Annotated in this window: 104 protein-coding genes, 3 tRNA genes and 10 pseudogenes (2 of these 117 running past the window's edge); 28 read left to right on the top strand and 89 right to left on the bottom strand. The window is 40.3% G+C overall.

Going from position 1 to position 115,343, the window contains the following annotated elements:
- Together MWM02_RS09330 and MWM02_RS09325 are read left to right on the top strand one after the other, a co-directional pair.
- A protein-coding gene (locus MWM02_RS09330; RefSeq protein ID WP_244403530.1) for an oxidoreductase crosses the window boundary here: on the top strand, window positions 1–684 show its 3' portion. The gene continues 174 nt to the left of window position 1, outside the view; 684 of the gene's 858 nt are visible here — the last part of the coding sequence; its start codon lies beyond the left edge, outside the window; the stop codon is at window positions 682–684.
- 1,066 nt (window positions 685–1,750) lie between these two features.
- Complete coding sequence (locus tag MWM02_RS09325; protein WP_346015947.1) at window positions 1,751–2,914, top strand: MFS transporter; 1,164 nt, start codon at window positions 1,751–1,753, stop codon at window positions 2,912–2,914.
- 1,325 nt (window positions 2,915–4,239) lie between these two features.
- Here MWM02_RS09325 and MWM02_RS09320 read toward each other — a convergent pair.
- Both MWM02_RS09320 and MWM02_RS09315 read right to left on the bottom strand, forming a co-directional pair.
- Entirely contained in the window at window positions 4,240–5,112 is an 873-nt protein-coding gene (locus tag MWM02_RS09320) for an aminoglycoside 6-adenylyltransferase (protein ID WP_244403611.1), read from the bottom strand.
- Window positions 5,113–5,461: 349 nt separating this feature from the next.
- Window positions 5,462–5,629 (bottom strand): annotated as a pseudogene (locus tag MWM02_RS09315) (LD-carboxypeptidase); the annotation flags it as partial.
- Window positions 5,630–5,899: 270 nt separating this feature from the next.
- On the opposite strand from MWM02_RS09315, the gene MWM02_RS09310 reads away from it, so the two are divergent.
- The 3 genes and pseudogenes from MWM02_RS09310 to MWM02_RS09300 all read left to right on the top strand — a co-directional run.
- A complete protein-coding gene (locus MWM02_RS09310) occupies window positions 5,900–7,939 on the top strand; it encodes a molybdopterin-containing oxidoreductase family protein (protein WP_244403528.1) in 2,040 nt (679 codons plus the stop codon).
- A gap of 222 nt (window positions 7,940–8,161) precedes the next feature.
- Window positions 8,162–8,347, top strand: coding sequence for a winged helix-turn-helix domain-containing protein (locus MWM02_RS09305; RefSeq protein ID WP_244403527.1), 186 nt, complete (start codon window positions 8,162–8,164; stop codon window positions 8,345–8,347).
- A 12-nt stretch (window positions 8,348–8,359) separates the two neighbouring features.
- A pseudogene (locus MWM02_RS09300) lies at window positions 8,360–8,800 on the top strand (transposase); the annotation flags it as partial.
- A 205-nt stretch (window positions 8,801–9,005) separates the two neighbouring features.
- Here MWM02_RS09300 and MWM02_RS09295 read toward each other — a convergent pair.
- Entirely contained in the window at window positions 9,006–9,713 is a 708-nt protein-coding gene (locus MWM02_RS09295) for a Type 1 glutamine amidotransferase-like domain-containing protein (protein WP_244403525.1), read from the bottom strand.
- Between the two features lie 438 nt (window positions 9,714–10,151).
- Here MWM02_RS09295 and MWM02_RS09290 point away from each other — a divergent pair, with 438 nt between their 5' ends.
- Window positions 10,152–10,967 (top strand): C40 family peptidase, encoded by an 816-nt coding sequence (locus MWM02_RS09290; protein ID WP_064551919.1) that lies wholly within the window; start codon window positions 10,152–10,154, stop codon window positions 10,965–10,967.
- A gap of 791 nt (window positions 10,968–11,758) precedes the next feature.
- Here MWM02_RS09290 and MWM02_RS09285 read toward each other — a convergent pair.
- The 9 genes and pseudogenes from MWM02_RS09285 to MWM02_RS09250 all read right to left on the bottom strand — a co-directional run.
- Window positions 11,759–12,145 (bottom strand): annotated as a pseudogene (locus tag MWM02_RS09285) (ATP-binding cassette domain-containing protein); the annotation flags it as partial.
- Window positions 12,121–12,381 (bottom strand): hypothetical protein, encoded by a 261-nt coding sequence (locus MWM02_RS09280; RefSeq protein ID WP_064551917.1) that lies wholly within the window; start codon window positions 12,379–12,381, stop codon window positions 12,121–12,123. The gene MWM02_RS09280 and the pseudogene MWM02_RS09285, both read right to left, overlap by 25 nt.
- Before the next feature lie 356 nt (window positions 12,382–12,737).
- Window positions 12,738–13,607, bottom strand: coding sequence for a carbon-nitrogen hydrolase family protein (locus MWM02_RS09275; RefSeq protein WP_064551916.1), 870 nt, complete (start codon window positions 13,605–13,607; stop codon window positions 12,738–12,740).
- A 206-nt stretch (window positions 13,608–13,813) separates the two neighbouring features.
- Window positions 13,814–14,068, bottom strand: a complete 255-nt coding sequence (locus MWM02_RS19610) for a glycerate kinase (protein ID WP_481861756.1) — start codon at window positions 14,066–14,068, stop codon at window positions 13,814–13,816.
- 28 nt (window positions 14,069–14,096) lie between these two features.
- On the bottom strand, window positions 14,097–16,079 hold the full coding sequence (locus tag MWM02_RS09270) for a BglG family transcription antiterminator (protein ID WP_244403610.1): 1,983 nt from the start codon (window positions 16,077–16,079) through the stop codon (window positions 14,097–14,099).
- A gap of 36 nt (window positions 16,080–16,115) precedes the next feature.
- On the bottom strand, window positions 16,116–18,809 hold the full coding sequence (locus tag MWM02_RS09265) for a glycoside hydrolase family 38 N-terminal domain-containing protein (RefSeq protein ID WP_244403524.1): 2,694 nt from the start codon (window positions 18,807–18,809) through the stop codon (window positions 16,116–16,118).
- Window positions 18,810–18,864: 55 nt separating this feature from the next.
- Window positions 18,865–19,875 carry a PTS fructose transporter subunit IIC gene (locus tag MWM02_RS09260; RefSeq protein ID WP_064551912.1) on the bottom strand — a complete coding sequence of 337 codons (1,011 nt, stop codon included), beginning with the start codon at window positions 19,873–19,875 and terminating at the stop codon, window positions 18,865–18,867.
- A gap of 213 nt (window positions 19,876–20,088) precedes the next feature.
- Window positions 20,089–20,400 (bottom strand): PTS fructose transporter subunit IIB, encoded by a 312-nt coding sequence (locus MWM02_RS09255; RefSeq protein ID WP_064551911.1) that lies wholly within the window; start codon window positions 20,398–20,400, stop codon window positions 20,089–20,091.
- A 15-nt stretch (window positions 20,401–20,415) separates the two neighbouring features.
- Window positions 20,416–20,886, bottom strand: a complete 471-nt coding sequence (locus MWM02_RS09250; RefSeq protein WP_064551910.1) for a PTS sugar transporter subunit IIA — start codon at window positions 20,884–20,886, stop codon at window positions 20,416–20,418.
- A gap of 237 nt (window positions 20,887–21,123) precedes the next feature.
- On the opposite strand from MWM02_RS09250, the pseudogene MWM02_RS09245 reads away from it, so the two are divergent.
- Window positions 21,124–21,616 (top strand): annotated as a pseudogene (locus tag MWM02_RS09245) (transposase family protein); the annotation flags it as partial.
- 136 nt (window positions 21,617–21,752) lie between these two features.
- Here MWM02_RS09245 and MWM02_RS09240 read toward each other — a convergent pair.
- Window positions 21,753–22,937 (bottom strand): annotated as a pseudogene (locus tag MWM02_RS09240) (IS3 family transposase).
- Window positions 22,938–23,013: 76 nt separating this feature from the next.
- Between MWM02_RS09240 and MWM02_RS09235 the strand changes: the two are divergent.
- Window positions 23,014–23,181: pseudogene (locus MWM02_RS09235) on the top strand (IS3 family transposase); the annotation flags it as partial.
- Between the two features lie 182 nt (window positions 23,182–23,363).
- Here the strand turns inward: MWM02_RS09235 and MWM02_RS09230 are convergent.
- On the bottom strand, window positions 23,364–24,791 hold the full coding sequence (locus tag MWM02_RS09230) for an NAD-dependent succinate-semialdehyde dehydrogenase (RefSeq protein ID WP_244403523.1): 1,428 nt from the start codon (window positions 24,789–24,791) through the stop codon (window positions 23,364–23,366).
- 122 nt (window positions 24,792–24,913) lie between these two features.
- Between MWM02_RS09230 and MWM02_RS09225 the strand changes: the two genes are divergently transcribed.
- Window positions 24,914–25,768, top strand: coding sequence for a LysR family transcriptional regulator (locus tag MWM02_RS09225; RefSeq protein WP_064551907.1), 855 nt, complete (start codon window positions 24,914–24,916; stop codon window positions 25,766–25,768).
- Window positions 25,769–26,769: 1,001 nt separating this feature from the next.
- On the opposite strand, the gene MWM02_RS09220 is transcribed toward MWM02_RS09225, so the two are convergent.
- On the bottom strand, window positions 26,770–27,357 hold the full coding sequence (locus MWM02_RS09220; protein WP_064551906.1) for a YhcN/YlaJ family sporulation lipoprotein: 588 nt from the start codon (window positions 27,355–27,357) through the stop codon (window positions 26,770–26,772).
- A 635-nt stretch (window positions 27,358–27,992) separates the two neighbouring features.
- Here MWM02_RS09220 and MWM02_RS09215 point away from each other — a divergent pair.
- Together MWM02_RS09215 and MWM02_RS09210 are read left to right on the top strand one after the other, a co-directional pair.
- A complete protein-coding gene (locus tag MWM02_RS09215; protein ID WP_198401581.1) occupies window positions 27,993–28,385 on the top strand; it encodes a hypothetical protein in 393 nt (130 codons plus the stop codon).
- A 12-nt stretch (window positions 28,386–28,397) separates the two neighbouring features.
- Window positions 28,398–28,652, top strand: a complete 255-nt coding sequence (locus tag MWM02_RS09210) for a hypothetical protein (protein WP_064551905.1) — start codon at window positions 28,398–28,400, stop codon at window positions 28,650–28,652.
- 163 nt (window positions 28,653–28,815) lie between these two features.
- Here MWM02_RS09210 and MWM02_RS09205 read toward each other — a convergent pair whose 3' ends face one another.
- On the bottom strand, window positions 28,816–29,505 hold the full coding sequence (locus tag MWM02_RS09205; RefSeq protein WP_064551904.1) for a DUF2278 family protein: 690 nt from the start codon (window positions 29,503–29,505) through the stop codon (window positions 28,816–28,818).
- 939 nt (window positions 29,506–30,444) lie between these two features.
- Here MWM02_RS09205 and MWM02_RS09200 point away from each other — a divergent pair.
- Window positions 30,445–31,251 (top strand): MerR family transcriptional regulator, encoded by an 807-nt coding sequence (locus tag MWM02_RS09200; protein WP_244403522.1) that lies wholly within the window; start codon window positions 30,445–30,447, stop codon window positions 31,249–31,251.
- 240 nt (window positions 31,252–31,491) lie between these two features.
- On the opposite strand, the gene MWM02_RS09195 is transcribed toward MWM02_RS09200, so the two are convergent.
- A complete protein-coding gene (locus MWM02_RS09195; RefSeq protein WP_244403521.1) occupies window positions 31,492–31,617 on the bottom strand; it encodes an aminoglycoside 6-adenylyltransferase in 126 nt (41 codons plus the stop codon).
- Between the two features lie 103 nt (window positions 31,618–31,720).
- Here MWM02_RS09195 and MWM02_RS09190 point away from each other — a divergent pair, with 103 nt between their 5' ends.
- Both MWM02_RS09190 and MWM02_RS09185 read left to right on the top strand, forming a co-directional pair.
- Window positions 31,721–32,506 (top strand): PD-(D/E)XK nuclease family protein, encoded by a 786-nt coding sequence (locus MWM02_RS09190; RefSeq protein ID WP_244403520.1) that lies wholly within the window; start codon window positions 31,721–31,723, stop codon window positions 32,504–32,506.
- Window positions 32,487–33,074: a hypothetical protein gene (locus MWM02_RS09185; RefSeq protein ID WP_244403519.1), complete on the top strand. Its 588-nt coding sequence runs from the start codon at window positions 32,487–32,489 to the stop codon at window positions 33,072–33,074. Before MWM02_RS09190 ends, MWM02_RS09185 begins: the two co-directional genes overlap by 20 nt.
- Before the next feature lie 429 nt (window positions 33,075–33,503).
- Here MWM02_RS09185 and modA read toward each other — a convergent pair whose 3' ends face one another.
- From modA to MWM02_RS09150, 7 genes are all read right to left on the bottom strand, one after another.
- Entirely contained in the window at window positions 33,504–34,301 is a 798-nt protein-coding gene (modA, locus tag MWM02_RS09180) for a molybdate ABC transporter substrate-binding protein (protein WP_481861755.1), read from the bottom strand.
- A 361-nt stretch (window positions 34,302–34,662) separates the two neighbouring features.
- A complete protein-coding gene (locus MWM02_RS09175) occupies window positions 34,663–35,610 on the bottom strand; it encodes a helix-turn-helix transcriptional regulator (protein WP_244403518.1) in 948 nt (315 codons plus the stop codon).
- A 905-nt stretch (window positions 35,611–36,515) separates the two neighbouring features.
- Window positions 36,516–37,082: an LOG family protein gene (locus tag MWM02_RS09170; protein WP_244403517.1), complete on the bottom strand. Its 567-nt coding sequence runs from the start codon at window positions 37,080–37,082 to the stop codon at window positions 36,516–36,518.
- 214 nt (window positions 37,083–37,296) lie between these two features.
- Window positions 37,297–38,163, bottom strand: a complete 867-nt coding sequence (locus MWM02_RS09165) for a Cof-type HAD-IIB family hydrolase (RefSeq protein WP_244403516.1) — start codon at window positions 38,161–38,163, stop codon at window positions 37,297–37,299.
- Window positions 38,135–38,938, bottom strand: coding sequence for a DeoR/GlpR family DNA-binding transcription regulator (locus MWM02_RS09160; RefSeq protein WP_064551893.1), 804 nt, complete (start codon window positions 38,936–38,938; stop codon window positions 38,135–38,137). Before MWM02_RS09160 ends, MWM02_RS09165 begins: the two co-directional genes overlap by 29 nt.
- A 476-nt stretch (window positions 38,939–39,414) precedes the next feature.
- Window positions 39,415–40,353, bottom strand: coding sequence for a cation diffusion facilitator family transporter (locus MWM02_RS09155; protein WP_244403515.1), 939 nt, complete (start codon window positions 40,351–40,353; stop codon window positions 39,415–39,417).
- 14 nt (window positions 40,354–40,367) lie between these two features.
- A complete protein-coding gene (locus tag MWM02_RS09150) occupies window positions 40,368–40,676 on the bottom strand; it encodes an ArsR/SmtB family transcription factor (protein ID WP_064551891.1) in 309 nt (102 codons plus the stop codon).
- 969 nt (window positions 40,677–41,645) lie between these two features.
- Here MWM02_RS09150 and MWM02_RS09145 point away from each other — a divergent pair.
- The gene (locus MWM02_RS09145; protein ID WP_064551890.1) at window positions 41,646–42,032 is read left to right on the top strand and encodes a hypothetical protein; all 387 of its coding nucleotides are present in this window, start codon (window positions 41,646–41,648) and stop codon (window positions 42,030–42,032) included.
- A gap of 122 nt (window positions 42,033–42,154) precedes the next feature.
- On the opposite strand, the pseudogene MWM02_RS09140 reads toward MWM02_RS09145, so the two are convergent.
- The 6 genes and pseudogenes from MWM02_RS09140 to MWM02_RS09115 form a co-directional block, all read right to left on the bottom strand.
- Window positions 42,155–42,289: pseudogene (locus tag MWM02_RS09140) on the bottom strand (DUF3221 domain-containing protein); the annotation flags it as partial.
- A gap of 323 nt (window positions 42,290–42,612) precedes the next feature.
- Window positions 42,613–43,680, bottom strand: a complete 1,068-nt coding sequence (locus MWM02_RS09135) for a PQQ-dependent sugar dehydrogenase (protein WP_244403514.1) — start codon at window positions 43,678–43,680, stop codon at window positions 42,613–42,615.
- 230 nt (window positions 43,681–43,910) lie between these two features.
- Window positions 43,911–44,654, bottom strand: coding sequence for a sulfite exporter TauE/SafE family protein (locus MWM02_RS09130; RefSeq protein WP_244403513.1), 744 nt, complete (start codon window positions 44,652–44,654; stop codon window positions 43,911–43,913).
- A gap of 277 nt (window positions 44,655–44,931) precedes the next feature.
- Complete coding sequence (locus tag MWM02_RS09125) at window positions 44,932–45,756, bottom strand: ABC transporter ATP-binding protein (RefSeq protein ID WP_064551886.1); 825 nt, start codon at window positions 45,754–45,756, stop codon at window positions 44,932–44,934.
- Window positions 45,757–45,956: 200 nt separating this feature from the next.
- Window positions 45,957–47,096, bottom strand: coding sequence for an aminotransferase class V-fold PLP-dependent enzyme (locus tag MWM02_RS09120; protein WP_244403512.1), 1,140 nt, complete (start codon window positions 47,094–47,096; stop codon window positions 45,957–45,959).
- Window positions 47,097–47,308: 212 nt separating this feature from the next.
- The gene (locus MWM02_RS09115) at window positions 47,309–47,929 is read right to left on the bottom strand and encodes a LysE/ArgO family amino acid transporter (RefSeq protein WP_244403511.1); all 621 of its coding nucleotides are present in this window, start codon (window positions 47,927–47,929) and stop codon (window positions 47,309–47,311) included.
- A gap of 132 nt (window positions 47,930–48,061) precedes the next feature.
- Between MWM02_RS09115 and MWM02_RS09110 the strand changes: the two genes are divergently transcribed.
- Entirely contained in the window at window positions 48,062–48,847 is a 786-nt protein-coding gene (locus MWM02_RS09110) for a PhzF family phenazine biosynthesis protein (RefSeq protein ID WP_244403510.1), read from the top strand.
- 65 nt (window positions 48,848–48,912) lie between these two features.
- Window positions 48,913–50,381 (top strand): annotated as a pseudogene (gene pdxR / locus MWM02_RS09105) (MocR-like pyridoxine biosynthesis transcription factor PdxR).
- Window positions 50,382–50,657: 276 nt separating this feature from the next.
- Here the strand turns inward: pdxR and MWM02_RS09100 are convergent.
- Entirely contained in the window at window positions 50,658–51,092 is a 435-nt protein-coding gene (locus MWM02_RS09100) for an HIT domain-containing protein (RefSeq protein WP_064551882.1), read from the bottom strand.
- 1,135 nt (window positions 51,093–52,227) lie between these two features.
- Entirely contained in the window at window positions 52,228–52,836 is a 609-nt protein-coding gene (locus tag MWM02_RS09095) for an NAD(P)H oxidoreductase (protein ID WP_064551881.1), read from the bottom strand.
- 204 nt (window positions 52,837–53,040) lie between these two features.
- Between MWM02_RS09095 and MWM02_RS09090 the strand changes: the two genes are divergently transcribed.
- From MWM02_RS09090 to MWM02_RS09080, 3 genes are all read left to right on the top strand, one after another.
- Entirely contained in the window at window positions 53,041–53,625 is a 585-nt protein-coding gene (locus MWM02_RS09090; protein WP_064551880.1) for a beta-class carbonic anhydrase, read from the top strand.
- A gap of 618 nt (window positions 53,626–54,243) precedes the next feature.
- Window positions 54,244–54,636 (top strand): VOC family protein, encoded by a 393-nt coding sequence (locus MWM02_RS09085; protein WP_064551878.1) that lies wholly within the window; start codon window positions 54,244–54,246, stop codon window positions 54,634–54,636.
- A 36-nt stretch (window positions 54,637–54,672) separates the two neighbouring features.
- Window positions 54,673–55,905 carry an MFS transporter gene (locus tag MWM02_RS09080; protein ID WP_064551877.1) on the top strand — a complete coding sequence of 411 codons (1,233 nt, stop codon included), beginning with the start codon at window positions 54,673–54,675 and terminating at the stop codon, window positions 55,903–55,905.
- Window positions 55,906–56,171: 266 nt separating this feature from the next.
- Here MWM02_RS09080 and MWM02_RS19385 read toward each other — a convergent pair whose 3' ends face one another.
- Complete coding sequence (locus MWM02_RS19385) at window positions 56,172–56,294, bottom strand: hypothetical protein (protein ID WP_256462212.1); 123 nt, start codon at window positions 56,292–56,294, stop codon at window positions 56,172–56,174.
- Window positions 56,295–56,532: 238 nt separating this feature from the next.
- Between MWM02_RS19385 and MWM02_RS09075 the strand changes: the two genes are divergently transcribed.
- A complete protein-coding gene (locus MWM02_RS09075; protein ID WP_244403509.1) occupies window positions 56,533–58,107 on the top strand; it encodes a multicopper oxidase family protein in 1,575 nt (524 codons plus the stop codon).
- 304 nt (window positions 58,108–58,411) lie between these two features.
- Here MWM02_RS09075 and MWM02_RS09070 read toward each other — a convergent pair whose 3' ends face one another.
- Both MWM02_RS09070 and MWM02_RS09065 read right to left on the bottom strand, forming a co-directional pair.
- Complete coding sequence (locus MWM02_RS09070; protein WP_064551875.1) at window positions 58,412–59,083, bottom strand: response regulator transcription factor; 672 nt, start codon at window positions 59,081–59,083, stop codon at window positions 58,412–58,414.
- Between the two features lie 2 nt (window positions 59,084–59,085).
- Window positions 59,086–60,456: a sensor histidine kinase gene (locus MWM02_RS09065; protein WP_244403508.1), complete on the bottom strand. Its 1,371-nt coding sequence runs from the start codon at window positions 60,454–60,456 to the stop codon at window positions 59,086–59,088.
- 385 nt (window positions 60,457–60,841) lie between these two features.
- On the opposite strand from MWM02_RS09065, the gene MWM02_RS09060 reads away from it, so the two are divergent.
- Complete coding sequence (locus tag MWM02_RS09060) at window positions 60,842–62,146, top strand: globin-coupled sensor protein (RefSeq protein WP_244403507.1); 1,305 nt, start codon at window positions 60,842–60,844, stop codon at window positions 62,144–62,146.
- Window positions 62,147–62,276: 130 nt separating this feature from the next.
- Here MWM02_RS09060 and chrA read toward each other — a convergent pair whose 3' ends face one another.
- The 10 genes from chrA to MWM02_RS09010 form a co-directional block, all read right to left on the bottom strand.
- Window positions 62,277–63,479 (bottom strand): chromate efflux transporter, encoded by a 1,203-nt coding sequence (gene chrA / locus MWM02_RS09055; RefSeq protein WP_244403506.1) that lies wholly within the window; start codon window positions 63,477–63,479, stop codon window positions 62,277–62,279.
- 270 nt (window positions 63,480–63,749) lie between these two features.
- Window positions 63,750–64,616, bottom strand: a complete 867-nt coding sequence (locus tag MWM02_RS09050; protein WP_244403505.1) for a DUF3307 domain-containing protein — start codon at window positions 64,614–64,616, stop codon at window positions 63,750–63,752.
- Between the two features lie 13 nt (window positions 64,617–64,629).
- A complete protein-coding gene (locus MWM02_RS09045; RefSeq protein ID WP_064551869.1) occupies window positions 64,630–65,325 on the bottom strand; it encodes a SatD family protein in 696 nt (231 codons plus the stop codon).
- Window positions 65,326–65,523: 198 nt separating this feature from the next.
- Window positions 65,524–66,732 carry a DNA polymerase IV gene (locus MWM02_RS09040; protein WP_244403504.1) on the bottom strand — a complete coding sequence of 403 codons (1,209 nt, stop codon included), beginning with the start codon at window positions 66,730–66,732 and terminating at the stop codon, window positions 65,524–65,526.
- A gap of 942 nt (window positions 66,733–67,674) precedes the next feature.
- Window positions 67,675–68,250 (bottom strand): TetR/AcrR family transcriptional regulator, encoded by a 576-nt coding sequence (locus tag MWM02_RS09035; protein WP_244403503.1) that lies wholly within the window; start codon window positions 68,248–68,250, stop codon window positions 67,675–67,677.
- A gap of 132 nt (window positions 68,251–68,382) precedes the next feature.
- Window positions 68,383–68,784 carry a MaoC family dehydratase gene (locus MWM02_RS09030; protein WP_244403502.1) on the bottom strand — a complete coding sequence of 134 codons (402 nt, stop codon included), beginning with the start codon at window positions 68,782–68,784 and terminating at the stop codon, window positions 68,383–68,385.
- A complete protein-coding gene (locus MWM02_RS09025) occupies window positions 68,781–69,230 on the bottom strand; it encodes a MaoC family dehydratase N-terminal domain-containing protein (protein ID WP_244403501.1) in 450 nt (149 codons plus the stop codon). The genes MWM02_RS09030 and MWM02_RS09025 overlap by 4 nt, the downstream gene beginning before the upstream one ends.
- Before the next feature lie 21 nt (window positions 69,231–69,251).
- The gene (locus MWM02_RS09020; RefSeq protein WP_244403500.1) at window positions 69,252–70,016 is read right to left on the bottom strand and encodes a beta-ketoacyl-ACP reductase; all 765 of its coding nucleotides are present in this window, start codon (window positions 70,014–70,016) and stop codon (window positions 69,252–69,254) included.
- 70 nt (window positions 70,017–70,086) lie between these two features.
- The gene (locus tag MWM02_RS09015; protein WP_244403499.1) at window positions 70,087–71,265 is read right to left on the bottom strand and encodes an acyl-CoA dehydrogenase family protein; all 1,179 of its coding nucleotides are present in this window, start codon (window positions 71,263–71,265) and stop codon (window positions 70,087–70,089) included.
- 169 nt (window positions 71,266–71,434) lie between these two features.
- Entirely contained in the window at window positions 71,435–72,202 is a 768-nt protein-coding gene (locus MWM02_RS09010; RefSeq protein WP_064551862.1) for an NAD-dependent protein deacylase, read from the bottom strand.
- Between the two features lie 226 nt (window positions 72,203–72,428).
- On the opposite strand from MWM02_RS09010, the gene MWM02_RS09005 reads away from it, so the two are divergent.
- On the top strand, window positions 72,429–73,850 hold the full coding sequence (locus MWM02_RS09005) for an amino acid permease (RefSeq protein WP_244403498.1): 1,422 nt from the start codon (window positions 72,429–72,431) through the stop codon (window positions 73,848–73,850).
- 201 nt (window positions 73,851–74,051) lie between these two features.
- Here MWM02_RS09005 and MWM02_RS09000 read toward each other — a convergent pair whose 3' ends face one another.
- From MWM02_RS09000 to MWM02_RS08920, 17 genes are all read right to left on the bottom strand, one after another.
- Window positions 74,052–74,720, bottom strand: a complete 669-nt coding sequence (locus MWM02_RS09000) for an HAD family hydrolase (RefSeq protein ID WP_244403497.1) — start codon at window positions 74,718–74,720, stop codon at window positions 74,052–74,054.
- Window positions 74,721–74,989: 269 nt separating this feature from the next.
- Window positions 74,990–75,388, bottom strand: coding sequence for a DUF350 domain-containing protein (locus tag MWM02_RS08995; RefSeq protein ID WP_064551859.1), 399 nt, complete (start codon window positions 75,386–75,388; stop codon window positions 74,990–74,992).
- Window positions 75,389–75,393: 5 nt separating this feature from the next.
- Complete coding sequence (locus tag MWM02_RS08990; protein WP_244403496.1) at window positions 75,394–76,671, bottom strand: glutathionylspermidine synthase family protein; 1,278 nt, start codon at window positions 76,669–76,671, stop codon at window positions 75,394–75,396.
- Window positions 76,672–76,673: 2 nt separating this feature from the next.
- Window positions 76,674–77,003 carry a hypothetical protein gene (locus MWM02_RS08985; protein WP_064551857.1) on the bottom strand — a complete coding sequence of 110 codons (330 nt, stop codon included), beginning with the start codon at window positions 77,001–77,003 and terminating at the stop codon, window positions 76,674–76,676.
- Window positions 77,003–77,461: a hypothetical protein gene (locus tag MWM02_RS08980; RefSeq protein WP_064551969.1), complete on the bottom strand. Its 459-nt coding sequence runs from the start codon at window positions 77,459–77,461 to the stop codon at window positions 77,003–77,005. The genes MWM02_RS08985 and MWM02_RS08980 overlap by 1 nt, the downstream gene beginning before the upstream one ends.
- 46 nt (window positions 77,462–77,507) lie before the next feature.
- Window positions 77,508–77,861, bottom strand: a complete 354-nt coding sequence (locus MWM02_RS08975; RefSeq protein ID WP_244403495.1) for a hypothetical protein — start codon at window positions 77,859–77,861, stop codon at window positions 77,508–77,510.
- 478 nt (window positions 77,862–78,339) lie between these two features.
- On the bottom strand, window positions 78,340–78,576 hold the full coding sequence (locus MWM02_RS08970; protein WP_244403494.1) for a hypothetical protein: 237 nt from the start codon (window positions 78,574–78,576) through the stop codon (window positions 78,340–78,342).
- 82 nt (window positions 78,577–78,658) lie between these two features.
- On the bottom strand, window positions 78,659–79,516 hold the full coding sequence (locus MWM02_RS08965) for a TIGR03943 family putative permease subunit (protein WP_244403608.1): 858 nt from the start codon (window positions 79,514–79,516) through the stop codon (window positions 78,659–78,661).
- Between the two features lie 14 nt (window positions 79,517–79,530).
- Complete coding sequence (locus MWM02_RS08960) at window positions 79,531–80,529, bottom strand: permease (RefSeq protein ID WP_244403493.1); 999 nt, start codon at window positions 80,527–80,529, stop codon at window positions 79,531–79,533.
- Between the two features lie 1,302 nt (window positions 80,530–81,831).
- The gene (locus MWM02_RS08955; RefSeq protein ID WP_244403492.1) at window positions 81,832–82,647 is read right to left on the bottom strand and encodes a hypothetical protein; all 816 of its coding nucleotides are present in this window, start codon (window positions 82,645–82,647) and stop codon (window positions 81,832–81,834) included.
- A gap of 113 nt (window positions 82,648–82,760) precedes the next feature.
- Window positions 82,761–83,156: a hypothetical protein gene (locus MWM02_RS08950; RefSeq protein WP_244403491.1), complete on the bottom strand. Its 396-nt coding sequence runs from the start codon at window positions 83,154–83,156 to the stop codon at window positions 82,761–82,763.
- Between the two features lie 25 nt (window positions 83,157–83,181).
- Window positions 83,182–84,741 carry an LXG domain-containing protein gene (locus MWM02_RS08945; protein ID WP_244403490.1) on the bottom strand — a complete coding sequence of 520 codons (1,560 nt, stop codon included), beginning with the start codon at window positions 84,739–84,741 and terminating at the stop codon, window positions 83,182–83,184.
- On the bottom strand, window positions 84,742–85,038 hold the full coding sequence (locus MWM02_RS08940) for a YwqI/YxiC family protein (RefSeq protein ID WP_064551849.1): 297 nt from the start codon (window positions 85,036–85,038) through the stop codon (window positions 84,742–84,744).
- A gap of 75 nt (window positions 85,039–85,113) precedes the next feature.
- Window positions 85,114–85,458 (bottom strand): DUF5082 domain-containing protein, encoded by a 345-nt coding sequence (locus MWM02_RS08935; RefSeq protein ID WP_244403489.1) that lies wholly within the window; start codon window positions 85,456–85,458, stop codon window positions 85,114–85,116.
- A gap of 443 nt (window positions 85,459–85,901) precedes the next feature.
- Window positions 85,902–86,105: a copper chaperone CopZ gene (copZ, locus tag MWM02_RS08930; RefSeq protein ID WP_064551847.1), complete on the bottom strand. Its 204-nt coding sequence runs from the start codon at window positions 86,103–86,105 to the stop codon at window positions 85,902–85,904.
- Between the two features lie 19 nt (window positions 86,106–86,124).
- Window positions 86,125–88,518 (bottom strand): heavy metal translocating P-type ATPase, encoded by a 2,394-nt coding sequence (locus MWM02_RS08925; protein WP_244403488.1) that lies wholly within the window; start codon window positions 88,516–88,518, stop codon window positions 86,125–86,127.
- 13 nt (window positions 88,519–88,531) lie between these two features.
- Window positions 88,532–88,843 (bottom strand): metal-sensing transcriptional repressor, encoded by a 312-nt coding sequence (locus tag MWM02_RS08920; RefSeq protein ID WP_275973752.1) that lies wholly within the window; start codon window positions 88,841–88,843, stop codon window positions 88,532–88,534.
- Window positions 88,844–89,055: 212 nt separating this feature from the next.
- Here MWM02_RS08920 and MWM02_RS08915 point away from each other — a divergent pair.
- A pseudogene (locus MWM02_RS08915) lies at window positions 89,056–89,320 on the top strand (excalibur calcium-binding domain-containing protein).
- A gap of 129 nt (window positions 89,321–89,449) precedes the next feature.
- On the opposite strand, the gene MWM02_RS08910 reads toward MWM02_RS08915, so the two are convergent.
- From MWM02_RS08910 to MWM02_RS08890, 5 genes and pseudogenes are all read right to left on the bottom strand, one after another.
- Window positions 89,450–89,836: a VOC family protein gene (locus MWM02_RS08910; protein ID WP_013400752.1), complete on the bottom strand. Its 387-nt coding sequence runs from the start codon at window positions 89,834–89,836 to the stop codon at window positions 89,450–89,452.
- Window positions 89,837–90,638: 802 nt separating this feature from the next.
- The gene (locus MWM02_RS08905) at window positions 90,639–91,547 is read right to left on the bottom strand and encodes a PhzF family phenazine biosynthesis protein (protein ID WP_244403487.1); all 909 of its coding nucleotides are present in this window, start codon (window positions 91,545–91,547) and stop codon (window positions 90,639–90,641) included.
- Window positions 91,548–91,587: 40 nt separating this feature from the next.
- Complete coding sequence (locus MWM02_RS08900) at window positions 91,588–92,805, bottom strand: MFS transporter (RefSeq protein WP_081260302.1); 1,218 nt, start codon at window positions 92,803–92,805, stop codon at window positions 91,588–91,590.
- 70 nt (window positions 92,806–92,875) lie between these two features.
- Window positions 92,876–93,450 (bottom strand): annotated as a pseudogene (locus MWM02_RS08895) (DUF2087 domain-containing protein).
- A 321-nt stretch (window positions 93,451–93,771) separates the two neighbouring features.
- Window positions 93,772–94,944: an oxalate decarboxylase family bicupin gene (locus tag MWM02_RS08890; RefSeq protein ID WP_244403486.1), complete on the bottom strand. Its 1,173-nt coding sequence runs from the start codon at window positions 94,942–94,944 to the stop codon at window positions 93,772–93,774.
- 701 nt (window positions 94,945–95,645) lie between these two features.
- On the opposite strand from MWM02_RS08890, the gene MWM02_RS08885 reads away from it, so the two are divergent.
- Window positions 95,646–96,251 (top strand): TetR family transcriptional regulator, encoded by a 606-nt coding sequence (locus MWM02_RS08885; protein ID WP_244403485.1) that lies wholly within the window; start codon window positions 95,646–95,648, stop codon window positions 96,249–96,251.
- 316 nt (window positions 96,252–96,567) lie between these two features.
- Here MWM02_RS08885 and MWM02_RS08880 read toward each other — a convergent pair whose 3' ends face one another.
- The 3 genes from MWM02_RS08880 to MWM02_RS08870 all read right to left on the bottom strand — a co-directional run bounded on the left by MWM02_RS08880 (window position 96,568) and on the right by MWM02_RS08870 (window position 98,971).
- On the bottom strand, window positions 96,568–96,918 hold the full coding sequence (locus tag MWM02_RS08880) for a hypothetical protein (protein WP_064551839.1): 351 nt from the start codon (window positions 96,916–96,918) through the stop codon (window positions 96,568–96,570).
- An 87-nt stretch (window positions 96,919–97,005) separates the two neighbouring features.
- Entirely contained in the window at window positions 97,006–98,355 is a 1,350-nt protein-coding gene (locus MWM02_RS08875) for a YeiH family protein (RefSeq protein WP_244403484.1), read from the bottom strand.
- A 313-nt stretch (window positions 98,356–98,668) separates the two neighbouring features.
- The gene (locus tag MWM02_RS08870; RefSeq protein WP_244403483.1) at window positions 98,669–98,971 is read right to left on the bottom strand and encodes a DUF3784 domain-containing protein; all 303 of its coding nucleotides are present in this window, start codon (window positions 98,969–98,971) and stop codon (window positions 98,669–98,671) included.
- A gap of 306 nt (window positions 98,972–99,277) precedes the next feature.
- Here MWM02_RS08870 and MWM02_RS08865 point away from each other — a divergent pair, with 306 nt between their 5' ends.
- A complete protein-coding gene (locus tag MWM02_RS08865) occupies window positions 99,278–99,730 on the top strand; it encodes a hypothetical protein (RefSeq protein WP_244403482.1) in 453 nt (150 codons plus the stop codon).
- 350 nt (window positions 99,731–100,080) lie between these two features.
- Here MWM02_RS08865 and nfsA read toward each other — a convergent pair whose 3' ends face one another.
- From nfsA to MWM02_RS08835, 6 genes are all read right to left on the bottom strand, one after another.
- A complete protein-coding gene (nfsA, locus tag MWM02_RS08860; protein WP_244403481.1) occupies window positions 100,081–100,830 on the bottom strand; it encodes an oxygen-insensitive NADPH nitroreductase in 750 nt (249 codons plus the stop codon).
- 93 nt (window positions 100,831–100,923) lie between these two features.
- Window positions 100,924–101,277 (bottom strand): ArsR/SmtB family transcription factor, encoded by a 354-nt coding sequence (locus MWM02_RS08855; RefSeq protein ID WP_064551834.1) that lies wholly within the window; start codon window positions 101,275–101,277, stop codon window positions 100,924–100,926.
- Between the two features lies 1 nt (window position 101,278).
- Complete coding sequence (locus MWM02_RS08850) at window positions 101,279–101,713, bottom strand: SRPBCC family protein (protein ID WP_244403480.1); 435 nt, start codon at window positions 101,711–101,713, stop codon at window positions 101,279–101,281.
- Between the two features lie 238 nt (window positions 101,714–101,951).
- Window positions 101,952–102,590 (bottom strand): SdpI family protein, encoded by a 639-nt coding sequence (locus MWM02_RS08845; RefSeq protein ID WP_244403479.1) that lies wholly within the window; start codon window positions 102,588–102,590, stop codon window positions 101,952–101,954.
- The gene (locus MWM02_RS08840; protein WP_198401583.1) at window positions 102,587–102,859 is read right to left on the bottom strand and encodes an autorepressor SdpR family transcription factor; all 273 of its coding nucleotides are present in this window, start codon (window positions 102,857–102,859) and stop codon (window positions 102,587–102,589) included. Before MWM02_RS08840 ends, MWM02_RS08845 begins: the two co-directional genes overlap by 4 nt.
- 171 nt (window positions 102,860–103,030) lie before the next feature.
- Window positions 103,031–103,864 (bottom strand): pirin family protein, encoded by an 834-nt coding sequence (locus MWM02_RS08835; protein ID WP_064551830.1) that lies wholly within the window; start codon window positions 103,862–103,864, stop codon window positions 103,031–103,033.
- Window positions 103,865–104,350: 486 nt separating this feature from the next.
- Here MWM02_RS08835 and MWM02_RS08830 point away from each other — a divergent pair, with 486 nt between their 5' ends.
- Window positions 104,351–104,986, top strand: a complete 636-nt coding sequence (locus tag MWM02_RS08830; protein ID WP_064551829.1) for an FMN-dependent NADH-azoreductase — start codon at window positions 104,351–104,353, stop codon at window positions 104,984–104,986.
- Window positions 104,987–105,220: 234 nt separating this feature from the next.
- Here MWM02_RS08830 and MWM02_RS08825 read toward each other — a convergent pair.
- The 13 genes from MWM02_RS08825 to MWM02_RS08765 form a co-directional block, all read right to left on the bottom strand.
- A tRNA-Ser gene (locus tag MWM02_RS08825) sits at window positions 105,221–105,313 on the bottom strand.
- Window positions 105,314–105,323: 10 nt separating this feature from the next.
- A tRNA-Ala gene (locus MWM02_RS08820) sits at window positions 105,324–105,396 on the bottom strand.
- Between the two features lie 11 nt (window positions 105,397–105,407).
- A tRNA-Pro gene (locus MWM02_RS08815) sits at window positions 105,408–105,481 on the bottom strand.
- 229 nt (window positions 105,482–105,710) lie between these two features.
- Window positions 105,711–106,691, bottom strand: a complete 981-nt coding sequence (locus MWM02_RS08810) for an ABC transporter permease (RefSeq protein ID WP_244403478.1) — start codon at window positions 106,689–106,691, stop codon at window positions 105,711–105,713.
- A complete protein-coding gene (locus tag MWM02_RS08805) occupies window positions 106,684–107,598 on the bottom strand; it encodes an ABC transporter ATP-binding protein (RefSeq protein WP_244403477.1) in 915 nt (304 codons plus the stop codon). The genes MWM02_RS08810 and MWM02_RS08805 overlap by 8 nt, the downstream gene beginning before the upstream one ends.
- On the bottom strand, window positions 107,595–108,389 hold the full coding sequence (locus MWM02_RS08800; RefSeq protein WP_244403476.1) for an SGNH/GDSL hydrolase family protein: 795 nt from the start codon (window positions 108,387–108,389) through the stop codon (window positions 107,595–107,597). Before MWM02_RS08800 ends, MWM02_RS08805 begins: the two co-directional genes overlap by 4 nt.
- 225 nt (window positions 108,390–108,614) lie before the next feature.
- The gene (locus MWM02_RS08795; RefSeq protein ID WP_064551825.1) at window positions 108,615–109,580 is read right to left on the bottom strand and encodes an MBL fold metallo-hydrolase; all 966 of its coding nucleotides are present in this window, start codon (window positions 109,578–109,580) and stop codon (window positions 108,615–108,617) included.
- 282 nt (window positions 109,581–109,862) lie between these two features.
- Window positions 109,863–110,747, bottom strand: coding sequence for a sulfite exporter TauE/SafE family protein (locus MWM02_RS08790; RefSeq protein ID WP_064551824.1), 885 nt, complete (start codon window positions 110,745–110,747; stop codon window positions 109,863–109,865).
- A gap of 223 nt (window positions 110,748–110,970) precedes the next feature.
- A complete protein-coding gene (gene glnA / locus MWM02_RS08785) occupies window positions 110,971–112,335 on the bottom strand; it encodes a type I glutamate--ammonia ligase (RefSeq protein WP_064551823.1) in 1,365 nt (454 codons plus the stop codon).
- A gap of 236 nt (window positions 112,336–112,571) precedes the next feature.
- A complete protein-coding gene (locus tag MWM02_RS08780; protein ID WP_064551822.1) occupies window positions 112,572–113,306 on the bottom strand; it encodes an ABC transporter permease in 735 nt (244 codons plus the stop codon).
- A 26-nt stretch (window positions 113,307–113,332) separates the two neighbouring features.
- Window positions 113,333–113,719 carry a gamma-glutamylcyclotransferase family protein gene (locus MWM02_RS08775; protein ID WP_244403475.1) on the bottom strand — a complete coding sequence of 129 codons (387 nt, stop codon included), beginning with the start codon at window positions 113,717–113,719 and terminating at the stop codon, window positions 113,333–113,335.
- A gap of 148 nt (window positions 113,720–113,867) precedes the next feature.
- Entirely contained in the window at window positions 113,868–114,053 is a 186-nt protein-coding gene (locus MWM02_RS08770; protein WP_064551820.1) for a hypothetical protein, read from the bottom strand.
- A complete protein-coding gene (locus MWM02_RS08765) occupies window positions 114,054–114,611 on the bottom strand; it encodes a thioredoxin family protein (protein ID WP_064551819.1) in 558 nt (185 codons plus the stop codon).
- 322 nt (window positions 114,612–114,933) lie between these two features.
- On the opposite strand from MWM02_RS08765, the gene MWM02_RS08760 reads away from it, so the two are divergent.
- Window positions 114,934–115,343, top strand: the 5' portion of a protein-coding gene (locus MWM02_RS08760; RefSeq protein ID WP_064551818.1) for an LLM class flavin-dependent oxidoreductase. It continues 595 nt past the right edge of the window; 410 of the gene's 1,005 nt are visible here — the first part of the coding sequence; its start codon is at window positions 114,934–114,936; its stop codon lies off the right edge, out of view.

Genomic DNA, 115,343 nt, shown 5'->3' with positions numbered 1-115,343 from the left:
GATCGGATTGAGATTATCCAATTGGATGTAACCGATTTTTCTACCGTGGAAACTGTGATTCAGGATGTGATTCGCCGTTACGGACGAATTGATCTGTTGGTGAACAATGCAGGTTATGCAGCGGGTGGCTTCACGGAGGAACTTGCTATTGAAGAATGGCGGCGGCAATTTGAAACGAATTTTTTCGGTTTGGTGGCAGTAACGAAAGCTGTTTTGCCGTCGATGCGGGAACGCAGAAGCGGCAAGATTGTGAATATAAGCAGTATCAGCGGACGAATCGGATTCCCTTCTATGGGACCGTATGTGGCATCCAAGTTTGCGGTGGAAGGATTCAGCGAATCTTTGCGTTTAGAGATGATGCCGTATGGCGTTCATGTAGTTTTGATTGAACCTGGATCCTATAAAACGGATATCTGGTCAAAAGGGCTGGGAGCGGTAACGATCCATCCGAATTCTCCTTATGTGAAAGAGATGGAGGCAATTTTGAAATATGTCAACCAGATTGCCGATACGGCACCTGCTCCGGATGAAGTGATCCGACAGATTGTGCAAGTGGCAAAGTCACCCTCACCGAAATTGCGGTATCCGGTTGGCAAAGGCGTGAAGTTAGGAATTGTCTTAAAAAATATGCTGCCGTGGAAGTGGTGGGAGCGGATGGTGGCAAAACGGCTATGGAAAAGATAGGATGCTAGGACTTTAGTTAAAAATATGGAGGCGGAGAGATGGAGTTTACGGTTCACAGTAAAAATTATAGTTCGACGATATTTTTTGTTGCTTCACTATGGGGTTCGATAGTTCAACTAACCGCTCTTATTATAGAGCGTTTTTTCTTTTGGTCGAAAATCAACAACAAACGATAACAAGGGACTATTTTAAAAAGCCAACTTCTTTATGCAACGGTTTCTATCGAAAAGTAAATTCTTATGTAAGGAGAGCTGCTATTGGAGTAATTTGAAAAAAAACGAGCAAGGGCTCCCATAGCATTATCTTTTAGAATTAAAACAACCAAATAAATGAACTGCACTAAAAAATAACTAATTAAAGCTGTCAAGCTTCCAAATAGTGTTTGGGCTAATTAATTCCCTTCTATTATGTTATAATGACAAAATTCACCTTTATTCCGACTATTCTACTTCGTTACTTAAATAAAAGAAAATATCCCCACCTCTAGTAATATCTTATTTTTCACTCCTAGCTTCTTCTTTCGCTATTTTCATCTGAAAGTCCTTTGAATGTTGGTATGTGCTATTTTTGATCGATTATTTAGAACATAGTTTTATTTTACATAAATCCCCAATCAAGTGTAAATGAACATCATTCCTGTTAATTCGCAACATTTAAGCTTTGGTATTTATTTTGTGTCTGCGAATTATCATTATATCATCGGTCTTTGATTATCAGAGGAAGAGTATCGAACAATTGGAGCATAGGAGCGGCTTTTTAATCTACAGTAACAAGAGGGGCCCGAAAGACCACTTTTAGGACACCCTCTTCATTAAAGAAGGAATTTGAGGATGAGATGTAGAAATCGAGGCAAGTATAGTTACACATAATTAGTCCTTATTGTCAAAACAGAAAAATTTATTTTCGAGTTAGAAGCATAAATGCATTTCTTTTGTTTACATTAATATTCTTAACAGCTATTTATTCCAATTAATCCATACAAATTTTTAGGGAGAGGATTTTCTGTGTGGAAAAATCAAAATTTACTTATTCTTCTTGGGGGGTTATTTATTGCTGAACTTGGTATCTGGTTTGGCGTTATAGGAATGCTGGAGTTTTTACAACAGCACGTTCATTCATTTTTTCTTCAATCAGTAATTTTAGTTTCCGGAATTTTGTTCAGCATAGTTATTGGCCCTTTTGCCGGAAAAGTGGTCGACCAGACATCCAAAAAACTGTTATATTTTGGGTATCTATTATGCGGATTATCGCGGTATGTGCAATGTTTATTGCAATTTGGCAAGAAAATTTTATGTGGGTTTTTATGTACAGTATATTGATTGGAGGAGCGGCAGCCTTTTATTTTCCCGCTGTTCAATCTTCGATTCCAAAAGTTACACAACCAGAACACTTAGTAAAGGCAAATGCACTAAACTTTAACCTTGTCACGCTAGCAAGAACATTTGGGGCTGTTCTAGCCGGAATTTTGCTTGCATATGTTTCTGTAGCTACTTTGTTTATAATCGCCATTATTGCCTATTTCCTCTTACTAATGTCTACATTATTTTTACGTATAGAGGAACCTTCCATAACCAGTCGTCATTCATCAGAACAAACAAGTCACAATATAAAAGGTCATCGATCATTTCGTGAAATATTGTCGGTAATTAATCGTCTCCCTATAATTAAGATGATTCTGATCTTAACGGTTTTTCCATTTATTTTTATTGGCGGATTTAATCTGATGGTGATCAATATAAGTCAATTGCAAGATTCATCTTTGATTAAAGGGTTGTTGTACGGAGCAGAAGGTTTATCCATTTTTATTGCTGGTTTAACCGTGAGTCGGCTCAAGAAAGGCAAAAATTCCGTCGCATTATTATTGATATCATGCCTTCTCATTGGTGTTACCCAAATGTCTTTATTCTTAGCAGAATGGGGATGGCTTCCTATTGTTTCCTTTGCTCTATTCGGTTATGTTGTTGGTATTTTCATGCCCTTATCCAATACGGTATGCCAAGAATTAATTCCAGACGAATACCTAGGAAGGTTTTTCTCTTTGAGAAGGATGCTGGAAAGTTTTGTTCAACAGACTTCTGTATTGTGCACAGGAGCATTATTTGATTGGATAGGGTTTCATTGGACCGTTATTTTACTTGGTTTATTAACATTTACAATTGTTGGTTTACTATGTATAAGACAACTGTATGAACCGATTCATTATATACAGGAAACAAAAATTGATCAATAGAAAAAAGGGGTTTTTATGAAGTTTTTGAAAAAGACAAATCAAGGGAGCCTGTTGTATTAAGCTGTTAACTTAACTTCAACAAATAGAAATTAAGCTTAAAAGGAACCTTTATCTTTTATAGATTCTTTTCTAAGATTGTTGCTTTTAGAAAAGGGGTTTTACACTCTCGATGCAATTAAATGGTAATCTTTATAGCTAAATAAGACTTCCACCAACATTTTTTATGAGAGAACAAAATATCGAATTATGAGGCAACTACCAAAGAAAATTCTGTCACCAACCAATTATAAATCTATGTCGGTGTAGAAATGGAAAAATTTTGTATTGATAAGAGTATTTAAATATTGAAAATGATTGAAAAACAAAAGATAATTCGGTAAATTGTTTTTGGATGGCCGGCTGAGACAACGTCTGCAGATTCATAAATATGTTCAAAGGACTAGTGAAAAACGATTTTTTTACAGAGTATCTTTTACTGGTTTTAGGGAGGCCCATTCAAAGATGAAATCTAAGTTTGAATTCTTTCTTCCAGGAATAATTGTGGCACTTGTACCAATAATCAAATCACTATTCTTAGTCTGATTGCAATTTATTGTTTTTGAAAAGGAGAGAAGGAAATTTTGAAAAGTACATCCGTTTCTTGGTGGTTGGTATACGTTATTTAGTGTATTAAAAAGCATTTTTGATTATTATTTTAAAGATGATGATGAATAAAATCGGGACGTACTCATGATAGTGAGCTGCGTTCCATCCATGCGCTCAAATCCCTTTTCATTATCTAACGACGGAAACTGAAGATAAAAACGGTGAACGCTACTTCTATCGTAACGTATTCGCAAAGAACGAGACTCATAAAGAAAAAGAAACCGCAAACCGGCGTGTTAAAAAAATAGCAGTGTGCTCTTGAAAGGACCAGAAATTAAAGAATTTCTGGATTTTCTAAATATGAAAACATTAAACTCTCATCAAAAGAGATGTTTTCTGCGGGATAAGGAGCACAATTTAGCAATTAAGCATATGCATCTACTTCTGTTATAAATTTATAACTTGATAGGCGGTCATGATAGACTATCTTGCCTGTGAAACTATATATAATTTATTCCCCCTTTTACATAGAATCATGACCGCAGAGGCTCCATATCAAGTAATGTGGCGTATGAGTTAATATTCAATGAAACGGATACTCTCATTTGTCATTTGATACATTCATTTTTTAACTGCCAAAAACAATTATCTGTATAATTGCAAAGCTGCGGAATATTTTCTTGATTCGCTGTTCTTATCGCTACATCTCCCATCTCTTTTCCCCTCCATCGTATCTTTATTTAAAAGATTGATTTGGCATCTTGCGGCAAGTCTTTTACGTGTTTTAGAAACTCTAATGCTCTTTTGCATTCTTCTTCAGGAAAGCGAAAACCATGCACTTGCCCAACATGTTCAGCCGTTTTTTTGAATAAGTCATGAAATAAAAATAACGAATCCCAAATATTATCGTAATTCGCATTTGTATACGTCTTCTCAAAGTCATTCCAAATTTCAGGATCTAAGAACTTTTTTAAATGCCTTCCCCCTTTGCCAATTGAGTATTTATAATCTGTTTTAATTCCTATATGCCATTCAAGCATTTGAATTAATGGTTCGCGTAAAACAATATCTATTAAACGCATTAACAATGGTAATTCTTGTCTCCAAATTGTTTTTGGGATATGAGATCCTAATCCCCATATGAAACTATTACAACAATCGTTATATAATTTTTCCGTCGGTTTTTTAATAAGATAACTTTGTTCACTTGGAGGCGGGATATCTGGAATATTGTGGTCTTTGTCTAGTAAAACTTTGGTTAAACTATCCTTAATTAGTTCATCCACTTTACTTATGTGAATAAAATGCATATCTATCCGGTTTCCATCCATAAATTGCATCAAATATGTATAACGGTCATCGCCAATGGGAGGTGGAAAAATTTTATCTTCTGGTTTTTCCATGAACATTACTTCCCCAAAATGAGACAAAATATAGTTTTCATTTTTAAATGGCTCGACATCTGTAACTAAATACACAATATCATAATCTTGAAATATATCTTTTTTTATATTTGGATTTACACGTGAACCGTTCATTAGTAATCCACGTATACGATAATCTTGCTTAGCAAATGTAATGATTAAGTCTAACATTTCTTGTTCCGTTCTCATTTTCACATATATCATCCTTTTCTTTCCTATTAGCTAGTTCAGAGAATTTATACATTTTGATTCTTGTTCATGGCTTCTACAATAGGCCGTTCATCCAGCAGCTACAGCAATAAGTAATTACCAAACGAATTACTGCATCTGTATTGAATCTGAATCATCTAATTCACTGAATTTGACGTTTCTATTTTCTTAACATAACACTCTCTTCTTTTTACAAATCAAACTTCTCTTAGAGCTTCAATTTTTCCTTCTTAAACTAATAAGAAAAAGGAGCCGCAGAAAGAAAACAACTCCCATTGACCTTTGCGCTTATCAGCTCAAAAATAAATATGAACAAATATTGCTCAATAAATTTATTTGTTCTCTTTTTGGCACTAGCAGACTTCGCTTTCTCTTGTGCCCAAACCGTTTCTCCGCAAACCACTTTATACCCTTTATTTCCATATTTTTTACATGTTTGTTTAAACATATGATGTAATTCTGCCTTTACACCTGAAGAAAGTGCAGTTACGCCAATCGTTGCCCTTTTTTAAAAACAGATTGCATTCTCCTGTTTTTTCCTATTTGCATAAAGTATTTTTGTTTATCTGTCTCGTTATTCAACTCGTTTTTTAGCGGCTTAATGGAGCCAAAAAAAATCATCTGAAACTCTTTATGACCTTCACAACTTTACTCCTTTGGCCTAGAACTAACTATATATCATTATTGCCTTACTTTTCAAATTATTTTATCATATTAACCATCTAAATGAATATAAGGATTAACCTGATAATGAAAGGAGAAAAATATGTACTCATTTGTGCACCAGCCAACAGGTATATTTCCATCCGTTTGTCCTCTAGATTGCCCCGATCAATGTGGGTTACTGGTACATAAGCAAGATGGAAAAATTGTAAAAATACAAGGAGATCCGAATCATCCTGTGACAAAAGGAAGTATATGCAATAAAGTACGGAATATGACTGAACGAATTTACGATCCAAAGCGCTTAAAATATCCAATGAAACGGACGGGAGCTAAAGGTGAAGGGAAATTTGCGCGGATAAGCTGGGACGAAGCGATTGATACAATTACTGACAAATGGAAAGAGCTGATCGAAACAGAAGGACCTGAAAGCATTCTTCCGTATAGCTTTTATGGCAACATGGGAAGACTCAGCGCCGAAGGAATGGACCGGCGGTTTTTCCATCGGTTGGGCGCCTCCTTGCTTGACCGGACCATTTGTTCGTCAGCTGGGGCGGAAGGGCTTAAATATACAATGGGAGGCGGCTTTGGAACAGACCCGGAAGATACGATTCATGCAAAATTAATCATCTTCTGGGGAATCAATGCTGTTAGCACAAACATGCATCAAATTGTCCTTGCCCAAAAAGCCCGAAAAAATGGTACAAAGATCATTTGTATTGATGTTCATAAAAATCAAACCGGTCAATTCGCAGATTGGTTCATTCCAATATTGCCGGGTACCGATGCTGCTCTCGCTTTGGGCATGATGCATATTTTATTTACCGAAAACATGGTAGACAATGATTTTTTGGAGAAATATACAGTCGGACATGAAGAGCTGCGTGAGCACGTTGTCCAGTACGATCCTATCACTGTTTCCGGAATTACAGGTGTTCCAGTTGAAGACATTTATAAACTTGCCAGATTGTATGGGCAAACCACGCCTTCCTTTATTCGAATCGGCAACGGTCTTCAGCATCATGACAATGGGGGCATGTGTATCCGGACCATTGCTTGCCTTCCTGCCCTGACCGGGCAATGGCTTGTAAAAGGCGGCGGAGCCATCAAGTCAAATAGCGGTTATTTGGCCCTTAATACAATGAGCTTGCAACGCCCGGATTTGTTGCAAAATAAACATACACGAGTCATAAACATGAACCTGCTTGGCCAGGCATTATTGGAATTAGACCCACCGATAAAATCCTTATTCGTGTACGGCACAAATCCTGCAGTTGTTGCACCGGATAGCAATAAAGTAAGAAAAGGATTGGCAAGGGAAGATCTCTTTGTCGTCGTGCATGACTTATTTTTAACAGAAACAGCAAAATACGCAGATATCGTGCTTCCTGCAACATCTTCATTCGAAAATACGGATCTTTATACATCATACTGGCACCACTATGTTCAAATTCAGCAGCCAGTTATTGAACGATATGGAGAGTCCAAGTCAAATGTCGAAGTGTTCCAATTGCTTGCGAAAAAAATGGGCTTTGAGGATTCGTGTTTATATGAGACAGAAGAAGAAATGATTTCGCAAGCCCTGGATAACCCAAACAATCCTTGCCTGGAAGGAATCGATTATGAAACATTGGTGGAAAAGCAGTATATAAAAGCAAATGTAAAACCATTGCTGCCAGGAAAACTGCTAACTCCTAGCGGAAAAATTGAACTTTATTCAAAGAAAATGGAACAAGATGGCTACCCTCCTTTGCCAACCTATACGCCGCTTGTTAACGATGGAGACTTTCCGTTTTTGTTTGTGCCCGGTCCCAATCACCATTTCTTAAACACAACCTTTTCAAACAATGAAAAACATGTCTCTCTTGAAAAAGAGCCTTGCTTGCATATGAATGTTAAAGATGCTTTATCGAAAGGTATTAAGGATGGAGATAAAGTCCGAGTGTGGAACAATCGCGGAGAATGTATTTTGAAAGTTTCTGTTGGAGAAAATGTACTTCCAGGCGTCGTTGTCACGCAAGGGCTCTGGGCAGATTCCCCGGGCACGAAACATCTGGTAAACTCACTTACCCCAGACCGAGTAGCCGATATGGGCGGTGGAGCAACTTTCTTTTCTGGTCGCGTAGATGTGGAGAAACTTTAGGATGAATTTCTGTAGAAATGTTTATGGAAGCCTTATAGAACGAAAATGCGGACCGGGACGTCCATCCTTTTTCACCACCGAACAACAAAAACAAGCTCAAGCAATTCATTTTAACGAGTTCTCCTTCTGATTACGGGTTATGATGTGCCGCATCATGGACCACACCGATCATTCGTGAATATATCACGTCACGTGGAGATGAACTGCACAGGAATTTTGCGCATGCTTTGGCAGTTGCGTTTAAGCTATACTCGCCCCACTTATGTGCTGGCAAAAGCCGATCCAGAAAAACAACAGGCGTTTGAACAGGAAACCCGGATTAAAAAACTTTTGAATAACGATACCGTGCTCTTATATCAAGATGAGACTTATGTTCGTGCGTATCAGAGCCTTCACGACACATGGTAAAAAGCGGGCAAACAGAAACAAGTGCCGACGTATGGGCATCATGCCGGCATTACATTGTTCGGCACTCTGCACGTAATGACAGGAGAAGTGTGGCACCCAACCTCCTCTTGTAAACAGGAGGATTTTTTGTCGTTCCTTCAGTTGGTAGCAAACCATTACAAAGATCAGCTGATTGCCATGGTGGTGGACAATGCAAAAATTCATCGTTCTCCACTCATTCAGGATTTTATCGCCAAGAACGGATGGATCCTTTTGATTTATCTACCGCCCTATTCACCTGATTTAAATTCCATTGATCGATTATGGAGATGGCTAAAAGAGATGGTCATTGCCAATTGGTTTCATCCGACACGTTCTTCCATTGAAGAAGCGATGAACTCGTTTTTACATATATTTCTAATATTTTTAAAATTACGTCTCAACTCATTTCCATTCATTAATAATGTTTATTGATAACATGATGCTATGTACATTCAGCTTGCAACCATCGAAGAAAAATACTATCTAACAATAACAGCAGATTCCGCAGAAATAAAAAAATCGCTTCTTTATCTTCATTCAAGAGAAGCGATTTTTATATAAAATAAAAGCTCTATAATAATTGTTGGGGTCTAAGCACATGTGATTGACAGATAAGAACTAAGTTCTGCCTAGAGGCTTAATAGGAACCCAAAAAATTCGTCGGAAGCTCTTCCTCTATCACCTTCATCACCTTGTTATCCAAATAAACTTTATAAGCCTTTGCTTTTGGTCTAGAACTAACTATATTACTTATGTTTTGTTCAATATAATGGATGGCAACTCCGTCATCTGCTGCAATACCAGCTTGTATGGCTCGAGAATACATTAGTTTATGATATGAATGCCTTCTGTCTGACTCTCCATCATAATGCGGACAATGACTGCCTTTTAGAAAGCCTAAGCATTTCATTGGTTCTAATCCCTCTCCAAATGAATCTGTGACTCCTTCCTCGAACCAACATATAGAACCAGCACTAATGCCGGCTAAAACAATCCCTTCGTTCCAAGCTTTTCTCAAAATATGATCTACCCCCCACTCCTTCCATAAAACTAATAAGTTTCTTGTATTTCCTCCACCAACATATATAATATCTTTCTCCAGTATAAACCCCTCTAAATCTCTTGTCGGCGGTTTAAATAAAGACAGATGAGAGGGTTTGCAATTTTGTTTATGAAAGAAGTTATAATACCTTGATATATAATGCTCTGAATCCCCGCTGGCCGTGGGGATAAAGCAAATCTTCGGCATAGTTTTCTTTGCTTGTTTCAATATGTATAAATCTAATAACGAGTTATCCGGTTCCATTGAGAAACCTCCGCCGCCTAAAGCAATGATCTGTCGCATCTTATTTCCTTCCTTTCTAAAAAACTACTTCTATACCAATAATTTCTACAACTTTAAAAGCAAATCCCTTTTCAACTAGCCTTCCCCATTGGTATTTCACAATATGATATTGAGCCATTGTTGCATTCCTCCTTACGTTTGGTGCTTTTGGTCGATTGTTGATTCTACCAAAGGGGAAGCAACATGGCTCTTTTTCTATCGTAATTATATGGACTTGACTACGCTTCGCTCCATTTAGAAGTGGATGTCGTCTGAAACTTCTATTCAATCAAAAAAAGTACTGTAAACAAAACTTTTAATCTGTAATGTAACTGTAATATAGTAATATACTTGTAACCATTTTTTATCTTCTTGTTATAGATTATCTATATTTTTTTTAAATATAATGGTTTTGTCAATAGAAAGAATTATCCAAAATACACCTAGGGGGAGCACAGCATGAAAAAATCATTTATTCTGACAGGCACAATTATAAGTTCTTTATTAGCAGGCCAAACTGCTTTCGCTAGCAGTTATACCGTCCAAAAAGGCGATACACTTTGGGGAATATCGAAAAAATACAACACTACTGTAGAAACATTAAAACAAATGAATAATTTAACTTCTGATCTTATTTTTCCTGGACAAATATTAAAAGTTGACGAAAAAAAAGATGCATATATAGTGAATGCTGGTGATACATTAAGCAAAATTGCAAAACAATTTAATACGACTGTTGATGCATTATTAAAGATGAATCCTGAAATTTCCAATCCAAATTTCATCAAGGTCGGCCAAACCATTTATTTGCCTGGATCGGCCGCAGCTCCTGCTCAAAAACAAACGACAGCGGTATCTGCCACTCCTGCTGAAAACAGCACAAAAGCTGTGAATGCTTCTTTGGCTGATCGCGTCATTCAAATTGGAGAAAAATATTTAGGTGCTAAATATTTATATGGCGCTAGTCCATCTCGCACAGATGCATTTGATTGCTCATCCTTTACTATGCGGGTATTTAGTGAAGTTGGAATTTCTTTACCTCGCAGTTCAGCGGCACAATCACAAGTTGGCACACCGATCTCTTTCAATCAGCTTCAAAAAGGAGATCTAGTCTTCTTTGATACAGACTTCAATGGAACGATCAATCACGTTGGAATTTATGCGGGCAACGGCCAAATGCTAAATGTTTCAACTTCCAAAGGCGTTTCTTATGCATCGATTGGCTCTTCTTATTGGAAAGAACGCTTGGTGAAAGCAGTACGTGTAATCAATTAATCGATGAAAAAGCAATGGTGTAAACGGACATTGCTTTTTCATTACTCGCCTTTTAAGCCGTAAAAAAGTTTCGCATATTGAAAACTCCCCCGCTTACCGGCTAACGCCGATGAAAGCGGGGAATTCTTGTTTGTCTTAGTTACTCAGAGTCAAGATAAAAACGCCAAATACCATTGATGCTGTTATGTTTTTCTGGAAGTGAATAGATCGTTGATTTTTGATATGTTTATGCAATCGCCTGTTGTTGTGCTGTTTCTTCTGAAAAACAAGGTGTCGTCAATCCCCGGAGATTTGGGAGCGACGCCCCGTTTTGTCATAAGGTGACGGCTGCTTTATTTCAAAAGCATCGCTGCGGCAATTTTACTTTGCGATTTTCTGCTTATGATATAAACCCTTCAGCCATTTTACATATTCATCCTATTTTTTAATATATTTCCAGGACAACCGTACATTTTCCGCGTCGATAAAGCAGCTACTGGTTTATATAACACCAATAAATGTTCAGTTGGAACTACCATTGCTATCCCAATGCAATACTCCGCAATAGATGAGCGATTCTCTTTGCACCATTGCAAGTATGCTTGGGCGACTTCCTTTGACGGTTTTGCCTTCTTTTCCGACGATTGAATCATCAAAACTCCAAATGTAGCTTTCCGGGACAGCCATCTTTCCTAATAAGCCATATATTGATGAAGCGTTTCCATTGTATGCTCTTCTCCCATAGAAATAACAACAATCGGTCATCCTGTTTCATCAATATTTAATAGTCATTTTTCTTCTCCCCTTTTCTTTTATTTTCCTTCCAATACAGTTCGTGCAGCTGTGAGATTACCATTCATTTTCCATCCTTTCGCCAGCTGCTGTTCCCTCCAAAACGATGCATACAACCCGTTCTTTTCAAGAAGCTCATCATGAACGCCCGTCTCTACCAATCTCCCTTTATTCAGCACAAGAATCTGATCTGCATTTTTGATCGTTTGATCGTTTGCAATTTGTGGGCAATGACAATAACCGTTTTATCGGCACCAGCTCTTGGATAGCCTGCTGGATATAAAGCTCATTCTCCGGATCTAATGAAGCTGTGGCTTCATCGAGCAGCAGAATAGGGGCATCTTTCAAAAGAGCTCTGGCAAGGATATACATTGTCTTTGACCTACGGAGAGTTTGCTTCCTCTTTTGAATCATTAAGCGCGATGATTGGATCACAATTTGTAATCGTGCTTAGCCGATGGGCGATCACGATCACCGTTTTTCCCTTCATTAATTCGCTGAACGCCTGTTGAATTTTCGCATCATTGTCTGGGTCAGCGAAAGCCGAAGCGATCATGGCGGGCGGCGGCCAGCAGCTGTTCAAGTGATTGACAGCCGCCGTTTTTGCTTCATTCTCTTCCTTCCCCCGCCTTCTACGCTTCATTTTACTTGTAATTGAGAATAAATATCAGTCCCTGCTGAAACAAAAAACACCCTCAAAGCACTTTGAGGGTGTCATATTTACTAGCCGGTTCCGCCATTCCCGCGGCGTCAGTCCGTAACGTTTCTTAAATAAGCTCGAAAACTTGCCCGGATTTTGATATAGCCTAACACCTCAGCAATTCTGCTATGGTCATATCTGTCTCCTCAAGCCAGTATTTTCCCTTCTGTATCTTTTCTTCCAGCACAAAATCAGATATCGTCGTCTGAAATAATTGCTTAAAGCCTTTTCTCAATTATTTATATGCATGTCGATTTCGAACAAAAGAAAAAAGCTAATTGTGTTTGACTTAGAGATAATTATGTTAATTTCCGATGTACCTCTGCAAGATTTTCGTACATTTTTGTTGTTATATCTCTTAATACTGGAAAGTATTGTCGAATTTGACTATTACGTTGTATGTCGATTTCTCCTATTGTAATACATTCCCCTTCATAAGGCGCTTTACATAGAACTGGACTTCCTGGTACTTTTGTTTCTTTATCTCCTGCACCTATGATGCAGCCACCTCCCCAATATGTGGTTTCCCCTTCTACTCCTACTAAGTTTGTATAAACAAAATTAACAGAATTTTCCATAGCTCTAACTTTGACGATTGGTTCAAAAATGTCTTTTTCAAAGGATGGAGAACCTGAAATTCCAACGATAATATCAGCGCCCTTTAGCGTTAAAAGACGGCATAATTCAGGGAAGAAAATATCGTAACAAATTAAAACTCCGATTTTTCCAATAGAAGTATCGAAAACAGGCAAGTCCTCACCAGCCTTGAAATATCTTCTATCTGGAAATGCCCCAGGCCCAGTTTGATCAGTAGCATGTCCAGGAAGCGTATTTTTTCTCCATTTTCCTACAAATCCTTCAGGTCCAACTAAAACAGCCGAATTATAAAGGACACCATTTATCCCCTTTTCTGGCATACCCCAGATAATATAAATCTCATGTTTTGCCGCTAATTCCTCAAAAAATTTTACAGAATCTCCATCTGGAATAGATTCAGCAACGTCAAAAAAATGATCTCCGCAATTGTAGCCGGTTAGAGCAAGCTCAGGAAATACAACTAATTTTGTACCATTTTTAACCGCTTCCAACGTCTGTTGTTTCATTTTTTCAAGGTTTTTGTGTTTCTGCCCGGTTTTTGGGGTAATTTGACCGATTGCTACTTTTGTCATTGAGTACAACCTCCAACTCCTTAGAAATAGCAAACTCATTCAATACTGAAAAATTAATGAATATGTTTTATTAATCTTACTGAAGCAAAAAGCAATGGATCCGCAATTTTTTATTGAAGAATCTTCCCGGATCATTGAAATCGAATGATAACTTATAAAGTACTGTTGGTAACCCCTTCCTAATGCTCCGGAAAGCGGGATGGTCTTCACACCATATTTCTTCGCAATCTTTGCGGCGTATACAGGAACTTTACCGTAAATAGATCCATTTCTTTCACTCCTTTTTGTGGACCAAAAACATACGATGTACAAAGTACATTCTCAACATCGCTCGCAACGATTGATTCACATTCTTTAAGCAATGGATTTATTTCAGAAAAGTCCACACTTTCAATTTTGTGCAAGGCACCTCCAATACCAGGAACTCGATTCCCATTAGAATCAAGAAATTTTCCTCCCAACAATTCTCATGAATAACCCCCGCTTTTCCTATTTTTGGGTTATTTTACTTTTTTCTAATCTTTTTATAAATCGAGCAAAATCAGAGGATTTGCAAAGATCCGCAACTAGCTTCTTATCTTGTACTAATAACCACAATTGATTAAAAAGGTCGCTATATTTATCCTTGTCTTTTTCATTTAAAGCTAGTAGTAACACCAGTTGAACATGATGTTCCCCCCATTTTACGGGTTTTTTCATAATCCCAATCGCAACGCAAGAATTTAGTGCATTTGGTTTTACGGGGTGGGGGATAGCAACTAAATTTCCAATTGAAGTTGGTGAAATCTCTTCACGCTCTAATACTGAATCTAAAAATGAATCATCAACATATCCTTTTATATTCAATATATACGTCATAGATTTAATAATATCGATAGGATCCTTCTTATCGATTTCTGGAAAAAACAACTCTTCACTAAATAAGTTTTGCAGTTTCTTAAACGATTTTTCATCATTTAAATATTTTCTTGATATATACTCATTAACTTTCTCTACATCTTTATCTGTTAAAAGCGAATGGATATGCAAGATTGGGGTGGTTCTCTCCTCTTTTATTGGAACGGTGCTTAAAATTAAATCAACATCATCGTTTTCAATTTCCTTTATTGAAAATGATGGGTAGGTGCCCACAATTTCTAATCCAGGGAACTTACTTTCAATGCTTGCTGCCAATAATTTTGCAGTGCCCATACCTGATGCACAAACAACAGCGACTCGTTTTACTTTACGCCTTTTTACATTTTTTATTCGCTCAATCGCCGCTGCCAAATGAATTGCTATATATCCGATTTCATCCTCATTAATTGTAATTGCGTATTTTCGTTGAATAACTTCAGAGGCGACAATCGCTAACTCGAAAGAAAACGGAAAATTGTTCTTTATTTCATTAAGCATTGGATTTCGAAGATTCATTTTATATCTCATGCGATTCATGGCAGATCTTAAATGCAATCCCAATCCGTAAATCAATTCATTGTCATAATTTAAATTGATTTGATAGACTCTATTGATTTCAGATAGAATATCTTTCACCAATTGGAAATTTGTCTCTCCTATTAGCTTGATAAAATCATCCTGCAATAACTTTCTATCATGAAATTGTTTTGCCCCAAGCAAATGAATGGCAATATAGGCTATTTCCTGTTTTGGAATTTTGATAGAAAATGCCTCTTCTAATGATTGAACGATATTCTGTGCAATGCTGTATTCTTGTTGTTCTTTTATGCGGCTTAATTCAAATGAATCAAACTCAATATACTTCCCTTTTTTAATTCGTTGAATTGCAATGGCAATGTGTATAATCAAATTGTTGAAAGATAATTCAGCTAATTTGAAGGGCAGGTACTCAATTTGCTTTCTTGTAATCGATTTAATGAAATCAATGTCTATTCCATTTAAAATAGTTGGATTGTCAAACCCTATTTCTTGTTGAGATTGTGCATTTTTCATATTAGATAAACAATTTGATAGACAGAAACGAATTTTCATCTCATCTCCAATTACCTTTATTCCAAAATTAGGCTTTTTCACTAATGTAACCTCATACTTATTCAATAATTCTTCAACTTGCTTAAGATCGTTATCAACAGTCGACTTGCTAACGAATAATTGGTTGGCTAGTTGTTCAATCGTAATATAATCATCCGCCATTATGATGCTTTTTAAAATATAAATAACTCGTTCCTCTGGCGAAACAGGTACATGTGATCCTTGTTGTTCATTTAACTGAAATAATTCTTCAATTAATTCTTTGTCTTTATGATCAAGCTTGGGAGATATAAAGTAACCCACACCTCTTACGGCTTCAATTTTCATGCCGATTTTTTTAAACTCCAAATTGAGGGCTCTAATATCATTTCTAATTGTTCGGGGGGTAACTCCTACCATCTTTGATAAGTAATCACTTGTAACCGGTCCATCGTTTGATACTAATTCTTTAATGATTTCTTTTAGACGGTTATTTAACTGCATCACCTGATAATCCCCACCCTCAATTCGAGATTTGGTTCACATATGTGAACTAAATTTCAAGTTGAAAATTTCGTTACTAGCAATATTCTTTATTTCTATTTCATTATGATTAATATGAATCCGATCATCTTTCTGAGTAAGTAACATTTCATTCAAATCAGCTATTTCTACTTTTTGGAATATTTCAGAGTTGAAATAAATCTTTGCAAAGCGGATGTTTTGATTTGTAGTGTTATATATTCGTACAATAATTCCATTATCATTTTCGCATTTTTTTACAGCGCTAATTGCTATCCGATGGTCAAACAGTTTGATGAACGTATACTCATCATCGAATAGTCCATCTTCAGGCTTATTATAAACTGGAACAGCATACATTGGTGAAGTATACTCATTAGATTTTTGACTGATTTTGGAATCAATATCATTTCCGCTATGCGGAACAATAGAATATTCCATTTCATATTTTCCATACATAATACTATCAGGTGTTTCAACATGAAGACCTGAACGTCTTCCCGGACGATAAAGTAAATCTTGTTTGCCCATATAATCTGTTCCCGAAAGAAGAGTAAGTGCAATTACTGGTTTGTTTCCATTTAATATTTCATATTGTGGCAACCCTTTATTCAGAATGGAAACTCCTCTTTCAGAATCTGAAACATCTACAAATTTTTGTTGCGGATAGATTGGATAATATCTTTCTTCCCAATTTTCCTTTTCCCAATATTCTACTTGTTTCAAATAGTTGTCTCGACGAATTGTACCAAAATGTTGGTCAGCAATATGAGTGCTCGTTTTCAAGCCGGTTTCAAAAAGAGCACGGATTCTATGATTTTTTACTGTATTATCTATCACGGTTTTAATATCAACACGATCTTCATATCTATTGACAGTTACATAAGATTCAATTGTTGATGTTTTGTAATGTGTCGAACGTCTGTTTTCATCAGTATCTTCAGGAAATTTCATAGTATAGGTGATTTTCACAGTTGCAAAAATAGGTCCGTTATGAATGACCTTTATTTCCGGAGAAGAATCCTTTGTTGTAATGATTTCATCCTCTCTTGGTGGAGAAAAGTCATATTCATCTCCAGCATTTCCACTCTCTTCGAATATATTGAGATTCTTGAATGTTTTTCCTGTGATAGAATCTGAAATTGTTAAAGAACCATTTGATTCAATATTTACTTGAAAAAAATCGTTAGTGAAAACTCCGTCAGAATATACATAACAAGAATTTTCAGGAACGGATTCATTTTCCTTGATATAGAAGGTTTTATATCCAAAACCGTCTACTTCTGCTAAAAATTTGATTTTAACTGCCAGAACAAATTGATCTTCATTCTTTACACCTATTTCGATTTGTTTATCATTTAAGTTTTCTTCTGTAACATCGACAATTTGATAAGGGATTAGATTTCCTGAAGAATCCCTTATGGTAAATTGTTTTGTTTTTAAATGTAGCGTTGCTTCTACTACATTTTTTCTTTTATGGCCAAGTGTATTAAAGACGACAAGCGGAATCCCTTTTGAGTCTTCGAATTTAATTTTATCAATCAATTCATTTATTGTATCAGACAAGATGGTCTGTCCTATTTGTTTTGCAAATTTATACCTCATTTCCATTTCCTTATGGGTATCATCTGTACAAACATTACAAATTGAATCATGGGCATGGTTTTGTAATATATATTTCCAACCTTTATTGATTATGGCATTATCATATTGATTCCCCATAAGGTATGACATTGTATTCAAAGGTTCTACATATTTTTCATATAAATTCTGAACGTTAAAGTTTTCCTTTTTTAAGTCCAAACGAGTGGATGCTATACTAATATGCACCCGCATATTTTTTCCTTTTCTAAATTCACCTGAGATAGTTTTAAGGTTTTTAGCTTCCTGACTTACAGCATCAAAGTAATCTTTTAACTTACTTATCTTAACTTGAAACTTACTGTCAATCGAAGCATAATAACGATTGAGTTTTTCTACGATTTCTGGAAGCTCTTTTGTAGCATTTCTTTGATCAAAACCACACATTATTAAAATATTTGGAGAAGTAACCATATCTTTTAGTTTTTCATAGTTCTCATTAATTACACTCACACTTTGTTCTAGATTCGTTGATAGCATTCTGCCATTACCATAGCCAAGTGATAAATGAGTAGTTAAAACCTTTGAGCCATCCGGTCCTTCCCACCAAAATTCTGTGTTTTCAGTTTCCTCGTTTGTAATACCTCGCCAAAACACAGCATTTTTAATTCCAAAACCATTTAAAATTTGAGGTATTTGAGCAGCTTGTCCGAACGAATCAGGAAGATACCCGATCTGCATTGCAGGTCCAAACTCATTAGCAATTTGTTGACCAATTAATAAATTTCTTATCAACGATTCTCCGCTTGGTATAAATTCATCTGGTTGGACATACCATGGACCAATGATTAATCGTCCTTCTTGTACAAGCCGAGCGATTCGATTGCGATTTGCAGGTTTTATTTCTAAATAATCCTCTAATATAACTGTTTGACCATCTAACATGAACGAAGTATAGGAGGGATTTGCCTCTAGTAATTCGATTAATTCATCCATAAAGCGAACCAGTTTTACTCGATATTGCTGGTAAGTTTTGTGCCATTCCCGATCCCAGTGCGTATGAGAAATGACATGAAAACGCATATTAATTCCCCCGTTATAATAATCTTGTTTAATGTCCGTAATAATCATGAGGGAACTAGTCTCTTAGTCCCCCACGATCACAAAACTTTTAACTTACAGTTTCCTATGTGGTTGGCATTTCGTCTTCAATATTCTTTTTTAGTAGAACTGTCATTACTGCTGTTACAATGATTCCTACTACGAAAGCAATTAAGAACATAAAAGGTTTGATGAAGAATGGTATGACGAACACTCCGCCACTTGGAACCGGAGCTTCTGCACCTAACCAAAGCGCTAATGCACCACCTACAGCCGAACCAATCACTATGGAAGGAATAACACGCAACGGATCAGCAACGGCAAATGGAATTGCTCCTTCAGTAATCCCTGTTGCTCCCATAATCGTGCTTGTAAGCGCACTTTGTCTTTCAGCCAGCGTGAATTTTTTTGGTGCTAGTCTTGTTGCAAGTGCCAAACCAATAGGTGGTGTCATGATTCCAATCCAGCAAGCTGCCATTGGCGCATAAACACCTTCGTTCAACATTCCTACACAAAATGCAAACGCAACTTTGTTAACAGGCCCACCCATATCAAATGCCATCATAGCGCCAATAATAAATCCGAGAATTAATAAATTTCCTCCACTTAACGTTTTTAACCAAGCTTTTAAACCTTCTGAAAGCACTGCAATTGGTTGTCCAATAATGTACATTAATAATGCAATACTGCCTGCTCCCAATAATGGGATTATAATGATGGGTTTCAATTGAACCAAATATCTGTGCATAGGAAGTTTCTTGAGTGCGTTTACAATAATCCCCGCAAGAAATCCTGCAACAATGCCGCCAAGGAATCCTGCACCAATTTTATTGGCAATCAATCCACCTATCATACCTGGAGCAAGACCAGGACGATCAGCAATTGAGTAAGACATATATCCCGCCATAACTGGAACCATTAATGAGAATATGAGAACTCCAGTATCAACCGTTTTTTTAGCAAAACCAGTTTCTTGTTCTCCTCCACCGAGTAATAATCCAATGGTTAGTAACATTCCACCTGCTACAACGAATGGTAACATATATGAAACACCTGTCATTAAATGTGTTTTCGCATGTTCAAATGTTTCTTTCATATATATTCCTCCCTTATAAAATAATGATTTTCACGACCGTAGATTTTATGATATAAGGATAAGGGGAAAAACTTTATCATTCCATTTTAAAAAAATGGAGGGTATTCACCCTATGATCACACATATGGATCTTCACTTTTACTCATGGTGGTGTACCCTCCTTATATCACACGGAGTCATTCGTTCCTACTCCCCTTATGATTCTTTAGTCAATCACTTTTGAACTAATTCTAAAGCTTGGTTAATTAATCCTTGAGGATTTTTCACAGCTTCAGCTACAGGGACCTTGAGAGTTGGAACATCTTTAAAACGATCGGATTTGGCAATAGCTGTATCTACCGCCAAAATTAAGACATCAGCCTCGGCTACTTCTTTCTCTTTTATTTCATTTTCAATTCCCATAGCGCCTTGCTTTTCCACTTTAATTTGAATTCCCATTTTTTTAGCAGTAGCTTCTAATGCAGCAGCTGCCATGTTTGTATGTGCCACACCTGCTGGACAAGCTGTTATTGCTATAATTTTCATTAAAATCCTCCTCTTTTAGATAGTTTTATCAGTAACACATTCTTCTAACAATTTTAAAATTTCTTGTTTGTCTTTAGCATTCATCAACCTTGAACGGAAATCAGGATCTATTAATTTACTTGAAAGAGTTGATAGAATTTGTAGATGAGTTGTACCACCTTCAGAAGAAGGTATAGCAAGCATAATTACAAATGAAACTTCAAGGCCATCTAATGAATTCCAATCAATTCCTTTAATTGTTCTCCCTATTACAATGCTTGCTTTTTTGACTGTAGAGTTTTTGCAATGTGGAATTGCTATACCATTGCCAAAACCAGTTGTAAACTCCGCTTCTCTATCAAGTACCCCTTGGATAAACGCAGATTTAGATTCAATTCTTTCCTGTTTTTCAAGTAATGAAGCTAAATGTTCAATTACTTCTAATTGATTTGACGCTTCTAGGTCAAGAACAATAAGTTCTTCATTTATTAATGATGTAATTTCCAAAACTTCCCCCCCAATCTAGTAGTGTAATACCTATAAATAGTTCGAATTATTTTGTGTGTAAATGCTTATATATTTAAGCGAAGTAATAGTTTCGCTCTTCACTTGCTATTATAATGTCGCTCGTACAAGAACAAAAATTAATTATTTTCCTAAAGTTATAGGAAGAGTCTACTTGGGAAGGGATTTTTGATGGCGAAAAAAGGACAAACGTAAACGTTTAGCACTTATTTCGAAGAGCTGAAACGGGAAGTCGTTCGTTTGAATTGGAGAAGGAATGGTCTTATCGGCAGCTCCACGAACATTTTGGAATCAAGAGCGATGCCCAGATTGCGCAATGGGACAAGAAAGTTCAACGCGGCGAGTCATTGAAAGATCAACGGGGAGTGTGGAATCGCAAACATTTTTCCAGTTTGGAAGAGGAAAACGCGTATTGGAAAGCACAGGTGGAATACCTAAAAAAGCGCCATCCAAATCTACACGGGAAGGAGTGATCTTAAAAGCGGAAAGGTTTCTCATTATTGAGGAACTGCGGAAAAAGCATCCACTTGTATGGCTGCTCCAAATTGGCGAAGTTTCCAAAGCTGGATACTACAAATGGCGCAAAAACCGATCCAAAAGGGCGTTGCGTCTGGAAGAAGCTCTTCTGTTGAAAAAACATTTACTCGCTATTCATAAGATTCATCCATACTTCGGATATAAACGAATGACAAGGGCATTATCCAGAGAAGGATGGTATTATGTCAAGAAAATAGACACGTGAAATCGAGAAAAATTTAAAAATCCTACTACCGCACTTCGTTTGGTGGCCTCTTGAGAAGGAGAACGGTTTGGTAAACCCTTCCCCTTCTCAAGAGGAAAGATGCCCCTTATATCGTGACTTGTGGAGAGATGCATTGCGGCTTTTGTCCTTGCTGATGCATCTTCTCATACTCCATCGGCGACATGTACTCGTTTGCCGAATGAATTCGCTGGGCATTATAAAAGCATTCAATGTATTCGAAAATTCGCTGTTTGGCTTCTTCTCTTGTTGTAAAGGTTTCGTGGAAAATGAGTTCCTTTTTGAGGATGCTGTGAAACGATTCGGCACATGCATTGTCGTAACAATTCCTTTTCAGCTCATGCTCGTCTGGATTCCGTATTGCCTCAACACCGCTTGATATTCATTCGATGCATACTGGCTCCCTTGATCGGAATGGTGAATCAGACCGGGTTGAGGATTCGCTGATGGATGGCCCGGTTGAATGCTTTGATCACGAGCTCCTTTGTCATACGCTCGGAAAGATACCAGCCTACAATTTTATGAGAAAACAAATCCATGATCGAAGCTAAATACAGCCAGCCTTCTTTCGTTCAAATATATGTGATATCCGCCACCCAGACTTGGTTCGGCTCATTGACTTCAAACTGCTGATTTAATAAGTTGGGATATACAGGCCAATGATGCTTCGAGTTCGTGGTTGCCTTATATTTTTTCTTTGTTTTTGAACGAATATCGCTGTCTTTCATGATTCTGGCGGCCCGTTTTTTGAGATACCTCGATCCCTTGCTTCTGAAGGATTTTTGTGATTTTTGGACTGCCATATATGTTCGTGACTCGATATGGATCTTTTTGATTTGCTTTTTCAACGCTTCCTGTCTTTTCTTTTGTTGGCTTTCCGGCCGTTTGATCCAGGCATAGTATCCACTTCTTGAAACGCCCAAGGCTTCACACATCTTCGCCACACGAAACTTCTTTCTATGTGTATGAATGAATTCATAAATTACTTCTGCTGGTTTTTGGCGAAGATGCTCATGGCCTTTTTTAAGATCGCGTTTCCCTCCTCCAGATCCCGAATGCGTTTTTGAAGTTCACGCTTTTCACGATCTTCTGGCTTGAGGTTTCCGCTCCCGACAAAGCTATGTTCAGCATCTTTTTTGTAATCCGCCACCCATTTATGAAGGGTGTTGGGAGAAATATCCAGTTGCCTTGCGGTTTGAGCGACTGCTTTTCCTTCCTCGATCACCAATTTTACTGAGTATATTTTGAATTCTTTATCAAAACGTCTAGCCATTATAGACACTCCCTATGATTGATAGATTTACTATACATTTCTCTATTCGCTGTGTTTATAATCTAGACTAACATCATTGTATTTAGTGTGTCCAAAAACGATCGAACAGGCGTATCAGGCGATAGAAGAGTATATTTCTTTTTACAATCACAGTCGTTTCCAAGAAAAACTGAACGGCCTTTCCCCGGTGGAATATCGAGAAAAAGCCACAGCTTCATATACTCTTTTTTCAATGTCTACTTGACAGGGTTATGTGCAAATCGCATCTGTTAGCCACTATGCTGCATTTGCTTCCCTACAAATTAAAGCCGCTAGCCAATGAAATTCCTGCTGCTAGCGACTTTCAAAAGTTTATAAGGTGATTCGATAAAATGCTTTACGAATCCTTTGGTGTTCATGGGTCTTTCCCCGTTATTACTAGGTAAATTATTCCAACCCGAGTGAAATATACTTAATTTCGAGATAGTCTTCAATTCCATAGCGGCTACCTTCACGGCCAATCCCACTCTCTTTAAATCCACCGAATGGTGCTTGGGCGGCCGAAGGAGAACCATCATTTAAACCTATAATTCCATATTCTAATGCCTCTGTTATATAAACTGCCTCTTTCATATTCTCTGTAAATACGTAAGCAGCCAATCCATAAGGGCTATTGTTAGCACGTTCAATAGCTTCTTCTACTGTTTTAAATGTGGTGATAGGGGCAAGCGGCCCAAATGTTTCCTCGTGCATGCAATGCATATCGTCAGTAGCATTCATAATCACCGTTGGTTCCATAAAAAAGCCTTCTTCTTCTTTTATGGAGTTGCCTCCTACAAGGATTTTAGCTCCTTTTTGCTTTGCGTCTTCAATTTGTGCCTGTACTTTGCGAACCGCTGCCTCGTTAATGAGTGGACCTATATCGACCCCTTCTTCAAATCCATTGCCCACTTTCAATTTTGCCACTTTTTCTGCCAGTTTTTTAGAAAATTCTTCAGCAATCTCTTCTTCTACAAAAATACGGTTTGCACATATACATGTTTGGCCGGCATTTCTAAATTTAGAAGCTATTACGCCCTCTACAGCTTTCTCTATATCTGCATTAGCTGTTACAATGAACGGAGCATGCCCTCCTAATTCGAGAGATAATTTTTTCACAGTGTCAGCAGCCCCGCGCATTAAAATTTTCCCTACGCGCGTAGAACCGGTAAAAGTGAGCTTGCGTACACGTTCATCCTTTTGCCATACATCTACAATCGGTTCAGCATCGCCTGTTACAATATTAATGACCCCTTTTGGAATCCCGGCTTGTTCAGCGAGTTCCGCCAGTTTCAAAGCCGTGAAAGGTGTCTGTTCAGATGGCTTCAAAACAGTTGTACAACCAGCCGCAAGAGCTGGGGCAATTTTTCGTGTAATCATAGCTGCTGGAAAATTCCATGGAGTGATGGCTGCAATAACACCTACAGGCTGTTTTTTTACTATAATACGTTTGCTAGGAGAAGATGCTGGAATAGTTTCTCCATAAATTCGTTTTGCTTCTTCAGCAAACCAAGAGATATAGCTATTGGCATAGGAAATTTCTGCTTTTGCTTCGGAAAGAGGTTTTCCTTGTTCAGTGGTGATGATTGCCGCCAGTTCATCCGTATGTTCTTCAATTAAGTAATACCATTTTAATAGAAGTTTGCTACGCTCTTCGGCAGTCTTTTTAGACCACTCTTTGAAAGCAGAGTATGCTGCATCTACTGCCATTTTCGCTTCTTTCTTACCGCCGTTTGGAATAGTTCCGATGATCTCCTTTGTAGCTGGATTGATGACATCAATAGTCTCTTTTGCATCAATCCATTGTCCATTTACATACATTCTGTTTGGATACATAGGATTGTCCTCCTTAGATACACTGCTGTTATTTGAACTCATCCACAGACTACCATGATTTTTGCATTAGGAGTACTTCCTTTATATACTAGGGATATAACAAAAAGTTATGGGGGATAAAAATGAGAACAGAGTGGCTAGAGGCTTTCTTGGTAACAGCGAAGACAAAAAGCTTAACAAAAGCCAGCGAGCAACTTCATATGACACAGCCAGCATTAAGCAAACAAATTAGAAAATTAGAAGAAGAGCTGGGAGCAACTTTATTTACACGTTCTGCAAAAGGAGTAGAATTAACAGAAGCTGGGGATATTTTATTTAGAGAAATTGAACCTGTTTTACATAAAATTCGTTCTATACAGAGAAAGATCCTATCTACACAAGAAACATCCGAAATTAAAATTGGAACATGGCCAAGTATCGCCAGCTTTTATCTTCCATATAAATTAGCTACTGCGAAGGAGCACAACCGGGAAGTGAGTATTAAAATTTCTTACAGCTTTTATGATATTTTAAATAACCTACATACTGGAGACATCGATGCTGCACTATTAGATGATCGAGAAATTCAACATTCATACTGGTCTAAGCCTCTTTTTAAAGAACCTTTTTATTTGTTTGTCAACCATCTCCATCCACTGGCTAGGCATGAAGATATAATTTATTTTCAGGATTTCAAAGATGAACCCCTTGTTGTTCTCCCTTCTTCATGCGATGTTCGCATGCTAATAGAAGAAGCATATAGACTTCATCATTCGCAACCGAATATTTCTTTTGAAATTGACTTTGGCCAAAGTATTATAGGGTTTATTTCAGCAAATTTAGGCATATCTATTCTTCCGGAACTTTTCACCTATAATATAGACCGATCCATTATTAAGGTTCTTCCGATTGCCGATTTCAACGTAAAAAGACAGATCTCACTGATTGCACGAAATCCAGATATAGGAAAATTGCTATTTACCTTATTTTTCAATTAATAATCTCCTTTTTATGAAAGTATAGCCAAGATTATTGGGAGTTATAGGGATTACTCTACTTTCTATCCCCCAACTTGCAGAACGACGGGACGAGAAGTATGTAAATTCCTAGTTAAGGTAAGTTGGGGAATTAAGATTTCTAAAGCAGAATTTCCTAACTTTCAGCTTGCGGCAGAATGTCCTCGATTGCTCCCGTTTTTTTATTCTTTCAACAATGACCCTTGTCTTAAATCTACATGCTGCACGCAAATCACCGGAATCAATGTCCGCTTCACGACAAACAATCTTTTTTGAATCTCGATCCCTGCTCGAGCACTTCATAGCGCCATCTCCGATAACGCAATGCGGAAATAAAAATATCCTTCTCCGATCAATAAAATAATCCATTTCGATCCCATCAAAAACGATCAGAAAGGCATTGACAGCGGCAAAGACAAATAAAAGAAACGTCCCATCCGATCACTCCGTATATCCGCCATACCGACAGCGCTCGTTCAGGGATTCTTTTTCGTAGTCCCCCATTCGCGATTTTGCCTCCCATAAACCAAAACAACTCTTGTGTCCTTGATCAAATGTCCTCTTTTTCATCTCTTTGAACACCTTGAACCTATTGTAATTAAGTTTATTATAATCTCCCTGCCCCCTTAATCCAATTTTTAGACTAATATCAAGTATTTGGAATAATTTTTAGGATTGAACCTAACGGCAAAAGCCCACTACTTGCCGAGCTTTTGTCATTGCCAATCCAATTTTATTGTGTTACTACCCTTTTTATTAAGCAAATTCAAAGGAGACATACATCATAAGCAATTTCCATGGTTTTACATGATAGCATAAACATCAACTCCAGTCACAAGCTAATCTAAAAGTAAAGGGTCAGTATCATTAAAATACTGGCCCCTAAATCAATTGAAAGCCGCATAAAGAAAAAGCGGGGTATCAAAATGACCGATTTTAAAACAGAACAGAGTATATAACAGATGCCTAAAAGTGAAAAATTTTTATCTAAAAGGAACAGTCGCAGTTCGACCAATATCACGGATGATATCGGTAACGTCCGTTCCTAAATCACGTACAGGATGACCCGGCGTAACCCGATTTGTGTCATAATTGTTCATATTTGCATAAACGGATTGGATTCTTTTATGAATATCGCCATCCGCCGTCACATGAACGTTACAACCAGGTTCCCTGCTTTTGACAATACGTTGAACTTTTTGTTCCAGTGCCCTTACATCTTTATTATTATTTGTTCCGTCAATCCCAACCACAATATCATTACCGTAGACAATAGCCGTAGCTCGACTAACACCAGGAACATCCTCAGCTACATCTGCCACTCGTTCTGCAACTCTTTGGTTAAATCCAACCCCATTATAAGGTGTTGATACATTGTTATAATCGGTTGTATAACGTCTAACCCCATCGTAATTGTTTACGTTATTCCTGTCATAGCTGGTGGGTCTTGTGCCATCGTACATATTGTTACGGGCTCCATTATTATTATAAGCACAAGCGGTTAAACCGCCAAAGATTACCGTCGGGATCAGCAGCATTTTAGATGCATTTTTTAACAAATGTTTTTTCATTGAAACACCTCCTGATGCTATTTTGTTTCTTTGACAATGAAGTTAATCAAGGAAGTTTATGGCTCACCAAGTCTTAAATGGATACTGGCCGGCTTGATGCGAGTTCAAGCATACATAACATCTTATATTTTGGGGAAATATTACTATGTCTGATAAAATACGCAAACGATTATAAGGCAAGTATATGAGGTGGCTACATGCCCATTGTCTTTTCTTTGTCTTTCTCCATGTTAGACACTCGCCCATACCTTTTTTAAAAATATTACTATTTATGGAATAAAAAGCTAAAGATTAAAGAAGATGGATCGATCATTAAAATGACGTACATAATTCCAATTCCTGTGCTAACAAGCCCCCACTCATGATGGAGCTTAGTTGTATTATCTGCATGTCCTACATATAAAGAACTTGTTTTTCACAAAAAAATAAACGGCAGGCTCTCAATGGACGCAGCTTGATTTTCTCTTTTAGTTTTCGCTAAAATATGATAGAGTTTGTCTGCATAATGCTTTTGATCTTTATTTATTCAGCAAAATATACCGATAAAAGAATTTATTTTCCTCCCCTAAAAGAACGGCAAATGGTGAAAATTCGTATTCCTTTCCAAAAAAATTATTCAAGGGGTTGGAATAAGGATGAAAAGAACACTTTTGGGATTATTACTATTTTTATTAGTATTCATACTTACTGTTGGTTGCAGTTCTAAAACTGAAGAAAATTTTCATCATGGTATTGGTAATTTTCAAAATGCTAATTTTGCATCAGAAAAACTTCTGAGAAGCCATTATATCAAGCATGTAGTTAAACAAAAGGAATTTGGCAATATCACAATGGATGAATACTTGGAAGGGGCAAGGAAATTAATTAATTCAAAACCAGGTGGGAATATCTTAACAAAAACTCGTTCAAACGGAGACATCCTGTTTTATAATCAATCGACTAATGAGTTTGCTGTAGTTACAAAAGATGGCGTTATAAGGACTTATTTCAAACCTAAAGAAGGGATTAAGTATTTTAAGAGGCAATAGGAGATGATAAACATGAAAAATATATGCCCTGTTTGTGGTTATGATGGGTTAGAAGAAATGCCTTACGACCATGACGGTAATCCCTCTTATGAAATATGTGATTGTTGCGGTTTTGAATTTGGATTTGATGATGATAGTGAAGGACTTTCATTTGAGGAATATCGTAAAAAATGGATTGAAGAGGGAGCCAAATGGTTCAATCCGGATATGAAACCTAAAGGCTGGGACATTAAACGGCAACTATTAAACATTAATGTTCAGTTATAGAATTTGCTGCTTATCAGCACTGTGTCTTATTTTGCAAAGAAGAGTTGGAACCTTATAATGCGCCAAAAAAGTGTTTACTCTAATAAAAAAGTAAACACTTTTTTGGCTGCTAACTATAGTATTGTCCAGTATAGAACCATTTTTTAATCATATAAAGACATCCTTACTGATTATTAACATTTTTATGGTTACATTCTTCTACTGTTTTGACTGCATTCCCCTTTTTATCTGTACACCAAGATTGAGATTGGAAAGCCAGAAAAATTGCTATCCACCTTTTTTCTTGTTCAAAATGTATTAGAATTCCCCCATCTTGCCATATTCCGTTATCTTTTTTCCATCTCCCTACGTTTCCTTGGTTCATATGAATATCATGTATACCATTACCAGGTAAAAAGCCAAAATACTTATCAGGTTTATTTTGTTCTGGGCCCCACCTCTCTCCAAAAGCGTATATGATTGCCTTCTTATCAATAGCTTGCTGAATATAATGTTGAATCTTTTCGTTCAAATCGTTATCTGGCCCCTCTACATCAGCTGGGAGGGGGATCATTTTTCTGGGATCGAATAAACTTCCTCTTATATAATCAAGTCCAATGTCTGGATTATTGTTTTTTATAGGGGTAAAACCGAACTCTAAGCCAGGTAACTTTGTAATATTTTCTGAATGGAAATCCTCCCCAACAAAATATAATACTTCTGAAGGATAAGATTGAGATTTAATATTAATGGCTATTCGGTACTGAATCCCTTCCTCATCCTTGATAAGAACTTGATAATGAGAATTCTGTCCTCTTCCCATCATAGAGTCTACCGGTTTCCCTTTTAGAACTCCATAATTTTTTAAAGGCAAATTCCATCATCTCCTGTTCATTTTTATTAGTATTTATTGCTTAAAACTTAAATACATACGCAAATAATCTCCCTAAAATTATCCATCCTACTTATGAATTCAACATCTGCATCTAATAAACCTTCAACAAATTCCCAAAAACAGAAAAGATTTTCACTCATCTTTGCTACGTAAACCGGGAGATCTGAATTCCAATGCTGGCGACACAGGCGCACCAACATACAGGAATTTTATCGATGCTGGGTTTCAAGATGTTTGGATAGAGGTAGGTAAAGGACAGGGCTTTATCCGCTGCCAGGATCCTGATCTGTTGAATGCTGTGTCCGCCCTGAACAGAAGAATAGACTTGATTTTGTTTAAAAACGGTTGGAAGCCGATTGTGGCCGATTTGGTTGGAAAAGAACAACGTGACAGAACGCCAACCGCTTTCTGGCCGTCCGATCACGCCGGAATAGTTGCTAGCTTAGTCCTCAAGAAAGAGCTATGTTAGAAAGGTTTACATTGAATGATCGAATGATTAAAAATAGGTTGTATATCAGTTTGACATTTCATAAAATAACTTTCGATCACCTGCGCCTCTAGCGCAGGCTTTTTTGCACAAGCATTATGCTAGTTATTGTCTGCCTATTTCTAATTCTTGAATTAACTTAATCGTATCATTATACAAACTTAATTGATGTCTATAGGGTTCTAATTTGGTCTTTGGTGACACTTGATTTAAAGGCTAACATCATAATTTGATGAATCACATTAGCACCTTCCGCATTTACCAATCGAATTATAAAGTTCTCCAAAATTTCCATATAAAGCAGAAAATGAAATAGAAAAATTCCTGCTTCTTAAGCTAACTGGCAGATTATTTGAATAGGAATATAAAAAAACTATTTGACTATGACATTACGTCACCCTTTATCTTGTAAATAGAAAGGAGGAAACAACTTGGATCGGAATTTTTACCGTATCACCGAGTTTGCTCGGAAGGCTTCTGTTTCAGTTAGAACGCTGCGCTATTACGATAAATTAGGCTTGTTAGTACCCAAGCATAATCAATTAGGTCATCGACTTTATACAGATGAAGATCTAATTCAACTTCAATATATTTTATCTCTAAAGTTTCTTGGATTTCCTCTAAAAGAAATTAAAAATTTCCTTAAAGTTGATGCTAAACATCTACAAAAACGATTGATGCAACAGAAAGCAATGATGAAGAGGAAAATCGCTCAAATCGAAAAAATAATTGAAGCAATTGAAAACGTAGAAAATGCTTTAATGTCAAATAAAATGGATTACAACTCCATAATAAATACGATCCAAGTGATACAAATGAAACCTGAGTGGGTAAATCAATATCTCACTGCTGAAGAACAAAAGACAATAAGAGAATTGGTAAAACAATCATATTCGAAAGAAGCATTACAAAAATTAACTGCTAAAGGTTGGACAGAAGAAGACCATAACCAGCATATAAACCAATACCAATTATTTAGAGAATCGTTGACAAAACTTGTTAAAGAAGGTGCCAGTCCTGATAGTCCTGAAGCGCAGGAACTTGTAAAATTTTTGATGGAGATGATTCATCGTCGCTCACAAGACGACTCAGATATTAAGGAAGGCATGAAAACGATTTGGGAAAACTTCAACTCATTACCAGATCAAGCAAAACCAAAATTGTATACAATTCCAGATAACGAAAAAGAGTTTATAAAAGAAGCTTGTATCATATATCATAAAGATAAAAATAGATAAACATTATGAAAAAAGAGTGGCTACTCCCCCCTCCCATGGTCATTCCTCCGCTGTTTTTAAATAAAAGTAAAAACAAAAACTGAACTCATGAAGTTTACATAAGATATTTAAAGAAATCTTGCAAAAATCAGTTTTGCCGCCAAAAAGATGCTCACTACATCATTGGCGACATACGTTTGCTACATTGTTGATAATAGTAACCGAGATCCAATCACTGAAAAAACCGTGAAAGGAGGTATTTTAATTGGTGGCAAGACAGTTTCCATCCATAAATTGCATTAAATATGTACGACTATTGCCAATGGGAAGTGGAAAAATTTTATCTTCAGGTTTTTCCATAAGCATTGCTTCTCCAAAGTGAGACAAAATACAGTTTCCATCTTTAAATGGCTTAACATCGATAACTAATACACAATATCATAATGCAATGAAACATCTTGCACTTTACTAAAGAATTGGGATGATGAAATTGTTAGCTGAAATCCACAATAAAATCTCACAGACTGGCAGCAACTTATCAGATCGTCTTGAAGATAAGCTTACAGGCGATTTCTTTGGAACTATTCGTTATCTGCCTTTTGAACTTGGTTTAAAGCATGTTTTCGTAACAGTGGAATTCAGTCAAGACCAAATCAAGAAAAATTGGCTGAAATTTATTGAGGAACAAAAAGGTTACATAGTTCAGTGGGAGTTTTGGCACCGCGGGGAAGAGGGTGAAATTGATTTATTAATCAGTAATGACAAAGCGGTCATTGGTATAGAAGTTAAGTATCTAAGTGGTATTTCATCTGAAGACCAAGATGACGGAATTCAAGATTATACAGAAAGCTTAAATCAGTTGGCGCGCTATTCACGAATGATGGAGAAGCTTTCCAATGGACGGGAAGCATACTTGTTATTCCTCGCCCCATACGAGATGATGAACACGGTCAAGAAAAATATTGATAATCGTTCTATTATTTCCCCCTCAGTAAAACTTGGGTTTATGTGCTGGCAGGATATTTTAGAATCGTTAAAAAGCCTGAATCTTGATGGATTAGAGATAGGGCAACAGTTGATATTAAATGATTTACAAGCATTATTAACGAAAAAGGGATTTATTCGGTTTAACGGATTCAACTCAAAAATATTCAACCAACCGATTACGAGAACAGCGTATTCCTTCAATCATGAGGATTCTATAAGTGAGGGAACTTGGGCTTGGCCAGGCAAAATCATTGAGGAGGATGTTTTTTATGTCTACAACAACGACTAATATGGGCCAAAATATATCTAATGCTGTTTATGTCTTAAGAGAAACCTATAAAAATCTGAATTTGTTATTTTCAGAACTTGATCGAATTGGAGAGAAAGAAGGTTTTATTCCAATTACCCCAAGATTTTTACGTTGGAAATCAGATTTAGATTATGACGGCTGGTTGATAAGCAATTTTATCAAATTGTATCAATTAGAAAAGGATCCACCTTTAAAGAATATTCCGCATATGAAGGATGGATATCTTTACGGCATTGAGATAGATCTAGGAGAAAATGAGTATCCTATTATTTCATTGATTAGATACAACTTTGATTATTCCGGCTGGACGAGAATACCGACTGTTTCGGACCATTGGGTTTTCTGGGATCCATTCAGGGTAGAGAAGTTCTTTAAAATTACTGAAAGTAACGGCTTATGGACAAGTATACCATTAGAAAAAGCTAGGGAACGTTACTGGGGAATAAAAAATGCGGTTGCAAAGGAAATTCCTTTATTATCCATTACCTCACCTGAAGACATTAGAACGAAAATCTTTCAGGAATTAGAGAATCTCTCAATAAATTGACAATCTCTCATCATTCGGATTAATAAACTGACACAAAAGGTCGATTCAGCAACCTTTTGTGTCAACTTTATCCATATATTGCTTTATGTATGCGAAGTTAAGTTGATTACTCAAGATGACGGAAGCTGCAATCAACTTTTTTGACTGCTATTGCTCCGCTAACCTTCTTTCCTTTTGCTATATGCTTTTTCCCGCCCCCATGTATCAGGCAATCTGGCCAATAGCTGCATCCCGGACCTTTACAGAGCTTCAACTCAAATATAACAAAATTACCTTCCTCGCCAGCGGCTAAAATATCCATAAGGCCCGACATCAGTTAGATATTCCATCCACTTCGTCCTTCATCGCCAGTGTATAACCACCTTTTCCCGTTCACGTTGAATTTCCCACAAGGAGCGTACAAAACTCCAACATCTTGTGCCGCATCACTTATTTTAAAATCTTAAATCCGTATTTCTCAAAGATTTGCAGAGAATCTTTTGTCTGTAGGTATTTGTAGAAATCCGTAGCTTCTGTTTTATGCTTCGTATTCTTGATGATGCCAACTGGGTAAATAATGGGATCATGCATATTAGCGGCTGCTGTGTCGACAATTTTTACCTTATCGGATATTTGCGCATCGGTTTTGAATACAATCCCTGCATCTACGGAATTTGTTTCTACATACGATAATACTTGACGCACATCCTTTGTGTACACGATTTTCCCCTTTACTTTTGTCCAAAGATTTAGCTTGGTCAGTGTTTGTTTTCCGTACTGACCTGCCGGAGTAGTTTCAGGATTCCCTATCGCCAATTGCTTTATGTTGCTGTTTGCCAAAGACGGAAATCCTTTTATGGTGCCTGCTTTGTCTTTTGGAACAATTAGAACGATTTCATTTCCTAACAAGTTCTTACTCTCTTCCTTGTTAATCAATCCTTTGTCTACGAGAGGACGAAACTTATTTTCAGCAGCAGAGAAGAACAGGTCTACTGGCGCCCCTTGTTCGATTTGCTGTTGCAATGCACCGGAACTTCCAAAGTTAAATGCTAATTTTATATTTTTATGTTCTTTTTCATACTTTTTCTGAATTTCCGCCAAGGCATCTTGTAAACTGGCGGCTGCTGAAATGGTTAATGTTACTGTCTTCTTCGATTCCTGTTTTTCCGCTTGATTCGCACAACCAAAAATAAAGAGGAGTGAAGCACACAAAAACACACTCATGATGATGCGAATAGAATGCTTCATGCTTCTGTTCCTTCCTTTCTTACTTACTTATTATGTATTAATTAGTATAAACTTATTATAATTATTTATAACTATTTTGTACATCATATAATTAAATTATATAAGATATAATTATAATTTAATATAATGTTTCTCTCGCATCAAACATCGGAACATAAGGCTTAATCCATAATACATCGACATTTAGAACATGAATATCGTGCTTCTCAATACTTTTCATCGACCGACAGAAAAAACTGGTTGGATTTGGTCTTTTCGAGAATTTCGTTGCAAAATTCCATGTGGAAAACCAAAAGCCAGAGATTTCAAGAGAAACCTCTGGCTTTTGATGAATTTACTTCACCACTCTGCTAGTTTTATTTCACGTTTCATAAACCACCTGTCCAGTTTGTGATAAATCATAACCACCTAATGCTTCCAAATCGCCTTTAAATTCATCAGATCTTAAAATTTGTAGGACTTGACTAATTAATTCTCTATTCTCATCGTTCTTTAAAATAACCAAATCATACTTTTCGTTCACTAACGGAATGAAATCAACATCTCTTACTAAGTTAGCGCCCCTTTCAATTCCTACTCCGACATCAGCATCCCCTTTAGCAACAGCACTTGCGACACTTACATGATTTGTTACCTCATTGTCATAACCATTAATTTCAGATATAGGTATGCGATGCTTTCTCAAACTTTCATCTAGCAAAACTCGTGCACCTGCCCCTTTTTCTCGGTTCACAATTTTAACATCTTTTCTTCTTAAATCTTCCCAATGTTTGATATTCAATGGGTTTCCTTTTTTGACATAAAAGCCTGCCTTCCTTGTTAGTAAACGGATCACGATATACTGAAAATTAACCAGTATCTTACTTATATACGGAACATTATATTCACCGGAGATTCCTTCGATTAAGTGCGTACTTACAATGTCTGAATATCCTTGATACATTGAAATTAGACTTTCTAAGCTTCCAACATAAGAACGTAGCGGCCGAAACATTTTCGAGGATTTTTCCAAGTAGTTAGCCAAAATATCTAAACTTATATCTTGGCCACTTATGACTAATTGTCTAACTTGTGAATACCCTTGTGCTCCAATCGTTGTTTCTTTATTTGATGATTGTGAGGAGCTTGGCTGCAACTTTCCTTTTGACCTTTTTATATACTCTTCTAGATCGGAAGGATCAATTCTCATTTGCCGCCCGACACGATAAGCAGGTAATAAGCCTTTTTTCACTAAATCATATACGGTTAATTTTGAAACCTTTAATATGTGTGCAACTTCCTCGGTTGTATAAGAATGATTTTTTTCCATACTACTTACTCCTTTATTTAGAAAATTCGTTATAAGCAATTACATTTAATTATAATTAAATATATATAATTATAATTTCGATAATTCGATAAGAAGATAGCTATGTATGAAATAGTTTATATTTATTTTATTATATCATGTTTTTTGTTTGGCTCTTTGTTGTATACGATTCATTGCCTACCACGGAAACACCTCAACGTTTGTATACTGATTCTTATTTTTTCATTACTTCTACTCCAAAACTTACAACAATTAAAAATAACTAAATTGTACGAAAAGGTGAATGGAAAATACGAATTGCGCTCCACATCATGAGGAAGCAAAAAAATTAGAGGATCGAATTTTATATTTACGCGAAGGAAAAATTCGCGACAGTGAAATGAAAACGAACCTTACCATTGAGATAACACATTTTCTCTCGTTTGTTAGGCTCTCAAGAATACGAATAAAAAATATAATGAGCAATAAACGAAAAATTCTCACCCGCAAATCGGAAACATTGAATTGGAATCCAGATGAAGCGAGTTTTTTGGATGGCTGAAACACCGGGGGGATCAGCACGGCTGGCTTGTGCGCATAACTAATCCAACATGGCAGCGAGCCAAGTGCACTTTATCGCAATATTCTCAATAAAATTTGTTTATAGAGAATTCTCTTTTTGTTGGATGCAGATTTTACAGAATAACAGAATTTTACCTACATATTGCACGCTGCACGTGAAATTTTCCCCATGGCTGATGCACCTTTGCCATACAGGAAATTCACGTTTTTTGTACCATCTTATTATCATAAAAAAATTGTGGCCAAGTACATTTTGTGGCGAAGAGCCATAAATGTTCATCACCACAAGATGTACTTGATTTTTTGCAGAAATTAGTTATTGGATCATTCTTATAGCTGAGGTATCATGTCCATTTATTTACAAAATTAGGTTTGAAATTCTCCATCAATTGATAAAGAGTAGCCACATTGTCAGCACTTATAATTAACTTTAGATTTTCAGGCTTTGCAAAACCTTTATCGACAGTATGTTCTAACATTTTTATGAGAGGATCGAAGAAACCATTGACATTAAGCAGACCAATTGGCTTATTATGTATGCCTATTTGCAACCAAGAGAGCACTTCAAAAAGTTCTTCATAAGTTCCATAACCTCCAGGCATGACAATAAATCCATCTGCTAACTCATACATTTTCGCTTTGCGTGTATGCATTGTGTCTACAATAAAGAGTTCACTTATATTTTCATGTGCTAGTTCCTTATCTTTTAAAAACTTGGGTATGATCCCAATAACATGGCCTTTATGGCTTAAGACAGCATCTGCAATTTCCCCCATTAGCCCCGCCTTCCCTCCGCCGTAAATCAGGGATATTTTTTTATTGGCAAGGAACTTTCCAAGCTCTCTGGCTGCTTGCCTATACTCCATGTCATTCCCATAGTTTGAACCACAAAATACACAAATGGATTTCATCTTTCTCACCTTCCCCGTTGATTATTATTCCAATTACTTACAGGAACACTCTACATATTAAGCGGCATTGGAGAGTAAGTCAAGACTTTATGGAAATTTTTTCAGGCCGTTCATCCCATGAAGTTAATTATTCGAACAAATGATAGTGATCGATGGATACCTCCATTCCCCATTAATGCAATATGCCGCTACATTGATATAAATAATAAAATATTTATTTTTTTAATAAACGGTTAATTACATAGGCAACTCCATGTTCATCGTTCGTTAATGTTACTTCCTTTGCAATGTTTTTAATTTCTTCACATGCATTTCCCATGGCGATTCCTTTACCTGCAACAGAAATCATCGAATAATCATTCATGCTATCCCCAATCGCAATGGTCTGGCTAAGGGGGATACCTAGTTCTTTCGCAAGTGTTTTTAACGCATTCCCCTTTGAGGCGTCGATGTGCTCTAATTCAAAGTTGTAATTTGCAGATGTTACAAGCGTTAAGTCATTGCAATCCTTGAATTTTTTCCATCCTTTATTAAGTTTTTCTTTATCAAAAGAGAAAACAAGGATATTGTAAATGTTAATGGATGTTTTTAATAGCTCTTTATATGAAGAAATGAAGACAAAGCCAGATTGGCTATATTGCTTCAGAGCAGCGGATTTTAGTTCTTCGGTGTCTAGTTCCGGGTTTGCGCTTATCAGACGATCCATCTCAATGGTTAAAAGCTCTCTTCCTTTTTGAGGAGTAAAAATGGCAGAATCGCTAAACACTTCATAGTAATATTCTTCTTGTTCTAGCCATTGAAGAATCTCAATCGCCTTATCTTTATCCAACGGAGTGGAAAGAAACAGCTGTCCATTCGGTTTATGGATGGTAGCTCCGTTTGCACCTATGATCCATGTTTGAATACCTGTATGTTTAAATATTTCTTGGACATCAAAATGAGCTCTCCCTGTCGCCACTACAATCTCGATTCCGTTCTTTTGGGCTTCCTTAATCGCTTGTATATTTTCTCTACTAATTTCATTATGCTTATTTAGCAAAGTGCCATCTAAATCAATCGCGATTAACATTTTCAATTTCATCTTCCTCCTCGTCATGATCATCTGCAACCAATAGGTCAACGGAATGTTTTTTTAATAGCTCCCTAAAAGGCTTCGGTGGTGTTTTATCTGTAATTAAAAGGTCAATATCACTCAAATCAGCAAAACGGTAAAAGTCTGTAACCCCTAATTTTGAATGATCTGCTAGAACTATGACCTGCTTTGCTTGTTGCAATATTTTGCGTTTGACCATTCCATCTTCCTCGTGTGCAACCGTAAGTCCGTTCTCTGAAATACCGACTACCCCTAAAAATGCCTTATCAACATAATAATTAGATAATCGTTCAATGACAGATTCTCCATATAGAAAACGATGCTCTTTTTCTAGTTCTCCACCAAGCAAATGAATTCGAATTCCCTGTTTGGATGATAAAATATCTGCTTGGTTAATAGAATTCGTAATAATTGTGCAACGTTGATCACCAAGATATTCCGCACATGCTTGAACAGTAGTGGAAGCATCCAAGATGATCCTGTCACCGCTGTTAATTAAAGAAGCTGCTTTTTTTCCGATAATTTTTTTCTCATGGGGAACCGTTTGAAGTCGGTGATAATATCCTTTAATCTCATTGTGGACAGGGGGTAAAATCGCACCTCCGCGCGTGCGGATAATCAGCTTTTGTTCTTCGAGCTTAACAAGATCGCGCCGCGCCGTATCTCTGGAAACATTGTATAATGAGCAAATTTGCTCAACTGTTATTCGCTTATTTTTCTTTAAAAAGTCGAGGATTAAGAGCAAACGCTCATCTTGATACATCTCCCCACCTTCTCTCCAACAAATGAAAATAAATCAGCTCATAAGTAATTATAAGTAAAAAAATTATAAAAACGCAAGTTATTTTAAGTATTTATAAGTCATTTTATTCATGTTAACGATGGTATGAATGGATGAAAAATTATAAAACGAAAGGAGCTTGATATCCTAAGCTCCTTGAAAACACAAAACAAATGGAAGACACGTATAAATGGCGGAAACGTGGGAATATGCAACACCTGTTGACGTTCTTTTCCTAGCCTTCACGACGATAGAAACGGGAAAAGGCAAGGTATTTGAAAATTGTCGGCACCTCCATCCTTTCATATGTTGAAAGCTTTCCGTAAAATTCATCGATGGCCGTCATTATTACCCTAAGAAACATCTTACAAATAAATTCTGTTTCTATGCCAGAAAATAATCTGAATATTTTGATATAATATATCAAAAAACTCGCTTCATATTGGCCATCCTTTTCGTTAGATTTTCATGTCCCCGTGGCGGATTTGAGAGGTTTCAATTTGAATGGTTGTATGCCGAATTTTAAAGTGTTCCTCAATAAAATGGATCGCTTCTTGCAAAACCTTTTGGCTATCTTGATGATCTGCAATCAAAATATGGCAACTTAATGAATCCAACCCTGATGTAATCGTCCAAATATGGAGGTCGTGAACATCAATCACTCCTTCAATGCTTTCTAAAGCTTTTTTCACTTCATTGAGGTCAATGGTAATGGGCGTTCCTTCTACTAAAATGTGAACTGTATGTTTAATTACTCCCCAAGCGCCTTTCAAAATTAACAAGGCAACCAGAACAGAAATAATGGGATCTGCTACATACCAACCAAACAGCCACATGACAAGCCCAGCGATAATAGCGCCTACAGACCCCAAAGCGTCACCAATCACATGAAGATAGGCACTACGAAGATTGACATTATTTTTCACATCCCCTTTTCTCATCAACGCCCAGGCACTTAAAAGATTGGCAAAAAGACCAATGGAGGCAATCAGCATCATAGAGGCGCTAGCTACGGTTGGTGGGTTGTAAAAACGCTGGATTGCTTCCCATACGATAAACCCAGCGATAACAAACAAGGTAACTCCATTAAATAAAGCTGCTAAGATTTCAAAACGATAAAAGCCATACGTTTTATTGGGGGAAGCAGGTTTGGTGGTAAACCAAATTGCAACTAGACTGAGAGCAAGTGAACTGGCGTCACTAAGCATATGACCAGAGTCAGAAAGAAGGGCTAGGCTGTTGGTGATTACCCCCCCAAAAAACTCTAACAACATAATCCCAGCGGTAATGAGAAGTGCAATCGTAAGCCCTTTTTTGTTCCCATCTCTATCGTGGTCGTGGTGATGATGGTGACCGCGGTGGCCGTGAGAATGATAATGATGGTGGTGATGATGCATGATAAAACGCCTCCTTAATGATGTTCAGAATGGTCAATGGCTTGTTTTAATAACGAAATAACATGTTCATCAGCGCAGGAGTAAAATAACGTTTTCCCTTCGCGACGATACTTCACCAATCTCAGGTTTCGCAACATACTCAGCTGATGTGAAACGGCTGATTGAGACATTTCCAATATTTCTGCTATATGATTGACGTTGCACTCTTCTTGCGATAACAAATAAAGAATTTTGATTCGTGTCGGGTCGGATAATACCTTAAATATTTGCGATACATTTTCAATAGTTTCAGATTTTAAGAAAGAATGGTCTTCCATCTTCATGATGATTTCCCTCACTTTATTTATTATATATGATCATATGTTTATATATATTATAGTTTTTATTTGTTATTTTGTAAAGTTTAGAAAATATTTTTGATGAAAATGGGTGATTTAACCCATAATAATGCTTGCATTCGACCACTCAAGTGGGGACATGCCAATTTAGGGGGGATGTTTTGTTAGTGGCAATTAAGAATTGTAGTGTTTGGCAATTAAGGATATGCATAATTTATTGCATATTCACCGCTTTACATGGAGTGGCGGGTATGATAGGCTTATATGCCTTGCAAAGTCCTGTGGCTTGCCCCCTTTGCCAGAAAGCATGCCCGCAGAGGCTCCATGTCAAGCGACAACAGGTATGAAATTTTATACAGATCATTGAATATTCTTATTTGCCATTTCATGCATTTTTTAATTGCCAAAAACACCCGTCTGGGTTTTTAGAAAACGCGACCATGAAAATACTAAATATCCATAACATCATTGACAAATACCTAAACAGAACAATTCCTCCTCTTTACACTATTTAATACAATATAATCCAATAATAACATAAAATAAAAAAGACGCTGATTTTTTTGTTCAGCATCTTTCAGCTTGTCGACTTTGTCGACAAGCTGGATTAAAAATAATTTACAGACTTTACAGTATAAATTTTACGCAAAGTATTTTTTACTAGCCCGAAAAAAAAAAGGAAGAGTATTTCTGCAAAAACATTCCAGAGAAAGGAAAGCCATACCTATGTCCAAAAGAATGCCAACTGAGAAAATCAACTGGAAAGTACCATTCGTTTGGGAATGGAAAAATTGACGATTGTCAATTAACTCATTTTTCATAAAATGTATTTTGAACTAAAAAACGATTATTTTCACATTTACGTCAAAGGGAGTGGTTGAAATCAGAAAGATAAGTTGGATAGTCATTAGTTTGTGCAGCTGTACGGTTACTATCTTATATTGGATCATTGGTATGGTGGAATTACATGATCGTCCTGATGTGTACAAATCTATTTTAATGATGTTAATCCTTATTACATTAGGCATCGCCATAACGAGCGTATGCAAAACGAAAGGCGATTTAAAATGGGCTGCTTTATCCGTTGTTGGCTTCAACTTATTGCTATTAGTGATTGGAATTGGTTGGACAATCGGGTGGAGCCAAGAGAAACTTAATCCTTGGGTATTCTTCCCAGCATATTATGCTGCATTAGTGGCAGCGCTCTATTTTTATATTAAATCCATTCGCCTATTAAACTCTTATTATAAACTGTTCCCTATTTTCCTGTTACTCGCATCCGTCATTCCTACTTTATATGTAATAGTGATAAATGGATTATGGGGTAAATCAACAATTTAAGAACAACTTTCGCTGATGAAAAACAAGAAAGCGATCTGCTCTGGAGATCATTGGCCATTTTCTTGTGTCCTGCTTCCAGCCATTCCATCATTTTTGCATCAATGACACCCGATGCTGTCACATTAATACGGTTCAATCTTTAAAACTTTGACTTTGGCCGGGTACGATTCTAAAATTTCTGAATACCATACTTTTACCTTTTGTCCATTTTTTATTCCCTTTAAAGCGCCGAATCCCTTAATCCATAGCTTACTCATCTTATTGGTCTATAATATAATAAAAACCACACATATTTATCTTTCCGTTCTTCAATAACACAGGCCTGTACAGTTACACATGCAATCAAGAGCATAATTCCTTTTCTTCAACCATCCCGCCATTTTCCCTTTTAAGTTAAGAAAGTTCTCTTTATCGGTCAATTCTGGATCGCAACCCAAATTGAACCATTTTATCCTCGATACCCCACTGGCAATCTTGTCTGGCTGCAACGAAGAAATTTTTTAGTTCCGATGGTACCGCATCTATGTGGCATGATTGTCTCCCGTGAATTTGCTCAAAACTATAATATATAGAAATTGCGTCAAAACGCTTTTGGAACGGCAATTTTGATCAGCTTATCATCATGATTGGCTGGAACCCCTCTTCCGTCCGTATTGTTGGTGACAAAAAATAAATGATCACCCAATATGAATATATCCCGCACGCGCCCTACGCTGGAAACGATTTGTTTATATGTTTTATCTTTTAAATTGAACGCCAAAACACCTTCTCCCCGCAGCTGCGCAACATACAAAATTCCATTATGATAGGCAATTCCAGATGGCGCCCAAGTATGATCACCCGAATGGAACAATGGAGTGATCATTCCGTTTTGCGTTTCATCTCCTTGAATAAAAGGCCAGCCATAGTTTCCTTTCGGTTTAATTAAATTGATTTCATCATGCGCACTCGAGCCATGTTCAGAGCTATAAAGCTGGCCCGTTTCATCCCATGCCAAGCCTTGTGGGTTGCGGTGTCCATAGCTATAGACAAGAGAATCGGGATAAGGATTATCGTCCGGTATGGTGCCGTCGAGATTCATTCGCAAAATTTTTCCGCCAAGCGATGTCTTGTCTTGGGCAATCATCGGATTTGTAGCATCCCCAGCGGTGATGTACAGTTTTTTGTCTGGCCCGATTTTTAGTCTTCCGCCATGATGAAAATTTCCGCTTGGAATTTGGTCAAGCAACACTTTTTGTTCAAACCATTCATTATTTTCTTCCCGTATTTCGACAACACGGTTAAATTGCCCATTTTTATCCTCATATGTATAGTAAAGAAAAGCGTGATTCTTTTTCTCGGGATGGAGCACAAAGCCTAATACGCCAGCTTCAGATGCTGTTGAAAGCTTCTTTTCTAAATGTAGATTCTGCCTAATTTGTTCATCTCCTGCAATTTTCACAATGGAGCCAGTCCGCTCTGAAATATAAAAAGATGTCCCGTCCCAGTCGATCGCCCATGGTGTGCTTAAATCTTGGGCAATGATTTCCATATTGCCGTTGTAATTTGTTTGTTGTTCATTTTGACGGCTGTTTTCCTCTCGTTTTTCCATTGAACAGCCGATTAAAAGAAAAATGATGCCGATCATGATGAGAGGATATCTTTTCATCCATTTCCCCTCCCAATACAATTAAAAAACTTTTCATCCCATGAGAAGTTGAGCTGGATTCATGAAGCTGTTTCGTGATTTCGCCCCAGCATTAAATGGCATCAATGCATATTCATTTCGCTTGGCTTTCTTTTCGTTCCTTATCGATTCGACAATATTTGGGAAAATGTTGCTTTTTCAGATTCAAAGATTGCATTTTAGAAAAATTAATACATGGAGGCTATTCATAGTCAAACAATCTTGAATAATACTTGTCCAATTAATAAAAAAATGATAGTAATCAGTAAATATTTAGCAAACTTCAACGAAACCTTCGGTAATACAAGCAAGCCCATTTGAGATCCTATTGCTGATCCTATGGCCATCGCAATAGCATAATGCCATTGTACAAATCCTGTTTGATAAAATACCATAAATGCTCCAAGACAACTTCCTAGGATCAAAACTCTCGTAAGCTGAACCGCCTTCGGGTAAGCATTTTTTCGATGCATATAGTATAAGATTCCAAAGGTTGAAGATCCCGGTCCAAATCCTCCATCATAAGCAGCTATAAAGAAAGGCAGCATATTACTAATCATGCCAGTATCTTTATCCGTTTCCTTAACAGAAGAGACCCACTGCTTGTTTTTTAGCGTAATAATGAAGGCAAAGATTAGTAAGGCTAAAGCGATGATATTCATCGTTCGTTCTGTCATGCTGGAGGTAATTAGTGCGCCGCTAGCTCCTCCAGCAAGAGCAATACAGACATTCATCATGATTGTTTTTCCGCTTAGATGTTTATTTTTTAATAGGTACGATACGCTTGTCAGTGCAGCAATTCCTGATGAAAATTTATTGGTCGCAATACCAATTTGAACCGGTATTCCTACAAGCATCATGGCTGGCAAAGTAATTAATCCTCCACCACCCGCTAATGTTCCTATAAAAGAAGATATCATTCCTATTCCTATTAGAGTGAAAAACAGCGTGTCCAATATTAATCCCCTCATCCCAAGCTGTTTTTGTTTCCTACAAAATCGCTTATATGTCCGCCGCCCAAACCGTTAACGTATCATCTCAAAATACAAAGATTTCACGAAAACCGGCTTTGTCGATGGTCAATAAATCCTTTTACCATTTTATTCATAATTTTAGTATAATAAAAAGGCAATTAAGCAACCTGAGTTCTACATTTGGATGGACTCAAGCTGCTTATTTTCCAGAAGCATTCGTGAGATGATCAGATGGAAATTTAATGCGCCTATTTGCTTATTATTTTGATTCTGCCTTCGCAAATTTTGCCGAGCCGATGTTTTTATGTATAGAAGCCCATGGTCTATTATTTTCCCAATGAACTTTTATCGGCAATTGGAATGTCTCTGACAACCATTCATCTGTCAACACATCCTCTTTTCGTCCTGCGGCGACAATTTGCCCTTCTTTTACCAACAATACGTGCGTCATCTCCTCGATAATTTCTTCAATATAATGCGTGACATATAGTACGTGACATTGTTGATGCATAATAATTTCTTTCATTAATGACAAAATATCTTCCCTTGCTAAAAGGTCTAATCCTATAGACGGTTCATCCAATATCAGCAATTCCGGTTTTGCCATTAACGCTCTTCCAATCAGTACTTTTCTTTTTTCACCTTGCGATAGGGTGTCGTACGCTTTTCCTTTCAAGTGATCGATTCGCAGAAATGTCATTAGCTGTTCAGCCTGTTCACGATCCTCATTAGTCACGTTTTCGTATAACCCTATCGAGGCAAATTTACCACTTATCACGATATCTTCTACTATTTCTGATTTTAAAGTTTGATGAAAACGGTCAAGAGAACTGCTAACAAATCCGATTTGCTTCCGAAGCTCCGGCAAGTTTGTCTGTCCGAACCTCTGGCCTAAAACAGAAACTTCCCCTTTTGTCGGATATTGATAGCCTGTGACAATATTTAATATGGACGTTTTTCCCGAACCGTTCAAACCTAATATGACCCATTGTTCTTTTTCTTTTACTTCCCAATTTATATCCTTTAAAATAACTCGATTTCCTCTGATCAAAGATACGTTTTTCATGCTTATGATATTTTTCATTTCACACTACACCTCCTATTTTTAAGAATATTATAACAAATTAAGTTAGTGATGGAATCAATGGAAATATGAAAGTGCATCTCTTAAATGGAATATTCGCATCTGTTCGTAAAGAAAAGAATCTTTCTTTTATCCGTTAAACCATGCAATATGTAAGAAGTTGCGGCTCTTTTGGCACCCTGTTCATATTAAGCTGCCCGTTACTTAGCATTAAGAACAGTTATTAGCTCGTCAATTGCCTGCCGAACATCATCCTGCGTATTGTAAAAATGGGGAGCGATTCGGATTACATCGTTTCTGGCAGAAACAATAATATTTCTCTCTTTCATTATGGATTCTATCTGCCTAGCATTTTCTGCATAAAAAGCGGTCATGGCGCCTCGTTGATCAGCAGATAGAGGTCCAACAACTTGCAATCCTTTTTCTTGCCCATAATCTAATGCGAATTGAGCTAATTGATTTAGATAAGAAGATATATTCTCCACTCCTATCTCAAGAAGCAAACGAATAGCGGCAGCAGCGGCATAAGCGCTGATAAAAGATGGTGTCCCAGTCTCAAAACGCCGCGCTCCAGGCGCTTGTGTTAGTTGATGGATATCGAATTTCGAATGATTCGCCTGTCCAAACCATCCTGTTACACGTGGCTTCCATTTTTCTGCAAGCTCGGTTCTCACATATAAGAAGGCCATCCCTGGAATACCTAACATGTATTTCCTAGTTCCCGCTGCCAATATGTCAATATCCATTTTCTTTACATCAATGGGCACCTGCCCTACTGATTGGTAAGCATCAACAAATAAAAGAGAACCTTTACGATGGACAATTTCTGCAATAGCTTTAATATCTTGTTTGAATCCATTGTAGTAACAAATATGAGAAATGGATGTGATGAGCGTATCAGACGTTACAAAATGTTCGTAATATTCTATAGGAATGACTCCTTGGCGTGAGGGTATAAAACTCACGTTCGCACCAAATTTCTCCTGGGCAAGCCATACATGACCTACCGTTGGGAAGTCCATATCTGTAGTAACAATTCTATTTTTCCCTTTTTCAAAAGAAAGAGAGGAAGCAATAGTGGAAAAAATGTCAGAAACCGACCCTAATACAGCAATTTCATTAGGATCAGCACCAATTAATTTGGCAAAACCGTTTTTTGCCTTTTCAACTTCTTGGATTGATTGGTTCCAATTAACCCCCATTGTAAGTAAACTATTCAGGTACTCTTCAATAGATTCAAAAACAGTTTTTGATATCGCACCTTGTGAACAGCTTGCAAGATGGATCTTAGAAGCTAAAACTGGAAATAAAGAACGATAACTGGCATACGGATGATTCAATCCTGGTTCCTCCTTTCGATTCTGCGTAAATAGTTTCTCCTGCTTCTTGGTCTCCCAGTCAATTTCCCTTTTAGTTTATTACTATGTTTAAATGACTCTACAAGGTTATGCAATACTACCGATAGTTGAAAAACAATCATCGCTACATCACTCGCGGGGAAATAATGAAACCGCTATCCCTTAACATTTCCACGCGATAATCCGAAAGACTTTTATTTCGCCAGTGTGATTCCAATATAAATCGCTGCTCCCCACATCACTAGCGCAGAAATTTTGTTAAGGACCATCATCAAACGCCCAGATTTATCTAGCTCCCCTATTATCCGGCCTGCCACAGCCAATCCCGTGAACCAGACCCAAGAAACCAGAATGCAGGCAAGTGCAAAGGCGATTTTTTCTGCACCATTGTATTGAAGTGAACTAGTTCCGATCACCCCCACTGTGTCCATGATCGCATGAGGATTCAGCAGCGAAACCGATGCTGAAAACGCAATTTGTTTGAGGGGAGTAAAAGTTTCTTTGGCTCTATCTTCGCTGTTGTTATTTACAGGGGTACTTTTCCAGGTACTCCACCCCATATATAGCAAAAACACTATACCGACGCTCAGTAGTATCGTTTTAATCCAAAACGAACCTAAGATCACAAGAGATACCCCGAAAACAGCAAGGGCGATTAAAAGCGTATCGCATAGCGAAGCAGTAAGAACGACCGGGAGCGCATGGATGAAGCGTTTCTGAAGGGCTCCTTGATTAAAAACAAAAACGTTTTGGACGCCAAGAGGAAGAATGAGTCCAAACGCAAGAATCAGTCCGTGAATGAAGGCTGCTACCATCCCAATCCCTCCGATTGTATAACTTATGAATACAATTATACTCGGATATCGATGGTTGTCTCCGACCAATTGGATGGATTTTATACCAACCAAGTTGTATAATCGAAACAAGAACGATGGGGAGGGGAAGAAATGAAAATTTTTCTAATAAATGCTTTTACGGATCAACCATTTACAGGGAACCCTGCTGCTGTTTGTTTTTTACCGGGACCAAAGGATGCCGAATGGATGCAAAAAGTAGCGAAGGAGATCAATTTGCCAACAACTGCTTTTATCGAATATACAAATGGTGGATTCAGCTTGCGTTGGTTTACTCCGACTACTGAAATACCGCTCTGTGGGCATGGAACTTTGGCTAGCGCCTACGTTTTATGGGAGATGGGATACATAAAAGCAGAACATTCAGTAAGTTTTAGTACAAAAAGCGGGATACTCACCGCCGCTGTAAAGAATGGTTGGATTGAACTTGACTTCCCATCCGCTCCGGATCACGAAATAACCGCCCCGGACAAGCTGATTAAAGCATTGGGAGTTGTACCAAAATACGTGGGAAAAAATCAACTTGATTATATCGTCGAAGTCGAGTCAGAAGATGTAGTAAAAAATCTCACACCCGATATAGATTCCATTGCACAACTCCCGATTCGCGGAGTAATCGTGACAAGCCGGTCAAGTTCTGGAAAGTTTGATTTCATTTCTCGATTTTTTTCTCCTGCACAAGGGATTGTCGAAGACGCAATTACCGGTTCAGCACATTGTTGTTTGGGACCTTACTGGAAGCGCCGATTAAACAAAGACGAGTTTATTGCCTATCAGGCCTCGTCAAGGGGCGGAATGATAAAGGTCAAAATTGCAAACAATCGTGTCCTATTATCCGGCAAGGCGGTCACGATTTTGAAAGGTGAGCTTTTTGTTTAATGCCTTACCTTATCCTTATCTAAAGATTCGTTCAATATATGGATTTATACGGGAGAGAATCTTTCATGATCGAATTGGATTGGAAACCTGACAAATCGTCGCCAACGCCTCTCTATATCCAGATCAAAGAATATATAAAAGAAAAGATTGAAACAGGAGAATGGGCCGTAGGAACGAAAATCCTTCCCCAACGCACATTGGCCCAAGCATGGGGAGTGAACCGCAGTACGGTCGTTGCGGCTTTGGCAGAATTGATCGCAGAGGGATTGCTCGAAGGAAAAAGCGGAAGCGGTACGAAAGTGATGAACAATACGTGGTCCTTGATGACCTCTACCCCTCCCCCTGATTGGAGCTCCTATGTGCAAGCGGGGATTCATCAACCCAATTTGCCTACGATACAGGAAATCAATAAAGCGGAGTTTGATCCAACTATCATCCGGTTGGGAACAGGGGAGCTTTCTCCTGACTTATTTCCTCGTGAGATGATGAAACAAGTATTGACCGGCTGCCGGACCGTATCGATTCACTTGGTTACGAAGAACCGAAAGGATTGCTTTTTCTTAGGGAACAGCTTAGTAGACATTTGAAAACCATCGGGATTGAGGCTTCCCCTTCTTCTATTTTAATTGTGTCGGGAGCTTTGCAAGCATTGCAATTGATTTCAATAGGTCTCTTGCAGCGGGGAACTACAATTTTTCTGGAAAAACCGTCGTACCTGTATTCCCTACATGTGTTTCAATCTGCCGGGATGCGGTTATTCGGACTTCCTTTAGATGAAAATGGTGTTCAAATAAAAGCGATTACGGAACAAAAAAAGCGGCAAAATGCTTCATTACTTTATACGATCCCGTCCTTCCATAACCCAACAGGAATCGTGATGCCTGAAGAAAGACGAAAAGAACTGATTGATGTATGCGAGCAAGAGCAGCTGCCGATTATTGAAGATGATGTATATCGGGAACTCTGGCTCGATTCGCCGCCTCCTCCGCCTTTGAAAGCCATCGATAAAAATGGGCTTGTTCTATATCTTGGTAGCATATCGAAAACATTGAGCCCAGGTTTGAGAATCGGCTGGGTAGTCGGACCGAAGCCTGTTATTGAACGATTGGCGGATATTAAAATGCAAACCGATTACGGATCAAGCTCCTTGTCCCAATGGGCTGTTGCGGAATGGCTATCAAGTGGGTTTTATCATCAACATCTGGAAAAAGTCAGAAAAGAATTGAAAATTCGCAGAGAGGTCATGATCGACTCATTGCAGCGACATTTTTCCGACATTGCGACCTGGTCTGTTCCTAGGGGCGGTTTTTATATATGGTTACGCATATTGCCTTCACTCTCCATACGGAAACTTTTTGCAAAGGCGTTAGAGCAGGGAATTCTGTTGAATCCGGGAAATGTCTATGATCAACATGCGACCCAGCACCTTCGCCTTTCTTATTCTTATGCTTCTTTAGCTGACTTGGAAAAAGGAATGCTTCGTCTTTCGAAAGTGATCCGACAGCTAATCACATCGCCTTCTTTTATCGCATAAAAAATCCATGGGGCGATCGCAACAACTTGTTTAGTCATATGGTATAGACGAAAAACGAACTTCTCCCGCCTTTATTCCATGAAGAGGTGGGAGTTTTTTACCACCCTTATGAAAATAAAGTAGATATTCCCTCTAGCTTGCCAATCTAGAAATGCTTCGGCGGGGTGCTGTCCTATGTTTTAAATTCTGAACACCTAATAAATCATATTTTCTCTTCTTTTTCCAACTCAAATATACCTTTTTATGCAAAATATACGAAACTATTCTTTTTCAATCCTATAAACTCTCGTGCTGTTTGATTTTCTCCCATGTCTTGAGTAAATTTTTATTCTCCGCTGCAACAACATCAGTATCTAATTTCAAAATAATTTTCTCATCCTTGTGCCTAGGTATAATATGAAAATGAATATGCTTAATATCTTGCTGGGCCCAATATCCGTTATCTTGAAGTACTGTAAAGTCTTCACAAATTCCGGATTTAATTAATTTTTTGGATACTATGATCAAGGAATCCATTAAAGCACTAGCGATTTGTTTTTCTTTTATATAATCAAGCCTTTCTATATGTTTATTAGTGACAATTAAGGTATGACCAACGCTTACCGGATTTTTATCAAGAAACGCTGTTACGTAATCATCTTTATAAATCTCGTAGCAGGGAGACTTACCGTGAACAATTTCGCAAAATATACATTTGTTCATTTTGCTCATTTATACTTTACCAAGCGACCCTCCTCTTCTATCAATCTTTTACTCAATTGGAGGTGTTTCACATGCGGCGGGGGTACTGGGCAATGTGATCAATAATATCCCAACGAGATCCGCCTTATTAAAATATCAGGATCAATAAGTCAGATGTCTGTTTTGAAAGAGCCATCCCCACTTCTTTCATAACTCTTTTACCTCGTTTCGGTTTGATCCGTGAGCTTCGATGCCAGCGCTATACACTTTCGCCACCATTTGCTGCGGCAAGAATTCTTAGTCATAAGAAATATAAATGATTTTTTTCATATGCATTCGTTCCTTTTCCTATTCCACGCTCTCCTTTCATAAATTTCCATACTCCTGTAAACAATAACAACGAATCTACATGCTAGTATATAGTAAATTGCTATTTTTAACCATATGTAACTATTTAAACTTATCAAGAATTCGATAAAAAATTTTGTAAACGGCAAAAAGCTGAATTACATTTTTTCAATAGACATACGGACCGGTCACGTAAGGAATATGAAATTGGTCAATATAATCGGCGGCTTCCTGAAGAAGTCCGCTTATGGGAATAAGTCCATCTACCCTTTTCCACTATATCATCGACTGATTTTTCTTTGTCTGTGGCAACAAATACGGAATAGTTGAGGTTTTCCACTTTATGGAAAATGGCATCAATCATTTTGCCATAAAACAATGTGAAGCGATAGAAGCATGTGGATGATGTACGACCATGCCAAATATTGTTCGTACACTGCGAAATCATCGCACTTGATAAGGCATTTGGTTTGTACTGCGGCTCTTTCATGGCTTTGAATACTTTTTCCCCCGTGCCTGTTGACTTGCCCACTTTCGTAAGCGTGTGTGGCCTTTTTACGTTGGCGCTCTCTTACCTTCTTTTTGCGCAATAAAAAAACAGAGGCACTACGAAAGAAAATCGCAGTGACTCTGCCTAGCAGCATAAGGATAAAATCGTTTCCGTTGATTATCGCCACCTATTTTAGAGAGCTTTGAGTGCATCTTGAAGCGGTAAGCTTTTTACTTCTACTGCACTGTGGGTATGCGCACTTCACTATTGAACATTGGCCTGTATTCATAAACCGAAAAAATCAGATGGGTACACAATGTACCATGGTTATTTTTCTGCTAATGAACGGCTATATGTATTCCCTAGCTCATACGCTTGATTGAAAAGATTCTTGTAATGCCTTTTGATTTCTTCTTCATTTTCTATGTCTTCAGCTAACGTATTATACAGAAAGGCCACTTCCGATTGCGGAATGCCTGTATAACCTGCTAAACCAACATTCAAATAATGGGAAATCATCGTATCGAAATTTCTTTTTTTCAGACTTTCTTCTGTCTCTCCCACCAGCGGTATCCACAATACCTTTTTGTGTGGAAGATGCGCTCCTCCATAAGCAAAACCATAGTTCCATACCCGATCTATATATCCTTTTACCATCGCCGGTAAGGAATACCACCACAACGGGAAGATGAAGGCTAAACCATCATTTCTTTTCAATCTTTCCATTTCTGCATGAACACGCGGAGAATATGTCTTATTAGGGTTGTCCCAATCCGGTTCATCTTGTTCGTATAACAGCGGATTAAACTCTTCACCGTACAAATCCGCAATTTCCACTTCATGTCCAGCATCTTTTAATCCTTGAATGAAACGCTCGGCAATCGCAAAAGTGAGGGATTCTCTTCTGGGATGCGAGACAACGGTTAACACTTTCATATAACCAGCTCCTAAATATAAACTATTTTTTGATGAACTATCTTTAAATTACAATTATTCTTCATTTATTATCAAATGATAAGCTTCTTCCTTTAGTTATTATACCCCGTTAGACGTGTAAGAATTCATTGACGGCAGGATAACGGCGTATTATAATCATAGTAAACATATATGATTTATATAATTTAAAAAGGGTGACGGAAAATGAGTGAGATTTTAAACGAAGTATTGGCTGCGAACAAAGAATATGCTGCTAATTTCGGGGACAAAGCAAATCTGGCGATGCCGCCGAAGCGCCGATTTGCCATTCTGACCTGCATGGATGCGCGCCTCGACCCAGCTAAGTTTGCCGGGCTTGCGGAAGGCGATGCTCATGTAATCCGAAATGCTGGAGGCCGGGCAAGTGACGATGCGATTCGTTCCCTCGTAATCTCGTATAAGCTGTTGGGAACACGGGAATGGTTTGTGATTCATCATACCGATTGTGGTATGGAGACATTTACCAATGACATTATCCGCAATTTGCTCGCCAACAGCCTGGAACCGGCTGAGTTTGACGGGGAACATTGGCGCGATACAGGAAGAGGACCCGGTTCCAGAGCGGGAGAATACATGGAATTTTTGACGATCAGCAATCTTGAACAGAGTGTTATCGATGACGTCGAACGGATCCGCTCCCATCCTCTTGTTCCGGGCTACATTACGATCTATGGTTTTATTTACGACGTGAAAAGCGGCCGACTGATTGAAGTGCCTGAAGCTAACCGCATTGGCCGGGCAACCATCTGATCATCGCTCTTTTTCTTGTCTTCACAAATGATGCTGAACAGAAAAGCAAGTACTTGTCATAAAGCAAAGGAAACTTGGCCCATCCAAGTTTCCTTTTAATTTATTTCAACTACCTTCGCAATTTTATCCAACCAATTATTTTTATGGATGAAAACCCATGGTTTATTATTTTCCCGATGAACTTTCATCCCCAATAGAAATGTCTCTAATATAACATTTCCTCCCTTCCAGCTCCAACCATCGTTCGTCTTCCCTTGTCCTGCCTGCTGCCTATTTTCGCTTGCATGCATAGTCGGTATACATGTATAATTGGAATCCTCCGGTCGCTAATCGTCTTGTTCGACTCCCGCATACTTCCATAAAATAGTTTCGCGATGTTCCTGCCTCTTCCGTTAAAGAAATTACCGCCAATTGGGCCGCTTTTCCAAAGCAAAAGTTACTTTTAAAACCTAAACTACACTCTCTAAAAGAAGAAGCAGTTTCGTATGTGAATATTTCTGTTATTGACAATCTGTTTCCGCTCACAGATAATAAAGTAACAGGAACATATATTCGCTCGTTGGCCGAGACTAAAATTTAATGTCGTTCTTACATGTTAATAAAAGGAGCTGAGTTTAAATGGAAAATTCAAATCAAAAAATTACTACATGTTTCATGTTCAATGGCAAAGCTGAAGAAGCAATGAATTTTTACACCTCTGTATTTGATCAATCAGAAATAAACAGTGTTTTTTACCATGAAGATGGAACAGTATTATATGCGACATTCACATTAAAAGGACAAACGTTTATGGCCATTGATAATAGCAACAAGCAAGAGCACCCTTTCACTCCTGCAATGTCACTGTTTGTAACATGTGATACCGAAGAAGAAATAAATAGAGTTTTTGAGCAGTTATCGCAAGATGGCAAAGTCCTAATGCCATTAGCTGCTTCTCCAGTTAGCAAAAAGTTTGGCTGGGTTGAAGATAAATACGGTGTTTCATGGCAATTAAACCTTGCAAAAAGCTAAATTTTTAAACGAATACAAGATAGAGAGGTTATTCTTATGTCATCAACAAACGCAAATCCGTCCATGGCTTCCCTATTACGTAATCGTTTCATCCAAACGATTATGACGGCTGGCCTGTTTATTCAGGTCGGCATTTGGGTACGTAACTTTGCGATTCTATTGTTTGTCACCGAGAAGACAAATGGGGATGCACTTGCCGTCTCACTTATATCGGTGGCTGAATTTGCACCGATTTTTATCTTTTCCTTTATTGGCGGTACGTTTGCAGATCGTTGGCGACCGAAACGAACGATGATCTGGTGCGACCTCTTAAGCGCTATATCGATATTTGTCATATTAATGGCGCTCCTGGTCGGCACATGGAAAGTGGTCTTTCTCACCACATTCGTCTCCGCAATCCTATCACAATTCTCTCAGCCTTCGGGGATGAAGCTGTTCAAAGTACACGTTCCGGAAGAGCAGATGCAGGCAGGTATGTCATTGTTCCAAACAATGATGGCTATTTTTATGATCATCGGTCCGATATTAGGCACCTTCGTCTTTCAACAGTTTGGTATCTACATCTCTATGGCGATAGTAGGTACAGCTTTTCTATTATCTGCTCTCATATTGACGTTATTGCCTCCTGACCAAATGGAGAAGAAAGACGAAAGCGAGACATCGCTCTGGCATGAAATAAAGCTCGGTTTTCAATATGTGTGGTCGCGCAAAATTCTTGTGGCTTTGGGAGGCGGCTTCATGGCTGCCGGATTAGGGCTTGGATTAATCCACCCGTTGGCCATCTTTCTGGTAACAGAACGCCTTGGTCTGGAAAAGGATTACTTGCAATGGCTGTTCACCGCTCATGGAGCAGCTATGATCATCGGCGGCGCTGTGGCGATGGTCTTTTCCAATCGGATTGCGCCGCACATTCTGCTGATGCTGGGAATGGGTGCCATGGCTGCAGGAATTTTTGTGATGGGTTGGTCTACCATGTTCTGGCTGACCTTGCTGGCTGAGTTTATCATCGGCCTATTCATGCCTGCTCTCCATATCGGCATTAATACGATTATACTGAACAATACCGACGAAACGTTCGTAGGACGTGTTAACGGCATATTGACCCCTTTGTTCATGGGTTCGATGGTCATCACAATGAGCTTGGCTGGTCTGTTGAAAGAACAATTCTCCCTAGTCGCAATCTATCAGGCCTCTGCCGCACTCTTTGTCATTGGCATTCTGGTCATGCTTCCGATGTTTCGAATGCTTAAAACGGCCGAAGCCGAATAAGCCCATAGCCAGCCATAATACGGTGCGGCACCACAGATGATGAACAATTGCTTTTTCATCTAATGAATCTCTCCCACCTTTCATTCCATGAAGAGGTGGGAGTTTCTTACACTTCTATCGAAGAAGCTTCATACCCCTTCTACACTCCTGCATTGGAAGTATTTCCGCTAGATTCCATAAGCAACATCGTACCACACCGGGGTAGCCCCTTTTTACTGCTTCTTGCTTGCGCAATCCGTAGATACGTCAGCTTCGTTTTGTACGTTCTATTGGTTGAAGGCACCATGAAGCAACACATACGTGTCGCTTGTTCGTACTTTTTCCATTGTCGGAATCCTGTCCAATTCCGCTTTGGATGCCCAGAAGAACACCTTTGGGCCACGAAGCATAAGCATTTCCTTCTTTTTTCTCTCCCTAAATAGGATGGTTCTATTATAGAACATACGTTCTTTTGATGAAAAACTTGCCGATTTCTCTCCCCTTCCTCTCATTTAGAGGAAGAAGAACACATGGCCGCTTTTTAGTTAGTGTAAAATTGCTTATTCACTTTTTCCTCCATAAATTTTGCAAATTTATTTTCTATGATGACATTAGAACATCACACGTTTGTTTGATGGAGGGAAACATATGAAAAAATTATTGATTGGAACGATTGTAGCGGGAGTCGTTGCCCTCGGCGCGTCCTGCTCCAATAATGCCTCGCCTCATAGTTCGATGCAGGGGCACAATGCGTCAAAGGAAGAAAACACGGCCAAGCATTCCAGCAGGCAATTGCCTTTGGCCACAACCACAGAAGTTTTATCTGGTAAAGAGATTCATCTTACCGCCAAGGAAGCATTATTGCAAATCAATGATAAAGTAAAACTTCCGGTCTACACATACAATGGATCAGTGCCTGGGCCGCAAATTCGTGTGAAACAAGGGGACACTGTTAAAATCCATTTGAAAAATGAATTACCAGAACCGATTACGATTCATTGGCATGGCTATCCTGTTCCAAATAGTCAAGACGGAGTACCAGGTGTTACGATGAACGCGATTAAACCGGGAGAAACCTTTACGTATGAATTCACGGCAACCGTGCCGGGAACGTATTGGTATCATTCCCATCAAGAGAGCGCAAAACAAGTGGATAAGGGATTATATGGCACACTGATCGTAGAGCCTAAACACGAGGAAAAAGCGGATCGGGATTATACGCTTGTGTTGGATGAATGGGTGAGCGATCCCAATGAAGAAAATATGCATATGAATGGGATGGATCATAGCAATATGGAACACGGAAATGGCTCCGATCACCAACATATGAACATGAACAGAATAGGCCATGATATGAGCATGTATGACATTTTCACCATCAACGGGAAAAGCGGTTCCGCTGTAAAACCTTTAAAAGTGAAAAAAGGCGAAAAAGTGCGCCTTCGCCTTGTAAACGCAGGATACATGTCCCATCAACTGCACCTGCATGGCCACGAATTTAAAATTGTCGCAGCAGACGGACAGCCGTTAAACGATCCGCAGCCGATCAAAGACGAACTTTTGAATATCGCTCCGGGAGAACGTTACGATATTGAATTTACAGCGAATAATCCGGGCGAATGGTTACTAGAATGCCATGGCAATATGAAAGGCGCCGATAGCATGAAAGTAAAAATCCAATATGAAGGCGAAAAAGGCAGTGCCGATAAAGCGAATGCAACAGAAGATTTGCCTGTCGTGGACATGACAAGCTACGGAAAACAGAAGCTGGGAGAATTTACGTTAGATCAAAAATACGATGTAGAATACACGATGAATTTAGGGACAGCCATGGGCAAAGATGGCATGGTCTACACGATCAATGGGAAAACGTATCCTGAAACGACACCTGTCCATGTGAAGAAAGGCGATCTCGTCAAAGTAAAACTAGTGAACGATTCACCGGCAGATTTACATCCCATGCATTTACACGGACACTTTTTCCAAGTATTAAGCAAAAACGGCAAGCCAATGACAGGTTCCCCATTGATAAAGGATACCTTGAACCTAAATCCGGGTGAAGAATATGTCATTGCATTTAAAGCGGATAATCCGGGAAACTGGATGTTCCATTGCCATGACTTGCACCACGCCTCAGCCGGAATGGTCACAGAAGTAAAATACAAAGATTACAAATCGGATTATGCACCAAATCCGAATGACACAACCAATCATCCTGAATAACGTTTCCCCCTCCAAATAAAACTTGGAGGGGAATTTTTTCTGCGCTTGCCTTTTTTCCGTCATGAACGTTTTCTGGCGGCAAATATATGCAGTTTTGCCCTCCCGGTTCTTGAAATCATTTCTTGTACTGCATTATCGATGTTTTCGTTTTCTAACTTCAAAACCATAAGCGACGCTAAGCAAGCTCATCACAGTTCCATGTTCATTCCTCATCAGCAGGTCATCCAACTTAAACTGAACATGCTTTTACACAAATAATTATGGAGTAGTGCAATGATTTTCCCTTTTTTGCCCTCTTCTTCCCTTATGCCTCCCATTTATATCCTACTCCCCAAACGGTTTGCAGAAATTGATCGATCGGAAATCCAACTTGTCTCAGCTTTTCTCTGATATTTTTGACATGAGAGTCTATGGTGCGCTCTTCTGTGTTTGCGTTATAGCCCCATAAAGACACGATGATTTGTTCTCTGCTGAACACTCTGTTTGGATGCTTCAAAAACAGCCCTAATATGGCAAACTCTTTTGGCGTTAGAAAAATCGGTTCGTTTTGATAGTGGGCTTTATGTTCATCTTCATCCCACACTAACCCTTGAAATTCTATTTTCGATCGTTTCCCCACCGAACGGCGCAACACTGCTTCGATGCGGGCAAGAAGCTCGGCTTCGTCAAACGGTTTGGTGATGTAATCATCCGCCCCGATATTGAGCCCTTTGACGATATCTAACGTTTGATCTCTTGCAGTCACCATAATAATAGGGACATCGGAAAATTCTCTAATTCGTTTACACGTTTCCCAACCATCCAGTTCCGGCATCATAATGTCCAGCAAGACCAAATCCGCTTTGTGATTTTCTAAGTACTGCAGCGCTGCCCAACCGGACTCGCACTTGACACAATGATATCCTTTCGGCGAAAGATAAAGATCCAGTAACTCTAACATTCGTTTTTCGTCGTCAACGAGCAAAATCGTGTACATGCTCATCCCTCCGGCAATGTAATGATTATGTTTGTTCCTTTTCCATATTCACTGGCGGCGTAAATCGAGCCTCCGTGCGCTTCCACAATTTCCTTGGCGATGGCCAGCCCCAGTCCTGTTCCGCCGCTGGTTCTTGATCTTGATTTATCCACTCGGTAAAAACGCTCAAAAATATGCGGCAAATCCTCTTCAGGGATCCCTCTGCCTTCGTCGGAAACAATCATCACAATGTTGTTTTTCTCCGCTCTTACATCGATAGAGACGGTGGAACCTTGATCGGAATATTTTAAAGCATTGTCCAACAAATTCATCATCACTTGTTCAAAACGTTTTTGGTCGATATGGACGGTAATGCTTTTTTCACATCGATATACAAGTGACATTTTGTTTGCTTGAAACGCAGGATGCATTTTGTCATGCAATTTTTTCAAGAAAGCATATAAATTTGTCGGCTCCTTATGGATTTGAAAGGAATGTTGATCCATCTTCGCCAATTCAAAAAGATCCTTCACCAGCTTTTGCATATGCTCTGCTTCTTCGTAGATAATGGACAAATACCGATTTCTCTCTTCTTCCTCCATATTTGGTCTCCTAGCGATGTCCGCATACCCTTTTACATAAGTGAGAGGGGTGCGAAGCTCATGAGAAATGCTGGCAAGAAATTCGTTTCTCTCTTTTTTTAAGTATTCTAAATCCCTCGCCAATGTTTGAATGGCTTTCCCCAGCTCCGCTAATTCATCTTCCCCTTTTACTTGCAAATGAACAGAAAAATCCCCTTTACTCAATTTTTCAGTCGCCTCTTTCATGCGAATAAGCGGAATGGTAATGACTCTTGATAAGAGGGCGATCGTAATAATCGTTAAAAATACCGAAAGAATTCCGACCATCATGAAATGATGCTTTAACTTATCAATCATATTTTGGATGGAATCCGTGTTTTGGAACATATAGACATACCCTTTGATCTTGCCGTCAATTCGAATCGGGCTTACCGTTGAAATATGCGACGCTTTTTGCCAATTTTTTTGCACGATCATCCCGTCATCGGGAATTTGTTTATTTGCTTTTTTTATGATTTTTTTAGCAAACGGTAAAATATGATCCGAAAAATACAAGATCTTCCCCTTGTCATCTGTAATAACGACGTCCGTCTCCGCTTCAGACTCCATCATGGTGACATGTTCTAACGTAGAAGGATCATAATTTTTTTCTAACACATCGCGGTGGCTGTTTCCTCTTGCTAACAGCTGTTCAAATTCCTCATTAATTCGAGAATGAACCAGAGTAACATATAGTGACGCAAATAAAATCGCCTCTATTCCTAATACAAACAGAAAAAATAATAACCCTAATTTAAACGAAATTTTCCTCATTTTTATTCCCTTTCTTAATTCTGTCCATTCGCTTTATGAGTTTATTGGCGCATTGGAGATGAGGCTAAATCATTATAAATGAATGTTCTCCAAACACCACTCCGAGTTCAGCAAACTTAAATCTCTGGAAAATAAAACATCTTTTTGCTGCCTCTTTTTCCACGTAATCTCTTTGGATAATCTAATAAATTTTATTTTATAAACTAAACTTGCAGAATTAATGGATTTAAACAAAGGACAGTTGCCGAAGGAGATCACACTTTATGAGGAGATCGGCTCACGATTATTCATTTTCATAAATAGGATTAATTTCTTATTCTACTTTTTTTCTATCTTCATTAAGATGAATTATTGTAATATTGTGAAGAAAAAGGAGAGACTTCCGATGAATTTTTCTCTTTGGATTAAAACAGAAAGCAATTCTTCTCATAAAACAGCGTTTGAACTGCCAAGCGAACGAAAGCCTGTCCGGACAAAAGATGCGGTCATTAATACGCAATTGGAAATGATTGAGCTAACGCATCGCGATTTAACCATATTGGCACAGTTAAAACCGTGGGTGGAAGAAAAAATTGATTGGATTGTCGGACGCTTTTATGAAACGTTAGAGAAAGAACCATCTTTATTTCAAATTATCCATCAGCACAGTTCGATTGAACGTCTAAAACAGACGCTTACTACGCATGTGATTGAAATGTTTGAAGGGCGCATCGATGAAGCATTTATTGAAAAACGTACGCGCATTGCGGTCACGCATTTAAAGATTGGTCTGCTGCCAAAATGGTATATGTGCGCATTTCAGCAGCTTCAGCTATCGCTTATCGAAGCAATCGTTCCACATCTCGATGATCCTTTATTGTTGATCGAAGCAGTAAAATCGATCACAAAAATTTTAAATTTTGAACAACAGCTTGTTTTAGAACAATATGAAAAAGTGAATGAAAAAATCCGAATGCAGATGGAACAAGCAAAAAATGATCTCAAACTGCAATTGCAAGCGACAGCGCAAGAACTTTCCGGCATATCCGGAGAAGTCTATGCTTCGGTTTCTGAATTGACGACAGAAGCGATGAACATTTTACAATCAATCAAGGAAGCTTCCTCTATTTCCGAAAAAAGCGAGCGCCATTCTGCCGAAGGTCAAGAAAAATTACAAAAACAATTATCAGAAATCCGCCATATTCAAACAATGATGAAAGAGATCGATGCAGAAATCAACAGCTTACAACAGTCAGCCCGTGATATCGCAGGAATCAACAGTATCGTGACAGAGATTGCCGATCAGACAAACATGCTTTCGTTAAATGCTTCGATTGAAGCGGCGCGTGCGGGAGAACACGGCAAGGGGTTTGCTGTTGTTGCTGACGAAGTGCGAAAGCTTGCCTTCCAGACAAAAAAATCTGTCGCTGACGTCACAAGCATTTTAGATGACTTGAACCGGAAGGTAAAAGCCATTTCTGAATCAATCAATTCAGCACATGCATTGATTGACCGTGGGACAAGCGATATGGAGAAAATCCACCAGTTTTTTGAAACATTATCACAGTCGCTCCAGCAAATTCGCACTCAAAATCAACGGATTCGTGAAAAGATGAAGCGATACGTAGATGTAGTCACAGATATTAATGATGCCACCAACAATGTCGCTGTATCGGCCGAGAGATTGGAGCAATTAACAAACGGCTTATAGCTAGCAAAGCCTTTGCCGCTTTGAGTGAGTGGCAAAGGCTAAACAATGTTTGTGTTTCTTGCAATTTTTGAAGGGAAAGTATAGAAAAATGGTTGGTAAATATTTATAAATTGCACAAAATAAAGACATATCATGAGACAAAGGAAAAAATCGCTCCCGCTGCAAACGAAAATACGACCACCAGCCAAGGCGGCCATTTCCAAATGGTTAATAAGGCAAATGCAGCTAGCGCTAAAGAGAAATCAAGAGGGCTTTTTACCGCCTTCGTCCATACCGGATGGTACAGCGCCGCCAGCAAAATGCCTACGACCGCTGCGTTAATGCCGCCAAGCGCCGCTTGAAAGCGAGGGTGATGACGTAGCCAATGCCAAAATGGAAGCATTCCAATGATTAATAAAAAGGAAGGAAGAAAGATGCCAATAGTAGCGACAAGCGCCCCTCTCCATCCAAAACTAGCCATTCCCAGATACGAGGCGAACGTAAACAACGGCCCGGGTACCGCCTGCGCGGCGCCATATCCTGCAAGAAACTCATCGGCAGTCAGCCATCCTGTTGGGACGACTTCCGCTTGTAATAAAGGAAGAACAACATGTCCCCCTCCGAATACTAAAGCACCAGAGCGATAGAAGCTATCAAACAGCGCGATCCAATGGGAGTCCGTCAGATTGCGCGCCATCGGAAGCAATATTAGCAAAGCAAGAAACAAAATAAGCAAGCTGACCGCTGTTTTTTTATGGATTCCGACAGCAATCAGAGTCGGCTTTTCCTCTATGGTGTTTTGCACCAAAAATGAGCCGGCAATTCCTGCGGCAGCAATGATGCCTACTTGACTAAACACGCTCGGGACAAGCAGCGTAAAAACCGCAGCAACGATGGCAATGGAAGCGCGAGGACGATCATAGGCAAAGTTTTTCGCCATTCCCCAGACCGCTTGCGCCACGACGGCGACCGCGGCTACTAACAGTCCGTGAAGCCATTCTGTACTAATTGAAGAAGCGTCTTGAAAAAAATAAGCGAATAAACTGAGCGCAAGCGCGGACGGAAGCGTAAAACCAAGCCATGCGGCAAAAGCGCCCCAAAAGCCCGCTCGCATAAAGCCAATCCCTATTCCTACTTGGCTGCTCGCTGGACCGGGTAGAAATTGGCACAATGCCACTAAGTCCGCATACGTTTTTTCATCCAGCCATTGACGCCGCTGCACATATTCTTCGCGAAAATACCCTAAATGGGCAACAGGGCCGCCGAACGAAGTCAAACCAAGGCGAAATGCTGTTTTCCACACTTCCCAAACGGAACCTTTTTTTTGGACCTGCATTTTCTTTTTTTGATTCAATTGGCTGTTCCCCCTAGGTAAGAACGCTTTCTGTCCTCGACATCACCGTTTTTGATTTTTGCTTCTGCCACACAAAGCGGCAGTTGTAATTGCATGGAAACCATGTATATATTTCCTTGTCCGACATGTGTTCATGATACGTGTTTGTGCCATCGTCCAATAAGCAAATGGACATCCGAAACTTGTTGGAAGCAGCATTTTTAGAATAACCCGGATCATAAAGATGCAGCCTTTTGTTATTCACGATATGATCATGGCTGCAAAATGGATTCACCAAATCTGTGAAGCAACTATTCCTAGCAAAATACCAATAACGGCGCTTGACAAAGTGCCGATGAGATAATACTCGGAAAACTGTTTATGTTCAAATTGCTTGAAACGGGCCAACGTTTTTAGCGCCGCCAAAAACGCAAGCCCTTGCACCATATCCATTATCATAAAAATGACGATCAGCATTCGTTCCAACATACCAATGATGGAACCGATTTTTGCGGGAGAATCGCGAAAAAATTGTTCCGTTTTTACGGTAGTAATTTCGACTTCCTGTCCCCCGTCATTCTTGTGTCTTATTTTTACTTCCATTTTTTCATCAGATAAACGATAAATCCCTTCCTGCAGTTCGCGATTCGGCATAATGTCTTGCAGCACAATTTGCAGAAAACGGTCGGCGCCATACGTAGCTAAAATAAAGACGCAGCCTGTAGCGACGATTTTTTCGTCCGTGGTCCATCCTCTAAAAAAAGAAGCTGCGCCGTTGTCTAATAGCCGCGTTGAAATGTGCAGGCCATGAAAAGCGATCCAAATGGTCAAAAAGTGAAGCATTTGGTCAAGAAGAAATAAAAATGCTTGATTGCCTGTTCCTTTCAAGTTATCGTTCAGCTTCATTTTGCCATAGTCAATAAGATAATGACAAATAGAAATAAGCAAAATTGCCTGTCCAGACAATAAAAAAACAGGAAGATGAAAAGAGTTATTCATCGACATCGCTATAAAGCTGGCGATGGCCATCAGAACGATATGAATGGCGACATGTTTACCTAGGAAAAGAATCGGCCTCTCCTTTCTTCCGTTGACGCATCGGTCCGGTTGGAACATAAAATCTCCTAGCAAATGTGCGGCGTAAAAATATATCCACAATGCCAATCGCTCCTTATGCTTTTAAAAGGGTTTGATACAAAAGCAGCAGTTGAGTCAGGCTAGCTTCTGCCATCTTCACTTTTTGATAATCGGCGCGTTTCAGCAAATAACTGACGGTAGAAATAGGCGATTTGTATCCCAAATGGTTGCCGATTTTTTCATATGTCCATTCAGGATATTGTTCCATTAAAGAAATGACTTGCTTTTGCTTATCCGTCCATTTTCGCTTTATTGATAAGATAAATCCTAATAGCGTATTAAGCGGTTCGGAAGGCAGTGGTTCAGATAAAATATAAAAACTTGTTTCTGTTTCTCTTTCGTTCCAAATTTTTATTTTCTCCTTGTTTCCTTTTAAGTGTTTGTCTCGTGCTTCAAATGCATGTAATACCGCGCTTCCATTTATCGCATGGACATCGGTTGTATTCGTCGTTTCTAATTTTCCAACGCCAATCCCTAGGTAAAACGGGCATCGGTGCAAATGAGATTGTTGCACAATATAATCAATAAGCGGGTATGCGCTAGCAAAGTTCGCGATGACCCCAATCAGCTCATCCCCGTTTCGGATCGTAAACGGAACGAGTAAATCGTGATGAAATCGCTTATTGATTGCCTGTTCGCATTCGCTCAGGATATTTAGCAAACGAGTTTTTTCCATCTGTTTCGACTTCTTGACATCGGCGGCAACACAGATAGCTGGTATTGGTTTCATAGCATCCCTCTTTTTTGTTGATGTATATACATCAATATTATCATTGTTGTTAAATAAACATCAACCACACTTTCTAAAAGTATTCTCTCTATGATCAATGAAATATCGGCTTCCGTTTTTGAAACAACGAGGGGCGTAATTGCCTCCGCACTGGCGCTATCCCTATCTTATTCGTTTCTTACATTAACAATCATTTTATCACCGTTTTTGTCTCCGAAAAAGTTCATATCCTTTTTGGATAATACCATCGCCAAATTTTTGCTGAAGGTGCTCAATCGTATTCCATAGCTCTTCCTTTTTGGCCTCCTCTTCAAAGTGAAACAAGTCTAATTGTTTCACTGCCTCCCTTTTATCAAACACGTCGACGGCAGTAATTCCTAACAGCCTTACCGGATTGCCGTTCCAATGACGTTTTAATAAGTAAGCGGCACGCTGAAAGATCTCTTCCGCCTCTTGAACTGGATTTTCCCATGTTTTGCTGCGGGTGATTGTTTGAAAATTGCTGTAGCGGATCATAATTTGGATGGTGGAAGAAACAACATGCTTCTGTTTCATTCGCTTGCTGACGGATTGCGCCAAACCGCGCAACACTTCAAGGAGAACCCGCTCCTCTGTCACATTGCGGGAAAGCGTTGTGGAGTTCCCAATTGATTTCCATTTCTCTCCTGCCTCTGGGTCAACTGGACGGGGATCTATCCCATTCGCTCTCTCTTTTAAGCGAATCCCAGTAATACCAAGTAAATTTTGCAATGTCGCTTTTTCCGCCTTTGCCAATTCGCCGATAGTAAAGATGCCAATGCCATTTAGTTTTTTTGCTGTTTTGTCACCAACACCATGCATCTGCTGAACAGGGAGAGGCCAAAGTATTTTTGGCACATCGCGCTTGCGCAGAACGGTAATGCCTAACGGTTTTTTTATGTCGCTTGCCATTTTTGCCAAAAATTTATTTGGCGCAATGCCAATGCTTACGGGAATATGCAGCGTTTTTAACAATCCTTTTTGGATTTGCTCTGCGATGTCCAACGGTGAACCGCGTGAATAACAATCAGTGATATCTAAATATCCTTCGTCAATTGAGGCAGGCTCCAAAACAGGGGTAAACGTCTTCAAAAATTGAAATACTTTCTCGCTTATATCGCGGTATAAGTGAAAGTCGGGCTTTAATATAACAAGATGCGGGCATCTTTTCTTCGCTTCCCATAACGGCATCGTCGTATAAATGCCAAAGCATTGTTTTGCGATATAGTTTGCCGCTAGCACAACACCTTTGCGTTCTTTCGGGTCTCCCGCTACAACAACCGCTTTTTCTTTTAATGATGGATCTCGCGCGATTTCGCAGCTCGCGAAAAATGAATTACAGTCGACATGTAAAATGACACGACCGTATTTTTGGCGCGTTGCTTCCATGTTGTTTTTCTCCTTTTTTGCACTAATAAAAATTAGAATGTTATGACCGTTCTATCTGAAATGCCGATTTTTTTGCGCATTAAGCCCGGAACGTTGGCATACGGCGCATTATCGCTTTTAGACAGCGCCTACGTATAAATACATACAAATTTTTGCACTTCCGCTTTTTCTAACACCAAAAGAGTTTGCCATATTAGGGATGTTTTTAAAACAGCCAAACAGAGTTTTAGCAGAGAACAAATTTCATAGAGAAATCGTAAAAGGCATTTTAATTATAGCACATATGTTCGTTTGTTTCTATGACAGAGTTTATGTTCCGTTCATTTGGAAGCGGTAAGCTTTAGTTTATTGGTTTTTTCTTTGTTTCCTTTGATTATTTAGAACATAGTTTAAATAAATTAGTTTAATCACTAAAACAGCCTCTCACCGTGCAAAGATAAGAGGCTGTTTTACCGCCTTTCCGTTATGATTAGGCCATTGGCTTAGAATTGTTTCTGCTCCAAACCGAAAAAATATTTTAAAGGTACAGGGCGTTCTCCGGCATATGGAGCAGCCTAGCCGTTTAAATCGAATGACAAGCCAATCTTTATAACCGCCGCCACTCGGGTTTTTTGTCGGCTTTACTAACAAGTATTTCGATAACATTTAACGCAAGGCGACAATCGCGTTGTGCTTGTCCTTTCGTTTGCTGGAAATGCCAATAAATAATTGTCTGGGAGAATAAATAATGGTAGAAAACGGTGGTTAGAAAATTGTGCGCAAGTGTAAAGTCTCGTATTGCCTGCACTTCAGGCCCGCTATATGGCTGCGGTCCTTTAACCGTCTTTCAAGATGGCAACAAATTGTTTTCTAATATGCGTATATTGTCTGTTCAAATCACCTTCGAATATTCGCTTTCCGGGCAGAGAAATCTTTTTTTGCTATTATATATACACCATTTAATTACTTTCCCTCTCGATTTTTTATTCCATTTAAAATCAAATCCACATAGATTTCCGCTAGTTTTTCTTCCGATATTTCTCCATCGGGGTTAAACCAGTAATAGCTCCAGTTTGTAATACCTAAAATTCCAAACGTAACCATGTGGGGAGTATGCGTTTGCTTAAACTCTCCTTCTGCGATTCCTTCTTCAATAAGCTTTTGATAGTTTTCGCGAAACGCCCGTCGCTTTGCCTTGATTTCTTGCAAATGCTCTTCATGTAGATGCCGCATTTCCCGAAAGAAAATGCGCGCACTTTTTCTTCTCGTTCTAATATTATGGATGAGCATATAAACGATTTCATATAACTTTGTCGTGCAATCTTTATTTTCATCTCGCAAAATGCGTTCTTGCTGTTGTAAAAGATCTTCGATATACGTCAAGCAAATATCTCTTAATAGTTCTTCCTTGCTTTTGAAATAATAATAAAATGCGCCTTTGGTAACTCCCATCGCTTCGACGATTTCTTGCACGGACGTTTCTTTAAATCCTTTGCGATCAAATAGTTCAATGCTTGTTTCGATAATTTTTTCCTTCATGTGTCCATTCCTTTCGCCATTTCTTCTCGTTTAATAATTTTTGTTGTCTTCTTAAGCGAGAACTCATGCTGTTCCTCTCTGCTGCTCCTGTATTTTTTTACAAAATTCTCCTCTGTCATTCGGATTCATATTTTAATAGATAGAAAAAACGACTTCTCCTTTTACGACTTCTTTCCCGTTTTGATTGACGGCAGAAACATCGAAACGCAGTTTCTTCTCTTCCTTTTCCTTGACCGTCGCTGTTAATGTAATGGCATCATCCAGAAAAACCATCGATTTAAAGCGAACGAAATAATCTTGAATAAATCCTTCTTCATAATAAGGCGTAAACAGTTTTGCGAGATTTCCCATCGTCCACATTCCGTGCGCAATAATTCCTGGCAGCCCAGCTTTTTTCGCTTCTTCATCTATCGTATGAATCGGATTGTAGTCGCCGGATGCCCCAGCGTATTTGATTAAGTCAAGCCGCGAAACAGGGAAAAGCTGCACTTCTTCTAGCGAATCTCCGACTTGCAGTTCGATCATCTTTATCATACAATCATCGCCTTTCTTACCGCTTCCGTAATAATAATCGTGGATGTGGAAGTAAAAATGACATTCCCTGATGAATCTTCTCCGTAGTTGGTGATGACTAAAAATCCAAGCTTCCCCATGCTGCTTTGCTTTTCATAGTAATCTTCCACTTTTGAATAGCAATATAATTCCTCGCCGACATAAAGCGGCCTTTCATAATGAAACCGCTGCTCGCCGTGAATCAGCCCTTTGCTTGGAAGCTTCAATCCTTCAATCACGCCGTAGTCAAACACCCTTGGAAATGTCGGAGGAGCGATGTTCGCTTTGTATCGTGATATTTTTCCCGCTTCTTCATCCCAGTAAATTGGATGCGGGTCGCCGATCGCTTCGGCAAACTTTTTGACCGCTCCCCGTTCGACAACATTTTTTACTTTATTGGAGCGTTTCCCGATATATTCGGCAAACATCTGACCGTTTTCCCTCCTGATTTAATTTTTTGGACCTCCGGCCACGTATAGAACTTGGCCGTTAATAAACGAAGACTTCTCATCGGCGAAGAAAGCGACCGCCTGGGCGACATCTTCCGGTTTTCCGCTTCTTCCGACCGGAATTTTCGCCACACTCGCTTGAATCAATTCTTCAAACGAAATGCCTAATCTTTCCGCCGTTGCTTTTGTCATATCCGTTTCGATAAATCCAGGCGCGACTGCGTTCGTTGTGATGCCGAATTTGCCCAATTCAATCGCCAACGTTTTTGTAAATCCTTGGATTCCAGCTTTCGCTGCGGCATAGTTCGCTTGGCCGCGGTTGCCGAGGGCGGATGTCGAAGAAATGTTAATAATGCGTCCGTACCGTTTTTCTACCATATATTTTTGAACGGCGCGGGCGCAATAAAACGCTCCTTTTAAATGGACATCCATCACGGTTTTCCAGTCATCATCCGTCATTTTAAAAAGCAAGTTGTCGCGAATGACTCCGGCGTTGTTGACGAGAATATCGATCGACCCGAATTGATCGACAATTTCTTTTACCGCTGCTTCGACTTGTTCATGGTCGGTGACGCTCGCGACTTTCGCATATACTTCATAGCCTTTTGCTTTTAATTCATTTGCTGTTGCGTGCAGCGCTTCTTCATTTAAGTCGATGAACGCCACTTTCGCTCCTTCTTCGGCAAAACGTTCGACAATCGCTTTTCCAATTCCGCGGCTTCCTCCTGTAACGAACGCCACTCTCCCTTTAAATCTTGCGCTCATTCGTTTATTCCTCCCTCATAAAATCTTTTTTGATGAAAAATTTACAAATATTAAGATAACGCTTTCATTTTTATAAAAATTGACCAAGCTTCACATGTCCTTTTAACAAGTTTCTCGCGATAATCACGCGCTGAATTTCATCGGTGCCGTCATAAATGCGCCAAAGTCTTGCATCGCGGTACCAGCGTTCGATCGGCATTTCTTTCGTGTAGCCCATGCCACCGTGAATTTGCATCACACGGTCGACGACACGATTGCCCATGTTAGCCCCAAACAATTTGGCCATCGAGGCTAAATGGCGGTTGTCTTCACCTTGGTCGAGCGTAAACGCCGCGTTTAGCACAAGCCATTTCGCTGCTTCAATTTCGACGGCCGAATCGGCGATCATCCATTGAATTGCTTGTCTTTCCGCGATCGGCTTGCCAAACGTTACGCGCTCTTTCGCGTAGTCAATCGCCATTTGCAGCAGCCGTTCCGCTGCCCCGACCGCACGGGCACCGACAATCCAGCGGGCATATCCGATCCATTCTAACCCAAGCTTATAGCCGCCATGCAATTCTCCTAAAATGTTTTCTTCCGGCACACGCACATTTTCAAAAATTAAACTAGCCGGCGTCGATGGCCCCATCGTATGTATCGGTTCGGAACGCCAGCCCATTTCGCGGTCCACAATAAAGCAAGTAACTCCTTCCCGCCCGTTCGTCGCTTGATGGCGTTCTTTGTCCGTAATGGCGATCACCATCACAAAATCCGCTTCGTTTCCGCCGGTGATAAACGTTTTTTCCCCGTTTAATACCCATTCGCTTCCATCTTTTACTGCTGTCATTTTAATGTTTCTCGTATCCGATCCCGCGCCTGGCTCTGTTATGGCAAAGCATGATTTTTTCTCACCATTAATGGTCGGAAGCAAATATTTTTTCTTTTGTTTTTCATTCGCGTAATAGAGAATATTATCTGCCGACCCGCCAAACCGGAATGGAACAAACGTTTTCGACACTTCTATCGTCACAATCGCCTGCATCACATGCCCAAGGTTGGCGCCGCCATACTCCGCCGGTGTATTAATCCCCCAAAACCCCGCTTCCTTCGCCTTTAGCTGCAATTCTTTCAATGTTTCCTCAGAAAGCCCTGGCTTCCCTTCCCGCTCTTTTCGCAGCACCTCATTTTCTAACGGCATTAATTCTTTTTCAACGAATTTGCGAATGGCCTTTTGCACCATCCGCTGTTCGTCCGTAAGACGCAAATACATTGTGATCCCTCCATTCTATTCAATTTTCTATTACTCATACATATGCATATTACCAAAAATTATACCAACCAGTTGGTATGTTAATGTTATTATATTCTAAAATTTAAAAAAATACAATATTTTCATTTTTTATTGGTTAAAAAACAAGCAGATGCAGTTGAAGCGATGTTCAACATGCATCCGCAATGTATTGCTGTACTTTGGCAACCGTCTCTCCGATTCCTGCATGGAGGACGATGTCAAATAAATCATTCATTTTCGTCGGCGTTTTATTAACAAGGACTTTGCGGATATGGGGAGCTTCCGCGGCAACATAGGCAGGAATTAAATTGACTGGAGCGACTTCCAGACTCGTTCCCATCGCGACCAACAAATCGCTGCCATCTGCGGCTTGCAACGCCTCTTCGAATCGTTGGACCATTCCTCCAAACAAAACAACATCCGGTTTTAAAATTTCGTTGCATGTTTTTCCATTTTTTAATGTCCGCACACACCGTGGCACATCGTGGCTATTGACAAACGCTAAATCATATTTTGTTTGGCATTTCGGGCATGTCGCCGTTTGCAATGTACCGTGTAACTCAATCACATTGGCGCTTCCCGCTTTCTCGTGCAACCCGTCAATATTTTGTGTCAAAATAACCACTTTCTTTCCCATATCTTCTAGCCACTTCAAAAAGAGGTGGCCTTGATTTGGCGCAAAATTCCCCATCAACTTCAATGAAAAAATACGCTTAAATTTATGCCAAAAATCAACAGGATGGTTCTTAAAGTAATATTCAGAAATATAATGCTCGACATTTTCTTCTTGTGAATAAATGCCGTTTTCGCTGCGAAAATCTGGAATTCCTGATTCAGTGCTCATTCCCGCTCCAGTCAACACGGTAATTTTCTTTGCATCCATAATCCATTGCGCGAATTCCTTTATCTTATCCATGGCCATTTCTCCTTTCTATCCATGAGGTGAAACACCCGTCTCTTTTTATCATATATCAATTTTTTGTGTCAAAAAAAATGTCACAATCACCGGAAAATCACGATTATTCGCAATTGATTTATTTTGTCTTCTTTATTATATTATCACTTTACCAAATTAAAATGATCGTTTATGATGATAAAGTAAATTAGCTGTAGCGACGGTATTATATAAGGAGGACATACCTATGGCAACGAAAAAATGGGGATTATGGATTTTAACCGCCTTTGTCGTCGGCAACATGATCGGCGGTGGTATATTTATGATTCCGGCAAGCTTGGCGCAAGTCGCAAGCCCAATGGGATCAGCTCTTGCTTGGATGGCAACCGGATTGGGAGTTTTCATGATTGCGCTCGTGTTCGGCAGTTTAGTGACAAGGAAGCCAGAATTGAAAGCGGGGCCGCAAAGCTACGCGCAGGCGATGTTTTCCTCGCCAAAAGCGGGGAATGTCGCAGGCTACAGCATGGCATGGGGATATTGGGCCGCAAACTGGGCAGCGACCGCGTCTGTCATTATTTCTTTTGCCGGCTATTTAAGCGCATTTTTCCCGATTATGCAAAGCGACCGCGTTCTCATTACCATCGGAACGTTTCAATTAGAAACAGGAAAAGCGCTCACGTTTGCAGTTTGCACGGTCGTATTATGGGGAATTCAATGGATTCTCGCCCGCGATTTTCAACAAGCGGGAAGCATTAATATTTTGGCGACGGGAGCGAAAGTCATCGGCTTTCTCCTTTATATTGTTGCTACCGTCTCAGTGTTTAACGCCGCGAATTTAGGCAGCGGATTTGCATTCACGGATGAAAAAGGACAATCAGTATCCGTTCCAAGCCAAATCAACGGAGCGGCAATTACGATGCTTTGGGCGTTTATCGGCATTGAATCGGCTGTTATGCTGTCAAACCGCGCGAAATCGCAAAAAGATGTAAAAAAGGCGACATTGCTTGGATTAATTATTTCGGTACTTATTTACATGGGAATCACATTGTTAACGATGGGAGCTCTTTCGCAAGAACAGCTGCAGCAATCGCAAAAGCCGCTCGTGGACGCGCTGCATGCGGTTATCGGCAGCAACGGAGCCTACATCATGGCAATTTTAGCGCTTATTTCCTTGTTCGGCTCGACGATCGGCTGGATTGTCGTCAGTTCGGAAGTTCCTTATCAAGCGGCAAAAGAAGGATTGTTTCCCGCTTTCTTTGCGAAAACGAACCGAAACGGCAGCCCTGTCCGTTCTTTGTTTATTACCAATTTCATGACGCAAATTTTTCTATTTTCGACCGTATCGGGAACGGTGAACGAAGCGTATAATTTCGCGATTGTCGTCGCGACGCTCGCCTACTTAGTTCCGTATCTCGTCTCGGCATTATACCAGCTGAAATTAATTATAACGGGAGAAACGTATGAAAACGCAACGCGCATTCGCATCCGAGACGGCATCATCACAACAGCGGCACTAGCGTACTCGATTTGGGTCATCAAAACGGGAACTGCAGATTGGCATACATTTTTCTTAGGAATCGGCCTATTTATGGCAGGGTTGGTATTATATCCATTCATCATGAAGCCAAAATCGCTCGATCACAAGCAGACCAAATTAAAAAGAGCGTAAAGGGACCAACGAAATCGCTGGTCCCTTTTGCTTTTATTATCTTTGCCCCCACGCTATCTTATTCGCTGTCTTATATATCGCATCTCACTTTTTCACTAGGATCCGCTTCTCCATAAATATAATTTCAAAAAATCAGCTATACAAATTCTCGAACAATAACGTTATTTCCTGCCAAACGACTGTATTCATTCTTCTCTCCCTTTATTGTTGCTGAAGTGTTTCGATGATGCCCGGAATTTCCTTCAGCTCCTCTATCACAAAATCCGCATCGGCTGATTCGTATATCGCATCTTTTTTCCAAATGGTTTTCATCCCTGCATTCCGTGCCGCTTGAACATCGTTGATTGGATGATCACCGACAAACACGCTTTCATTGGCTAACACGTGCAGTTGGTCAAGCGCTCTTTGAAATAGCTGGGGATCTGGTTTACTCATTCCCTCCCATTCCGAAATAAGAATTGTGTCAAAATAGCCTTCAATGCCTAGCGCCTTTATTGAACGCATTTGAAATTGTCCTTTTCCATTTGTGATCATCCCCAATTTCAATGATTTTCTTTTTAACTCTTCCAGCAACCAAATAAGGTAAGGGAACGGAACACAGCTTTTATGGAAATAGTTCATATAATCTTCCAGCAAATTTTCCCATGTAATGCTAATAATCGCGAATTCTTTCACCATTTGTTTGTATACAGTATCTTTCCAAATATACCCTCGATTATCTAGTTCAATGAATCTAGCGATATACGATTCTTTTGGAATATGGCTTAATAAATGCTTTAAGCGCTCATACTGATATTCGATAAACTTTTGGATGGAAGCGTCGCGATCGAGCAATGTCCCATCCAAATCAAACATAACTGCTTTTACCATTATCTTTCTCTTTCTCCATGCGAACAACCTCCCCTTATTTTTTCACCCTCATTTCACTCGACGGCCCAGATCCGGTCTATTCTTTAGCGGGAACGTTTCCATCCATCTGTTGACTTTTGACCGCTTCGATCATTTTAAACACCCTCGAAAACACTTCCTCCATTTTCTATCCAAACATTTCGTTTTACATTCATATAATCTTTCTATTCTCACGAAATTTAGATAGACATTGGTAAAAAAGAGCCCGGAACCAACGTAACGGGCCCATTTTAATATGACATGCTTCCTGCGACAATCAAGCCGACAATAATAGAAATGGCAAATAAGCTAAACCCGACCGCGAGATTGCCTTCCTCGACTTTTTTGGCCAAGTTTGTTTTTGGCGTGAAGATGTACTCGAGCGCAAAATACACGAGAATTTGCGTGATAATGCCAATGACGCCCCATAGAAGAGCATCAGGCAAACTGACGCTGTTGCTCCAGGCGGCATAAATAACAATCGCCAATCCTAACGCTTTTCCCCACAATTTCAATGCTACGGCCATATTGCCTTGGCGGATTAATTCTCGCTCGGAAAATTTCGTCGTTAAGCTGAATAGGCCGATTCCGACTCCCATCAGCACAAGTCCTAACACGGTGTAAAGCAGAAAATTCATCACATACGTCATTTTCTTCATCCTTTCATCATCACAGGTAAATAATAAGACAAGTTGTTTGTAATCATTCCCCCCGCGCGCAGGCTGATTCCCATCGCTTTGCCGTTAATTAAAAAACACGTATGCAATAACCTCACCGTTTCACAGCCGTTGATGGTTTTGACCACTGTTTCGGGAAGCGGCACGTATTGCTGGTACACAGGTGTTTCGTCCTTATATGTTTGCTGGATATCGGCGACGATCGGTTCGCCTTTTCCGTTTTTGATGACGACCGTGTCGCCTTCGCGCCCGAATGCTGGCTTTTGCACATACATTAATTGCTGATCAAGAAAGTACTCTTCGTCTAAATAAGTCGGAAGAAAATGTTCGGAAATCCATTGACGCTCCTCATCCGTGAAAAACGGATTCCCTTCTTCATAAAGTCCCCAAATAAGCGCCTGTACCGCTTTCGACTGCAGCAAAAACGCGGATGGCTGATTGATAAGGGCGACTTCCCGCTCCTTCCACAGTTCCAGCAGCTGTATTCCCACTTTCGTTCCGTCTGGAGAGCGATCTTCGACTAAATGTTCAAGCGGATACGTTTGCCGATATAGCACATCGATCCGCCTTCCTTCCCCATCATATAATCCGCGCCGCAGCACACCGCCGCCACGCAGCTGAACATCCTCAGCAACAACGTAGAGCTCATGAAGCGGCACATAAGCAGCCTCCATTCCGCTGATTCGCTGCAAATACCGAACCGTCTCACGGTCTTCCATATGATCTTCATGGGAAGTAAACACGACATACGGCTCTCCATCGCGATGCAATAAACGGTATGACTGCAAAATGGCATGCTGAACCGCTTCAGAGACATAGCGCACTTCTCCTTTGTTTGGCGAACGTAAATGAAAAAAGGAAGCGGCCCGTTCATTGATATCAAATGTTTCGCGAATAAACGTCGGTGTATCCGCGTTCAATTCGATCAGCTTAAACGTTCCGCCAACGTGCACAAGATCAGCCCGAGCGATCACGGTTTCTGCTGGAAGCACGGGAATGCGCAAAAACGGAAGCGCTTCTCGATGAAATCCCAACAGCCGAAGAGTTTCGTCAGGTAATTGGCGCAACAGCTTCGCAGTTTTTCGATACAGATGACCGATGCGGCTTGTTGCCGTTCGTATTTGCTCCGCTTCCTCCTCTGTTAACATATGGTAGTCTAACAACGCATATTCTGCACCGTATAAGTCAGCCCAAAAATCGGGTATTGCCCCGTAAAACCGGGCGCGACGCTGGCGGTGTTGTTCAATGGAATACATCGTCATCCCCCAAAAAAGCTGCCTTTCGTCCCTGAACCGATTCCCGATTTCGCCCTTGCCTTAAATTCCGCGCTCTGTTGATAGCTTTTATACGCCGCGGAACGCTGCAGCTTGCGTTTGGACGAATAATAATGCCCACCATAGTAATAATGGCGGTAATGGGAGCTGTCCTCATCATCACAAACATACGTCCCCGTCGCAGAATCCCACTCCCAATCGTCGCAATCCCGATCCTTCGGTTTCGGCGGCAAACTTTCATCGCTGCAGGCAGTAAGTGAAGCGGCCATCAACGTCGACAGCACGCCAATCATCATCTTCTTCGTCTTGTTCATCAGTTAGTCTCTCCTTCTTCCATAACAAATCCTGTTGCTGTCACATAAAGAACATACACTTTTCGGTCCTCGTCAATTTCCGCGCTATCACGAAGCCATTCTTTTCTATGAAAATACGTAAATGAACTCCCTATATACGCCATCACATCGAGATGGGAAGGAAACTCCAGCGTTGCAATCACGGGGTGCTTGTTCTCCGCATCAAGCTCACGAACTTCCAGCCGTAAACCGTTGCTTTCTGCTTCTGCTTCTTTCCGCCCTCGCTCATACTCCTCGACGTAAATGACAAACCTATCATGTTCCAGCGCTGAGGAAACTTGCCGATACGTCACTCCCTCTTTTACAAAAAATTCGCATTCGCGCCGGGCAATGATTTGCGGCAAGTCTATCGATTCATAAAAATAAAGCAATCGATAATTTTCCTCGCCAAGCCATAGCCGATACTCCAAGCGATTCATGATATTTCCTGCCTTTCCAAGTCTGATACAACTACTAGTACGAATATCACGAGAAACTAGTTTCATTATTAAATGAATCATTCTTTTCCAAAATAATAGAAGACAAGCAAAAAAAAAGAGAAAAAGTTTTATTGAGCAAATCCATTTTTATCGCTTGTTTCCCCTTCACGTTCAAACGAGAACGTGCCTTGCGTGATTCATGATGCTGCTGGATAAGCAGCAATAGCGCCATACCATATACAACGCTGCGGGCAAATGGGCCGATATAAAAAGATAGTTCCATAAAGACAATGCCGAAAAAGGCGCAATAAATACGGCGGCAATCGTTTGAAACAAATATCTTTAAACGTAAGGCAGAAAGTAAGTTCCCATGAGCACGCCAATTATAAAAAGGATCCAATAGGCTAGGAGAAACCATCATGATTGACAAGGGCGCAAAAAGAATTGAACCCCTCCAACAAATTCCGCAACAGTCGACAGCGAATTATGCGAAGCAAGGAAGTTCATGCTCAATAATTTGGAAATAAGAATTGTCAAAGACATAATTCCCCCTATTCCAAACAATACATCCACACTAATGTTGTTGTTACACAACGAAAGAAACTACTAATTCCTACGAACAACCAAAACAATATATCAGCTAAAATACTGGATACCACAAGCCTGTTTCCATAGGTAAACCCTTTTTTGCGTTCATAACGGTTCATTTCGCAACTTGTTTCGTGCTATCTTTCTTTTTAGTTTACATAATAATATTATTTAATACAATAACACCACTCGGACAATAGACTGAATATTCAATCAAAATATCCGAAAAAAGTTAATATTATTACAACATTTTTCATAGACCACTTACATAGCATTCTCTCAATAACCATCTATTCTTTTTCCCTTTTCTTCAACAACCGCTTCGTATAGTTTTGAATCGTTTCTTTGCCGACTAGCAGTACTCCTAGCCAAAATAACGCTTCCGCCATTACCAAGGCCACCCCGCCAATGGCCACTTTTATGGTTGCAGAAACAGAAAAAACGGGATCACAAAAGGAACAAGAAATACAATCATGGACAGAACAATGAGTATCCAACCCGTTCGCTTCATTGCAATGTTTCGCCACATAGATGAAATCCTCCATCATCATTATACATTAGGCAAAGCCGGGAAAATGCCAAATGCTGCTGATGAAAGCGCCGCCATCTCTATAAAATTTTTATTAATACTGGATAAATATAAGGCTGTGAAGGCTGCGGTATGACCTTCCATTTATCCGCTTTGATGACTGGGACTTCTACTCCGTTGTATGTTGTAATCTGTAAAGTCCCTTCTATTTCCATCCATGTATCTGGTTGATATTGGCTTGCTTTTTCAAATTCGGTTAAAATTCCAATCACGCTGGCATCTGCAAGGCAATGAGTAATGAGAAATCTCGAGATCACGAGTTGATGAGGACTCAATCCCGCTTCTTTGTATACAAACCCGCTTACTTTGATTTTCTTTCCCCGGTAGCTTTTCGGGTGATTTTCAATCTCCTCGTAATAAGGGGCAAACACCTCTTCTTTCATCTCGATTACATTTTGTTTCTTTAGCTGCTCCATTCTTTTATTATACTCCCCTTGGGAAAGATAGTTATCATTAGGTAAAACCTTTTGATGCTCGATGGCTGGTAAAGAGTCTTGTTGCTGTCTTTCACGGGGTTGAGGAAGGACGGTTCCTTTATTTTCAGCTAGGGAAGCATCGAGCACGGCCGGCGGAAAAGCGAATCCAACCAACAGTGGAAAGAGGATAATGAAAAAACTAATCCGTTTTCCCGCTCCAACATTCGAGTGATGATCGTGCCCACATCCGGCATGACAATGTGGATGACCGTCTGGTTCCCATATGCGGAAAATCTGAATGAACAACAACAGCACAAATATCCCCGCGGCAATTTGGCTCATCACAGTATACTTTGGATTCACATACTTCGTTATTTCCTCTGTAACGTGAAGGCGAATAAAAAAAAGGGAAAAACTCGCTAACATAATCGCCCGCAAAAACTGCCGAAAATGAAAACGCATCACGTTCCACCACCTTACAGCATCTTCGTTAGATGCACGCTTATGAACACGACGGATGTAAGGAAAACAAGCAAAACAAGCACAAACCTAGCCCGAAATGCACTCAACAGCATAATCGTATTTTTCAAGTCAATCATCGGTCCGTAAACTAAAAACGCGAGTATGGAGGTGGCCGGAAATAAATTTTTAAATGAAGCCGCAATAAACGCATCCGCTTCCGAACATAATGATAAGAAATAAGCAAGTCCCATCATGACGATGGTTTTTCCGAAATCTCCATCGCCAAAAAGAAACAGAGATTTAGTATGTACATATGTTTGCATCAACGCGGCGAGACAAGCCCCAATAATTAAATACTTTCCCATATCAAAAAACTCATCAATCGAATGTTTGAGCACCTCCTCCAATTGCTGAAACAATGATGCGCGTTTAACATGTTCCCGTACATCCGGCACAGCGGCAGCTTTCAGCTGATTAGACGGAAATAAGAAGCTAATGATCAAGGCAATGATCAAAGCGTCCACAAAGCCAATCCCCATTCGCAACGCCGCGATGGTGCTATCATTTCCAAACGCCATATACGTGGACAAAATAACGATCGGATTAATCAACGGCCCCGTCAACAGAAAGCCGACCGCAGCATGCAATGGCACTCCTTTTGCTACCAGTCTTCGCACAATCGGCACAATTCCGCATTCACACGCAGGAAAAAAAGCGCCAACCACACACCCCATCATGACGGCGAGAAACCGATTTTTTGGAATCCAGCGCCGGATTTGTTCTTCTGTAACAAAAATTTGGATACATCCGGCAATGATTACGCCAATCAGCACAAACGGAATCGCTTCAATGATAATGCTTAAAAAAATCGTGCTAAATTGTTGAAAAGAAGCTGGAAGTTTCGTCGACCATGCCGCCCCTATAAACTGACTGGCCAACATGAAATAAGCAGCAATCGCGATCACGACAATTCCAGTTACATCAATCAACGCAGAAGAAAACCAGCGATACATCCCCTTCTTCCCCCTTTGCATTTTCATTCAGAGCGTTAAAACGTAATTATTCCTATTTATAAAATTATATGCTTATTGTTCCTATTACATGTCTACTTCCCCTATCTCTATATGCCGAGCCGCCATGATCATGCGCCTTGGCAACAAAAAAAGGCCGGAATTACGGCCTTTTCACAATAAATCTAGCGGAAATATCCATCCATCTATTCTATCATTGCCCCCAAGCGGCTCTTTTTGACCAACAAAAGTATAAAAAATGGCAATAGATCCATAGTGTTTGTTAAAAGCACGAATAGATGATAACCCACAAAAGATGGTAAAACAATCACAATTAGTAACAGAAAAGAGAACGTGAATGATGCTTCTTGCCGTGATTCCGCTGTCGGATGCAACTTTATTTGACAATTTGGACAGATCCATTTTTTATCTAAACAATACGTTTACGGGGCTTTTCCAGCGGAATGAATAATGACATTTTCCGTAAATCGGCAATTTCATGGAACACTTTCCTGTCGCTGACCTTATTCATCATGGAAACTATTTTTAGAAAATAGTTTGGAGCTTAGCGAATTCTATTTCTTTCAATGATATAACAACGCTGCCAGATAAGCGATAAAACTCTCTCTTTCCATTTCTACTTCCAATCTTCCATGCATCTTGTCTTCTCTAAAATTGCTGACTGCCACTTTGCTCTGTCGATTATATGTGCCCCAATAACAGCAATTTCAATAGATTGCGCAGCACTAGCCATATAATGCCGTATACCGCTGCCCCAACCACTGTAAAAACAGCATACAGCAATTTCCGAATCAAAAACGGAAAAGGGGACACTCTTTTATATAGATAAACAGGAAACCAAAAAAATAAATTAATTATTACATTGGATATTCTTTCCCACAGTGCTTCTGGATGTTTTTCATAGCCCAAGTCATAAGAATACACCACTAAATTAGCACCAAAAAAACAGCTATAGCTACCCCCCACTGTGATACGAATATCGCCCCTAATGTATAATCAAGAAGAGTAATCCATGTGTATGGATCAGATAATAGAAACCACAGGTCTGACGCCATAAAATTTATATGCCTCCCTAAACCATAGCTAGCTAAACCACCTTTCATTGATGCCGGGATTTCTGTCTTTCTGGCTACATCCATTCCTTGAAAGTCATTATTATTAAATTAAGTTTTAAAGAATGAGCTTGATGGAGCCAAGCTCACTGGAGAAGCGCCTGCCCTATAGCAGCGGCAAATATGAATCCGCATCGATTGCAAATTCCTCTAAGGACCACGCTGTTTTCTGTTACACTTCAATAACTTCTTTAAAGCGGGCTGCTCGTTCTATCCATTCCCCGACCGTTGCTAAATAAATACGGACCGGTGTTTTCGGATGCGGCGTATACTCGACAAGCCACACTCCGTTTTGAGATGGAAGAAAAAAGAAAAGATCTCTCATATGATAAAGCACATTCTCCATATAGAGATCGGGCGAGAGATTATCCGTTCCATTAGGGAAATGAAAGGTAGTGAGATTGTATAAATATCGGTTTTTCGCTTCAAGATCCTCAAGGAAATGTTCGAAGCTTCTTTTTTCCTCGTCCGTAAATTCACTTTTCTTCTTAACTTTGTCTACTTTTTTCGGTTCGTTCAGCCAGTCGAACGCTTTCTCGGTCAGAAAAAATTGTTCTGCAGGCACGGAATCTCCTGATGAAAATGAATAATACTCACGAATTTGATCTAAAATTTCGTCAAATGTTACGTAATAAAACTCATGAATAATATCTTTATATATAATATGCGCCAGCCAGTCGTCCCCTTCGTAATGATGGAACATTAGCGCCCTTTTGCGCGGCATGTCCGTCCCTCTTATGATCCATTTTGACTGCACATAACGATTGATAAATGTTTTCATTTCATCGGATATTGGTTCTTCGCCACGCTCAGCTTTTTCATCATCGATAATCCCCTTTAAAATAAGTTGATGCTCCGCTGTCTCCAAAATTGCTTTCCATTCTTTTTCGCTCCTTTTTCCAAACGCTGCTGCTCCTATCCCTTTAGCAACACCGGGATAATCACATACCCCCACCAACAGCATCAATTCTGCCGTTGTACACGTCATGACAAGCTCCATCCTGCTCCCTCTCTTTCCTTTTTCCATTCTACTTTTGACTTTCTATGTATCTTTGCTTTCTTACAATTGCTGACTGCCAGCTCAAAAACCTGGCCTGTCCATTATAGATGCCCCAACAACAGCAATTTTAATAAATAGTGCAGAGCCATCCATATAATTCCATATACCGCTGCCCCCACAACCGTAAAAACCGCATACAGCAATTTCCGAATCAAAAACGGATAAGGCGATACTTTCTTATACAGATAAACAGGAAACCAAAAAAACAGATTGTATATTACATTAAGTATCTTCTCCCACAGCGCTTCCGGATGTTGTGTATAGGCTAAGTCATAGTAATATACCACCAAATTAGCACCTAAAAAGACAGCGCCAGCAATGCCAAACTGCGATATGAAAATAAGCCCCAATGTATAATCGAGAAGAGTAATCCATGTATGTGGTTCCGATAATAGAAACCATAGATCTGATAATAGAAACCTTAAATCTGATGTCATCAATATATGCCTCCTTAAAACATCGCTAGCTAAACCACTTTTTTATTGATTCCGGAATTTCTGCCTTTTTTATTACATCCACCGCCTTGTCATCAACGTTTTTAACGGCCTCCACCGCCTCGTCAACTACTTTTCCTCCAGCGTCCTTTATTTTATCGCCAAACAACGAACTGGCGGTTCCACCTACAAACGCTCCAGCCACCCCTCCTATAATCATCCCCGGCGGCCCTCCTATACTGCCAATCAGGATTCCCACTCTTGTGCCTACGTTTATAGCAAACGCATCCAGTAATACTCCAGTAAGAGCACGTCCAACTCTTTCTGCCGGGCTTTTATTTTGATTTTCCGGACTTACATATTCAGTTGCATTAGCCACAACAGTAATACCCATCCCAACAACAGGTATATGCCGGGCTGTTTTGTGCATTCCCTTAGTTTTTGTTGCAGCTTCAGTTGTTTCTTTAACCCCTGCCGATACCCGGTCTATCAATGCATTTCTGAACTCTTCCCCGGTCAATATGCCTTCAATATTTTTAGGGTATCCTGCCATATGTTTAATAAAGTCTGATGGACTCCGATAACCAGAAAAAATTTTTTTCAGTACTTTTTCATACCAACTATTCGGTTCTTTTCTCGTCAGTTTAATAATAAATTTGGCTAGGGGCGATTCATGTTTTGTTTCGCTTGTCCATGAAGGGTGAGCTTTCACCGCGAATCGATAGTCGCCTTTTATTTTTTGCCATAAGGTCGGTGCTTGACGAATATATTTTATTTGCAAACCTTTCGCTACTTGCATGGAAGCGAGAAACGCCACAAGCCTTGTGCCAATAATGATATTATCTCCTGTACTTAATTTTTCGTTTATTGTGGCGAAAAAATCAGTGAAAGGATATACCCTTTCCTTCATTTCATCCTTTCGCAATTTAACCGTCAACGTTCTATAATCTGGATGACTGTTTAGCTTATCCATGTTAAACGATAAAACCGAAAAATCTCCTTGGCAAAACATCGACTCGATAAGTGCAGTATAATTTTTCATGATTTGAAGGTCAGCTTCCAAACTGCTGATTTCTTTCGTCTGTTCAGAATCAAACTTCCGCAAATCTTCCACTGTTTCTGCCGCATAATCTTCCGCTTTTTTTAATCCGTGCATAAAACGCTGATCGTCTAATCTTGTCAAGTAAACGATATCGTTTACTTCATTCATATAACCATTGGCCTCGTCGACTAAGTCCTTGACGGTGTTTTTCATTCGCTGTAATGCTGAAGCAATCTCATATTCCAAAAAGCTTTCGCAAATAAATCCGTTATTTGCCGGTTCTAAATTATTCAGTGATTTTCCTAAGTTAACGAGAAATCTTTGATAGTTATCGATGAAATTTTCGAGAAACCGTAAAAACGGAATGTGGCACTCGTTATAAAAAAAGCGAATAGCCTTGGCACCTTCACCAGCGTAAAAAGACTCGGAATGTGTAAATGATTGCATATCATCTTTAATGTTATTTATTTGTTCCTTTTGCGCTTTTAGTATGGCTTTTAATTCCTTGATTCCATTTTCTAAATCAGAGACATCTAAGACTCTCACTCATTCCTCTCCCCTTTGGCTCTTTCCGATAATAGAGGAACTTATCGCTTGGTCTGTTTCCTTCATGGCGTCAAGAGAACGAAAGGTGGATTGTATATTAGAAAGCAGGAGCGTTTTATATTTTTCTAAAAGATGACGTAGTTCGCCATTAAGTTCATCCAATTTCCTCACAACATCTAGCTCATTTCCTCCGGCTATAGACGAAAGATAGGAAATATTTAACGCTTCCGTGGTGTTTTGCAGTTGACGAAGCTTTTTTTCTACCTGTGCAAATCGTATATGGATTTCGCCATTCACTCACAACTCCCCCCTCTTTTTCAATCCGCTTCATCGCTTTAAACAAACATTAAAACATCAATAATTAATTGCCTCCTACTGCTCTGCTTGCTGTGCTTCTAGTTGCGCAATCATTTGTCTAATCAAATTAATTTCTTCCTTGATGTCACTCGCCTTCGCTGAAAGCTGATCGAACACTACGGAAAACTGTTGTTCCATCATATCTTGATAGGATTCCAACATCTCTTCATTTCTTATTTGCTGGAATTTTTCTGCTTTCTTTCCGTTCCACGTGTTAGACGATAGTTCAGGTTCCATTACAAAACGCTGATAAGCCTGGAACTCCGCCTGCGAATTCAACAACTTTGCTTCACAATGGTAAACACGCTGTAATTCTTCTTCCTTCTTGCGCAATAAAGAGTAATAGTAAGCAAGGGTCATACAACGGTCCTCCTACATTAATAAAACTCCTACTTTTAGTAGGTAACCAAATTTACTATATCATGGAAATATACCCACAAAAAGAGAGGAAAGGTGGATTCCTTTCCTTTTTAATTGAAGGACTTTAAGACTAGTAAATGTGTTTAGTCATTATTTTTATATGTCTACAGGTTGTAAAAAATTAGCACTATTATCCCTTATATTATTGATGGACAACGCGATTGCGCACAAGAAAATCTACAGCAAGCCACTTCTGCCTACAGATTGCAGGGTTCTTCAAACATATACCAACGGTGTACCAATCAAGTCCATGAAGTTCGACGACAACTCTTGCACATTTCTTCAAAAGATATTGGTACCCTTTTACATGAATTCCACCTATTTTGCTATGCACCTTTCAAGAAAAAATAAAGACCTCCCTTAAGAAAAAGGGAGGCTCTCGCTTACTTTACATCATACCCTTGTTCTTCAATGGCTTCTTTCAATTGGTCCAAGCTGACTTTCGTTTCATCGTAATCGACATCGACCGTGCCTTTATCGAGATGCACTTCGACGCGGCTGACTCCTTCTAGCTCTTGCAAAGCATTCGTAACCGCCATTTTGCAATGGTTGCATGTCATTCCTTGCACTTGTAATGTTGTTGTCATAATGGATTCCTCCTTATTTTTATAGTTTCACGCGTTTTAGGCGAAGCGCGTTTGTCACTACCGATACGGAGCTGAACGCCATCGCCGCTCCGGCAATCCACGGCTCCAACAGCCCCGCGGCGGCAACCGGAATGCCGATCGTATTGTAAAACAGCGCCCAAAACAAGTTTTGCCGAATGTTTGTCATTGTTTTGCGGCTTAATTCGACCGCTTTCGGAATATGCGCCAAATCGCCGCCGACTAATGTGACATCGGCCGTTTCGATGGCGACATCGGTTCCTGTGCCGATAGCCATGCCGATATCTGCTTTCGCTAGCGCCGGAGCGTCATTAATGCCATCGCCGACCATCGCCACCCGTTTGCCTTCCCGCTGCAGCGTTTCGACGATGCTTGCTTTGTCTTCCGGAAGCACCTCAGCGTATACATGGTCGATTCCCGCTTGTTCGGCGATCGCTTTCGCCGTCCGTTCATTGTCGCCTGTGACCATGTAGACGTCAATTCCCATTTGTTTTAATGCACGGATCGCTTCTTTCGCGTTTTCTTTGATCGTATCAGCGACGGCGATGATTCCGGCAAGCTCTCCATCGATGGCGACAAGCATCGCTGTTTTTCCTTCTGTTTCTAATTGTACCATCTTCGCTTCATGTTGCGACATGTCGACATTGTTTTCTTTCATTAGTTTTCTCGTTCCGACAAGAACACGTTTTCCAGCGACTGTCGCTTCAATGCCGTGGCCCGCAAGCGCCGTAAAGCGCTCCAACGGCTTTACCGGAATTTGTTGTCGTTTTCCATATTCGACAACCGCCTGTGCGAGCGGATGCTCAGAGCCGCTTTCCGCCGACACGGCATAATCAAGCATTCCTTCTTGAAACTCAATGACATCTGTTACTTCCGGCTTTCCTTTTGTCACCGTTCCGGTTTTATCCAACAGTACCGCGTTGATTTTATGCGTTTCCTCTAAATATTCACCTCCTTTAAAGAGAATGCCATGTTCCGCTCCTTTTCCAGTGCCGACCATGATGGATGTCGGCGTGGCAAGCCCGAGCGCACACGGGCATGCGATAACAAGCACAGCGATCCCGACTTCCAACGCTTTTGGCAAATCGCCCGGCGTGACAAAAAAGTACCAGACAACAAACGCCAACACAGCGATGCCAACGACGATTGGAACGAAAATTCCCGAGATGACATCGGCCAACCGCTGAATCGGCGCTTTTGAGCCTTGCGCTTCTTCAACGATTTTCACGATATTCGCCAAAGCCGTATCTTTTCCGACCTTTTCCGCCTGAATCGTAAGAGTGCCTGTCGTGTTGATCGTCGCGCCGATGACGCGGTCTCCTTCTTTTTTATCAACCGGAATCGATTCCCCTGTAATCATCGACTCATCAACAGCAGATGATCCCGCAATCACGATACCGTCTACCGGTATTTTTTCTCCCGGTTTGACGACAATCGTGTCGCCAACGACCACTTGTTCGAGCGGAACTTTGACTTCTTTGCCGTCGCGGACAACGAGTGCTTCTTTCGCCTGCAAGCTTAACAGTTTCGAAATCGCTTCGGTCGTCCGCCCTTTCGCACGCGCCTCAAAATATTTTCCGACAAGCACGAGCGTGATGAGCACCGCGCTTGTTTCAAAATATAAGTTTGGCATATAGTGCGCGTTACCAATCGTTTTGACCGCTTCCGCCAAGCTGTAAAAATAGGCGGCGGAAGTGCCGAGTGCGACAAGGACGTCCATGTTCGCGCTTTTGTTTCTTAACGCGCGATACGCGCCAACATAGAAAGGACCGCCGATATAAAACTGCACGGGTGTCGCGAACAGAAGCTGTACCCATGGATTCATCAGCCAATCAGGCATCGGCAAACCAAGGTCAAATGGCAGATGCGCGATCATCGTATAGAGAAGCGGAAGCGATAAAACAATGGAAATCATAAGCTGCCGCTGTTTTTGCTTCAGCTGTTCTTCTTTAACTCCTGTGCTTTCTTCTTCCTTCCGCACTTGTCCTTTGTAGCCAAGCTTTTTGATTTTCTCTAAAATCGCTTCAACCGATATGATGCCTTCCTTATATTCGACAACCGCGCTGTTTGTGGCTAAATTGACCGTAGCGCGTTCCACTCCTTCCATGCGCTGCAAGCCTTTTTCAATGCGCGCCGCACAAGCAGCGCACGTCATGCCTTCAATATCGAGCATGACCTTTTCCGTTGCAACACCGTATCCGAGCTTTTCGATTTTCTCTTGAATATCGCGGACGCTTTGCTTCGCCGGATCATACTCAATCGTCGCTTTTTCCATCGCTAAATTAACGTTCGCTTCGACTCCGTCCATCTTATTGAGCACTTTCTCGATGCGGCTCGAGCAGGCGGCGCATGTCATGCCGGTAATATGCAACGTCACATGCTTTTTCTCGCCCATCGCGCTTCCCTCCCTATTTAGAAAATTGGTTGATGACGGTCATTAACTCCTGAATCGATTCATCGCCGCTGCCTTCGCGGATCGCTTTGGCGACGCAATGACGAACGTGCCGTTCCAGCAAATGCAATCCGACTTTATGCAGCGCCGCTTCAATTGCGGAAATTTGGATTAAAATATCAATGCAATACCGGTTATCCTCAACCATTTTTTGCACCCCGCGCACTTGCCCCTCGATGCGCTTTAAACGCTTGACAATGTTCGCGATTTCTTCTTCCGTGCGCGGTACCATTTTAGGATTAAGATGATGCTCTTCAGAGTGATTCATGTTTTTCACCTCATTCGATCATTCTATATACATTATACCGGTAATGGGTATAAATATCAATTGGAACGCCTTGCTTTTTTCTTAGCACAGTTGCTGTGCCGTTACGTTTGTCCTTGATAATCCGTGATATATTTTTGCGAGTGTGCGTTTAATGCATTAGGAAAAGTCTTGAAGGAGATTTGCTTATATTTCTATAGAAAAAGGAAGTTTTGCTGACAAAACAATTAATCATTGTTTTTCTTTCCTTAGAACTAGTTCTTGGTTTTTCTTTTGATTCTTTCAACTATCAACTATGCAGAAGCAGCAGCGAAGGTGAAAACGTATAAAAACTGTACAGCGTTAAACAAAGATTATCGAGGCGGCGTCCGCCCGCTCTGCTTAGGTAAAACCAAATACAAACCTTACGTTTCAAAAGCACTCTATGATGCTAATAAAAAGTTGGATCGAGACAAAGATTTCATCGCTTGTGAACGATAAACATTCGTTTCCTCGTGTATGATAAGGACCTTATACATAAAAAAGCCCTTCTCTCCGATGGGAAGGGCTCCTCTTCCGATGTTGTGACAAGCTGAAGCAGGTCAATTCCCCCCGTTTTTTCTTAAACCCTTAATTCTCCATTTTAGGCGAAGTGATTCTTAAATAGTAACCATCCGGGTCGATTAAGCGAAAATCGGTCATTCCCCATTCTTGCTGTTTTAGTTCTGATTCCACTTCTATTTGCATTTCACATATACGTTGATAATAACTTTGCACATCTGGAACCACTAATATTATTTCAACTCCCATTCCTTTTCGAGATGTTTTTATTTCGCTAAAATAGTGGTTACTCGAAATAACATCTTCTTTAGTTAAAAGCAAGTTAAGATTTTCTGTTTTAAACATGGCACTGCTTTCATTTTGAGAAGATAAATCCAAGCGAATGACATTCTTGTAAAAATCAACAGACCTTTGCAAATCTTTCACAAACAATTCCAGGCGGATATTTACCGTCATTTCCATTACCTCCAAACAAACATCCTTGTCATTTTAATGCCACCGATCGACTATTTCGAACAAGAACCCTGTCTATTCCTAGCCCCATAAATAAAAAAGCCCTGCCAAACGGCTCGGGAGTTCAAAGATGGCGCTGAACCGAGGGTGATATTTTCTTCTTTTCCTCAATATCGCCCCTTATCGCCGAGCTACTTTAGGGCTTCAATTTTTGTTAGGATATATTAAATTTCATTGTCGATTTTCATTTTTTTCAGTTCGATTATGTTTCCGATTAGTGCAATAAAACCTGTAACAGCAAATATGGCAGGAACCAATAATGAATAAGATGATCGAGCTTCAATCACTAAACGATACACTCCGAAAAGACAAAGAACAAGGCTACTGATTAGTCCAATAACTACTTTCGCCTTTTTATTGATGTTAAACACCTCCAAAAAATTAGAAGTAACAATATTACAAATATAATGATAACATTTCCGCTGCTACCCTACCAGTAAATTACAATAAAAGAACCAGCACCATTCTTTAACGGCGACACTTATGTCAATTTTTGGCACAGCAATGCACTAAAATAAGCTCTGCATTGCCCACACCACAGGTTCATGCCGTTTATTTTCACGGCAGGGTTCGAATTGCCGACAAGCTGGTCATTGATACATAAAAGCCTAACCACTTTGGAAGTCATATAAACTACTAACGGGGCGCTATCATGATTTCCAATTTGCTGGTTACAGAACATGCTTGAATCACGGCATCGCTCCTCTTTTATGTAACATGATGCCGCCAATTTCAAGAACATCTTTTAAACTATTGAGTGAGTATCAAGGTTTTCCTTTCGTAAAATGGTCGCATATCCTCCTACTTGTGTTTTAGTGATATTTCCTTCTTTAGAAATATATGAAGCAGCTTTGATAATACTTGGTCTTCCCATCGCATATCCCTGTCCGATCAGGTATTCATACCATCCCTCTTTTGGTTCTTGAAGCGTTGAATAATAAGTTAAATATGCTCCAAGCGCACATGCCGCTACACCTGTAGCTGGATCTTCGTTATAACCGGCTCTTTTCGGAAATTGGCGTGCTTCAACATCATATTTCGAAGACTGGGTTGACAGCGTAAAAGGATAAAAGCCGGTTGTCTTATATCTATCACAAAGCTCCCAAAGCAATTCAAAGTCAGGAGCTAAGTGATGAAGTATTTCGTGATTACGAAGAGGAATTATCAATTTGGGACGTGAAGTGGAAACGGATTGAATGGGTCCCACGGATAGATCTAGTTCTTCTTCACTTATTTTTAATGCTTGAGCAACTTCTGAAGGACTGGGATTTTCATTGCTAAAAGACGGAGGGAATTGTTCTACGATAACATTTAATCTTCCATCTTTTTCTTCGGCATTTACCGCTATTTCTCCCAGCGCAGTTTCAATGATTCCATTTAGCTGTTTTATTTCATGAGACTGACACCAGTAACTTACCGCCCCCACAGTGGCATGAACGCACATCTCCATTTCATGTTTTGGAACAAAGTATCTTAGTCTGAAAAGGGCATTTCGACTTTCAGGCTGTAGTATAAAGGCTGTTTCCACCCCATAATAAGCGGCAATGCTTTGCATTTGCTTCTTTGTTAATGAGTCACTGTTTAACACTAAGGGACATGGATTTCCCCCGTTAGAAGAAACGCCAAATACTTTGGTTTGTACTAGTGATATCATTTGATCACACCTTTTTTACTAAATGGGAATAATGACACAATTATTTGGTTTGATGACCAATATCTATAGAAGAATATGCCACAATAAGAAATAATCCAGTTAATACAAACCCCATCCCTCCAATCAAACCAAGCATTCTATTATTGACTACTTCTAAAATGATGCCAGCCCCGAACATAGATATTCCAATTAATGTATTTGAAATGGTGGTCAATAAGCCAAATACTAAGCCTTGATGGTCGCTAGGCGTCTCCTTCATAACAATGGAATCGAAGCATGTATTGCAAATGCCTGATACAAAAGAGATTGAAATATATATAATAAAAGCAATGAATGCTAAGTGAACTTGACTTAAGATAATGAGAAACAAACCTTCTAATATTAGAGCTGCCAGACCAATTAACAAAAGATGTTGGTGAACACGTTGAGCTATTATAAAACTTAGCATTAAACCAATTCCGAGGGCTCCATAAAAAAGACCGACTCCTATATCACCTAGATTAAATTCTTGAACGGCATAGATGCTAATGAGTACGTTATCAATCCCATTAAAAAGAGGGGCGATTAGCTCAAATAGAAATGCAATATAAAGGGCACTAGATGTAATCATTAATTTTTTAATGATTTTTAGCGAATGGAAGATGTTAGATTCACCATTTTTCTGTATATGGCGATTTTTATTTGTGAACGGAATAGGAAAAATGATTATAGCAGCCATTAAAAATGAAAGGCCATTCAACCAAAATGTCATATCTGGTCCAAAGAAAAAGGTAACGATACCTCCAGAAAATGAACCTGCTATTAAAACCACTCCAAGCATGACCTGTTCTAAGCTATTAATTTTTATGATGTTTTCTTTCTTGACGAGTAAAGAAATGAATGACTTTCGTGCAGGTGCATAGATAGCTTCCCCTGCAGCTAAAACAAATGTGCTCAGATAAACAATCCAAATATCAGACTTGTTATTGACAAATACAAAAGAGATAGCAAAAGCAATTCTTGATAAGTCAGTTATAATGAGTATTCTCTTTCTTGAAAATCGATCAGCTAAGAACCCTCCCAAAGGGCCGAATAATAAAAAAGGAACAACCCGAATGGCCAAAGCGATACCAACGGCAAATCCCGAACCAGTTAACTCTAACAGCAGTGCCAAAAGAGCAACTTGACTAAAACGGTCTCCAATACCATTAACGATTCCTGCTAAAAATAACCTTAAGTAATTTTTTTCTTGGCGAAATATATTTATTGCCTTAGTCACAAAATCACCTCATTTACTTTTTTACAAACATCTAATTAGATACATATCTAATTATATTGGCAAAAAAAAATTATTTTAAAGTCCAAAGTTCTGGGGGATTCATTTCATAATATTATTTTCCCGATACATAAAGTGGTTCATGACCAACTCTCTTCTTAATGTTGCATAATCTTCATGAAATTGTTTTAGATAATCATAATCTCACTTTCATCATAAGCAACTCCAATCTTTAACCCTTTCACGATATGTGCAAGTATAATTATTTTTTCTTTCGTTGGGCAGGGATTTGTTTTAATTTGCCATCAAAAGTAAAGAAATTCTTTATAACCTGATTATGTTCGAATTCATTTATTTTTAATTCTACACTTTTTTGATGTTCAGAAACTAAATTTAGTATTGCTGTAGCACTATCTTCGAGGTTTTTGATGTTTAATGAAAAATAAATGGTATTTTTTTACGTCTTTCATCGATTAACCTCACAAAGTTTGGCCATATGATGTGCAATAGTAGGTGGCTTTAAGCCAAGTTTACCTGCTATCGCTTGGCCATGTAAAGGGCCGTGCCGCAATAGTGCAATAATACGAATCTTTTGGGATCACCTAGAGTCTTATAAAAATTAACAAGCCTGCTTAACTGCCATACAATCCCTCCAAATACAACTATGATCTAATTAGATAATAGTTTAATTACACTGTTAAATGATAGGAATTTGCTTTAAAAGCTTAAAGCTTAGTTTATCAACAAAAATAGAGTGACAAAACTGTTAACAGTTTGCACTCCATTTTTTATGCCATTTCTCATTTTCAACCATTTCCTAAAGTCCTTTCCGAAGTGAAAATAGTCAGCAAACGTTTAAAACATTCCTCTGCCGCGATGACGTTAGACGTGTATTCTCACGTAATGCCGCCAAGCGAGAGCACAAAGTAATTCTCGCCTGTTTAGTGGCTTCATGCTTGCCGTCTGATATCAGTTGTATTTGACGATCGGCCATTTTTCCTTCCGCAATGCGTTTATCAGCTCCGGTCCTACATGCAAGTGGTCCTGTACCAGCTCTTTTGGAGTCAGCGCCATCCACTGGTTCAGCGACACATCGGCGTAACGGTCACTCTTGAATATTTCAAAAAACCATAGGCTTTGGTCACCGGTGTTTTGGATATAGTGACCGTAGGCGCGCGGTACATATCCTACGTCACCAGCCCGATAATTGAAAGTCCGGGCGGTGCCATTCGCCGCGAACACCGTCATGCGCGCCGTGCCCGTGAGATAATACTGCCACTCATCGCTATTTGGATGCCAGTGCATTTCCCTCATCCCGCCTGGCTTGACTTCTACCAGCGCCGCCGCAATTGTAGTCGAAACAGGGAAGTTGGTGGAATCAACTATGCGTACCGTCCCGCCCGGAGTTATGATCGGCTCCTGTGCGAGCAGCCGATGCGTGAAGCTCTTTGGCACAGTACCGTAAGGATCCGACACATGATGGCTTTTCAGCGGGCCGGGCACCTTTGCTTGGAAAATGTATCGTTGTTTTGTAGGAATGTGGGCAAAGGCGCTTTCCGGTACACCGAAATTCGCTGCTAGCACGTCTTTTGCTGTGTGCGCAAACCAGTCAGTAATAGTGAAGGTGTCGAACTCAGAGAAGCTGCCGTCGTCGAAGACGAGCAGAAATTCACAGCCTTCCTCCAGTCCTTGAATCGAGTGTGGAATTCCAGCGGGAAAGTACCACAAATCCCCCGCGCTGACATCGGCTATAAAGTTCCGCCCGTCCTGGTCGACTGCAGTGATGCGTGCACAGCCTAAAATCATATAGGCCCATTCCGCCTGCTTATGCCAATGCAACTCGCGCACGCCGCCCGGCGTCAGACGCATGTTTACCCCCGCAAGAGCGGTTGCGATCGGCAGCTCTCTAACCGTTACTTCCCGCGACCAACCACCATGCTTTAACTGCATATGGGTGTCAGAAAAAGAGAACTTTAAATTGGGGATCGTTCCGGCGTCGGTGGCCGGCGGAACTAGCATGTCAGGGTTCTCAAGATCCCTCATAACGTCTCGGGGACCGAAATCGGTTGCGCCGGCACCATCATCCCTTATCGGCTGCGGCACATTTTCGTACGAAGCCGGATTCCTTGGGCGTTTTTTCATAAGATATGCTCCCTTCACTAGTATTGTTGAATAGAGAATTCTATATTGTCATATAACAGTATTTATGATGCAGATCCTGAAAATATATCAATTCCTGTAAAAACGCCCTAGCCCTTTGAATGAAAGCTGGGAGACCAGCGGAAAAAGCAGATAATGGTGAGGATTGGTACAGCGGATAGAAATTTGTGGATTGCTAAAATGCTTATCCCGTTATTCGTAGAACGACGACTCCCATGGTTGAACAAGATATACTTTTTTATGCAGCTTAAAACTCGACACAGGATTAGCACGATTAAAAAGCGGAAACTTTACTTCACCTTCTTACTTTTATGGACAAAAAGAGCCTACTCCACGCGAGTAGGATATATGTAATTGAATCCAACATGCTGTTTTTCATCGTACTGGATACGAAGCTTATGTCCATTCCCATGTTAGAAAACAATTCATTGGAATACGCTGTTGGAACAAGCTTTTAAACATAACCATTCTCCCCCTGTTTATTTGATTGTAATGCACACAGAAATTAATTTCCCCTTTCAGTTTGCAGTTAACTTAACACTGTTAAATTTAACAGTGTTAAATTAATTTGTCAAATGTTTTGTGGTACAATGTCAAGTAGAATAATTGATAATTTAGTTGAACTCTTCGATTGCTGAACTAAAAAGCAATCTTAAAGATGAAACTGTCGAGGAGAGAATACAATGGCATTAAGAAAGGAACAAATTATAGAAGAAGCTCTGCAATTGCTCAATGAAAGTGGTCTTGAGGGCGTAACACTGCGAAAACTGGCTAAAAGGCTGGGAGTTCAAGCTCCGGCTTTATATTGGCATTTTAACAATAAAGCCGCTTTGGTTAACGAAATGGCCGAAGCGATTTTGCAGACGGAATTTGCGGACTTACAGCCGCGGGGTGATGGTGAGCCTTGGCAAGATTGGCTGATCCACACTCTTAACCGTTTGCGTAAAGCCATGCTCTCATATACCGATGGTGGTCGCGTTGTCGCTGGTGCCCATTTATCATTGACGATGGCTAAAATATCCGAAGTGGCTATCCAATCGCTTCATAGTGCCGGCATCAGCCTTCGGGAAGCCCGCTTAATCGTTCTGGCAGCGACCCGTTATACTTTCGGGCATGTGATCGAGGAGCAAACATCTCCTCCTTCTCCAGAAGAAATTAAAGGCTTTGATTTCGAACAGTTTAAAAGGGAACATCCCTTAATGGTTCAAAGTATAGAAGAATATTTTGCTTCAGGTCGAACCGTTGACGATCTCTTTAATGATGGTTTGAAGATTATAGTTGGTGTTTAGAACTATTTAAAACAAAAAAATCCCTGCCTAATGACAGGGATTTTTTTGTTTTAATTGGCTTAAAGACGGCCAGGGCATACCAACGGCTATTACTGGACGATATTTTTTAATTCCTTCTGCAGTTGCTCAAATAAACTTTCCCTTTTTCATCGTTTTATTGGCTTTCGCTTTTCTGAACTTATTCACGCAAAAAGGCGCTGACGTGCAACGCTTAAAATTTTCCTTTTCTTTTTCTAGCCAAACGTGTATCCATTTGAAAATCCGCTTGCTGCTAAAATGGAGCAGGATCAGAGAAATAGCAAAGAAGTCAAAAGGATTAAAGCATTCCCCATTTCCGTTCGTATTCCACTCTTAATATATAATCATCCTTGTTGAAACCGTGGCTGGACAAAATATTGAGCGCTTCGTTAAAATCATACGTATCCGTTTCCATTATAATTTTGTCCTTTTTGCCGTAAACAATCCAATGATCGTGTGCTTTCTGCAGAAGGTCCATCATGCAGGCAATCCTCTCCAAACGAGCCGATAAAAAAGCATTGAGTTCCCTGACGGAGCGGGAATTCATTTGGCGAATATGGCGCAACTTGTTAAAAGGCATTGCATGACGAGGAAAAATCTCAAAAATAAAACAAATTTTTTGCTTGCAAGTCCATTGATTCTTCTTCATCGTTTCCTCCGTCACATTCATGTTTACCTTAAGGAAAAGAAGGGCCTATGCCGAGGCGCATTCCATAGGCCCTTTCTTTCATAAGTATTACAGATTTGCCCAGTAAGAGCCCAAGACAAGGATGGACAGAATGTATCCCAAAACCACGTTCACCGCAACCCCTGAACTGAATGCGACAAAAGGTTTCCAACCAACCGATGTCAATTGTTTGAAGCGGGTTGTCAATCCGATCGATAAGAAGCAAAAAGTAAAAGCCCATGTCCGCAATTCTTTGATCGGTGCAACAATATCCGCATTAATCACATCAGCGTCAGCTGTTGAAACGCTGGCAAAAATGATGGTCACAATGGCTGAAGCGGCAAAAAAGCCAAGCACAAACTTTGGAAACCGGCGCCATATTTCAGATGCATCTGCTTTTGTTCCTTCTTCCTGCTTTTCCCACCGAGTGATAGAAATGAATGCAAGAATAAAGCACCAAACACCAATAAATATGTCGCGGCCAATCACCTTCATGAGCGTAAACGCCGTGAGCGCTTTATCGCCAAATGCACTGGCTGCCGTGATCCCTGCGGCATCGGCAAATTCCGATGTGCCGATCCACGCCCCTGCCGGTCCCGCTGGTATTTTGAGCCATTTTATCATGAGTGAGAGAGCAAAAATCATGACAATCGCCCAAATCACAACAAGTGATATCGAAACGGAAACGTGCTCTTTCTTTGCTTTTATGGAGCTACCTACAGCTATCGAAGCAGAGACACCGCATATAGAACCGCCTGCCCCCAACGTAGCTGCAAATCGTTTATCCAAACCTAGCTTGGATCCGACGAAGTAAATGGTGAAAAAAGTAACTACAGCAATGATCGTCGCCTGTAGAATGGCAACAGGCCCAGCTTTGACAATGAGCGCAAAAGGAAGTGTCGCACCAAGAAGCACAATACCTACTTTCACGTAAAGCTCTGTTCGCAATGCTGCTTCAAACCAGTCAGGAATCGGAATAATATTGCTAATAACAAGCCCTATAGCAAGGGCAATGAGCGGTGCTTCCAAATTATATCGTTGCGCCCATTCCCATGAGCTAAAAATATTGATCAATACACTAAGTATAAATAAAACGATAAATCCAGAAACAAATTGACTAAGTTTAACACGCAAAAAGAATACGGCAATAGAAAACAAAATGAAGAAAGTGATAAATAAGAGAACAATGGATCCAAAATGATGGCTTAATGCAGCCGTTAAAGTATGAATGCCCCCCCATTTGGGGATTTGTGCAGTAAGCACTTTAATCGAATTCCCCGCCGACCAAAGGACTACGGCCAAAATGACAAGAAAGAGGCCAATCCATACCGCCCACCAATCTTCTTTTCGAATGAATTCCGCCCATCCGCTTTGGATAGTCGGCAATGCTCTTTCATCAGATAAGTTCGTTTTATGCATCCATTAACACCCCCTTATCAATTTGGAAAAGATTTAATTCGATGCAGTTTCATTGCACGTTACACTAAAGCAAACTTTATTATACCTATTCGTTTACTAGGATTAAATGTGATAGAAAATGCTTCGCCATCGTCTCACTCCCCCCGTTTTCTTTGCTCGATAATAAATCTTCATTTCTAGAACTTTGAAACAAATGTGTGCTTTTTTGAAGTGAAGTATAACACGATCGTACACTAAAATCAACATAAAATTCAGAATAGATAAAAGATATATGGCATTGAAATTTTGTCAACCTTACAGGATTCCTCTTTTTTCACTTTCTATTGAGCATATTGACATAAATAAACATTACAATCGTCCCCAACACGATAATTATTGCAAATATATACCCTGTGAATGAACCAATATACTCAAGAGTAAATGGAAGAATAAAGGTAAGTATGCCAATGAATATAGAAAACATGCCCATTGCTTTTGCTAATTTTTCTTTGTCTCCTACAAAAGTTTCCTCATCATAACCTGCTATAAGGAATAATTTCTTTTTTGCCCAAATTAAATACCCCAGTAAAATCATCAATAAACTAACAATACTACAAATAACCACCCCAAGATACATTGTATCCCCCCAAAAAGAAACTTACATTATCTTATCAACTGATAAATCTATAACAAGATGTAACAAATTTTTCTAAAAATATCAATAAGTGAATAACATATATCCTTTAAAACAAAAGTACCATCTCGATCAGAATGATGCTTGACAAAATTTGTCTGAAAAATCTCCCCTGCTTCAACATATTCTGTCTGCGATACTAACCTAATCAAAAGCAATCTGCCGTTTTTTATCATTTTTAAAAGTTCTGTTAAAGGATGTTATTGATGTTCATGTTAAACTATCGGACTGTCTCGTTGCCTTTTGTCATTGAAACACGTCTTATTTGTTAGGGAGGAATCGATAGATGAGAAGGATATTATTATTCATGATGATGTTTTTATGGCAGGGTGTAAATTAGGGGAATTGGAGTCACCAAAACCAATTTTAACTGTAGATGGCAAAGAGATGGATTATAAAATCGCAACATATTCTTGGGCAGAAAATGGTCATGCCATTGATGCAAATGCTGTTGCCCCTCCTTATCTTGTAGAAAACATGGATTTCAATGTAGTTCCGGCCGATGCAAAGCTGCTGATTCGTTTTAGATACCAGCCGGCAGATATGGAAGCAGGAATATGGAAAAATGATCGTGTACACTTTGAAAGGGTAATGAATAACACAGTAATACTTCCGAAAGGATCAGGATCTTTTATTTACGTTATTCATGCTAGTTGGGAAGAAGGAAATGCGATTTATGCAATTCCGATAAAAGTGAAATAATAACCCTTTTCTATTCACGTAAAACATAGGAAAAGAGAGAATACAGATTCGGACCAATGATAAATATTACCGCGAAAACCTTTTCCGCGAGAAAACGGCAAGAAAGGCCCTATCTCGCATCGTTAGCGAATACCGCCGGCACACTGGAATATGAGTAAAAGCTTGTTCGATGACGACACACCACCTACTCCGCCTGAATAAAAAGAAATTGGGACAGATTAGAGACCATTTACATGAAAATTCATGGCTAATGTGGGCACCAAACAGGGACATCCGGCGAAAAGCCAAAAAGCCGCATCCCTTGATACGTAAGGGATTACGGCTATGTGTTTGGTTATGCCGGAGCGTGATTAACGAAGATTGAACCCTTTTCCTTCTACGAATTCTTTCATATACATGCGCACAGGGTTGCTGAGCATGTTGGCCATCTGCCCGGTCCATGTATCGCGGCGTTTGCCGTTTGTCCGCTTTTCGTAATACGCGGAAACGGTATCATTATATTGTTTCAGCTGTGCTTCGAATTTAGTGCGGTCTTGCTCATATGTTTCTTCATGGTATACGTGTTCAAACGGCAGGCGCGGTTTTTTGTCAGGCTGCTGCGTCGGGTAACCGACGGCAAGCCCGAAAAGCGGAATGACCCGTTTCGGCACTTTCAACAGTTTGCACACTTCCGGCAAGTTGTTGCGCAATCCGCCGATATAGCAAATGCCAAGCCCCATCGATTCGGCGGCGATAGCTGCGTTTTGCGCCGCCAATGCCGCATCGATGAGCGCGACCATAAATTTTTCCGTACTTTCAAGCGATGGCAGCACATCTTGCTGTTCCATTTCACCGACCACTTCATGACGGTGAAGATCGGCACAAAACACGAAGAAATGTCCATTATGTTCGACATAAGGCTGATTTCCCGCTAGTTCCGCAAGCTTTCGTTTCGTCTCTTTATCCTTCACGCCAATGATCGAATATGCTTGCACAAAGCTTGATGTCGACGCCGCTTGCGCACATTCGACGATCGTGCGAATTTGCTCGTCCGTTAACGGACGGTCTTCAAATTTACGAATGGAGCGGTGCTGCAAAATCGTTTCAATGACTGGATTCATAATAAATGCCCCCTATTGTAAATTAATCGCTTTGCTTTTTATAATACCAAAAAAAAGAAAGAGCCAAAAAATAATTGACTCTTTCCAAGTTGTTTATTTATCATCGCCATCATCAACCATGTGTTCTTCACCATTTTCCACGTAATGTTTGAGCATCGCCATTTTGTTATCCCAAAAGCGTTCGTAAAAGGACAACCATTCCTTTAATTCCAACAGCGGAGCTGGTTCTAGGCGGTATCGCGTTTCCCGCCCGACTTTTCTTTCCTTCACAAGTCCGGCATCCGCCAAAATCCGCAAATGTTTGGACACAGCCGTTCGGCTGATTGGAAAATGGCCGCTGATGGCGGTAACGGGCATTTCCTTATCAGCCAACAATCGCAGCAGCTTGCGTCGGGTAGGATCAGCGATGGCCTGGAAGACGTCATGCTTGTGCGATAAGGCAGCCATACTACGCCTCGACACACGCGCCTAAGGATTTGCAAAGCTTGGCCCATCCCTGATCCATCCGATTGCGCACGATCGTGTGAGACTCGCCAAATTCCGTCACCTTATTCACATCCCAGCCGGAGTGGATAAGCGTAAACTCTGTTTGCCCCTTATTCAGCTCTTTCAGCTCAAAAGTAACGGTCCAATCTTTCCCCCAGCGAAAAGACAAGCGGTGAGGTGGATCGACTTCGATTACTTTACACGGAGACATTCCAAAAGGTCCGGCATTTAAATGAAACTCATGACCGACCATCGGCTGAAGATCATTGGGCATAAACCAAGCTGCGAGCCCCTCTGAAGTGGAAACCGCCTCCCAAACTTTTTGAATCGGCGCTTGAAAAACCATCGTGTGACGAATATCTGGCAACATGCTGTTCGTTGTATTTTTTGTCGCCATTGTTTCAACCTCCACATTTTAGTTATGAAACTTTTTGGTTTCGTTTTTGATTATACGAAACCATTTGGTTTCATGTCAACAATGAAATTACAAGCACACTACTTATCCCCGTTCAACCAATTTCTTAACGTTTCGTAACAACAAATGGACAATAAAAAAGAGGCGGACAACGAAATGATTGCCACCTCTCCAAAAACGCCGAAAAGGCCGCTTGCCAATCACGGAGTACTGCTTTCTCTTATTTGTCAGTAACCTTTTTATAAACGGCATAAGAATACACCATCGGCACAATGGCGATGCAGGCGATCGAAGCAATGAGAAACACAGCGCGAATGGAGGATGGAGCAAAGGCAGACACAATGATGATGATTCCGCCAATGAAAAATACTTTGCCGCCAAACCGGTGCGTGCGCGCCCACACCGTTTCATCCGCCAGCGTCCACGGCGTGCGGATGCCCATGAAATAATTCGCTTTAACTTTTGGCATATAATTTCCGAGAATGATAAAAAGCAGGCCTAACCCTATATTCACAATCCAATCCATATTGACATCGTAGCCAAGACCGCTAAAAATAACGGCGATGTGAATACAAACGAAAAACGTCAACGATGCGTTCACAAAAATACGATACGCACTGGCAAATTTTTTATAATTTTCTTTACGCGGATCAATTTTCGCCACTCCAATCAATATCCCATAAATCCATGTCAAGAGAATCGGGCCAAATAAAACGGCGAAAAGCTTTGATGAATAGCCATCCACTTCCCCCGAAAAGTTCCAATGAACCGGAACTTCCTCCGGCAGCCGCGGATATGCCCATAAGGAAAATCCCGCACTAAAGATGATCAACAAGAGAAAATACCAATGCCTTTTCATTCCTTTTTCTCCTTTCCTTCCTGCAAAGATAAAAGCCACGCTAACACATCTTGCAACACCGTCGTGTTGATAGAATAGTAGATGTACTGCCCTTCTTTTTCGGCGTGCACTAAATCCGCCTGCTTTAACAAATTAAGATGATGGGAAATGCTCGGTTTGGAGATACGGAAATGATCAGCGATTTCCCCTGCTGTTAAGTCCTTGTGCTTTAACAGGTTGAGGATGTCTCTTCTCGTTGGATCAGCCAGCGCTTTATAAACAAGGTTCATTTTCATACTACTTTCACCATCATTATTTTGTTATTTAGAAAATTATCTAATTATTTAATTTCAGGATAGAAAATATTTTGATTTTCGTCAATAATCCACCAAAATAAAAAAACGTTTGGCAATATCGATAATAGAAAAAAGCGTCCCATTTCGGAACGCTTTTTATCACCGTTATTCGGCAAATTTTCCTTCTTGGTAATCGCGGATCGCCTGGCGGATTTCCTCTTGCGTGTTCATCACAAACGGTCCGTAAGCGACAACCGGCTCGTTGACTGGCTCGCCGGCATAAAGGAGGACGCGCAGCTTTTCTTTGGCGGTGACAGTAATTTCACTTTCCGGTTCGTTTTCGGCACGGCTTAAAAACAATACTTGCCCTGCTTTTCCTTCCGTATTATCAGCGCCAAATGTCCCGCTTCCTTCTAAAATGTACAAAAAGCCGTTGTAACTTCCCGGCAAATCTTGCACAACACTTGCTCCCGGCTCCAATATCATTTCGACCATCGTTACAGGTACATGGTTGAGCGTCGGTGCTTTTACCCCTCGCGACGACCCGGAAAACACGCGGATCAGCGCCCCGTCTTCTTTGCGGACCGGCATGTCTTCTGCCTTTAAATTTTGATAACGCGGCTCAATCATTTTTTTCGCGCTCGGCAAATTGATCCACAGCTGCAAGCTATGCACCGTCGAGTCGCGGGCCGGATCTTCTTTATGAATAACACCTCTGCCCGCAGTCATCCATTGCACGTCTCCCGGTCCTAACATTCCATAACCGGCTTTGCTATCAAAATGTTCCAGCTGTCCGTCTATGACATACGTAACCGTCTCAATTCCGCGATGCGGATGAAAGTCAAACGTTCCTCTTTCAAAAATATCCTCCATTAACAATAGAAACGGATCGTATTCTTGCCAATTTCCTGGCTCTAACACTTGTCCACTGCGATGAATCGGGCTGTTTGTCTCAATTTGCACCGTTTTCACGCGGCGGATGCGACGCTGTACCGGCATCTTATTTCTCCTCCTTACCGTTTGTTCGCAAACAAATTTCATTTGTATCGTACTCCAACGGAACTGATAAATGCAAACGATTTATTTTTTGTCTCCTCTAACATGATCTTTCTCTTAGTATATCAAACGGATAGAAAATTGGCTTTTTTCATTTGTTGTGTCGTTCGTCGCTTCTTTATCATGCCTTTCACATTTTCGAACGCAATCAATCGGAATGTCTTTCGATAGTGAAACATCTCCTGCAAAAGCGAAAGACTGGCGCGCAGGCAAGCCCTCCTTTTCTGCCCTCTTTATGTTTTTTACTGCATCTTTCTCGATCATTTGCTTCTTTTTCTTCCGATATGAATTTTTAAAAAGTATTTTGCTTTACAAAAGTAAGTTAGTTACATTATTATATTAACGTTCAAACACTATGCCACATGTGATGCCGATTTACATAGTGTTTGACAAACGCATTAATTCATCGCAATGAAAGGAGAAAAAAACATGGCAAAATTATTGTACATTACGGCAAATCCAAAGCGGGAAGAAGAGTCTTACAGCTTATCTATCGGTAGAGCGTTTCTGAACGCTTATAAACAACAAAACCCGCAAGACGAGATTGTCGAATTAGACCTTTACCGCACCGATATCCCTTATATCGATGCCGACGTATTGAATGGCTGGGGCAAACTGCAGCAAGGGCAATCATTTGAGCAATTAAGCGCGGACGAAAAACAAAAGATAAGCCGCATTAACGAACTCACCGATCAGTTTGTCAGCGCGGATAAATACGTGTTTGTCACACCGATGTGGAATTTTAGTTTCCCGCCGAAAATGAAAGCTTATATTGATACGATTTGCATTGCGGGAAAAACGTTCCGTTACACGGAAAATGGTTCGGTAGGGCTATTAACAGGAAGAAAAGCGGTGCACATTCAAGCGCGCGGCGGAATTTATTCAGAAGGGCCAACGAAAGAAATGGAATTTGGGGACCGTTATTTACGGGCAGTGCTCGGCTTCATCGGCATTACCGACGTACAATCCGTGATCGCCGAGGGAATGGCGCAATTCCCGAATGAGGCCGAATCCATTAAGGAAAACGCGATCAAACGCGCAGAACAAGTAGCGAAAAACTTTTAACGCGATCCATTTTGGCCTGTTCCTTTAATTAGGGACAGGCCATTTTTGCTTAAGTCTAGAAACTGCGTAAAAGTAAAACAGCAAAACGTTGTTGTTTTCCGGTGATCCAAGTTCATTGTGCCGAGAAAGATTTTCACAATAATTGGAGCGTGATTCATTTTTCCATAAAAAAATAGAAAAGCTTGCCGCTTTGCATCGGCAAGCTGTACGCTTCCACCTATTTTCCATATGTAATGGCGGAGGAGGAGGGATTCGAACCCCCGCGGGCTGTGACACCCCTATCGGTTTTCGAAACCGACCCCTTCAGCCGGACTTGGGTACTCCTCCAGTTCAATGATGGAGCCTATCGGATTCGAACCGACGACCTCCTGCGTGCGGGGCAGGCGCTCTCCCAGCTGAGCTAAGGCCCCATCATGAATGATCGGGAAGACAGGATTTGAACCTGCGACCTCATGGACCCGAACCATGTGCTCTACCAAGCTGAGCTACTTCCCGACATCTTTGCCGCAACCGATAGTTTCTATCGCTTGCGGCAATTATTATTCTAACGAAAAAAATCAAAAAGTCAATAGATTTATCGACTTTTTTTCGTTCACTCTTAAATTCATTTATTTTTTATTATTAGAAAAATAAAAAATATTTTTGCCGAAAAGTGCGCTTAATATAAAGAGGGGCGAAACCCTTAAAGCGGGCAATGCTTATTGGGCCTCGTCCCTTTTCTTTTTTAATATACGTCGCGCTTTGTAAACACCATAAACGCGATGGCAAGCGCTGCAACTCCCCACACCGCTAACACCGTCATGGAAAAGCCAAGCGTCATTCCGTTAATCGGCGGCGCTGTTCCGTTGATGTAATCCGTAAGACGGAGGTTGACCATAAACAAATATTTTGCCGATTCCCATGAGGACACCATATTGGACAAAATCGCTCCGGAAATCAATGCCGCAAGCATAATGCCCATTACCGCGGCGGTGCTGCGCATCAATACAGAAAGCATGAACGTCAATGTTCCAACGACAATCGAAACAAACCAGGCAAGCCCTAGTTCGATTAACACGTACTTCCATTGCGGAAGCAAATGAACCCCTTCCGTATTTAGCTCTTCCCCGTTAATGGTGAAACCGGTGAGCAATGGCAGACGCCATCCTTGATACCCGAATACCATTCCTGAAATCAAATAAGAAAGCAAGGCGACTATTAGCAAAATAAACGAAATCGCTAAAAGAAGAGCTATGTATTTGCTAAGCAAAATCGTTCCCCTTTTCACCGGCCTTGTCAACAAAAGCTTGATCGTTCCACCGCTTGCTTCCGATGATACTAAATCAGCGGCAACGACCATGACTAAAAGCGGGAGAAACAAATCGATCGCGTTTTCGATAAACATGCGCATAAACGTCGGCGCGCCAGGGGCGGATGGGTTAATGTCATGCTCTAAATAGTATTGCTGCTGTTGGAGGCGGATTTGCAAATATTTCCGCCATTCCTCCGAGATGCTGCTCGAATTCAGCCGATTTTGCGCGTCGATAATTTGCTGCTGAAGCTGCGTCCGCCAATCACTCGTCCCTAAACGTTCTTGCAACTCCTTAACCTGCTTGAATTGCGCGTACGTAAAAAGGGAAACGAGCACAGCGACGATCGCAGCAATGACAAACAGACGTTTTTTGCGGACAATTTTTAACATTTCGTTGTATACGAGATTATTCAATTGTCTCTCCTCCCGTTAATTCGATAAACAAATCTTCGAGCGTCGGCAGTTTCGGCTGGATCTCATGGACGGCAACCCCTGCTTCGACAAGCTTCTTGTTCCAAACGGAAAGTTTTTTTGGTTCGTATGGGGTGATCAGCGTGTCCCCATCTGTTCGAAAAATCGACGTTTCCGCCGCCAATATCGCTTTTGCCGCCTCCAGCGGCTCGGCCTTCCAGACGACACGCGCTTGTTCTTTTAACAAATGTTCCACCGTATCAATCCGTAGCATCGTCCCTTTCGCCATAATTGCCACGCGGTCACACATCAGCTGAATTTCACTTAATAAATGGGAGGACACTAAGACGCTTAATCCTTCCGTTTCTGCCAAAAAACGGATAAATTCGCGCATCTCGCGAATGCCGACAGGATCAAGCCCGTTGGTCGGCTCGTCCAAAATCAGCACTTTCGGTTTTCCCAACAGCGCCTGGGCAATGCCGAGGCGCTGCCGCATTCCAAGCGAATACGTGCTAACACGATCATGAATGCGGTGTTGCAGCCCAACCAATTCGACCACTTCGTTCATTCGCTTTTTCGGAATACCTGGAACCATGCGCGCGAAATGCTCAAGGTTTTCCCAGCCGCTTAAATACGGATATAACTCGGGATTTTCGACGATGCAACCGATATGGCGAATCGCTTTCGTAAACTGGCGCTCAAGGTCATATCCGCAAATGGAAATCCGCCCTGATGTCGGCTTGATGAGCCCGACAAGCATGCGGATCGTTGTCGTTTTTCCTGCGCCGTTTGGCCCTAAAAAGCCGAACACTTCCCCTTCCTTTAGCTCAAAGGAAATGCCTTTAATGATTTCTTTGCGGCGAATCGTTTTGCGCAAATTTTCAACGATTAATGTCGCCTGCTTCGTCACTTTTCGTCCCCCTCTGTGAATGTAATTAAGGAAGCGACGCGTTCGCCAATCCGCTTGTAGCCTTCCTTATTCGGATGGAAATGATCGCTGTACAAATAATCATTGACATGAAGCGCAAACAAATCGAACGTTGGAACAGCGATAATATTGGAATAGCGAGCCGCCGTTTCTGCCGAAGCAAAATTCCACTGCCTTACGATCGCTGACGTTTGCTTCGCAGCGCCGAGGTCGCTAAACGGATTGTAAAGCCCGATGTAAAAAATGACGGCATCTTTGTTGACGCGGCGAATCGTTTGAAAAATGCGATCTAAATTGCGCAAATACGAAACTTTTGCTTGCTCGATCTGCTTTGACGCAAGTTTAAGCGCTTCCCCGCCTTGAAATAAATCGTTGCCGCCGATCGTCATGACAATAATGTCGGCTAGTTTTAGCTGCCGCTCGATTTCGGCTTGTCCTAATTGTTTAAGAAGTCCGGCCGACCGCTGCCCCTTAATGGCCAAGTTTGTGACACGAATCGGCTTCGTTGTTTTTTTGCGAAGATGATCAACCATATAGCCGACATATCCTTTTCCGCTTTCGTCTCCCGTTCCTCTTGTCAACGAGTCACCGAGGGCGACAATATAAATTTCACGGTTGTCCGTTTTTTGCTCTTTTGTATATTTTGTCGTGCCTGCCGGCGGTGCTGCAGCAGAAAAAAATTGGTCTTGAATGGTCATGGCAAGGCCGCCAAGCCATAATATTCCCGCTAGCGCGGATACAATCGTGATAGTGCCTACAATACCGCGTCGCATGCAATCATCCTTTCTTTTTGCCTTTATTTCTTTATCATACAACATTTTTTTGACGTTGCCTAACGTACGGTTTTTTCACAAAAAAACAGCTTGGTGATATCACCAAGCCCATTATTTTGAACCATTTTCATGGATGACCGCTTGTTCAAATCGGTATCTCATCCCCCGAGAATTTTCGAATAGAGGAACCGTCCTTGAAAACAGCTTTGCATCAGAAACAGCATACTAACCTTGGCTGATTGTCTTTTGCAGATAATCGACAATTCCCAGCGAACATACTTGCAGATCGAGGCGGATGATATCGTGCGCTTCGGATGCCGCTGGAATATGTTTTGCTTGCAAAAAGGCGTTGACCTCTTGATATAACGCTTGAAACACCGCTTCCGCTTTTTCGTGCATCGGCGCGCCGTATTGTTCCGCCATCACCTTTTCCCCCGCTTCGACAAACTTTGGAAGCCAAAAGCGAAGCTGTTCGAACGCCGTGCGAGGGTTTTCTAGCATGCCAAAATGACCGAAATAAATGCGTTTAGGTTGGAGCTGTTCGAGACGTTCAGCCGATTGCAGCATCGCCTCTGGTCGAAATTGATTCGGAGAAGTGGACGGCAAGCAATATTCCAATCCATTTTTCAGCAACTGCGGATAAAATACCCCGATCGTATCGCCAGTGAAAACGCCGCGGCTGCGCGAATCGTAAATCGAAAAATGATGGTTGGCATGGCCAGGCGTATCGAAAAACGTCAACGCGCGCTTGTCGCTGAGCGTAAGTGTATCGCCATCTTCTTTTACGATAAGACGATCCTCTGGAACCGGCAAAACGGGGGAAAACAATTCATCAAATTTCTCCCCATACACCGCTTTCGCCCCAGCGATTAATCGCGACGGTTCCGCCAAATGCCGCTTCCCTTTCGGATGGACGATGACACTGGCGTTCGGGCACTTTTCTAGCAGCACCCCGACACCGCCAGCATGATCCAAATGAATATGTGTCACAATAATATAGCGGATATCCGCCGGATCGATATGAAGCGCTTCCAATCCTTTTAATAAATGAGGAACGGAAGGGCTTGGCCCCGTCTCGATAATGGTGAGCTCCTCTTCGTGAAGCACATATGTACCGGTACGCTTAGCAACTCCTAAATCATACAAATCAATCATGGAAATGCCATGTCCTAAATCAACTGGCTTTTGCATAATGTCATCTCCCATTTTTATATTTATTTTAATATTCTAACAAATAAAAAAGAGAATCTCCACAATAAACAAGGCATAAACGATTTCAGATTACCCATCTTCCATCGTTTATGCCTTATGCGATCTACCATTCAAAGCATTTCGTCTATATCTTCTCGTATTGTTTTTGCATAAAGATTAACTTAAACAGGCTGTTTCTCCATCCCAGCTCAAGGTTATAGAACGCTTATATCCTCTATCCATCCGTTTTGGCTTTTTCGATCCATGACATTTCATTTCTTTTTATGACGCAAGATCATTAGATAGCGACATTTTCCGATGATTGCGAACTGCCAACCATATCGAAACAGCCCAACCGAACACGATAGCGCCGTATATGGCTGGATACCATTTGTCAGGAGCCTCCCACGCATGAAGCAATGTGCGAACATTAGTAAAAATGATTAATCCTCCAACTAATACCCCAAGCAAATGGGATGGTAGCTTGCGGACGAGCCACGCGGCGATTGGCGCGGCGATAATGCCTCCTAACATGAGTGTCCCTACCCAAAACCAATTGACTTGCTCCCAACCTAACGAAATGACAAATCCAATGGTAGCGGATAAAGCAACGGCAAACTCCGATGTATCGACCGTCCCAACGACTTTTCTCGCTTCCATTCCTTTGTTGGCGAGAAGAACAGGGGTGGAAATCGGGCCCCATCCTCCCCCGCCGGTCGCATCGAGAAATCCAGCCACTAAACCAAGAGGGACAAGTTGCTTATTCGAAAACTTTCGTGGCGGTTGTTGATCTTGTCTAGCAGAAAGGAACAAAAACCGGTACATGATGTAAAATCCAAGCGCCAACAAAAATAAAGAAACATATGGTTTAATGAGATCTCCTGGAAGATTGCTTAAAAAGCAGGCGCCGACAAACGCGCCAAGCGAGCCGGGAATAATTAATTTAATCACCATGTCGCGGTCGACGTTTCCGAATTTCATATGCGACACGCCCGAAGCTGCGGTTGTGGCCACTTCCGCTAAATGCACCGAGGCAGAGGCGACCGCAGGAGTAATTCCAAATGCGAGCAACAGTGTTGTTGATGTAACCCCGTATGCCATTCCGAGCGAACCGTCAATGAGCTGCGCGATAAATCCGACAATCACAAATATGATTAATTTTTTCACTCTATTCTCCCTCCATCTGAAATGCTCGAATATTTTTATCAATTAATACATTAATGCCAAGTATTCATAGTTGTCAACTTTGAATTGTAAAAAAAATAAAATAGGGGGGTTCAACATCATCATCCGGACCCTATTTTACCTAAATTTCATCATTCATAAAATCATAAAAAAAGGGCACAGGAGAAGACTGCTAAAGCAATCTCTTCCGTGCCCTCTTTTCTGTTTAAAATTTCGCTTGATATTGTTCAATTTCCCAAGCGTGTACAGCGGTACGATAGCTATCCCACTCCGCTTTTTTCATGGCAACATATTCCTGAAATACATGTTCCCCAAGCGTTTCGCGACCGATCGTGCCATTTGCAAACTCTTCCACTGCCGTTCCTAAATTTTCCGGCAGATTTTCAATGCCAAGCAGAGCGCGGCGCTCTTCTGTCATATGGAAAATATCTTCATCAATCGGCGCCGGAGCTTGCAATCCTTTTTCCACTCCATCCAAACCAGCGGCAGCAATAATGGCAAACGCAAGGTAAGGGTTAGCCGACGGGTCTGGACAGCGGAGCTCGACACGGGTCGCCATGCCACGTTTGGCCGGGATGCGGATTAACGCCGAACGGTTTGACGCCGACCACGCAATGTAACAAGGAGCCTCATATCCCGGGACAAGCCGTTTGTACGAGTTTACTAGCGGGTTCGTGACGGCGGCAAAGCTTTTGACATGCGCAAGCAAACCAGCGATAAACTGATAAGCCGTTTCCGACAATTGGTTTTCATCATTTGGATCAAAAAACGCATTTTCCCCGTCTTTAAATAGCGACATGTTCACATGCATGCCGGAGCCATTGATGCCGAACACCGGCTTTGGCATAAACGTGGCGTGCAGCCCATATTTATTAGCGATCGTTTTTACAACCCACTTATATGTAGTTGCATTATCTGCCGCCCCTAGCGCATCGGCATATTTGAAGTTGATTTCATGCTGTCCTTCTGCAACTTCGTGGTGGGATGCTTCGATCGTAAAACCCATCGCCTTCAGCGCGCGGTAAATTTCTAAACGAACGCGCTCGCCGAGATCTTTTGGAGACGGCTCGAAATATCCGCCGCTATCATGAAGTTCTGTCGTCGGCTTTCCGTTTTCGTCCGCTTTGAATAAAAAGAATTCCAATTCTGGGCCGACAGAAATCGCATATCCTTTTTCCGCGGCACGTTCCACTGTTTTCTTTAAAACATTGCGTGGATCCCCTTCAAACAGAGTTCCATCAGGATTGAGAACAGAACAAAGGAAACGGGCTTCAGCATATCCTTCTTCCACTGTCCAAGGCAATACAGCAAATGTGTTTAAGTCAGGAAGAAGATAAAGGTCGGATTTGTTGATAGGGGAAAATCCTTGAATCGAGGAGCCGTCAAACATGATTTTTCCTTCCACGACATCATCAAGCTGCTCCGCCGTCACCGTAACGTGCTTTAAAATTCCTTCGATGTCGACAAATTGCAGATGCAAAAGCTCAACATGCTTTTGCTTGATCGTTTCTTTGATTTGCTCAAGCATTGCCACCTGATCGCTTGTAGGAGAAACCATCACCTTTGACATGTTACATTACCTCACATTATAGTGTTTATTTTTATAACATGCCTTTATTATAGGAGAGAAGATTGTATTTGGCAATACTTTTTTTATTAATTTTTCTGTATTTTTATAAACATTAACAAGAAAACGTTTTCAAAAAATATTATAAATGATTGGGTGATTGTATATTTATGCTTTTTGCTAATAAAAAAGATAGCCGCTGATAAAGGATTCATCAACATCCTTTTAGGCAGCGGCCATCATAAATATACGTCATCGTTATTAAGCGAACGGTTAAGATCAACGCCCTGGCGATCGTTAGTTTGATAGAAAACGCGATAATTAAGAAAACAAACAGTAATGGAAGAAATGGCGGCAACAACAAGAAGAGTAAATACGATAAAAATTTGATATTTCACCGCAGCGATCGGTTCCGCCCCCGCTAAAATCATTCCCGTCATCGTTCCGGGAATTTGTACAAGCCCCATTGTTTTTAAAGAATCGATCGTCGGAATCATCGCGATTTTGACCGCGTACTGTTTTATATTGTCATGTTTCCCCTGCTTCATCGTTTCTAATACGACGCTTGCAGCGACCATTGCTGTTCCGGAAAACATGCCGGCAACCGGGATTATGTATCGCGCCTGAAACGGAATAATACGGCAAATCAGCCATAACATAATCGGAATCCCGACAGAAACGATCATGCTGAAAAAAACAAGAAAAAACGTTCGTTTTGTATCATTTCCCCGCCTTGAAACGTTGAATGAAGCGACAGCAACCATCAATAGCACATAACCAATAATGACATACCATTTTTCGAGCGAAAAAAGATAGGAAATGCAATATCCTAATATAAGGAGTTGAACAAATCCGCGCAATGAAGACCAAATAATGTCTTTTTCCAGTTTTAATGACTGTCGGTAAGATACAAATACCGGCACAAGAATAAACAGCCATATGACAAAAAGCGACGTATGACTGATTTCGTTCAATCAAAGCACCTTCTTTCTCGTAGCAGCTAGTCCATCTGCCGCTGCCGCCATGACCCTGATGGAATAAGCGGAAGGTGTGCGGCTTTGCTTTTCGGATATACATATACATACCCTTCGAGCGGCTGTTCCAAATCTTTAATCCAAACCCGTTCGTACTCGTTATTTTGCCCGCCTTCTTCATACCCTTCGAGCTCATCCATCGCTTGCATCCCCTCTTCCGTTACCGTCAACCATTCGCCAACCACCTCTCCTTCTTCTTCGATAACGAGCGCGGGATATTCGCCGACATGATAAAGACGTCCTTTCACTTTCCCCGGCTGGATGTCGCGGATGTACGGCGCCGCGACATGATGGTTTTCCTCTCCAACTAGCAGCGTTCCGTACACAAATACTCGATGCAGCAGCGGTCTCATTTCTTTTCCTCCTTCAATATTTACATAATAATATTATGGTTATTAATAGAGAGTAGAAAATGATATCTAAATATCTGGATATCTACTACTTACCATGCCGAAAAAACAAAAACAATGGAAGCTTTACCTCTTCCCCATCCTTTCAGCTCTAAAGCTGCGCTAGTGTCCATTTGTCTTTTTCGGCAGAAACGGACCGCCGCAAAACAAAAGTGATACCGCCAAAAGCGATATCACTTTTTATTTTCAGTGTAAAAAGGAGCACCCATACCGTTCCGTAGCAAGACATGATGCTTGTTTTATGCCAATCGATCGATGCAGGAATGTCAAGAGCCAATTACTCTTTCCACTTAATGCTGCAACCGATGCTTGGCTTTTGTTTTTCTGGCACTGGTTCATTGTTTAATAATGCATCAAGAGCGGCACGAATCGACTCGCCTGTAACTGGGATGCCATTGTTTGGTCTTGAATCGTCCAATTGTCCGCGATAGACACATTTTAAGTCGCGGTCAAACACATAAAAATCTGGGGTGCACGCCGCTTGATACGCTTTTGCCACTTCTTGTGTTTCATCAAATAAATATGGGAATGGATATCCTAGCTCTTCCGCCACTTTTTTCATGTTTTCCGGCGAGTCTTCCGGATATTTTTCGACATCGTTCGAGTTAATCGCGACAAACGTCACCCCTTTTGGCTGATAATCGTTGGCAAGGCGGACGAGTTCATGCTGCACGTGTTTGACAAACGGGCAATGGTTGCAAATAAACATGATCACCGTTGCGACATCCGATTTGATGTCTTCCAAACGGACTGTTTTTCCATCAACCGCATTCACCAGTTCAAACGATGGCGCTTTTTTTCCTAACGGGAACATGTTCGATTCAACTGCCGGCATACATCCACACCCTTTCCAAATCCATGTTTGTTTTATTATACCAAAGCAACAAAGTGAATCACAAATCTCCCGCCTAAATGGATGAACGAGGGGGGTACATAGCATCCATGCCATTCGCGTCGCTCATCCGCGCGTTCGGTTATATTTATATCGAAAATGAAGAAAACATTTCCGCGAAATCATCGACAACAAAAAACGCTAAAATCCTGCAGGCAAATCAATAGACATTTTTTTGAAATTGAAACATAATGAAAATAAATTATTTTATCGTTTTATGGGAGAATTTCCTAAAAAACGCATAGATAACGAAAGGATGTTTTTAATGCGCCTTAAATTAAGCGTTTTAGACCAATCACCTATCGCAGAAGGCATGACCGCGGAAGAAGCGTTAGCGAATACTGTTCGGCTCGCGCAATTTGTCGAGGAGCTCGGCTATGAACGTTTTTGGGTATCGGAGCATCACGATACAAACAGCCTCGCCGGTTCGTCTCCAGAAGTGCTTCTTGGCCATATTGGCGCGAAAACGTCGCGCATTCGCATCGGTTCCGGCGGAGTCATGCTTCCGCATTATAGCGCCTACAAAGTAGCAGAAAACTTTAAAGTGCTCGAAGGTCTTCATCCCGGCCGGGTCGACTTAGGCGTCGGAAGGGCGCCAGGCGGCATGCCGATCGCGACGATCGCCTTGCAGGAAGGAAAGCGAAGAGATATAGACCGCTATCCAGAGCAGATTGA

The organism is Parageobacillus sp. KH3-4 (assembly GCF_022846435.1).
In the GTDB taxonomy this organism is placed as follows: domain Bacteria; phylum Bacillota; class Bacilli; order Bacillales; family Anoxybacillaceae; genus Parageobacillus; species Parageobacillus thermoglucosidasius_A.
Note: the sequence above shows the minus strand (reverse complement) of the source record. Positions and strands in the feature narration are given on the sequence as shown.

Coding starts and splice junctions, on each gene's coding strand:
- MWM02_RS08850 (WP_244403480.1), bottom strand. CDS start 101,713: ATGGCGACAAAAAATACAACGAACAGCATGTTGCCAGATATTCGTCAC.
- MWM02_RS09025 (WP_244403501.1), bottom strand. CDS start 69,230: ATGTTTGCCGAATATATCGGGAAACGCTCCAATAAAGTAAAAAATGTT.
- MWM02_RS09095 (WP_064551881.1), bottom strand. CDS start 52,836: ATGAAAGTGTTAACCGTTGTCTCGCATCCCAGAAGAGAATCCCTCACT.
- MWM02_RS09320 (WP_244403611.1), bottom strand. CDS start 5,112: ATGAGAACGGAACAAGAAATGTTAGACTTAATCATTACATTTGCTAAG.
- MWM02_RS08885 (WP_244403485.1), top strand. CDS start 95,646: ATGGCATTAAGAAAGGAACAAATTATAGAAGAAGCTCTGCAATTGCTC.
- MWM02_RS08955 (WP_244403492.1), bottom strand. CDS start 82,647: ATGACGTGTACAACGGCAGAATTGATGCTGTTGGTGGGGGTATGTGAT.
- MWM02_RS08845 (WP_244403479.1), bottom strand. CDS start 102,590: ATGAAAAGGCATTGGTATTTTCTCTTGTTGATCATCTTTAGTGCGGGA.
- MWM02_RS09295 (WP_244403525.1), bottom strand. CDS start 9,713: ATGCGACAGATCATTGCTTTAGGCGGCGGAGGTTTCTCAATGGAACCG.
- MWM02_RS09150 (WP_064551891.1), bottom strand. CDS start 40,676: ATGAAGATGGAAGACCATTCTTTCTTAAAATCTGAAACTATTGAAAAT.
- MWM02_RS09230 (WP_244403523.1), bottom strand. CDS start 24,791: ATGTATCCAAACAGAATGTATGTAAATGGACAATGGATTGATGCAAAA.
- MWM02_RS08795 (WP_064551825.1), bottom strand. CDS start 109,580: ATGCAAAAGCCAGTTGATTTAGGACATGGCATTTCCATGATTGATTTG.
- MWM02_RS09005 (WP_244403498.1), top strand. CDS start 72,429: ATGGCAACGAAAAAATGGGGATTATGGATTTTAACCGCCTTTGTCGTC.
- MWM02_RS09165 (WP_244403516.1), bottom strand. CDS start 38,163: ATGAAATTGAAAATGTTAATCGCGATTGATTTAGATGGCACTTTGCTA.
- MWM02_RS08830 (WP_064551829.1), top strand. CDS start 104,351: ATGGCAAAATTATTGTACATTACGGCAAATCCAAAGCGGGAAGAAGAG.
- MWM02_RS09045 (WP_064551869.1), bottom strand. CDS start 65,325: ATGAAACCAATACCAGCTATCTGTGTTGCCGCCGATGTCAAGAAGTCG.
- MWM02_RS09080 (WP_064551877.1), top strand. CDS start 54,673: ATGTCATCAACAAACGCAAATCCGTCCATGGCTTCCCTATTACGTAAT.
- MWM02_RS09070 (WP_064551875.1), bottom strand. CDS start 59,083: ATGTACACGATTTTGCTCGTTGACGACGAAAAACGAATGTTAGAGTTA.
- MWM02_RS08800 (WP_244403476.1), bottom strand. CDS start 108,389: ATGCGACGCGGTATTGTAGGCACTATCACGATTGTATCCGCGCTAGCG.
- MWM02_RS09160 (WP_064551893.1), bottom strand. CDS start 38,938: ATGTATCAAGATGAGCGTTTGCTCTTAATCCTCGACTTTTTAAAGAAA.
- MWM02_RS09030 (WP_244403502.1), bottom strand. CDS start 68,784: ATGATAAAGATGATCGAACTGCAAGTCGGAGATTCGCTAGAAGAAGTG.
- copZ (WP_064551847.1), bottom strand. CDS start 86,105: ATGACAACAACATTACAAGTGCAAGGAATGACATGCAACCATTGCAAA.
- MWM02_RS09290 (WP_064551919.1), top strand. CDS start 10,152: ATGAAAAAATCATTTATTCTGACAGGCACAATTATAAGTTCTTTATTA.
- MWM02_RS09100 (WP_064551882.1), bottom strand. CDS start 51,092: ATGAGCAAAATGAACAAATGTATATTTTGCGAAATTGTTCACGGTAAG.
- MWM02_RS08875 (WP_244403484.1), bottom strand. CDS start 98,355: ATGCATAAAACGAACTTATCTGATGAAAGAGCATTGCCGACTATCCAA.
- MWM02_RS09075 (WP_244403509.1), top strand. CDS start 56,533: ATGAAAAAATTATTGATTGGAACGATTGTAGCGGGAGTCGTTGCCCTC.
- MWM02_RS08960 (WP_244403493.1), bottom strand. CDS start 80,529: ATGTATCGCTGGTTTTCTTCTGCGTTGATTGATGTAACTGGAATTGTC.
- MWM02_RS09115 (WP_244403511.1), bottom strand. CDS start 47,929: ATGGTAGCAGCCTTCATTCACGGACTGATTCTTGCGTTTGGACTCATT.
- MWM02_RS09210 (WP_064551905.1), top strand. CDS start 28,398: ATGAAAAATATATGCCCTGTTTGTGGTTATGATGGGTTAGAAGAAATG.
- MWM02_RS08980 (WP_064551969.1), bottom strand. CDS start 77,461: ATGAATCGCTTGGAGTATCGGCTATGGCTTGGCGAGGAAAATTATCGA.
- MWM02_RS08920 (WP_275973752.1), bottom strand. CDS start 88,843: ATGAATCACTCTGAAGAGCATCATCTTAATCCTAAAATGGTACCGCGC.
- MWM02_RS09220 (WP_064551906.1), bottom strand. CDS start 27,357: ATGAAAAAACATTTGTTAAAAAATGCATCTAAAATGCTGCTGATCCCG.
- MWM02_RS08965 (WP_244403608.1), bottom strand. CDS start 79,516: ATGCGTTTTCATTTTCGGCAGTTTTTGCGGGCGATTATGTTAGCGAGT.
- MWM02_RS09110 (WP_244403510.1), top strand. CDS start 48,062: ATGAAAATTTTTCTAATAAATGCTTTTACGGATCAACCATTTACAGGG.
- MWM02_RS09275 (WP_064551916.1), bottom strand. CDS start 13,607: ATGACAAAAGTAGCAATCGGTCAAATTACCCCAAAAACCGGGCAGAAA.
- MWM02_RS09270 (WP_244403610.1), bottom strand. CDS start 16,079: ATGCAGTTAAATAACCGTCTAAAAGAAATCATTAAAGAATTAGTATCA.
- MWM02_RS09060 (WP_244403507.1), top strand. CDS start 60,842: ATGAATTTTTCTCTTTGGATTAAAACAGAAAGCAATTCTTCTCATAAA.
- MWM02_RS08910 (WP_013400752.1), bottom strand. CDS start 89,836: ATGACGGTAAATATCCGCCTGGAATTGTTTGTGAAAGATTTGCAAAGG.
- MWM02_RS09215 (WP_198401581.1), top strand. CDS start 27,993: ATGAAAAGAACACTTTTGGGATTATTACTATTTTTATTAGTATTCATA.
- MWM02_RS09155 (WP_244403515.1), bottom strand. CDS start 40,353: ATGCATCATCACCACCATCATTATCATTCTCACGGCCACCGCGGTCAC.
- MWM02_RS08765 (WP_064551819.1), bottom strand. CDS start 114,611: ATGCCGGCAGTTGAATCGAACATGTTCCCGTTAGGAAAAAAAGCGCCA.
- MWM02_RS08890 (WP_244403486.1), bottom strand. CDS start 94,944: ATGAAAAAACGCCCAAGGAATCCGGCTTCGTACGAAAATGTGCCGCAG.
- glnA (WP_064551823.1), bottom strand. CDS start 112,335: ATGTCAAAGGTGATGGTTTCTCCTACAAGCGATCAGGTGGCAATGCTT.
- MWM02_RS08925 (WP_244403488.1), bottom strand. CDS start 88,518: ATGGGCGAGAAAAAGCATGTGACGTTGCATATTACCGGCATGACATGC.
- MWM02_RS08905 (WP_244403487.1), bottom strand. CDS start 91,547: ATGATATCACTAGTACAAACCAAAGTATTTGGCGTTTCTTCTAACGGG.
- MWM02_RS09265 (WP_244403524.1), bottom strand. CDS start 18,809: ATGATTATTACGGACATTAAACAAGATTATTATAACGGGGGAATTAAT.
- MWM02_RS09175 (WP_244403518.1), bottom strand. CDS start 35,610: ATGGAAAAAAATCATTCTTATACAACCGAGGAAGTTGCACACATATTA.
- MWM02_RS08840 (WP_198401583.1), bottom strand. CDS start 102,859: ATGAACCTTGTTTATAAAGCGCTGGCTGATCCAACGAGAAGAGACATC.
- MWM02_RS09065 (WP_244403508.1), bottom strand. CDS start 60,456: ATGAGGAAAATTTCGTTTAAATTAGGGTTATTATTTTTTCTGTTTGTA.
- MWM02_RS09260 (WP_064551912.1), bottom strand. CDS start 19,875: ATGAAAGAAACATTTGAACATGCGAAAACACATTTAATGACAGGTGTT.
- MWM02_RS19385 (WP_256462212.1), bottom strand. CDS start 56,294: ATGCTTCGTGGCCCAAAGGTGTTCTTCTGGGCATCCAAAGCGGAATTG.
- MWM02_RS09125 (WP_064551886.1), bottom strand. CDS start 45,756: ATGAAAAATATCATAAGCATGAAAAACGTATCTTTGATCAGAGGAAAT.
- MWM02_RS09015 (WP_244403499.1), bottom strand. CDS start 71,265: ATGTATTTGCGTCTTACGGACGAACAGCGGATGGTGCAAAAGGCCATT.
- MWM02_RS09010 (WP_064551862.1), bottom strand. CDS start 72,202: ATGGATAAGATAAAGGAATTCGCGCAATGGATTATGGATGCAAAGAAA.
- MWM02_RS08995 (WP_064551859.1), bottom strand. CDS start 75,388: ATGACGTATGTGATGAATTTTCTGCTTTACACCGTGTTAGGACTTGTG.
- MWM02_RS09305 (WP_244403527.1), top strand. CDS start 8,162: ATGCTTTGGCAGTTGCGTTTAAGCTATACTCGCCCCACTTATGTGCTG.
- MWM02_RS09185 (WP_244403519.1), top strand. CDS start 32,487: ATGTCTACAACAACGACTAATATGGGCCAAAATATATCTAATGCTGTT.
- MWM02_RS08985 (WP_064551857.1), bottom strand. CDS start 77,003: ATGAACAAGACGAAGAAGATGATGATTGGCGTGCTGTCGACGTTGATG.
- MWM02_RS08880 (WP_064551839.1), bottom strand. CDS start 96,918: ATGAAGAAGAATCAATGGACTTGCAAGCAAAAAATTTGTTTTATTTTT.
- MWM02_RS09135 (WP_244403514.1), bottom strand. CDS start 43,680: ATGAAAAGATATCCTCTCATCATGATCGGCATCATTTTTCTTTTAATC.
- MWM02_RS09020 (WP_244403500.1), bottom strand. CDS start 70,016: ATGAGCGCAAGATTTAAAGGGAGAGTGGCGTTCGTTACAGGAGGAAGC.
- MWM02_RS08835 (WP_064551830.1), bottom strand. CDS start 103,864: ATGCCGGTACAGCGTCGCATCCGCCGCGTGAAAACGGTGCAAATTGAG.
- MWM02_RS09035 (WP_244403503.1), bottom strand. CDS start 68,250: ATGAAGGAAAAAATTATCGAAACAAGCATTGAACTATTTGATCGCAAA.
- MWM02_RS08950 (WP_244403491.1), bottom strand. CDS start 83,156: ATGACATCAGATTTAAGGTTTCTATTATCAGATCTATGGTTTCTATTA.
- MWM02_RS09000 (WP_244403497.1), bottom strand. CDS start 74,720: ATGGTAAAAGCAGTTATGTTTGATTTGGATGGGACATTGCTCGATCGC.
- MWM02_RS09225 (WP_064551907.1), top strand. CDS start 24,914: ATGAGAACAGAGTGGCTAGAGGCTTTCTTGGTAACAGCGAAGACAAAA.
- MWM02_RS09085 (WP_064551878.1), top strand. CDS start 54,244: ATGGAAAATTCAAATCAAAAAATTACTACATGTTTCATGTTCAATGGC.
- MWM02_RS08935 (WP_244403489.1), bottom strand. CDS start 85,458: ATGACCCTTGCTTACTATTACTCTTTATTGCGCAAGAAGGAAGAAGAA.
- nfsA (WP_244403481.1), bottom strand. CDS start 100,830: ATGAATCCAGTCATTGAAACGATTTTGCAGCACCGCTCCATTCGTAAA.
- modA (WP_481861755.1), bottom strand. CDS start 34,301: ATGAAGCATTCTATTCGCATCATCATGAGTGTGTTTTTGTGTGCTTCA.
- MWM02_RS09255 (WP_064551911.1), bottom strand. CDS start 20,400: ATGAAAATTATAGCAATAACAGCTTGTCCAGCAGGTGTGGCACATACA.
- MWM02_RS09280 (WP_064551917.1), bottom strand. CDS start 12,381: ATGAAGCGTAGAAGGCGGGGGAAGGAAGAGAATGAAGCAAAAACGGCG.
- MWM02_RS08870 (WP_244403483.1), bottom strand. CDS start 98,971: ATGTATCTTGGGGTGGTTATTTGTAGTATTGTTAGTTTATTGATGATT.
- MWM02_RS09090 (WP_064551880.1), top strand. CDS start 53,041: ATGAGTGAGATTTTAAACGAAGTATTGGCTGCGAACAAAGAATATGCT.
- MWM02_RS09170 (WP_244403517.1), bottom strand. CDS start 37,082: ATGAAATCCATTTGTGTATTTTGTGGTTCAAACTATGGGAATGACATG.
- MWM02_RS09040 (WP_244403504.1), bottom strand. CDS start 66,732: ATGGAAGCAACGCGCCAAAAATACGGTCGTGTCATTTTACATGTCGAC.
- MWM02_RS08990 (WP_244403496.1), bottom strand. CDS start 76,671: ATGTATTCCATTGAACAACACCGCCAGCGTCGCGCCCGGTTTTACGGG.
- MWM02_RS09145 (WP_064551890.1), top strand. CDS start 41,646: ATGGTGGAATTACATGATCGTCCTGATGTGTACAAATCTATTTTAATG.
- MWM02_RS09310 (WP_244403528.1), top strand. CDS start 5,900: ATGTACTCATTTGTGCACCAGCCAACAGGTATATTTCCATCCGTTTGT.
- MWM02_RS08855 (WP_064551834.1), bottom strand. CDS start 101,277: ATGGCTGCCTTATCGCACAAGCATGACGTCTTCCAGGCCATCGCTGAT.
- MWM02_RS08775 (WP_244403475.1), bottom strand. CDS start 113,719: ATGAGACCGCTGCTGCATCGAGTATTTGTGTACGGAACGCTGCTAGTT.